General features: G+C 69.7%; 72 protein-coding genes and 2 pseudogenes. 30 read left to right on the forward strand and 44 right to left on the reverse strand.

The features are described 5' to 3' along the window. Positions 1–240: 240 nt before the first annotated feature. The 8 genes from V6S85_RS24440 to V6S85_RS24475 form a co-directional block, all read right to left on the reverse strand. Positions 241–1,164, reverse strand: coding sequence for an acetyl-CoA carboxylase carboxyltransferase subunit beta (locus V6S85_RS24440; protein ID WP_101716057.1), 924 nt, complete (start codon positions 1,162–1,164; stop codon positions 241–243). A gap of 12 nt (positions 1,165–1,176) precedes the next feature. Next, entirely contained in the window at positions 1,177–2,004 is an 828-nt protein-coding gene (gene trpA, locus V6S85_RS24445; protein WP_116569113.1) for a tryptophan synthase subunit alpha, read from the reverse strand. A gap of 23 nt (positions 2,005–2,027) precedes the next feature. Further along, positions 2,028–3,248 (reverse strand): tryptophan synthase subunit beta, encoded by a 1,221-nt coding sequence (gene trpB / locus V6S85_RS24450; protein ID WP_165828994.1) that lies wholly within the window; start codon positions 3,246–3,248, stop codon positions 2,028–2,030. Between the two features lie 17 nt (positions 3,249–3,265). After that, complete coding sequence (locus tag V6S85_RS24455; protein ID WP_334350568.1) at positions 3,266–3,910, reverse strand: phosphoribosylanthranilate isomerase; 645 nt, start codon at positions 3,908–3,910, stop codon at positions 3,266–3,268. A 62-nt stretch (positions 3,911–3,972) separates the two neighbouring features. Next, positions 3,973–4,242, reverse strand: coding sequence for an usg protein (locus V6S85_RS24460; protein ID WP_101714085.1), 270 nt, complete (start codon positions 4,240–4,242; stop codon positions 3,973–3,975). A gap of 283 nt (positions 4,243–4,525) precedes the next feature. Then, the gene (locus tag V6S85_RS24465; RefSeq protein ID WP_116569116.1) at positions 4,526–5,290 is read right to left on the reverse strand and encodes a 3-oxoacyl-ACP reductase; all 765 of its coding nucleotides are present in this window, start codon (positions 5,288–5,290) and stop codon (positions 4,526–4,528) included. Positions 5,291–5,326: 36 nt separating this feature from the next. Then, positions 5,327–6,748 carry a sensor histidine kinase gene (locus V6S85_RS24470; protein WP_334350569.1) on the reverse strand — a complete coding sequence of 474 codons (1,422 nt, stop codon included), beginning with the start codon at positions 6,746–6,748 and terminating at the stop codon, positions 5,327–5,329. A gap of 290 nt (positions 6,749–7,038) precedes the next feature. Continuing rightward, positions 7,039–9,321, reverse strand: coding sequence for an NADP-dependent malic enzyme (locus V6S85_RS24475; RefSeq protein WP_116569118.1), 2,283 nt, complete (start codon positions 9,319–9,321; stop codon positions 7,039–7,041). A 260-nt stretch (positions 9,322–9,581) separates the two neighbouring features. Between V6S85_RS24475 and dapB the strand changes: the two genes are divergently transcribed. Next, positions 9,582–10,364, forward strand: coding sequence for a 4-hydroxy-tetrahydrodipicolinate reductase (gene dapB / locus V6S85_RS24480; RefSeq protein WP_334350570.1), 783 nt, complete (start codon positions 9,582–9,584; stop codon positions 10,362–10,364). 7 nt (positions 10,365–10,371) lie between these two features. Here the strand turns inward: dapB and V6S85_RS24485 are convergent, their stop codons facing one another. The 4 genes from V6S85_RS24485 to V6S85_RS24500 are packed head-to-tail and all read right to left on the reverse strand — an operon-like array spanning position 10,372 to position 13,245. After that, positions 10,372–11,601, reverse strand: a complete 1,230-nt coding sequence (locus V6S85_RS24485; RefSeq protein WP_334350571.1) for a hypothetical protein — start codon at positions 11,599–11,601, stop codon at positions 10,372–10,374. Between the two features lie 8 nt (positions 11,602–11,609). After that, on the reverse strand, positions 11,610–12,266 hold the full coding sequence (locus V6S85_RS24490) for a hypothetical protein (RefSeq protein WP_334350572.1): 657 nt from the start codon (positions 12,264–12,266) through the stop codon (positions 11,610–11,612). Further along, positions 12,257–12,853 (reverse strand): hypothetical protein, encoded by a 597-nt coding sequence (locus V6S85_RS24495; protein ID WP_334350573.1) that lies wholly within the window; start codon positions 12,851–12,853, stop codon positions 12,257–12,259. The genes V6S85_RS24490 and V6S85_RS24495 overlap by 10 nt, the downstream gene beginning before the upstream one ends. Beyond that, the gene (locus V6S85_RS24500) at positions 12,853–13,245 is read right to left on the reverse strand and encodes a peptidoglycan-binding domain-containing protein (RefSeq protein ID WP_207780785.1); all 393 of its coding nucleotides are present in this window, start codon (positions 13,243–13,245) and stop codon (positions 12,853–12,855) included. The genes V6S85_RS24495 and V6S85_RS24500 overlap by 1 nt, the downstream gene beginning before the upstream one ends. Before the next feature lie 230 nt (positions 13,246–13,475). Here V6S85_RS24500 and V6S85_RS24505 point away from each other — a divergent pair, with 230 nt between their 5' ends. Genes V6S85_RS24505 through V6S85_RS24515 form a run of 3 tightly spaced genes read left to right on the forward strand, consistent with a single transcriptional unit; the run spans position 13,476 to position 17,328 of the window. Further along, the gene (locus V6S85_RS24505; RefSeq protein ID WP_334350574.1) at positions 13,476–16,742 is read left to right on the forward strand and encodes an intermembrane phospholipid transport protein YdbH family protein; all 3,267 of its coding nucleotides are present in this window, start codon (positions 13,476–13,478) and stop codon (positions 16,740–16,742) included. A 35-nt stretch (positions 16,743–16,777) separates the two neighbouring features. Then, on the forward strand, positions 16,778–16,957 hold the full coding sequence (locus V6S85_RS24510) for a YnbE family lipoprotein (RefSeq protein ID WP_058349385.1): 180 nt from the start codon (positions 16,778–16,780) through the stop codon (positions 16,955–16,957). Between the two features lie 14 nt (positions 16,958–16,971). Continuing rightward, complete coding sequence (locus tag V6S85_RS24515; RefSeq protein WP_116569124.1) at positions 16,972–17,328, forward strand: YdbL family protein; 357 nt, start codon at positions 16,972–16,974, stop codon at positions 17,326–17,328. 258 nt (positions 17,329–17,586) lie between these two features. Here V6S85_RS24515 and V6S85_RS24520 read toward each other — a convergent pair whose 3' ends face one another. Together V6S85_RS24520 and V6S85_RS24530 are read right to left on the reverse strand one after the other, a co-directional pair. Next, complete coding sequence (locus V6S85_RS24520; RefSeq protein ID WP_334350575.1) at positions 17,587–19,368, reverse strand: vWA domain-containing protein; 1,782 nt, start codon at positions 19,366–19,368, stop codon at positions 17,587–17,589. A gap of 240 nt (positions 19,369–19,608) precedes the next feature. Beyond that, positions 19,609–20,391, reverse strand: a complete 783-nt coding sequence (locus V6S85_RS24530) for an SDR family NAD(P)-dependent oxidoreductase (RefSeq protein WP_101716045.1) — start codon at positions 20,389–20,391, stop codon at positions 19,609–19,611. A 55-nt stretch (positions 20,392–20,446) separates the two neighbouring features. Between V6S85_RS24530 and V6S85_RS24535 the strand changes: the two genes are divergently transcribed. Next, the gene (locus V6S85_RS24535; protein WP_116569127.1) at positions 20,447–20,869 is read left to right on the forward strand and encodes a YkvA family protein; all 423 of its coding nucleotides are present in this window, start codon (positions 20,447–20,449) and stop codon (positions 20,867–20,869) included. Further along, positions 20,862–21,494 (forward strand): lysoplasmalogenase, encoded by a 633-nt coding sequence (locus V6S85_RS24540; protein WP_334350576.1) that lies wholly within the window; start codon positions 20,862–20,864, stop codon positions 21,492–21,494. The genes V6S85_RS24535 and V6S85_RS24540 overlap by 8 nt, the downstream gene beginning before the upstream one ends. 113 nt (positions 21,495–21,607) lie before the next feature. Here the strand turns inward: V6S85_RS24540 and V6S85_RS24545 are convergent, their stop codons facing one another. Both V6S85_RS24545 and V6S85_RS24550 read right to left on the reverse strand, forming a co-directional pair. Further along, positions 21,608–22,969 carry a glutamate--cysteine ligase gene (locus V6S85_RS24545; protein WP_334350577.1) on the reverse strand — a complete coding sequence of 454 codons (1,362 nt, stop codon included), beginning with the start codon at positions 22,967–22,969 and terminating at the stop codon, positions 21,608–21,610. A gap of 281 nt (positions 22,970–23,250) precedes the next feature. Then, positions 23,251–23,967: a 16S rRNA (uracil(1498)-N(3))-methyltransferase gene (locus V6S85_RS24550; RefSeq protein ID WP_334350578.1), complete on the reverse strand. Its 717-nt coding sequence runs from the start codon at positions 23,965–23,967 to the stop codon at positions 23,251–23,253. A gap of 63 nt (positions 23,968–24,030) precedes the next feature. Here V6S85_RS24550 and ppk2 point away from each other — a divergent pair, with 63 nt between their 5' ends. Then, on the forward strand, positions 24,031–24,807 hold the full coding sequence (gene ppk2 / locus V6S85_RS24555; protein WP_334350579.1) for a polyphosphate kinase 2: 777 nt from the start codon (positions 24,031–24,033) through the stop codon (positions 24,805–24,807). A 112-nt stretch (positions 24,808–24,919) separates the two neighbouring features. Here the strand turns inward: ppk2 and V6S85_RS24560 are convergent, their stop codons facing one another. Continuing rightward, positions 24,920–25,462: a hypothetical protein gene (locus V6S85_RS24560; RefSeq protein ID WP_334350580.1), complete on the reverse strand. Its 543-nt coding sequence runs from the start codon at positions 25,460–25,462 to the stop codon at positions 24,920–24,922. Between the two features lie 244 nt (positions 25,463–25,706). Here V6S85_RS24560 and V6S85_RS24565 point away from each other — a divergent pair, with 244 nt between their 5' ends. Together V6S85_RS24565 and V6S85_RS24570 are read left to right on the forward strand one after the other, a co-directional pair. After that, the gene (locus V6S85_RS24565; RefSeq protein WP_334350581.1) at positions 25,707–26,333 is read left to right on the forward strand and encodes an AraC family transcriptional regulator; all 627 of its coding nucleotides are present in this window, start codon (positions 25,707–25,709) and stop codon (positions 26,331–26,333) included. Positions 26,334–26,404: 71 nt separating this feature from the next. Further along, complete coding sequence (locus V6S85_RS24570; protein WP_334350582.1) at positions 26,405–27,154, forward strand: SDR family oxidoreductase; 750 nt, start codon at positions 26,405–26,407, stop codon at positions 27,152–27,154. 60 nt (positions 27,155–27,214) lie between these two features. Here V6S85_RS24570 and V6S85_RS24575 read toward each other — a convergent pair whose 3' ends face one another. Together V6S85_RS24575 and V6S85_RS24580 are read right to left on the reverse strand one after the other, a co-directional pair. Beyond that, positions 27,215–29,623, reverse strand: a complete 2,409-nt coding sequence (locus V6S85_RS24575) for a TonB-dependent receptor (RefSeq protein ID WP_133244808.1) — start codon at positions 29,621–29,623, stop codon at positions 27,215–27,217. A gap of 305 nt (positions 29,624–29,928) precedes the next feature. After that, positions 29,929–31,437 (reverse strand): S10 family peptidase, encoded by a 1,509-nt coding sequence (locus tag V6S85_RS24580; RefSeq protein WP_334350583.1) that lies wholly within the window; start codon positions 31,435–31,437, stop codon positions 29,929–29,931. 379 nt (positions 31,438–31,816) lie between these two features. On the opposite strand from V6S85_RS24580, the gene lpdA reads away from it, so the two are divergent. Continuing rightward, positions 31,817–33,220, forward strand: coding sequence for a dihydrolipoyl dehydrogenase (lpdA, locus tag V6S85_RS24585; RefSeq protein WP_116487604.1), 1,404 nt, complete (start codon positions 31,817–31,819; stop codon positions 33,218–33,220). 336 nt (positions 33,221–33,556) lie between these two features. On the opposite strand, the gene V6S85_RS24590 is transcribed toward lpdA, so the two are convergent. After that, a complete protein-coding gene (locus V6S85_RS24590) occupies positions 33,557–35,554 on the reverse strand; it encodes a methyl-accepting chemotaxis protein (RefSeq protein WP_334350584.1) in 1,998 nt (665 codons plus the stop codon). 277 nt (positions 35,555–35,831) lie between these two features. Here V6S85_RS24590 and V6S85_RS24595 point away from each other — a divergent pair, with 277 nt between their 5' ends. After that, positions 35,832–37,787 carry a sulfatase-like hydrolase/transferase gene (locus V6S85_RS24595; protein ID WP_334350585.1) on the forward strand — a complete coding sequence of 652 codons (1,956 nt, stop codon included), beginning with the start codon at positions 35,832–35,834 and terminating at the stop codon, positions 37,785–37,787. A 69-nt stretch (positions 37,788–37,856) separates the two neighbouring features. On the opposite strand, the gene V6S85_RS24600 is transcribed toward V6S85_RS24595, so the two are convergent. Next, positions 37,857–38,771 carry a tyrosine recombinase XerC gene (locus V6S85_RS24600; protein WP_334350586.1) on the reverse strand — a complete coding sequence of 305 codons (915 nt, stop codon included), beginning with the start codon at positions 38,769–38,771 and terminating at the stop codon, positions 37,857–37,859. A gap of 140 nt (positions 38,772–38,911) precedes the next feature. Further along, positions 38,912–39,592 carry a DUF484 family protein gene (locus tag V6S85_RS24605; RefSeq protein ID WP_334350587.1) on the reverse strand — a complete coding sequence of 227 codons (681 nt, stop codon included), beginning with the start codon at positions 39,590–39,592 and terminating at the stop codon, positions 38,912–38,914. Positions 39,593–39,738: 146 nt separating this feature from the next. Between V6S85_RS24605 and V6S85_RS24610 the strand changes: the two genes are divergently transcribed. Continuing rightward, a complete protein-coding gene (locus V6S85_RS24610) occupies positions 39,739–41,901 on the forward strand; it encodes a primosomal protein N' (protein ID WP_334350588.1) in 2,163 nt (720 codons plus the stop codon). Between the two features lie 114 nt (positions 41,902–42,015). Here the strand turns inward: V6S85_RS24610 and V6S85_RS24615 are convergent, their stop codons facing one another. After that, entirely contained in the window at positions 42,016–43,584 is a 1,569-nt protein-coding gene (locus V6S85_RS24615; protein ID WP_334350589.1) for an MDR family MFS transporter, read from the reverse strand. A 321-nt stretch (positions 43,585–43,905) separates the two neighbouring features. On the opposite strand from V6S85_RS24615, the gene V6S85_RS24620 reads away from it, so the two are divergent. After that, entirely contained in the window at positions 43,906–44,397 is a 492-nt protein-coding gene (locus V6S85_RS24620) for a copper chaperone PCu(A)C (protein ID WP_334350590.1), read from the forward strand. Between the two features lie 132 nt (positions 44,398–44,529). Continuing rightward, positions 44,530–46,644, forward strand: a complete 2,115-nt coding sequence (locus tag V6S85_RS24625) for a M13 family metallopeptidase (RefSeq protein ID WP_334350591.1) — start codon at positions 44,530–44,532, stop codon at positions 46,642–46,644. A gap of 191 nt (positions 46,645–46,835) precedes the next feature. Here the strand turns inward: V6S85_RS24625 and V6S85_RS24630 are convergent, their stop codons facing one another. Further along, positions 46,836–47,741, reverse strand: coding sequence for an alpha/beta fold hydrolase (locus V6S85_RS24630; protein WP_116569144.1), 906 nt, complete (start codon positions 47,739–47,741; stop codon positions 46,836–46,838). 74 nt (positions 47,742–47,815) lie between these two features. Here V6S85_RS24630 and V6S85_RS24635 point away from each other — a divergent pair, with 74 nt between their 5' ends. The 3 genes and pseudogenes from V6S85_RS24635 to V6S85_RS24645 form a co-directional block, all read left to right on the forward strand. Beyond that, positions 47,816–48,250 carry a DUF488 domain-containing protein gene (locus V6S85_RS24635; RefSeq protein WP_334350592.1) on the forward strand — a complete coding sequence of 145 codons (435 nt, stop codon included), beginning with the start codon at positions 47,816–47,818 and terminating at the stop codon, positions 48,248–48,250. Between the two features lie 101 nt (positions 48,251–48,351). After that, positions 48,352–48,654: pseudogene (locus V6S85_RS24640) on the forward strand (class I SAM-dependent methyltransferase); the annotation flags it as partial. Positions 48,655–48,824: 170 nt separating this feature from the next. Beyond that, a pseudogene (locus V6S85_RS24645) lies at positions 48,825–49,005 on the forward strand (hypothetical protein); the annotation flags it as partial. 11 nt (positions 49,006–49,016) lie between these two features. Here the strand turns inward: V6S85_RS24645 and V6S85_RS24650 are convergent. Continuing rightward, positions 49,017–49,805 (reverse strand): SH3 domain-containing protein, encoded by a 789-nt coding sequence (locus tag V6S85_RS24650; RefSeq protein WP_334350593.1) that lies wholly within the window; start codon positions 49,803–49,805, stop codon positions 49,017–49,019. Between the two features lie 123 nt (positions 49,806–49,928). Between V6S85_RS24650 and V6S85_RS24655 the strand changes: the two genes are divergently transcribed. Continuing rightward, positions 49,929–50,786 carry a crotonase/enoyl-CoA hydratase family protein gene (locus V6S85_RS24655; RefSeq protein WP_116569146.1) on the forward strand — a complete coding sequence of 286 codons (858 nt, stop codon included), beginning with the start codon at positions 49,929–49,931 and terminating at the stop codon, positions 50,784–50,786. 134 nt (positions 50,787–50,920) lie between these two features. Here V6S85_RS24655 and V6S85_RS24660 read toward each other — a convergent pair whose 3' ends face one another. The 5 genes from V6S85_RS24660 to V6S85_RS24680 all read right to left on the reverse strand — a co-directional run bounded on the left by V6S85_RS24660 (position 50,921) and on the right by V6S85_RS24680 (position 56,456). Next, positions 50,921–52,021, reverse strand: a complete 1,101-nt coding sequence (locus tag V6S85_RS24660) for an SGNH/GDSL hydrolase family protein (protein ID WP_334350594.1) — start codon at positions 52,019–52,021, stop codon at positions 50,921–50,923. Between the two features lie 215 nt (positions 52,022–52,236). Next, positions 52,237–53,478 (reverse strand): pentapeptide repeat-containing protein, encoded by a 1,242-nt coding sequence (locus tag V6S85_RS24665; RefSeq protein WP_116569148.1) that lies wholly within the window; start codon positions 53,476–53,478, stop codon positions 52,237–52,239. An 81-nt stretch (positions 53,479–53,559) separates the two neighbouring features. Continuing rightward, a complete protein-coding gene (locus V6S85_RS24670) occupies positions 53,560–54,519 on the reverse strand; it encodes a magnesium transporter CorA family protein (RefSeq protein WP_116569149.1) in 960 nt (319 codons plus the stop codon). A gap of 83 nt (positions 54,520–54,602) precedes the next feature. Continuing rightward, on the reverse strand, positions 54,603–55,289 hold the full coding sequence (locus tag V6S85_RS24675; RefSeq protein WP_101716017.1) for a CHAP domain-containing protein: 687 nt from the start codon (positions 55,287–55,289) through the stop codon (positions 54,603–54,605). A 69-nt stretch (positions 55,290–55,358) separates the two neighbouring features. Continuing rightward, the gene (locus V6S85_RS24680) at positions 55,359–56,456 is read right to left on the reverse strand and encodes an acyltransferase family protein (RefSeq protein ID WP_116569150.1); all 1,098 of its coding nucleotides are present in this window, start codon (positions 56,454–56,456) and stop codon (positions 55,359–55,361) included. 117 nt (positions 56,457–56,573) lie between these two features. On the opposite strand from V6S85_RS24680, the gene V6S85_RS24685 reads away from it, so the two are divergent. Beyond that, positions 56,574–57,365, forward strand: coding sequence for a TerC family protein (locus V6S85_RS24685; RefSeq protein ID WP_101716015.1), 792 nt, complete (start codon positions 56,574–56,576; stop codon positions 57,363–57,365). A gap of 226 nt (positions 57,366–57,591) precedes the next feature. Here the strand turns inward: V6S85_RS24685 and ybaL are convergent, their stop codons facing one another. After that, on the reverse strand, positions 57,592–59,241 hold the full coding sequence (gene ybaL, locus V6S85_RS24690; RefSeq protein WP_116569151.1) for a YbaL family putative K(+) efflux transporter: 1,650 nt from the start codon (positions 59,239–59,241) through the stop codon (positions 57,592–57,594). A gap of 71 nt (positions 59,242–59,312) precedes the next feature. Between ybaL and V6S85_RS24695 the strand changes: the two genes are divergently transcribed. The 6 genes from V6S85_RS24695 to V6S85_RS24720 all read left to right on the forward strand — a co-directional run bounded on the left by V6S85_RS24695 (position 59,313) and on the right by V6S85_RS24720 (position 67,042). After that, entirely contained in the window at positions 59,313–59,573 is a 261-nt protein-coding gene (locus tag V6S85_RS24695) for a helix-turn-helix domain-containing protein (RefSeq protein WP_334350595.1), read from the forward strand. A gap of 32 nt (positions 59,574–59,605) precedes the next feature. Continuing rightward, complete coding sequence (locus V6S85_RS24700) at positions 59,606–61,384, forward strand: cation:proton antiporter domain-containing protein (protein ID WP_116569153.1); 1,779 nt, start codon at positions 59,606–59,608, stop codon at positions 61,382–61,384. Positions 61,385–61,733: 349 nt separating this feature from the next. Next, on the forward strand, positions 61,734–62,945 hold the full coding sequence (locus tag V6S85_RS24705) for an OmpA family protein (RefSeq protein WP_116569154.1): 1,212 nt from the start codon (positions 61,734–61,736) through the stop codon (positions 62,943–62,945). 656 nt (positions 62,946–63,601) lie between these two features. Next, a complete protein-coding gene (locus V6S85_RS24710; protein WP_116569177.1) occupies positions 63,602–65,476 on the forward strand; it encodes a ribonucleoside-diphosphate reductase subunit alpha in 1,875 nt (624 codons plus the stop codon). 169 nt (positions 65,477–65,645) lie between these two features. After that, on the forward strand, positions 65,646–66,623 hold the full coding sequence (locus V6S85_RS24715) for a lipid A-modifier LpxR family protein (RefSeq protein ID WP_116569155.1): 978 nt from the start codon (positions 65,646–65,648) through the stop codon (positions 66,621–66,623). 95 nt (positions 66,624–66,718) lie between these two features. Beyond that, positions 66,719–67,042 carry a hypothetical protein gene (locus V6S85_RS24720; RefSeq protein WP_116569156.1) on the forward strand — a complete coding sequence of 108 codons (324 nt, stop codon included), beginning with the start codon at positions 66,719–66,721 and terminating at the stop codon, positions 67,040–67,042. A 182-nt stretch (positions 67,043–67,224) separates the two neighbouring features. Here V6S85_RS24720 and V6S85_RS24725 read toward each other — a convergent pair whose 3' ends face one another. Then, the gene (locus V6S85_RS24725; protein ID WP_334350596.1) at positions 67,225–67,635 is read right to left on the reverse strand and encodes a winged helix-turn-helix transcriptional regulator; all 411 of its coding nucleotides are present in this window, start codon (positions 67,633–67,635) and stop codon (positions 67,225–67,227) included. A gap of 104 nt (positions 67,636–67,739) precedes the next feature. Between V6S85_RS24725 and V6S85_RS24730 the strand changes: the two genes are divergently transcribed. Next, positions 67,740–68,474: an SDR family NAD(P)-dependent oxidoreductase gene (locus V6S85_RS24730; protein ID WP_116569158.1), complete on the forward strand. Its 735-nt coding sequence runs from the start codon at positions 67,740–67,742 to the stop codon at positions 68,472–68,474. A gap of 7 nt (positions 68,475–68,481) precedes the next feature. On the opposite strand, the gene V6S85_RS24735 is transcribed toward V6S85_RS24730, so the two are convergent. The 6 genes from V6S85_RS24735 to V6S85_RS24765 all read right to left on the reverse strand — a co-directional run bounded on the left by V6S85_RS24735 (position 68,482) and on the right by V6S85_RS24765 (position 74,331). Beyond that, positions 68,482–68,922 (reverse strand): copper-binding protein, encoded by a 441-nt coding sequence (locus tag V6S85_RS24735; RefSeq protein WP_334350597.1) that lies wholly within the window; start codon positions 68,920–68,922, stop codon positions 68,482–68,484. Between the two features lie 94 nt (positions 68,923–69,016). Then, the gene (locus V6S85_RS24740) at positions 69,017–70,276 is read right to left on the reverse strand and encodes a patatin-like phospholipase family protein (protein WP_116569160.1); all 1,260 of its coding nucleotides are present in this window, start codon (positions 70,274–70,276) and stop codon (positions 69,017–69,019) included. Positions 70,277–70,279: 3 nt separating this feature from the next. Further along, a complete protein-coding gene (gene trhA, locus V6S85_RS24745; protein WP_116569161.1) occupies positions 70,280–70,945 on the reverse strand; it encodes a PAQR family membrane homeostasis protein TrhA in 666 nt (221 codons plus the stop codon). An 86-nt stretch (positions 70,946–71,031) separates the two neighbouring features. Then, complete coding sequence (locus V6S85_RS24750) at positions 71,032–71,799, reverse strand: sulfite exporter TauE/SafE family protein (protein ID WP_116487632.1); 768 nt, start codon at positions 71,797–71,799, stop codon at positions 71,032–71,034. A gap of 213 nt (positions 71,800–72,012) precedes the next feature. Next, positions 72,013–73,047, reverse strand: a complete 1,035-nt coding sequence (locus V6S85_RS24760) for an aldo/keto reductase (RefSeq protein ID WP_334350598.1) — start codon at positions 73,045–73,047, stop codon at positions 72,013–72,015. Between the two features lie 117 nt (positions 73,048–73,164). Continuing rightward, on the reverse strand, positions 73,165–74,331 hold the full coding sequence (locus V6S85_RS24765) for an MFS transporter (RefSeq protein ID WP_334350599.1): 1,167 nt from the start codon (positions 74,329–74,331) through the stop codon (positions 73,165–73,167). 99 nt (positions 74,332–74,430) lie between these two features. On the opposite strand from V6S85_RS24765, the gene V6S85_RS24770 reads away from it, so the two are divergent. Continuing rightward, positions 74,431–75,381 carry a LysR family transcriptional regulator gene (locus V6S85_RS24770; protein WP_334350600.1) on the forward strand — a complete coding sequence of 317 codons (951 nt, stop codon included), beginning with the start codon at positions 74,431–74,433 and terminating at the stop codon, positions 75,379–75,381. Positions 75,382–75,399: 18 nt separating this feature from the next. Here V6S85_RS24770 and V6S85_RS24775 read toward each other — a convergent pair whose 3' ends face one another. The 3 genes from V6S85_RS24775 to V6S85_RS24785 all read right to left on the reverse strand — a co-directional run bounded on the left by V6S85_RS24775 (position 75,400) and on the right by V6S85_RS24785 (position 78,147). Then, complete coding sequence (locus V6S85_RS24775) at positions 75,400–76,005, reverse strand: hypothetical protein (RefSeq protein WP_334350601.1); 606 nt, start codon at positions 76,003–76,005, stop codon at positions 75,400–75,402. 181 nt (positions 76,006–76,186) lie between these two features. Beyond that, positions 76,187–77,233, reverse strand: coding sequence for an aspartate-semialdehyde dehydrogenase (locus tag V6S85_RS24780; protein ID WP_334350602.1), 1,047 nt, complete (start codon positions 77,231–77,233; stop codon positions 76,187–76,189). Positions 77,234–77,475: 242 nt separating this feature from the next. Continuing rightward, positions 77,476–78,147 (reverse strand): glutathione S-transferase family protein, encoded by a 672-nt coding sequence (locus tag V6S85_RS24785; protein ID WP_334350603.1) that lies wholly within the window; start codon positions 78,145–78,147, stop codon positions 77,476–77,478. A 133-nt stretch (positions 78,148–78,280) separates the two neighbouring features. Between V6S85_RS24785 and V6S85_RS24790 the strand changes: the two genes are divergently transcribed. From V6S85_RS24790 to V6S85_RS24800, 3 genes are all read left to right on the forward strand, one after another. Beyond that, on the forward strand, positions 78,281–79,318 hold the full coding sequence (locus V6S85_RS24790; RefSeq protein ID WP_101715996.1) for a ribonucleotide-diphosphate reductase subunit beta: 1,038 nt from the start codon (positions 78,281–78,283) through the stop codon (positions 79,316–79,318). Positions 79,319–79,391: 73 nt separating this feature from the next. Then, positions 79,392–80,258 carry a 2-dehydropantoate 2-reductase gene (locus tag V6S85_RS24795; RefSeq protein WP_334350604.1) on the forward strand — a complete coding sequence of 289 codons (867 nt, stop codon included), beginning with the start codon at positions 79,392–79,394 and terminating at the stop codon, positions 80,256–80,258. A gap of 44 nt (positions 80,259–80,302) precedes the next feature. Further along, positions 80,303–80,965 carry a hypothetical protein gene (locus tag V6S85_RS24800; protein WP_334350605.1) on the forward strand — a complete coding sequence of 221 codons (663 nt, stop codon included), beginning with the start codon at positions 80,303–80,305 and terminating at the stop codon, positions 80,963–80,965. Between the two features lie 7 nt (positions 80,966–80,972). On the opposite strand, the gene V6S85_RS24805 is transcribed toward V6S85_RS24800, so the two are convergent. The 3 genes from V6S85_RS24805 to V6S85_RS24815 all read right to left on the reverse strand — a co-directional run. Then, positions 80,973–81,353 carry a YidB family protein gene (locus V6S85_RS24805; protein ID WP_334350606.1) on the reverse strand — a complete coding sequence of 127 codons (381 nt, stop codon included), beginning with the start codon at positions 81,351–81,353 and terminating at the stop codon, positions 80,973–80,975. Between the two features lie 170 nt (positions 81,354–81,523). Continuing rightward, positions 81,524–81,925 (reverse strand): DUF6491 family protein, encoded by a 402-nt coding sequence (locus V6S85_RS24810; protein ID WP_116569171.1) that lies wholly within the window; start codon positions 81,923–81,925, stop codon positions 81,524–81,526. Between the two features lie 288 nt (positions 81,926–82,213). After that, the coding region (locus tag V6S85_RS24815; RefSeq protein WP_334350607.1) for a cation:dicarboxylate symporter family transporter at positions 82,214–82,447 on the reverse strand (234 nt) is incomplete at its 5' end.

The following is an 82,447-nucleotide window of genomic DNA, read 5'->3' on the forward strand; positions in this document are numbered from 1 at the left end:
GGACATCGCCGCTTCGAGAACGACGTTATCCTACTGTAGGCATGGGAATTGGATGGGCTCAAGCCGCCTTGCGGCGGGGGGGGGCCGGCCCCCCCCCCCCCCCCCCCCCCCCGGGGGGGGGGGGGGGGGGGGGGGCGGGGCGGGGGGGGGGGGGGGGCGCCCCGGGACGGAGTGCGGCGGTCGCCCCCTCCACCGCTTCGCGGTCCCCCTCCCCCGTTTCACGGGGGAGGAACTTCAGGTTCAAGCCGCCTTGCGACGGCCAAGCATCAGGGTGCCGAGGACCGAGCCGAGGGTGGACGGCAGGTCCTTGCGGGCGGTGACGCGGTCGACCATGCCCTTTTCGACGAGGTACTCCGAACGCTGGAAGCCCGGCGGCAGGGTCTCGCGGATGGTCTGCTCGATGACGCGCGGACCGGCGAAGCCGATCAGGGCGCCCGGCTCGGCCAGGTGAACATCGCCCAGCATGGCGTAGGAGGCGGTGACGCCGCCGGTGGTCGGGTCGGTGAGGACCACGACATAGGGCAGGGCCGCGTCGTTCAGCTCGTTGATGGCCAGGGTGGTGCGGGCCATCTGCATCAAGGAGAGGGCGCCTTCCTGCATGCGCGCGCCGCCGGCGGCGGTGAAGGCGACCAGCGGGACCTGGCGGGCCAGGGCGGCCTTGGCGGCGGCGATGAAGCCTTCACCGGCGGCCATGCCGAGCGAGCCGCCCATGAAGGCGAAGTCCTGCACCAGAACGACCGCGTCGACGCCGGCGATCTTGCCGTAACCGATGGCCATGGCGTCCTGCTCGCCGGTGCTCTTGCGAGCGGCGGCCAGGCGATCCTTGTAGGGCTTGCCGTCCGAGAACTTCAGCGGGTCCTCGACCACCGACGGGGTCGGCAGGGCCTCGTACTGGCCGTCGTCGAAGGTGAACTTGAAGCGCGCCTCGGGACCGATGCGCATGTGGCGTCCGGCCGGCGTGACCCACAGGGCCGCCTCCAGGTCGGAGCGGTAGATCATCTCGCCCGTGTCGGGGCATTTGACCCAGAGGTTCTCGGGCGTTTCGCGCTTGGCGAACGCACCGCGCACGCCGGGGGCGATACGCGACAGCCAGCCGCCTCGGCGGTCGGTCGAGCTCTTGGTCTTGTCGCCCTTCTTGGGGCCTTGGGGTTCAGCCATCGCCATAGCCTTACAGCCTCACACCGTCTCTTGTCGCGCGGATCGCACAGCCTTAGCCAGCTCCGACGCCTTGGAAAGAACCTTTTGGGTCACGTTTTCGTTCAGCTTGCCGGCTGATTCAATCTCATCCACCAACGCCGAGCCCACGACGGCCGCGTCGGCGACGCGGGCCACCTCGGCGGCGCGCTCGGCCGTGCGGATGCCAAAGCCAACCGCCACAGGCAGTTGCGCGGCCGCGCGCAGGCGCTCGACGGCCGGGGCCACGGCATCCGCGTCGGCTTCCTTGACGCCGGTCACGCCGGCCACCGACACGTAGTAGACGAAGCCCGAGGTGCGACGCACGACGGTCGGCAGGCGCTTTTCGTCGGTCGTCGGCGAGGCGAGGCGAATCAGCGAGATCCCTTCGGCCTCCAGCGCGTCGCTCAGCGGATCGGCTTCTTCCGGCGGGCAGTCGACGACGATCAGGCCGTCGACGCCGGCCTGCGCGGCGGCCTTGGCGAACGCTTCGAAGCCCTTGTTCACCAGCGGGTTCAGATAGCCCATCAGGATCAGCGGGGTGTCCTGGTCGCCTTCGCGGAAGGCGCGGGCCAGCTCCAGCGTGCCGTTCAGGGTCATCTTGCCGGCCAGGGCGCGCTGGCTGGCGCGCTGGATGGTCGGGCCCTCGGCCATCGGGTCCGAGAACGGGAAGCCCAGCTCGATCAGGTCGGCGCCGGCGGCCGGCAGGCCCTTGAGGATCTCGAGCGCGGTGGCCGCGTCCGGGTCGCCGGCCATCACATAGGCGACGAAGCCGGCGCGGTTTTCAGCCTTCAGCGCCGCGAAACGGCGGTCGATGCGGTCTTTGGTCATGGAAGCCTTCAGATCGCCAGAGCTTAGATCGAGCGCCCGAGCGCGTCGGCCACGGTGAAGATGTCCTTGTCGCCACGGCCCGACAGGCACATGACGATCACGCCGCCCTCGCCGATCTCCTTGGCCAGCTGCGGCAGCTTGGCGATGGCGTGGGCGCTTTCCAGCGCGGGGATGATGCCCTCGAGCTCGGCGCACAGCTGGAAGGCCTTCAGCGCCTCGTCGTCGGTGCAGGTCAGGTACTGGGCCCGGCCGATGTCGTGCAGGAACGAGTGCTCCGGGCCGATGCCCGGATAGTCGAGACCGGCGCTGATCGAGTGGGCGTCGAGGATCTGGCCGTCGTCGTCCTGCAGCAGGTAGGTGCGATTGCCGTGCAGCACGCCCGGACGCCCGCCGGTCAGCGAGGCGGCGTGCTTGTCGGTGTCCAGGCCGTGGCCCGAGGCTTCCACACCGTAGATCTTCACGCTCTCGTCGCCGAGGAACGGGTGGAACATGCCGATGGCGTTGCTGCCGCCGCCCACGCAGGCGACGACGGCGTCGGGAAGGCGGCCTTCCAGTTCCTGGATCTGCTCGCGGGTTTCATTGCCGATCACCGCCTGGAAATCTCGGACCATGGCCGGATAGGGGTGCGGGCCGGCGGCGGTGCCGATCAGGTAGTAGGTGTCGTGGACGTTGGTGACCCAGTCGCGCATGGCCTCGTTCATGGCGTCCTTGAGGGTCGCGGCCCCCGAGGTCACCGGGCGCACTTCGGCGCCCAGGAGGTTCATGCGGAAGACGTTGGGCTTCTGCCGGGCGACGTCGACGGCGCCCATGTAGACGATGCAGGGCAGGCCGAAGCGCGCCGACACGGTGGCCGAGGCGACGCCGTGCTGGCCCGCGCCCGTCTCGGCGATGATCCGGGTCTTGCCCATGCGCTGGGCAAGCAGGATCTGGCCCATGCAGTTGTTGATCTTGTGCGCGCCGGTGTGGTTCAGCTCTTCGCGCTTGAAATAGATCTTGGCGCCGCCGAGGTGGCGGGTCAGGCGCTCGGCGAAATAGAGCGGGCTGGGGCGGCCGACATAGTGGGTCAGGTAGCCGCGCAGCTCTGCCTGGAAGGCCGGATCGTTCTTGGCTTCCTGGTAGGCCTTGTCCAGCTCGAGCACGAGCGGCATCAGGGTTTCGGCCACGTACAGGCCGCCGAACTCGCCGAAGCGCCCCTTGGCGTCGGGATAGGCGGACCAGTCATTGGGCTTGGCAGGAGCGTTCACGGGCGTTTCCAGTTAGGTCAGGCGCGTTTGACGGCGTCGAGAAACGCCGTGATCAGAGCCGGGTCCTTTAGGCCCGGACCGCGTTCCACGCCAGAGGAAACGTCCACCAGCGGGGCCCCGGAGGCGGCCACGGCGGCGCCCACGTTCCAGGGATCGAGGCCGCCCGCGAGGAAATGCGGGCGAGAAAATCGCCGGCCTTGCAGCAGGCTCCAGTCGAACCTTGCGCCGGTGCCGCCGGGCAGGGCGGATCCTTCCACCGGCCGGGCGTCGAAAAGAAACTGCTCGGCCACGGTCTCGTAAGCCTTGGCCTGGTCGACGTCGGCCGAGGTGGAGACCGAGAAAGCCTTGATGACGCCGACGCCGCTGCGCTGGGCGATCTCGCGCACGCGACTGGGGGTCTCCTTGCCGTGCACCTGGATCAGGTCTGGGCGCATGGTGGCCATCAGCCGGTCGATCAGGGCGTCGTCGGGGTCGACGGTCACGGCCACGGTCTGCACGCCGCGGCCGCGCACCGGTTCCACGAGACGGGCTGCGGTCTCGGGCTCGACGTTGCGGGGGCTCCTGGCGAAGAAGACGAAGCCGAGATAGGCCGCGCCGCCGTCGAAGGCGGTCTTCACCGTCTCCGGCGTCGAGAGCCCGCAGATCTTGGCCTTGGTGGTCATCGGGGGGAGTTACGGTGGGGAAGTCGCCAGCGCAACCCCCGCCGGGTTGCACTGGCCTCGGTTCACTGGAGAGTGAAGACCCCGTTGACCGCCTTCCATTCGGCCGGACCGATCAGCCGGTCGTGGGCCACCTGCACCGAGTGCAGCACCCCGTCGAGCTCGCGGCTCCAGAAGTCTAGGAAGCCCTTCAGGGTGGGGAACCTGGGGGCCAGATCGTACTCCTGCCAGACATAGAGCTGAAGCAGGTGCGGGTGGTCGGGCAGGTGGTAGCAGATGTTGGCCGTGGTCAGGCCGTAGCCCAGCATCTGCAGCTCGAACGCGCGGGAAGTCATCGAAGCACTCCGACAACGGCTAAGCGTCACCGGAAAAGCGTCCGCCTACGGGGCGAGTCGCTCAAGAGGGCAGGGCGTCGCAGGGGGCGAATTCCCTCCCTCTGTTTCTACTCCCGTCATTCCCGCCCTTGTGGCGGGAACTCCTCTTTCAGCCGCAAGTGCGGGAGGGGCGGACCGCCGGCGGTCCGCCTGCGCTGCACGTGCAAGCGGACCCAGGGTTTCCCGCCACGAGGGCGGGAATGACGGGCTCTTATAGGGCGGGAATGACGGGCTCTTATAAAGATCAGTCCCGCACCAGCCCGCCATCCACCACCAGGTTCTGCCCCGTCACGGCCCGCGCCCAGGGGCTGGCGAAGAACAGCACCGCGTCGGCGAACTCGGCCGGCGTCGTGACCGAGCGCAGCGGGGTCATGCCGGCGATCAGGTCGAAGACCGGCTCGGGCGTGGCGGCGCTGGCCCCGGTGACGCGCAGCAGGCCGCCGGAGACCATGTTGACGGTGATGCCGGCGGGGCCCAGGTCGCCGCAGGCCGTGCGGGTCAGCGACAGCAGGGCGGCCTTGACGGCCGTGTAGTCGTGATAGGGCACGACTGGGTTCTGGAAGAGGTTGGTGCCGACATTGATGACGCGGCCGAAACCGGCGTCGGCCATGTCGGGGGCGGCGGCCTGGATGACGTTCAGCGCGCCCTTCAGCACGGTGAGGTTCTGCTTCTCGAAGTCCTCCCAGGCGATGCTGGCCAGGTGCGCGCGGGCGTCGCCGTTGAAGCTGTAGTCCAGGGCGTTGTTGACCACGGTGGTCACGGGGCCGCCGAAGGCCTGCTTGGCGGCGGCCAGCATGGCCTCGACGGCGGCGCGGTCGGCGACATCGGCCTGGACGGCGATGGCGCGCCCGGGCCCGCCCAGCTCGGCGGCCAGAGCCTCGGCGGCGTCCTTGCTGGCGCGGTAGTTGACGACGACGCGGGCCCCCTGGCGGGAGAAGGCGCGGGCGATCTCGGCCCCCAGGCCACGGCCGGCGCCGGTGACGAGGACGATCTGGTCGGACAGCTGCATAGATGGAGACTCCTAGAACTCGGCCCAGCCGCGCTCTTAGCGCCGTTCGTCCAGGCTGGCGACGACGCCGAGCTCGGGCGAGGGCGGGGTGGGCAGGGGCGCGACGGCTTCGAGCCGGCAGACCAGGCCCTCCTCGCGCCACTCCATCCTGACCTGGCCGCGCAGCTCGCCGCGCAGGCTGCGCTCGATCAGCCGCGAGCCGAAGCCGCGCCGGGTGGGCGGCGCCTCGACCCTGGGGCCGCCGGTCTCGGTCCAGGTCAGCGACAGGGCGCGGCTGGCCTGGTCGAAGCTCCAGGCCACGGCCACCGAGCCGTCCAGATTGGACAGCGCCCCGTACTTCAGGGCGTTGGTGGCCAGTTCGTGGAACACCAGCGACATGGTCAGCGCCCCGCCCGGCGGCAGGAAGCACGGCGGCCCGGCCACCGACACCCGGCCGGCCGCGGCGGTGAACGGCGCCAGCGCCCTCTGCGCCACTTCGCACAGGTCCGCGCCATGCCAGCTCTCGCGGGTCAGCACGTCGTGGGCCAGCGACAGGCCAAGCAGCCGCAGTTCGAACTTTTCGAAGGCGGTGACGGGGTCTGGCTCGTTGCGCAGGGTCTGGGCGGCCATCGACTGGACGGTGGCCAGGGTGTTCTTCACGCGGTGGTTCAGCTCGTTGATCAGCAGGCGCAGCTGGCCCTGGTGGCGCTCCTGCTCGGCCTCGACCGCCTTGCGGGCGGTGATGTCGGCGATGATCGCCACCAGATAGGCCAGGCCCCCGCGCGGCTGCACCTTGGAGACGTTCAGGCGGATCCACAGCAGATCGCCGTCGCCGGCGATCAGGCGGCGCTCGGCGGCGTAGGTGTCGAGCCGGCCAGCCAGCAGGGCCCGCACGTGGGCTTGCGCGCCCGGCAGGTCCTGCGGCGCGATCAGCTCGGCGGCGTTGCCGGCCGCCAGGGTCTCGCGGGTGCGGCGGGTGATGGCGCAGAAGCGGTCGTTGACCTCGAGGAACACCCCGCGCGGCGAGATCCGCGCCACGCCCATGGCCGCCTGTTCGAACACCGCCTTGTAGCGGGCCTCGGCCGCCTCCAGCCGCAGGCGGGCCTCGACGGCGGCGGTGACCACCTCGGTATAGAGAACGAGGCCCCCGACCGCGCCCTCGTCGGTGCGCCAGGGAGCCATCGACCAGCGGATCCACTCGACCCGGCCGTGGCGGTCGACATAGCGGTCGCCGCCGTCCTCGCGCAGCTCGACCCCCTCGTTCAGCACCCGCGCGTGCAGGTCGCGCCAGTAGCGGGGGATCTCGGGGAACACCTCGTAGTGCACGCGCCCCAGCAGCGGCAGATCGGCCGGCAGGCCCTGGTCGGTCAGGTACTGGGCCGAGTGGGCGAGATACCGCATCGACCGGTCGAAGATGGCGATCCCCATCGGCGCGTGCATCAGCGCCGTGGTCAGGCTGGGAGAGACCGTATCGATCATCGGTCCGGGCGGTCTCCGAGAGGAGCAGGCGACGGGAGCGATATCATGGCCCCGTTCGCGCATGAGGTGAAAGGGCCAATTCTCGCGTCGCGGCCCGGATGCTCCCCCTGAAGGGGGAGCTGTCGCGGAGCGACTGAGGGGGAAGGGATTGCTGATATGGGGGATGCACCGACCTCATCAGGCACTTCCCCCTCCGGCCCTCCGGGCCACCTCCCCCTTCAGGGGGAGGATCTTGGCGCGCCGGCAGACACCGTAACCCCTCCCCCTCCCTCCGGGAGAGGGTTTGGGGGCTACGCCCCCGCCTCCACCGGCTGGTCGTAAGCCGCCATCATCGCCATGTTGAGGATCTTCGACACCGAGGCGCCCAGCGGGCAGATCTGCACCGACTTCGAAAGCCCCAGCAGCACCGGCCCGATCACCGTGGCGCCGCCCAGCGACTGGACGAGCTTGGTCGAGATCGAGGCGGCGTGGATGGCCGGCATGATCAGGATGTTGGCGCTGTCGGTCAGGCGCATGAACGGGTAGGCGAGGCGCTTTTCGGGGTCGAGGGCCAGTTCGGGGGGCATTTCGCCCTCGTATTCGAACTCGACGCCCATCTCGTCCAGCGTGGCCACGGCCTGGCGCACCTTGTCGGAGCGCTCGCCCATGGGGTTGCCGAACGTGGAGTAGCTCATGAAGGCCACGCGCGGCTTGAAGCCCAGGCGGGTGACGGCCGAGGCGGCCTCGCAGGCGATCTCGACCAGCTCGTCGGCGTCGGGCAATTCGGTGACGTTGGTGTCGGCCACGAAGATGGTGCGGCCCTTGGCCAGCACCACCGACATGCCCATGATCCGGCCGCCGGGCGCGGGGTCTACGACGCGCAGAACCTCGTCGAGCGCCTGGTCGAAGCTGCGGGTGACGCCGGTGACCATGCCGTCGGCCTCGCCCATCGTCACCATCGAGGCGGCGAAGCTGTTGCGGTCCTGGTTGATCAGGCGCTGGACGTCGCGCTTGAGGAAGCCCTGGCGCTGGAGCCGGGCGTAGAGGGCGTCGACATAGTCGGGATTGCGGTCGGAAAGGCGCGCGTTGTGGATCTCGATGCCGGCGGTCTCGGGATCCAGGCCCACGAGCTTCATGTTCTCGTGCACCAGGTTCTCGCGGCCGCAGAGGATGGCCTTGCCGTAGCCGCCGGTCTGGAAGGCGTAGGCGGCGCGGATCACGGACGGCTCTTCACCCTCGGCGAAGACGATGCGCTTGGGCTTGGCCAGCACCGAGCCGGCGATCTTCTGCAGGAAGCCGGCGGTCGGGTCGAGGCGCTGGGCCAGGCTCTGGCGATAGGCCTCCATGTCGGCGATCGGCTTGCGGGCCACGCCCGTGTCCATGGCCGCCTGGGCCACGAACGGCGGCACGTACCAGATCAGGCGCGGGTCGAAGGCCGAGGGGATGATGTAGTCGGGGCCGAACTTCAGCTGGCGGCCGTGATAGGCGGCGGCCACCTCGTCGGGCACGTCCTCGCGGGCCAGCATCGCCAGGGCCTGGGCGCAGGCGATCTTCATCTCGTGATTGACGCGGCGGGCGCGCACGTCCAGCGCGCCGCGGAAGATGTAGGGAAAGCCCAGGACGTTGTTGACCTGGTTGGGATAGTCGCTGCGGCCCGTGCCCATGATCGCGTCGGGACGCACGCGGTGCACCTCTTCCGGCGTGATCTCGGGATCCGGATTGGCCATGGCGAAGATCACTGGATTGGGCGCCATGCTGGCGATCATCTCCGGCGTGAACGCGCCCTTGGCCGACAGGCCGAGCAGCACGTCGGCGCCCTGGACGGCTTCGGCGAGTGTCCTTTTGTCGGTGTCGACGGCGTGGGCGCTCTTCCACTGGTTCATGCCGTCGGTGCGGCCGCGATAGAGCACGCCCTTGCTGTCGCAGGCGATGACGTTCTCGGGGCGCACGCCCATGGCCTTGATCAGGTCCATCGAGGCGATGCCGGCCGCGCCGGGGCCGTTCAGCACCACCTTGATGTCGGCCAGGTTCTTGCCGGTGATGTGGCAGGCGTTGATCAGGCCGGCGGCGCAGATGATGGCGGTGCCGTGCTGGTCGTCATGGAACACCGGGATGTCGAGCAGCTCCTGCAGCTCGGTCTCGATGCGGAAGCACTCGGGGCTCTTGATGTCTTCCAGGTTGATGCCGCCGAAGGTGACGCCGATGTTCTTGACGACGGTGATGATCTCGTCGGCGTCCTTCGTGGTGACCTCGATGTCGATGGAGTCGACGTCGGCGAAGCGCTTGAAGAGGACGCTCTTGCCTTCCATCACCGGCTTGGAGGCCAGGGCCCCCAGGTCGCCCAGGCCCAGGATCGCCGTGCCGTTGGAGATCACCGCCACGAGGTTGCCCTTGGAGGTGTACTCGTAGGCCATGTCGGGATCGGCGGCGATGGCGTGCACCGGCACGGCCACGCCGGGCGAGTAGGCGAGCGACAGGTCACGCTGGGTCGCCATCGGCTTGGTGGGGGTGACCGCCAGCTTTCCCGGCTGGGGATAGCGGTGGAAGGCCAGGGCCTCCGCGTCGGTGAAGGTCTTGCGTTCCGCGTCGCTCATGGCGGCGTTTCCTGTCCTGCGTAGCCAGTTGAAATGGACCCGCCGAACGATGCGACGCGTCCTTATGCACAGACCAGCCTAGCGACGGGGGATCGGCGCTACAACCGGACAATATCAAATGGTACCGGTACAAACGCTTGTTGGGCAAAGGTTTGCGGGTTCGTGCTCGCTCCCGCTACGGAAGCTCGCCGGATAAATCCGTTGACCCCGGAGAGGGGGTGGGCGACGAGGCGCGGCGCAAGTTTCGTGGAGAAAACCCCGTGTCCCAGTCCCCCGTTCGGATCGCCGTCGCCGGAGCCCTGGGCCGCATGGGCAAGGCCGTGGCCGCCACCCTCGAAGGCCGCGCCGACGCGACCGCCGTGGCCCGTTTCGACCGTCCGGGCGCGGAAGGCGAGGGGCTGATGGCGCTGGAAAGCGCTTTGGCCCAGGCCCAGGCGATCATCGACTTCACCATCCCCGAGGCGTCGGTGGCCCTGGCCGAGACCATCGCCCAGGCGGGCGGCGGGATCGCGCTGGTGATCGGCTCGACCGGCTTCACGGCCGAGCAGGACGCGCGCCTGGAGAAGGCGGCCCAGAAGGTGACCATCGTGCGTTCGGGCAACTTCTCGCTGGGCGTCAACATGCTGATGGGCCTGGTGCGCCAGGCCGCCGCCGCCCTGCCGGCCAGCGACTGGGACATCGAGGTCTTCGAGGCGCATCACAAGCGCAAGATCGACGCGCCTTCGGGCACGGCCCTGATGCTGGGCCAGGCGGCCGCCGAGGGGCGCGGCGTCGTGCTCTCCGAGGTCGAGGACCGCGCCCGCGACGGCGTCACCGGTCCGCGCAAGGAAGGCTCGATCGGCTTTTCGGTGGTGCGCGGCGGCGGCATCATCGGCGAGCACAGCGTGATCTTCGCCGGCGAGAGCGAAAGCCTGACCATCGCCCACTCGGCCATCGACCGGGGCCTGTTCGCGCGCGGCGCGGTGGCCGCCGCCGTGTGGGCGCAAGGCAAGGCGCCGGGGATCTACGACATGCAGCAGGTGCTGGGGTTCAAGGCGGTTTAGGGCCGCGTCACGGCGAGGATGCCGAATTGCGCTGAGGCAGGCGGAACCAGAGCGGAGGCGCGAAGTTCTGCGACCGCAGGATCCGTTCGACGCCCTTCCGCCAGGGATCGTCCCTGTCGAGATAGGCAGCCGTCGCCCTGAAGTGGTGCGCCGCGGCGCCGAGCGCTTCGTCCGACAGCAGCCCGGCGGGCGGGGGCGGTTGATCGCCAATGACGGGACGGGCGGCTTCCAAAGCCAGTGCGCGCCATCGCGCCAGATAATACATCACGGCCGCCTGGTGCAGTTTCAGCGACTCCAGGTTCTGCCCGCGGTAGCGCAGCAGCGCGTTCGGCACGTCGTCGCCTGCCGAGCGGGCCAGGGCGGCGATATGGAGAGCGGCGGCTTCGGAGCGGATGAGCTCGCCGCTGGCCGGGGAGGCCGCGACCCTCTCGAAGAATTCGGCCGCCCTGATGAAGTCGCCGCGATAGTAACAGACCATGCCGCTGGTGAAATCGGCCGGATCCGGCCGGTTTTCAAGCGGAGGAACGTATATCCAGCCGATCTGGTCGTTGCGCTTGAGCTTGACGCGCGACCAGGGGCCGTCGTGCAGTTTCGCCTCCATGCCGCCTTCCACGCGAGGTCCCCGGCAGGGCAGCCTCCTGGCCTGGCAGAGCTGGAGGGCCGAGGGGCTGGAATAGGTTTGCACGCTCCGCTGCGACAGGACGACCGGGGCGAACGAATAGACGCCCTCCGGCAGCATCAGCGACAGCCTGCGGTCCTCGATCTGGATGCTCCACTCGGCCGCGCTCGGGCGGCGTCGTCGCACGGCCTCGTCGGCGATGGTCAGGTTCATGTCGACGACGACCCCGTCGCCATAACGGTGGGCCACGCCCCACAGGACCATCTGCGCGGCCAGCCTCTCGGCGACGTCGTCGGCGGCCTGGGCGGTCGAGACCGTAGGATCTTCCGGATGAGACCAGATCGCCGTGGCCGAGCCGAAGCTCACGCCCGGGGGCGTGGGGGCCCGTCTCAAGGTTCTCCAGACCTGGAGGTTGAACAGCGCGGCGATCTGCACGCCGAGTTCGCCTTCCGGCAGGTTGGGAACCGCGACGAGGACATTGGGTTCGTCGCCAGTCGTCGCGACCACCGCGGTGGAAGGACTTCGGAGGGTCTTCCTGGGCATGGCCTCCCCGGCCGAACCGAAGGTCGGCCAGGCGATCAGGGTGGCGGCCAAGGCCGCAAGAGCGCGAAGGTTCATGGCCGGGCTCAGCACCTTAGGCGGCCAGACTTGGCCAAGGCCTCACTTACGGCGTTGAGCCGCATGCGCTGCAGGTCGATCCCTCGGGCGACGGTCGAGGCCCGCTGGAGCAGGCGGCACGAGGCGGGCGTTCGACCCAGGCGGTGGGCTTCATTGGCCAGGGCGTAGAGCGTCAGGACCGTCAGTGCGTCTTTCTGGGCGGTATAGTCGGCGGTCCTCACCGACTGGTCGATCTGGATGTAGGGCTCTTGCAGGTCGCCCTTGAGGTCGCCCAGATAGACCATGCTGGATACGCGCGTGGCCCCGTTGACGCCGGCCGCGCCGAGCGAATTGGCCACATAGATCGATCGTGTTCCGTGCTGCATGACCCTCAGCTCCGGGAGCGTTGGCGGTTGCGAAACCTCGCTCCTGATCAGCTCGAACCGCGTGGTGGCGAAGCTCGTGGTCGAAGCGTTGCGCACGGCAATGTCGATGTCCCGAGCGAAGACGTCGGTCCAGGTCTTCAGGCCCGAGCGCGAGGCCTCGTCGACCGGCCGGACATGCGCCAGGAACACCGACAGCGGGGTCGAGGCCTGGGCCTGCGCCGGGGCCTGGGGCTGGATCGACATCGCAAGAAGCACGCCGAAAGCGATCAGCGCCGGCTTGAGGCGGGCGTTCAGGGGCATTGGCAGGTCTGGCCCGGCGCGGTGCGCTTCTCGCCTTTGAAGTCGACGATGTTCATGACGATATCGTAGGTGCACTTGCGGCCCTCGATTGGCTTCTGAGGCATCGGCGCCTTGGCGTTGAGCGGGGGAGCGAACTGCATCGCCAGGGACAGCGGCCTTGGGTCGCCCGGTTTCAGCACCATGGGCAGGTCGTCGCGGCGCAGGTGGCGGACCGCCGGCTCGGCCGAGGCGCCGTCGCGCATCGTCACCGTGCCGTCGATGAGCACGGCCGCCCGGTTGCCGGTGTTGGACACGGTGAGCAGGACGTCTTGCCGGGTGCAGACCAGGACGCTGGTCTTCACCGACGATCCTGGGTCCTGCAGCGTGGTCTTGAAGAAGGCCAGCGCCAGGACGAGCACCGGAACCGTCGTGGTGAGCACTGACAGGATCGCGGCGGGGGTCAGCGCCGGCCGAAACTGGTAGCGCAGCTCCTGCCATTGGTTGCACGCGGTGCACAGGACCGAGCCGGGCAGCAGGGGGGAGGCGCAGTATCGGCAGGCCTTGGCTTCGGGCGCGCCGGCCGGCGCGGTTGCGAGCGGCTGCGCCATCAGTTCGTGGGCTCCGGGTCCCTGCCGCTGTAGAGGTCTTGGCAGGGGTTGGGCGTCGGCGACGCCTCCCTGGGGATGCCGAGTTCCGCGAGCAGGGCGTATTGGTCCTGCCAGTCGTCGAGCTCCATTTCGACGCCGAGAAGTTCCTTCATGAAATCGGCGTGCAGGCGATGGTCGGCGACCATGCCGCGCTCCGTGCGGAACGCATCCATCGCGGCCCTGCTCTTGGGGCCAAGCTTGCCGTCGATCGGGCCGCGATAGTAGCCGCGAGCCTTCAGTCGGGCCTGGATGGCTTTCCCGAGCGCCGGGTTCCAGTCCTTGAGACCGATCTTGTCTTGGCAGTCGTGGGCGCTAGCGGTGCTGAAGCCCGGCCCGGCGTCGGATCCCGCCAAGCCCGCGATCAAGAACGCGCACAAGATGGCTGGTCGCCACATTCTCGCCCCCCGACGAATATGTCGCTACAATCTACCTGAGATTGGAAAAAATAAAAACAATCTTTTAAAGGTTGTGTGACGGCGATGACGCGCCCCGCGCCCGCGGGAATATTTCCCAACCGTCGCTTTCCAGACTTTTCTCGAACTGAGGCCTCACAAACGCCACGGCTTGCGGCATGGTGCGGCCGATGGCCGAGCCGCACGCCGACCCCGATTCCGTCAAGAAACCCGCCAAGCCCGCGCGGAGCCCGCGCCTGAGCAAGGCCGCGCTGGCCGATGCGGGGCTGGAGGCGGCGTCGTTCGCCATGATGGCGTTCATCGCCCTGGGCATGTCGGCCTATGCCGGCCGGCGCGAGATCAGCCAGGCGCTGGCCGAAGCGTGGCTGGCCGAGCGCGGCATCGAGGGCCTGATCTCGGTCGAGAGCCTGGATGCGTCCGGCTTCGCCGGCTCGATCCGGCTGGGCCCCAAGAACGATCCCTATTTCTCGGCCAGGCGCATCGAGGTGGCCTACGACCTGCAGGCCCCGTGGTCGGGCGGGCCGTTCGCCATCGACACGCGGGCCGTGCGCATCACCAGCCCGCGCCTGCGGGCGAGCTATGACGGCCAAAAGCTGACCTTCGGCAAGCTGCAGCCGCTGATCGACGAGGCGCTGAAGTCACCCGGCGAGGAGAAGGAAGGCGGGCCGGCCGTGCTGGTCGAGGACGCCCGCGTCACCTTGCAGACCCCGGGGGGCGTGGCCCGGCTGACCGGCGACGCCAGCCTCGACGACGGCCAGCTGCTGCGGCTGGACGCGGCGATCGCGGCCATGCGCTACGCCACCGGCGACCTGCAGGTCGAGCTGCGCGGGGCGATGCTGAAGGCCCGCAAGCGCGGCGACCGGCTGTCGGTGGACGCCCGGGCGCAGATCGACGCCCTCGACGCCGAGCAGGTCGACCTGGAGGGCGCCGACGCCCGGGTCGAGGCCGACGTCGCCTATCCCGACCTCAAGCGGCTGGCGGCCACGGGGCCGGCCGACGTCAAGCTGTCGATCAAGGCCCAGGGCCTTCGGGCCGGCGAGACCAGCCTCGACGACGTCGAGACCCGCCTGACCCTGGCGGGCCTGGTGGCCGGCAACTTCACGCAGGGCGGCGCGGCCGCGCGGCTGTCGGGCCAGGCCCGGGCCGGACGGCTGGTGGCGCCGGGGCTGGAGGCGCGCAGCTTCATCGCCGAACTCGACAGCGACGCCCTGCGAGTGGATTTCGACAAGGCCGGCGCGCGGGTGCTGGGGCCGGCGCGCCTGCGCGGCACGGCCGAGCGGGCGGTGGCCGGCGGCGCGGCCCTGACCCGCACGGCCGTCGACATCAAGTCCAAGACCTTCGTGTTCAGCGCGCCCAAGGGCCGTCCGATGAGCGTGTCGGGTCCGATCCAGGTGGCCGCCGGCGTCGGCCGCGCGGCGCGCGACGGCCTGGGGCTGTCGGCCCTGGTGCTGGACGCCAAGGGGCGCTTCCAGGCGGGCGAGACCCTGAGCCTGACCCTGGCCGGCCGGGCCGGGGCCGACGGGGCGGTGGCCGCCCCCGACGCCGAACGCCTGACCGCCGGCCTGCCCAGCCCCGAATACGCGGCGGCGGCGCGCAAGGCCCTGGCCGACTTCTCGCTCGACGCCGACGACCTGCGACTGGAGATCGGCGAGGGCCGCGTGGCCGCCTTCGCCGGCAAGCCCGTGACCCTGGCGGCGGCCAGCGGCGCCAAGGCGACCCTGACCCCCGGCGGCGGGCGGCTGATGGAAAGCCTGCACGGCGTCTCGCGCGGGGCCGCGACCCTGGCGCTGGGCGGCGGCGGCCTGCCCGAGCTGACCTTGACGGCGAGCGACTGGCGGGCCGATGCGCGGGGTTTCGCCTCGCCCGTCACCCTGGCCGGCAAGCTGGACGTGCCGCCGGCCGAGGGGATCAGCGCCACGATCAAGGGCCAGGCCCGCGCCGCCGGCGGCGTTTTCGATTTCCGCCTCTCCGGCTGCACGCCGGTCACGGTGGCGGCCATCGAGGCGGGCGAGGCCGGCGAGCGGCCGATCCAGGACATCGCGCTCGACCTCTGCCCCGTCGCCGCGCCGCTGGTGCGGGTGGCCAGCGGCCGCTGGGAGGCCCAGGCCCGCTTCGCCAACGGACGCGGGACGATCACGGCCGCCGAAGCCAAGGCCGAGGGCGTGGCCGGGACCTTCGTCGGCGGCGGTCAGGGCTTCGACCGCGCGGAGGTGCGGCTGACCGAAGGGCGGCTGACCGATGCGGCCTCGGCCAGGCGCTTCGAGCCGGTCAAGGCGACGGGGCGGCTCAACCTGGCCTCGGGCGTGTGGAGCGGCGGCGTCGATGTCGGCACCGCCAGCGGTTTCGCCCTGGGCCGCATCGATATCCGCCACGGTGTGGAGAGCGGTCGCGGCTCGGCGCTCATCGACGCCTCGAACATCGTCTTCACCAAGGAGGCGGGCCTGCAGCCGGTGGCGGTCAGCCCGATGGCCGCCTTCGCCAGCGAGGCCGAGGGCAAGGCCAGCTTCAAGGGCCGCTTCGACTGGACCGACAAGGGCGTGACCAGCAGTGGCGAGGTCTCGACGCAGGGGCTCGACTTCCGCGCCAGCCCGCTGGGCTTCGTGGCGACGCTGGCCGGCGACGTGAAGTTCGACAGCCTGGCCCCGCTGACCAGCGCCCCCGACCAGAGCCTGAAGATCACCCGCATCGACTCCATCGTGCCGCTGGAGGCCGTGGGCGCGGTGTTCACCCTGGGCGCCACCTCGCTGAAGGTCAGCGAGGCCAGCCTGACGGCCGCCAAGGGCAAGATCTCGATCGAGCCCGTGGACGTGCCGCTGAACGGCGGCCCGATCAGCGGCGTCATCGTCATCGACGGCCTGGACTTGGGCGAACTGACCGCCGGCTCGACCCTGGCCGAGAAGGTCAAGCTGGACGCGGTGGTCTCGGGCCGCCTGCCGTTCCAGTTCAGCGACAAGGGCTTCAAGCTGCTGGACGGCAAGCTCGCCGCCATCAAGCCCGGCCGCATCTCTATCGCCCGCGAGGCCCTGACCGGCGTCGAGGCCAACCAGGGCGAGAGCGACAGCCCGGGCAACCCCAACAACCAGCCGGCCGCCGACGCGCCGGTCAACGCCATCCAGGACTTCGCCTACCAGGCCATGGAGAACCTGGCCTTCGACACCCTGGAGGCGGGCGTCAGCTCGACGCCGAACGGGCGCCTGGGCATGCTGTTCCATATCAAGGGCGAGCACGATCCGAAGGTGGCCGAGAAGGCCCGGGTGGGCATTCTGGAGCTGATCCGCGGCAAGGCCTTCCAGCGGCGGATCCCGCTGCCGGCCAAGACGCCGGTGGACCTGACCCTCGACACCTCGCTCAATTTCGACGAGCTTCTGGCCGCCTGGGGTCGTCGTTTCGCGGAAGAGACCGAGGAAACACGCCGTTCAGCGCCGGTTCAGCCGTGACCGCGCAACCTAATCCCCGAATTGGAGACAAAGCCATGCACAAGCGCGTCCTGATCGCGACCCTGCTGGCGGCGGGAGGCCTTGCGGCCTGCACCCCGACCGTCCGCGTCAAGGTCGATCCGATCAACATCTACGCCAAGCTGGACGCCGACGTGCGAGTGCGGCTGGACAAGGAAGTCCAGACGCTGATCCAGCAGAACCCGAACCTGTTCTAAGCAAGGAGACCGCCATGATCCGCAAGACGATGACGGTTTTGGCCATCGCCGCCGCCCTGGGCGCGGTCGCCACCGCCCCCGTGATGGCCCAGTCGGCCGCCGCCAAGGCCGCCGTTGATTCCGCCAAGGCCGCCGGCACGGTCGGTGAGCAGGCCGACGGCTTCCTCGGCATCGTGTCGGGCGGCGACGCCGACCTGCGCGCCGCCGTGGCCGAGATCAACACCGGCCGCGCGGCCGTCTACAAGGACACCGCCGCCAAGACCGGCGTCACCGCAGACGCCGCCGGCCAGGCCACCGCCAAGCAGCTCTACGCCCGCCTGGCCGCCGGCCAGTACTGGAAGCCGCTCGGCGGCGGCTGGGTGAAGAAGTAGGTTTTCTCCTCCCCCGTGAAACGGGGGAGGGGGACCGCGAAGCGGTGGAGGGGGCGGCGGCGCGCAGGGCGCTCCGTCCCTCGCCCCCTCCGTCACGGCGCCGATGGCGCCGCGCCACCTCCCCCGTTGCACGGGGGAGGAGCAGTTTCGGCGGAAGCTGAAAACGTCCCCCCTCCGGCCCTACGGGCCACCTCCCCCTTCAGGGGGAGGATCTAAGACGCCGAACCCTCCCGGCCTGGCTGGGAGGGTTTCGTTTTGTCAGTCTCCCTTCACCCCCGCGGCCGCCCGCGTCAGCTGCACGAACTCGGCGCGCAGGCCGTAGGGGTCGTCGCCGCGCGCGCCTTGGGCCAGGGCGGTGACGGCGGGCCAGTCGAAGGTGGGGTCCAGCCACGGGTCGGCGCGCAGCTTCTGGCCGTAGGCGGCGACCGCCACGGCGAAGCGGGTGGCCTCCGGCGCGGCCGCCAGGCTGGCGTAGGCGTCGGCCTTGCCGATCGGGCGCTCGATCAGTTTCGAGACGCTGCCGCCCGGCGGCTTGTACCGCACCTTCAGATAGGCCAGCTCGCCCGCCTTGCCGCCGGCCGCAGCGGGTTTGGCCTCGCCGTAGCGCAGCGGATCCGACGACGGCTTCGCGCCGGCCGGGGTGATCTCGTAGAGCGCGGTGACCGAGGCGCCCGAGCCGACCTCGCCGGCGTCGACCTGGTCGTTGTTGAAGTCCTCGCGGTTCAGGAGGCGCGTCTCGTAGCCGATCAGGCGATACTCGGCGACCTCGCGAGGGTTGAACTCGACCTGGATCTTCACATCGTCGGCGATGGGGAAGAGGTTGCTGGCGAAGTCGTCGCGCAGCAGCTTTCGGGCCTCGCGCAGGCTGTCGACATAGGCCGCGACGCCGTTGCCGTTCTGGGCCAGGGTCTGCATCATCACGTCGTTGTAGTTGCCGCGCCCGAAGCCGTAGACCGACAGATAGACGCCGCTCTTGCGCTGGTCGGCGACCACGTCCTTGAGGCGCGAGGGATCGGCGATCCCGACGTTGAAGTCGCCGTCGGTCAGCAGGATCACGCGATTGACCGCGCCCTTGTCGAAGTTCTGGCGGGCCAGGGCGTAGGCCAGTTCCAGCCCCTGACCGCCGGCGGTCGAGCCGCCCGACTGCAGGGCCTCCAGAGCGCAGCGCATCTTCAGCTTCGAGCGGCCGTCGGTGGGCGCCAGCACGGCCCCGGCCGAGCCGGCATAGGCGACGACAGCCACCCGGTCCTGCGGCCGCAGCTGGTCGATCAGCACGTTCAGGGCCTTCTTGGCCAGGGGCAGGCGGTCGGGCCCGCGCATGGAGCCGGAGGTGTCGACCAGGAAGACGAGGTTCAGCGGCGGCTGGTCGGCGCGGGCCCGCTCGTAGCCCTGCAGGCCGATGTGGACGAGCTTGCGCTGCGCCGACCACGGCGAGGGAACGACCGCGACGGCGGCCCGGAACGGCGTCTCGGCCGAGGCCGGGCGCGGATAGCCGTAGTCGAAGTAGTTGACCAGCTCCTCGACCCGCACGGCGTCGCGCGGCACGGGGCGGCCGTCGTCGAGGAAGCGGCGGACATTGGCGTAGGCGGCGGTGTCGACGTCGATCGAGAAGGTCGAGACCGGCTCGTCGGCCGTGCGCTTGATCGGGTTGGAGGCGGCGTTCGGATAGCGCTCGGTGTCGCGCGGGGCCTGGACCGGGACCGACGGGAGGACGGCGGGGCGCGCAGGGGCGTACCCGAGCGCGCCGACTTCGCTCCGCTCCTTGACCGGCGGGATCGGCAGCGGGGCGTAGGCCACGGGAGGAGGTGGTGGCGGTGGCGGCGGCGGGGGTGGCGGCCCGAGGGTGGCCGTGCGCTTGGTCCGGGCGCCCGAGACGGTCACGCTTTCGCTCGCGTCGACCCGCGTCGCGAAGCCGAGGGCGGCGCAGGCGTCGGCCGTCGGCGCGCCGTCCTGCGGGGGCGGCGGCGTCATCGCGCCGGCCGGCAGGGCGATCAGGATAGACAGCAGGCTGGCGCCGGCGAGGCGGATGGTTCGGTTCATGGGCGCGTTCCCCCCCTCTGGTTGAGGCGATGATTACGCGCGTAATTAAAAAGCGCCAGAGGTTTTCTGAAGGCTCCTCCCCCGCTTGCGGGAGAGGGGGACCGCGAAGCGGTGGAGGGGGCGAGACTGGGCGCCGTGCCCGCCGTCGCCCCCTCCGTCACGGCGCGTATCCGCGCCGCGCCACCTCCCCCGTTGCACGGGGCAGGAGCAAGGAGCGGTCGGCGAAGCCGACTGAACGGCTTACCGCGGGGCCATGCGGATGCCGCCGTCGAGGCGGACGTCCTCGCCGTTGAAGTAGCCGCAGGTGATCATGGTCAGGGCCAGCTGGGCGTATTCGGCCGGGTTGCCCAGGCGCTTGGGGAAGGGCACCGAGGCGGCCAGGGCGTCTTTCACGTTGTCGGGGGCGGCGTTCATCAGCGGGGTGTTGAAGATGCCCGGCAGGATGGTGTTGACGCGGATGCCGTCGTTCATCAGGTCGCGGGCGATCGGCAGGGTCATGCCGATGACGCCGCCCTTGGAGGCCGAATAGGCGGCCTGGCCGATCTGGCCGTCCTCGCCGGCGACGCTGGCGGTGTTGACGATGGCGCCGCGCTCGCCGTCCTGCAGCGGCTCCAGGTCGAGCATGCCCTTGGCCGACTTGGCGATGCAGCGGAAGGTGCCGACCAGGTTGATCTGGATGACGCGGTCGAAGATATCGAGCGGGAAGTGCTTGGTCTCGCCGGTGGCCTTGTCGCGGCTGGCGGTCTTGGCGGCGTTGCCGACGCCGGCGCAGTTGACCAGGATCCGCTCCTGGCCGTGGGCGGCGCGGGCCTTTTCGAAGCCGGCGTCGACGTCGGCGTCGCTGGTGACGTTGACCTTGCAGTAGACGCCCCCGATCTCCTTGGCGACTTCCTCGCCGCGGGCCTCGTTCATGTCGAAGATGGCGACCTTGACGCCCTGGGCGGCAAGGGCCCGGGCGGTGGCTTCGCCGAGGCCCGAGGCGCCGCCGGTGACGACGGCGGCGACGGTGTTGTCGAGTTTCATGGACGTTTCCCCTGGGGTTGCGTTTAATTGGTGTGTTGAGGAGCGGTTTAACCCGATGAGCGCCGACGCCAAACCATCCCCCGACGTCAACACGGGCGTCACGCCCGACGACGTGCTGGATCCGAGGAAGGCGCTCGTGCCGGCCACGGTGCGGGTCAACGAGCAGCGGGTGGCGCGCGGCTTCTGGCCGAAGATCCGCAAGGTGGCCGCCAAGGTGCCGTTCGCCGCCGACGCCCTGTCGCTGTGGTGGTGCGCGCGCGACCCGGAGACGCCCACGGCGGCCAAGGGCATGATGTTCGCGGCCCTGGCCTATTTCGTGCTGCCGACCGACGCCATTCCCGACGTGCTGCCGGCGCTGGGCTTCACCGACGACGCCGCCGTGATCGCCGCCCTGCTGGCCATCGTCGGCAAGAACCTCAAGGCCCGCCACAAGGACGCCGCCCAGGCCTTCCTCGCCAAGCTCTCCAAGGATGACTGACCAGGTTCTGTGGACGATCTGCGGCGTCTGCGCCCTGGCCTACGGCCTGGCGCTGGTGGAACGTCCGCCGTCGTTCCTGCGCACGCTCGTCAAGACGGCGTCCACCGGCGCCCTGGCGGTGCTGGCCTATCTGGAGGGCGGCACGGTCCTGCTGGCCGTGGCCCTGACCCTGTGCGCGCTGGGCGACGCCTTCCTGGCCGGCGATCCCAAGCGCTGGCTGCCGTTCGGCCTGGCGGCGTTCCTGGCCGGGCACGTCGTCTATGTGATCGTCTTCTGGCGCGAGCGCGCGGCGCCCAGCCAGGCCTTCTTCGTGCTGGCCCCGGTCGCGGCCCTGGTCGGCGCGGTGATGCTGCGGCGGCTGTGGGGATCGCTGGGGCCGCTGCGGCCGGCGGTGCTGGCCTATGTGGCGGCGATCCTGGCCATGGTGGTCTCGGCGGCCGCCCTGCCCGCCGTGCGCTGGCCCGCCACGGTCGGGGCCGTGGCCTTCATGGCCTCGGACGCGATCCTGGCCTTCGACCTCTTCAAGAACGCCAAGCTGCTGGGTTCGGCGAAGCTCACGGCCTGGGCCGTGTGGTTCCTCTATATCGGCGGCCAGGTCGGGATCGCGCTGGGGATGCTCAGATAAGATCCTTCTCCCGAAGGGGGAGGTGGCCCGGAGGGGGAAGCCGTTGCTGACGCGCCGCTGAAACTTCCCCCTCAGTCGCTCCGCGACAGCTCCCCCTTCAGGGGGAGCATCTTTTAGTAGGCCCCTTCGTCGAACAGCTTGCCGATGTCGCCGCCCCACGGGCCGTGGAACTTCTCCAGCAGGCGTTCGGCGGGCGTGATCCCGCTGTCGGCGATCTCTTCCAGTTCGCCCAGATAGATCGACTCGTCGAGGAAGCCGCCGTTCAGCTGGCCGCGGGCCTTCAGGCCCTGCTTGGCGATGGCGACGAAGTCCTTGGCCACGTCCTGGACGGTGCGGCCGGCGATCTTGGCCTTCAGGCCCAGGGTCGGCACATCGCGGCGCAGGCCTTCGCGGTCTTCCACCGTCCAGTCCTTGGCCAGGTCCCAGGCGGCGGCGAGCGCGGCGTCGTCGTAGAACACGCCGGTCCACAGGGCGGGCAGGGCGCAGAGGCGGCTCCACGGACCCGCGTCGGCGCCGCGCATTTCCAGGTAGGTCTTCAGGCGGACCTCGGGGAACGCCGTGGTGGCGTGGTCGGCCCAGTCCTTGATGGTGGCGCGCTCGCCGCCGACTTCCTCGATCTTGCCGTCGATGAAGTCGCGGAAGGAGCGGCCGGCCAGGTCGATGTAGCGGTCGCCGCGCTTGGCGAAATACATCGGCACGTCCAGCATGTATTGGGCGTAGCGCTCGAAGCCGAAGCCGTCCTCGAAGACGAACGACAAGAGGCCCGTGCGGTTGGGGTCGGTGTCGGTCCAGACGTTGGCGCGCGCCGAGAGGAAGCCGTTGGGCTTGCCTTCCGTGAACGGAGAATTGGCGAACAGGGCCGTGGCGATCGGCTGCAGGGCCAGGCTCATGCGGAACTTGGCGACCATGTCGGCTTCGCTCTCGAAGTCGAGATTGGCCTGCACCGTGCAGGTGCGCAGCATCATGTCGAGGCCGAGATTGCCGACCTTGGGCATGTAGTTGCGCATGATCACGTACCGGCCCTTGGGCATCACCGGCACGTCCTCGCGCTTCCACTGCGGCGAGAAGCCGACGCCGAGGAAGCCCAGGCCCAGCTCGTCGGCCACGGCCTTGACCTCGTCGAGGTGGCCGCCGGTCTCCTCGCAGATGTCGTGCATGGTCAGCAGCGGAGCGCCCGAAAGCTCGAACTGGCCGCCGGGTTCCAGGCTGACATTGGCGCCGTTGCGCTCGAGGCCGATGATCACATCGCCCTCCATCACCGGCTTCCAGCCGAAGCGCTGCAGGCCCACCAGCAGGGCGTGCACGCCCTTGTCGCCGTAGTAGGGCACCGGCGCGTGGGAACCGAGATAGAAGCCGAACTTCTCGTGCTCGGCGCCGACGCGGAAGGCGGACCTGGGCTTGGAGCCCTTGGCGAAGTAGGCGGTCAGGTCTTCGAGGGTCAGCGGGCGCTGATCCAGGCTGGCGGTGTCGGCCATCGCCGTCTCCCCTAAAATCGAACGCCACAGGAGGGGAGGGGCCCATTTCCCCCCGACCGCCACGACAGGCGTGGAGCGCAGTTGGGCGCTGTCTTAGCCGACCTCAAGGGGGTCCGCTACAATTAGCGTTACCGTTCGGTCTCAACGATCCTCTCCCTGTGGGAGAGGTGTCGGCGAAGCCAACGGAGAGGGGAGCGGTTGTGAGATTGGCCGACGTCTGCGGCGGTTGAAAACGTCCCCCCTCCGGCCCTTCGGGCCACCTCCCCCAGGGGGAGGATCTTCTAGCGCCAATCCCCCGCCGCGGCCTGCCACAGGGTCATGGCGCTGATCGCGGCCGTATCGGCCCGCAGGATGCGCGGGCCCAGCGACACCGGCGTCACGAAGGGCAGGGAGCGCAGGCGTTCGCGCTCCTCCGGGGCGAAGCCGCCTTCGGGGCCGATCAGGATGGCGGCGGGACCGCCCGTACCGGCCAGGGCCTCGATGGCGGGCCTCGCGTCGCCGCCCTCGTCGCAGAACACCAGGCGCCGGCCTTCGTCCCAGCCGTCGAGGATCTTGTCGAGCTTCTCGGGATCCAGGATCGCCGGCACGTCGAGGCGGCCGGTCTGCTCGGCGGCCTCAATGGCGATGGCGTCCAGGCGAGCCAGCTTCATGTAGTCGACATTGGTGCGGCGGGTGACCGTCAGGCGCACCCGGCGGGCGCCCAGTTCGGCGGCCTTCTCGACGATGGTCTCGACCCGGCCGCGCTTGACCATGGCGACGATGAGCTCGAGGTCGGGCGGCGTGGTCTGCTCGCGGGTCTGCTCCTGCGCCTTCAGCAGGCAGCCGCGCTTGCCGGCGTCGACCAGGCTGGCGCGCCACTCGCCGTCGGTTCCGTTGAACACCAGGATCTGGTCGCCGACGCCAAGGCGCATGACCTGAACGAGATAGCGAGACTGCTCCTGGGTCGGAGCGATTCCGGCGTCCTTGGACAGCGGCTGGGGCACGAAGAGGCGGATCATGCGCTCTTTCTAGCGCAGGTTCGGTTTCCGGGGGTAGGCTCTGGCCGCAAGCAAGGAGTGGGCATGACCAGAACCCGCGACTACGACGAGGAACTGCGCGACCTTCAGGTGGCGCTGATCGCCCTGCAGAAGCACGCCATCGACAAGCAGTGGAAGCTGCTGGCGATCTTCGAGGGCCGCGACGCCGCCGGCAAGGACGGCGCCATCGCCCGGATCACCGAGCACCTGCACCGACGGCAGACGATCGTGGCGGCCCTGCCCAAGCCCAGCGATCGGGAGGCCAGCGAGTGGTACTTCCAGCGCTATGTGGAATGGCTGCCGGCCTGCGGCGAGGCGGTGATCTTCAACCGCTCCTGGTACAACCGGGCCGGGGTCGAGCGGGTGATGGGCTTTTCGGCGCCCCAGCAGCAGGAGCAGTTCCTGCGCGACGTGCCCGGCTTCGAGCGGATGCTGGTCGAGAACGGCATGCGGCTGTCGAAGTTCTGGCTCGACATCGGCAAGGACACCCAGGCCGAAAGGCTGAAGGCCCGGCGCGACGACCCGCTGAAGGCCTTCAAGACCAGCTCGCTCGACGCCGTCGCCCAGGAGAAGTGGGACGACTACACCGCCGCCCGCGACGACATGCTGAACCGCACCCACACCGAGGCCGCGCCGTGGGTGTGCGTCCGGGCCGACCACAAGAAGGCCGCCCGGCTGAACATCATCCGCTGGCTGCTGCACGCGGCCGCGCCGAACGGCGCGGCGGGCAAGAAGATCCTCAAGGGCGTGCCCGAGCCTGACCCGGAGGTGATCTTCCGCTTCGAGCCGGCGGCGCTGAGCGACGGGCGGCTGGCGCGGTAGGGGGGCAGCGTGATCCTCGCCCTTCGACCGGCTCAGGGTGAGGATCATTGATGCGTTCGGGATAGGAAACCTCATCCTGAGCTTGTCGAAGGAAGAGGTTTCCGCTGAGGCGCTAGCCGACGGGCGCGGCGCAGACGCCGTCCGCGCAGCCGTCTTCCACTTCTGCCTGTGCGCCCGGTGAAGCCGCCGCGCCAGACTGCACCAGGGCCTGGACGGCCGCGCCCAGGGTCAGGTCCGGCGGGTGGCCGAACAGCTTGTGGACGAGGCGGCCCTGGCGGTCGAACAGCAGCAGGCTGGGCGTGCCCTGCAGAGCGTAGCCCCGCATGGTCTGGGGGATCGGGCCGCCGTTCGGGTCGGGGGCGTCGATCCCGACCGGGAACTTGATGCGATACTCGTGCAGGAAGGCCTCGAGGGCGGCAGGGGTGTTGGCTTCGTGGTGCTCGAACACCGTGTGCAGGCCGATGACCGCCAGATCGGACTCCGGGAAGGCCTCGCGCAGGCGCTGGGCCTGGGGCAGGGCGTTGGCCACGCAGCCGGGGCACAGCATCTGGAAGGCGTAGACCGCCACCACCCGGCCGGCCAGGGCGGGCAGGTCGAGCGGCGCCTTGCTGTTGAACCAGCGGCTGGTGGTCAGGGGCGGGGGCTTGGTCGTCATCGGGGGCGTCATGGATGGCCTCGTGGCTTGCCGCCGATAGATGGGCGCCCGGCCGCGCCGGCCCAGCCCGCAACTGGGACAAGCCGGCCGTGAAATCGCGACCGGAATGTCCAAGACCTCACGGTCAGTGTGTAAAAAATGGAAAAGATAGCTTTCCATCATTTCCGTTTCGCGATCATTCAAGCCCCGCCATTCTCTCCTTCGACGCCGCGGCCGCCGGGCCCGCCAGGGGAGATTTGAGACCATGTTCGCCACCCAGACGATGACCGCCCGCGCCGCCCAGACCGGTGAAACCTCGCGCAGCTTCGCCCCCCGCGAGGACGTGCAGGTCAGCGCCCTGCCCAAGCGCATCGCCGACCTGCTGCGCGACGCCCAGCGCGCCGCCCGCGAGGACCGTTCGGAAGCTGAACGCCGCATCCAGGAAGCCATGGCCCTGGTCCAGCGCGAAGGCCTGCGTCTCCTGGAAGCCGCCGCCCCGGGCGAGCTGGATCGTGGGGGCCTGGCCCCCTGGCAGATGCGCCGCATCGACGCCCACCTCTCCGCCAATCTCGACGGCTCGATGCGCGTGACGGACCTGGCCGCCATCGCCAAGCTCAGCGTCAGCCACTTCTCGCGCGCCTTCGCCGCCAGCTACGGCATGGCCCCGCGCGACCACATCCTCAATCTGCGCCTGGAACAGGCCCGCACGATGATGCTGGACTCGGCCGAGCCGCTGGGCCGCATCGCGATTGCTTGTGGGTTCTCCGACCAGGCCCACCTGTCGAACCGCTTCCGCCGCGCCTTCGACATCAGCCCCAACGCCTGGCGCCGCCAGAACCTGCGCGGCGCGGCGCCCGCCGATATCAACGCCGCCGATCCGGCCTACGCCTGAGGCCGCAGCAGGATCCGGGTGGCCACTCCACGCCGTTTCCCGGACCCTGGCCTCCAGATGAGGAGGCAAGCATGTCGATGCTGAACAACAAGGTCGCGATCGTCACCGGCGCGTCGTCGGGGATCGGCCGGGCCACCGCCCTGCGGCTGGCCGCCGAGGGCGCGGCGGTGGTGATCAACGCCCGGGGCGGCCACGCCCTGGAGATCGTCGCCGAGGAGATCCGCGCCGTCGGTGGGCAGGTCCATGCGGTGACCGGCGACGTCGTCGATCCGGCCACCCACGAGGCCCTGGTCGCCGCCGCCGTCGAGCGGTTCGGCGGGCTGGACATCGCCATCAACAACGCCGGCGCGGTCGGCCCCTATGCGCCGCTCGCCGACATCGCGCTGGACGACTGGAACGCGGTGCTGGCCGCCAACCTGACCTCGGCCTTTCTCGGCGCCCGGTTCCAGGTCCCGGCCATGCTGGCGCGCGGCGGCGGCTCGTTGGTCTTCGTCTCGACCTTCGTGGGGACCAGCGTCGGCATCCCCGGCATGGCCGCCTACGGCGCGTCGAAGGCCGGGCTGATGGGCCTGGTGAAGGGGCTGACCGCCGACTACGGCGCGCGAGGGATCCGCGCCAACGCCCTGCTGCCGGGCGGAACCGACACGCCGATGGGCGGCGACGCGGCGCAGAAGGAGTGGGCCGCCGGCCTGCATGCCTTGAAGCGCATCGCCCATCCCGACGAGATCGCCAGCGCGGCCCTGTTCCTGGCCAGCCCCTTGGCCAGCTTCGTCGCCGGCTCGGCCCTATTCGTCGACGGCGGCAACGCGGCGGTGAAGTAGGCGCGAAAAAGGGGCGGCCCCGCGAGAGGCCGCCCCCGATCCTTGCTTCGAGCCCGGCGCCTAGTAGCTGGCGCGCAGGGTGAAGGCGACCGCGCGGGCGTCGCCTGGCGTGCCGACGACGAGGCCCGAATTGCCCGAGACCACGGTGATGTTCTGCAGGTACTCGGCGTCGAAGGCGTTGCGCACCGAGACGAACGCTTCCCAGCCCGCCTGCGACTTGAAGCCGGCCCGCAGGTTGACGATCTCGTAGGCCTTGATGATCGAGTACCGCGAGTCCGAGCTGTCGGCGTAGTAGTTGGAGCGGAAGCTGGCGTCGACGCCGGCATAGACCTCGCCGGTCAGGCGGCCCAGACTGGCGTCCTGGCGATATTCCGCCCCGGCCGATCCGGCCCACTTCGACAGGCCCGGCAGCGGGCGGCCCGACAGGTCGCACTGGGCGGTCGAGGCGCCGATCCGCTCGAGCGGGCAGGGGCCGTTGACGAAGTCGGCGTACTTGCCCTCGGTCCAGGCCAGGTTGCCGTAGAACTTGAAGCCGCCGATCGAACGGGTGGTGGCGTCGAGCTCGACGCCGCGCACCTCGACCTTCTTGACGTTGGCCAGGTAGCCGCGCAGGGCGCCGGGGCCGCTGTCGACGACGTTGGCCTGGAAGTCCTTCACGTCGGTGGCGAAGGCGGCGAGGTTGGCCGTCAGCAGGCGGTCGAACCACTGGGTCTTCAGGCCGACGTCGATCGTCGTCACCTTCTCGGGGCGGATCACCGCGGCCTGCTGCGAGGGCAGGTTGGCGCTGGTCAGCGGCAGGGACGTCATGTTGATGCCGCCCGACTTGTTGCCGCTGGAGACGGTGGCGTAGGCGTTGATGTCCTTGCTCAGGGCGTAGACCACGGCGATCTGGCCCGACCAGGCGCCGTCGTCGGTCTTGGCCGAGAAGTTCTGCGGGCGAGCGATGCCCAGGCGGCGGGTGTTCTGGGCCGCGGTGGGGTTGGCCAGGCCGCCGGTGGTGGTCTGGACGTACGTGCCGTCCTTCTTTTCCTGGGTGAAGCGCACGCCGGGCGTGACGCTGAGGCGGTCGTTGACCTTCCAGGTCAGCTGGCCGAAGGCGGCGTAGCTGGTGGTGTCGATCGTGCTGTCGTTGAAGACGGTGTAGCCGTCGAGCAGCGCCGGAACAGAGGCCTCGGGCGTGCCCGGCAGCAGCCAGTACGAGGCGTCCGAGCCGTATTCGGTGACGCCGTGGGTGGTGACGTTCTGGTCGAAGTAATAGAGTCCGACGGTCCAGTCGAAGGCCTGGCCGCCATTGTTGGACAGGCGGAACTCCTGGCTGAACTGCTTCTGGTGCGAGGGGTTGTTGGAGCGGCGGGTGACGTCCAGCGCGGTGTAGTCGCGGTCGTTGCGCGGCTCCCAGTCCCACTCGCGGTGGGCGGTGACCGAAGTCAGGGTCACCGGACCGAAGTCGTAGTCGGCCACCGCCGACAGGCCGTTGACCCACTGGTCGGCCTGGATCGGGTCGTCGATGTCGGAGATGCGGTCATAGGGGTTGGTGCTGGCCACCGTGTAGTTCTTGCCGGCGGCGAGGAAGGCGTATTCCAGGTTGCTGTTCTTGGCGGTGTCGCCGACCGTGACATAGACCTGGGTGCAGCACTCGGGCTGCTGGACGGCGTAGTCGCCGTAGAGCTTGACCGTCAGCTTCTCGTTCGGGGTGAACTTCAGCTGGCCGCGATAGCCGGTGCTGGCCCGGGCGTTCTGGTAGGTATTGCTCTTGGGATTGTAGAGGTCGCCGTCGCGCCAGGTGCCGACGAACGACAGGCGGGCGGCCAGCTTGTCCTTGATGATCGGGCCGGCGGCCGTGGCCTTGAACTGGCGGAAGTTGAGGCTGCCGTAGCTGGCCTCCACGTCGGCCTCGAACTCCTGGGTGGCGTCGCGGGTGGTGATGTTCAGCGCGCCGGCGGTGGTGTTCTTGCCGAACAGCGTGCCCTGCGGTCCGCGCAGCACCTCGATCTGCTGGATGTCGATGAAGTCGAGCGTCGCAGCCCCGGGGCGCGAGTTGTAGACTTGGTCCACATAGATGCCGACGCCCTGCTCCAGGCCGTCGTTGGCCAGGCCGTAGGACGCGCCGAGACCGCGGATGGTCAGGGCGGTGTTGCGCGGGTTGGGCGACAGCACCTGCAGCGTCGGGACCAGCTGGGTCAGGGCGACGATGCTGTTGACGCCGGTCTGGGTCAGGGTCTCGGCCGAGGTCACCGTCAGGGCGATCGGCACTTCCTGGGCGCTTTCCTCGCGGCGGCGGGCGGTGACGAAGACCTGTCCGACCAGGCTGGAATCGTCGGTCGCGGCCGGATCGGCCGGGTCCGCGGGGGCCGTCGCGACGGGCGCGACATCGGCCTCGGCGGCCAGGGCCAGGCTGGCGGTGGTGGAAAGAAGCGCGCCCAGCAGGGCGGCGCGGCCGAGCCTTTGGGCCGAAAGTCCGATCGTCACGTAGTGCCCCCTCAATTCGAGATAACGCCATTCGGCGATTGGGTTGCGGTGATATCTACGTATTCCTATCGGTGAAATGGAGAATGGCTCCGCGACCGGCCAGTTTTTCTGCGGGGCTCGGGCGAGGCCGCCGACAAGCGAAAGGCCGCCCCGGTTTCCCGGAGCGGCCCTGGTGCTGTGTCGATGGCGCTCGCCTTGCGTGGTCCTCGTCCTTCGACAGGCTCAGGATGAGGACCAGGGCGAAAGCGGCGCAGTAGAAAACCTCACCCTGAGCTTGTCGAAGGGCGAGGTTGTCGCAGGCTCCGTCAGTTGGCGCCGTACAGCTTCTTGACGTCGGCGCGGAAGGCAGCCCCGCTGTCGGGGCGGCTGTAGAACATGTGGCCGCCGGGATAGTTGGACAGGGTCACGCGGCCATTGGCGGTGGCCGGCATGGCGTCGACCACCAGGCGCGAGGCGAAGAACGGGCACGACAGGTCGTTGTAGCCGTGGACGATCAGCACCTTCAGCTTGGGGTCGACCGAGACCGACTTGCGCAGGTCGGTGACGGACTCGGTGTCGGGACCGCGGCCACGGTCCCAGGCCTGGTTCACCTCGCCCGACAGGGCGTCGTAGCGGCCCTCGACCTTCCAGCCGACGGTGCGGGTGGTGAAGTCGACGATGGCGCTGGTGGTCGGCGCGATGATCGAGTCGAGGATCGGGTCGTTGATCTCCTGCTCGGGGGCGAAGGGGAAGGGATCCAGCGAGGTGACGTTGCTGTCGTAGCGGCTGCCCAGGCGCCCGGTCTGGCGGAACACCTCGCGCAGGAACGACTGGGTCTCCAGCCGGCCGCCGGCGCGGCGGACATAGGTCGGATCAAGGCCGGTCATGGCCGAGACCTTGCTGGTCAGGCGATCCAGGGCGGCGGGGTCCGAACCCTTCATCAGGTCGACCATGTATTCGCCGCGGGTGTAGTCCTCGACGTCCTTGATGGCGGCCGGGGTCAGCTTGCCCTCGCGCTCCAGCTTGGCGGCGGCGATCGACGGCAGGGTCCACATGGCCGGCAGGGGCGAGATCTCCTGGGCGGTGCGGCCGGCGCTCGACAGCAGCGGCGAGACGAGGACCAGGCCGTTGATGCCGACGCCGTAGTCGGTCTGCAGGGTGTAGGTCAGGCGCGGGCCGCGGAAGCCGCCGTAGCTTTCGCCGACGACGTACTTGGGCGATTGCAGGCGCTCGTTCTTGACCAGCCAGTCGAAGACGATGCGCGACAGGTAGTCGATGTCCTGCTTGACGCCGTAGAAGCGCTTCTTGGTCTCTTCGGGCGTGGTCAGGCTGCGCGAGAAGCCGGTGCCGACGGCGTCGATGAAGACCAGGTCGGTGAAGTCCATCCAGCTGGCCGGGTTGTCCTGCAGGCGGGTGGGGGCCGACGGGCTGTCGCCCTCGGCGCCGAACTGCACGCGCTTGGGACCGAGCGCGAAGTTCAGATAGACCGAGGCCGCGCCCGGGCCGCCGTTGAAGGCGAAGGTCACCGGACGGTTGGGATCGCGCGGGCCGTCCAGGGTGTAGGCGGTGAACACCACCTCGGCGATCTTCTTGCCCTTCTCGTCGCGCACCGGCAGCGAGCCGACCGTGGCGGTGTAGGCGACGGTCTTGCCGGCCAGGACGGTGGTCTGCTTGACCGACTTGTCGGCCGGGAAGGCGGGCAGTTCGGCGGCCGGCGCCCCCTTGGCCGCGGTGTCGGGCGCGGGCTTGGCGTCCTGGGCCATGGCGTTTCCGCCAGCCATCACGCCGATCGCGAGGGCCGCCCCCGCGGTCCACGACTTCCAAGTGCTGAGCATGTCGCCTCCCGAACGCCTTCCGGTTTCGCTGAACCGGCGCGTCTTGCCGTCCTGAATTTGGAGCGCGCGCGGCATGGCGGGCTCCGGTGATGGGCGAAATGGCTAGAGCATGGCCAAGCTGTCGGCAAGGACGACGCGGAAAAGTGGGCGGGCGGCAAGAACATGCCCATGGGCCGGGCAGGGCGCGCCTGTCCAAGACACGGGCGGCGCGGCGGAATTTCCCTTTCTGGATCACGCATAAGGGCGAAAAACGGGTTCCGTTTTGTCCCCCGTCGCACTAGGAGTAGCCCCGCCTCGGCAAGGCCTGCCAAAGCGTCTTGCCGACACCATATTTCTGTCCGGCGCCGTTCCTGGCGCGTTGCTGCAAGGCGAAGATCCCATGGCCCAATACGACGTCGTCATCATCGGGGGCGGCCCCGGCGGCTATAACGCGGCGACCCGCGCTGGCCAGCTGGGCCTGAAGGCGGCCATCGTCGAAGGTCGCGGCAAGCTGGGCGGCACCTGCCTGAACGTCGGTTGCATGCCGTCCAAGGCCCTGCTGCACGCGTCGGAATACTATGAAGCCGCCGCCGGCGGCGAGTTCGCCAAGCTCGGCATCGAAGTGAAGCCGAAGCTGAACCTCGACCAGATGATGGCCCAGAAGGCCGAGAGCGTCGAAGCCCTGACCAAGGGCGTCGAGTTCATCATGAAGAAGAACAAGGTCGAGTACGTGAAGGGCTGGGGCCGCATCGACGGACCCGGCAAGGTCGTCGTGAAGGCCGAAGACGGTTCGGAACGCGTCCTCGAGACCAAGAACATCGTCATCGCCACCGGCTCGGAGCCGACCCCGCTGCCGGGCGTCGCCGTCGACAACGCTGGCCGCATCGTCGACTCGACGGGCGCGCTGAGCCTGCCGACCGTGCCCAAGAGCCTGATCGTGGTCGGCGCCGGCGTCATCGGCCTGGAGCTGGGTTCGGTGTGGCGTCGCCTGGGCGCGGAAGTCACCGTCGTCGAGTACCTGGACCGCATCCTGCCGGGCACCGACACCGAAGTGGCCAACGCCTTCCAGAAGATCCTCGGCAAGCAGGGCTTCAAGTTCAAGCTCGGCGCCAAGGTCACCGGCGCGGCCGACAAGGGCAAGCAGGCCGAACTGACCCTGGAGCCGGTCGCCGGCGGCGAAGCCGAGACCCTGCAGGCCGACTACGTGCTGGTGGCCATCGGCCGTCGCCCGTTCACCCAAGGCCTGGGCCTGGAAACCGTGGGCATCACCCCCGACAAGCGCGGCGTCATCGCCAACGACCACTACAAGACCGGCGTCGACGGGATCTGGGTCATTGGCGACGTGACCTCGGGCCCGATGCTGGCCCACAAGGCCGAGGACGAGGCCGTGGCCTGCATCGAGCTGATCGCGGGCAAGGCCGGCCACGTGAACTACGACATCATCCCGGGCGTCATCTACACCAAGCCGGAAGTCGCCACCGTCGGTAAGACGGAAGACGAACTGAAGGCCGCGGGCGTCGCCTACAAGGTCGGCAAGTTCCCGTTCCTGGCCAACAGCCGCGCCAAGATCAACCACGAGACCGACGGCTTCGTGAAGGTGCTGGCCGACGCCAAGACCGACCGCATCCTGGGCGCCCACGCCGTGGGTCCCAACGTCGGCGACATGATCGCCGAGATCTGCGTGGCCATGGAGTTCGGCGGTTCGTCGGAAGACGTCGCCCGCACCTGCCACCCGCACCCCACCCGCTCGGAAGCCATCCGCCAGGCGGCCATGGGCGTCGAAGGCTGGACGATGCAGGCCTAAGGCCTCGCGTCTGTCCGACAACTAGGAAGCGCGCCCGTTCCATCGGGCGCGGAGTGGCGGGGTTTCGGCAACGGAGCCCCGCCATGCTTTTGTCCGCTGTCCTGCTGGCCGCCTCCAAGCGCGGCTCCCCGGTGGACACGCCGATGGCGGTGAGCCGATGAACTTGTTCTCAAGCTAATTTGGTTCGTCACCCCGGCCGGCTCTACGCTGCGCTTCGGCCGGGATGACGAGCTTTTTTGCTTCTCGGAGGCCAGGAAAAAACCCCGCCGGCTGGCGCTGGCGGGGCTCTGAAGTTCAGGGAGGATACGCCCCCGATACCCGGGGGCGGTTACGCGATCAGAATTCTTCCCAGTCGTCGCTCGGGGCCGACGAGGCGAAGGCGGCGAGCTTGGCCTGGGCCGAGCGGACCGGGTTGACGCCCGGGCGGCTGTCGGCGCCGGCCAGCGACACCGCCGGCTTGGCGGCGGCCGGGGCCGGACGCGAGACCGGGGGCGGGGCGGCGGCGCGGCGGGTCGAACCGCCGCCGGCCGAGGCGCGGCGGGCTTCGGCGCCCGAGACCTGGAAGCGCGAGATCATCTGCATCAGGCCGTTGGCCTCGCCCTTCAGCGAGTGGCTGGCGGCCGTCGATTGCTCGACCATGGCGGCGTTCTGCTGGACGGTCTGGTCCATCTGGTTGACGGCGGCGTTGACCTGGTTGAGGCCGGTGGCCTGCTCCTGGCCCGAGGCCGCGATCTCGCTGACCAGGGCGTCGATCTCGCCGACCTTGCTGACGATGGCCTGCAGGGCCTCGCCGGTCTGGCCGACCATCGACACGCCCTGATTGACCTGCTGCGACGAGGTCGAGATCAGGGTCTTGATCTCCTTGGCGGCCTCGGCCGAGCGCTGGGCCAGGGCCCGCACTTCCTGGGCCACGACCGCGAAGCCCTTGCCGGCGTCGCCGGCGCGAGCGGCTTCGACGCCCGCGTTCAGGGCCAGAAGGTTGGTCTGGAAGGCGATCTCGTCGATCACGCCGATGATCTGGCTGATCTCGGTCGAGGACTTCTCGATCTGCTGCATGGCGTCGACGGCGCCCTTGACGACGACGCTGGAGCGTTCGGCGTCGGTGCGGGTCGAGCTGACCACGCGCGAGGCCTCCTGCGCGCCGGCCGACGAGCGCTTCACGGTGGCGGTGATCTCGTCCAGGGCCGCGGCGGTCTCTTCCAGGCTGGCGGCCTGCTGCTCGCTGCGGCGCGACAGGTCGTCGGCGGCCGAGGCGATCTCGTCGCTGCCGGCGCCGATGCCGTTGGCGGCGTGGACGATGGTGCGCATCGCCTCTTCCATCTGGGCGATGGCGCCGTTGAAGTCGGACTGCAGGCGCTTGTAGTCGGCCGGGAAGGCGGCGTCGACGCGGTAGGTCAGGTCGCCTTCGGCCAGGCGGTTCAGGCCCGTGGCGATCTCTTCCATCACGAAGGCCTGCTCCTTGGCGGCGGCTTCGCGAACCTGTTCGTTGCGGCGGCGCTCGGCCTCGGTCTCGGCGGCGGCGCGCTGCTGGGCGGCCTCGGCGGTGCGCAGGGCCAGGGCGTTGTCCTTGAAGACCTGGACCGAGCGGGCCATGGCGCCGACTTCGTCACGGCGCTGGGCGCCGTTGACCTCGACGTCCACCGAGCCCTGGGCCAGGATCTCCATGGTCCTGGACAGCTGCACCAGCGGGCGCGAGATCTTGCTGCGGCCGATCCACACGGCGTAGGCCAGGGCGGCGGCGGCCGAGATCAGGCCGACCAGGATGGTCAGCATGACGCCGGTCTGGGCGTCCTTGCTGGCCTTGGCGACGATGGCCTGGGTCTGCGCGGTATGCTTGTCGGTCCAGTCCGACACGTCCTTGGTCAGCGCGGTGATGTCCGGATCGATCACGGCCATGACCATGATGCCGGCCTCGTTGGCGTCCTGCAGGCCCAGATCGGCGCCCTGGCGGCCGCTGTCGTAGACCTTCTTGAAGCGGGCGCGGAAGCCGGCGACGTCCTTGGCGGTGCTCGGCTCGGCCTGGACGACCTTGTCGAGGCGCTCGTTGCCGCTCTTCAGCGCGTCGTCGATTTCCTGCGAGGCCTGCTTGGCCGCGTCGGACGCGCCTTCGTTGGCGACGGTGCGATAGGCGGCGTAGCCGATGCTTGCGACGCGACGGTTGAAGCGGGCCATTTCCAGCTCGGCCGGGGCGCGCTGCTGCACGATGGTCGAGGTGGTGGCTTCCAGCTTCTTCTGCTGCCACACGCCCATGCCCACGCAGGCGACGGCGACGAGCGCCAGCACGATGGCCGGCAGCATCACCTTGGTGGCGATCTTCAGATCGTCGAGCTTCATCAGGACTGTCCCGCTTTCAGCGTCCTCTCGCGCGCACTGGCTTCGCGGAGGTGTTTCATCTTTGAATCCACAAAGCAGGGCGCGCGGTAAAAGCGTGGTTAAGCGCGGCTTTTTCCCCAACCCGCGCGACTCCTTGTCGCAGGGCGAACGGCGGTTTTCCCGACGGGCGGCGCGCGGAGGAAAACATCGCTCTGTGAAGGCGAGCACAGTCCTGTCACAACTTCAGCGTCAGCTTGCCGACATTCGGGGGCCGACGAGCGTCCGAGGGGAGGCCGACATGACCAAGCGACCCAACATCCTGCTGATCACCTGCGACCAGTATCGCTTTCCGCGCTTCTCCTATGGCGCCGCCCACGGCCTGGCCGAAGGGCTGAAGGATGTGCTGGGCTTCCAGCCGCTGAAGCCGGACAACGACTACATCCAGCACTTTCCGGGCCTGGCGGCCCTGCGCGACAACGCCGTGCTGCTGGCCAACCACACCATCGCCGCCAGCGCCTGCACGCCCAGCCGCACGGTGATCTATACCGGCCAGTACGGCACGCGCACCGGCGTCACCCAGACCGACGGCCTGTTCAAGAGCGGGGATTCGCCCAACTTCCCGTGGCTGGCGCAGGGCGGCATCCCGACCCTGGGCAACTGGATGCGCGAGGCCGGCTACACCACCCACTACTTCGGCAAGTGGCACGTCAGCGATCCGGTCCGCCATACGCTGGAGGATTACGGCTTCGACGACTGGGAAGAGAGCTGGCCCGAGCCGCACGGGGCGGCGATCAACAACCTGGGCCTCTATCGCGACGCCGGCTTCTCCGACACCGCCTGCGCCTTCATCCGCCGCCAGGCCCTGGCGGTGAACTACGACCGGGCCAGCGCCACCGCCCAGTCGCATGACCCGTACGCCTCGGGTCCGGATCCGGCCGACCTGAAGCCGTGGTTCGCGGTGGCCTCGTTCACCAACCCCCACGACATCGCCACCTATCCGGCGGTGATCGGCCAGGCCCTGCCCAAGCCCGACGACAGCGGCGTGCAGGGCATCTTCAACCCGCTGACCGTACCGTTGCAGGGCCAGCGCACCCCGCCGCCGACGGCGGGCACGGCGACCGTCCCGCTCAATCCGGGCGGCTTCTCCCAGGAATGCGGGCATGTGCCGCCGACCTGGGACGAGGACCTGTCGACCAAACCCTCGGCCCAGCACGACTACGCCTGGAAGATGGGCCTGGCGCTCAATTCCAAGACCGGCTTCAACGTCGCGCGCGGCATGGGGATCACCGATACCGACAAGGCGCTGGAGGCGGCGGCCGACATCGCCCTGCAAGGGCCGATCCCGTTCCAGCTGACCGGCGATCCGCGCGGCGGGGTCGAGGCCTTCGTCCAGCTCTATGGCTGGCTGCACAGCGTGGTCGACGTGCACATCGCCGCCGTGCTGGAGACGCTGGAAGCCACCGGCCAGGCCGACAACACCATCGTGGTCTTCCTCACCGACCACGGCGAGATGGCCGGCGCCCACGGCATGATGCTTGAAAAGTGGCACACCGCCTACCAGGAGGTGCTGCATGTGCCGGTGGTCGTGCGCTTCCCGCCGAGCCTGGCGCCGGCCGGCCTGCCCGACGGCGTTCCGCTGGCCAAGGAGGCCCTGACCAGCCACGCCGACATCGTGCCGACCATCCTGGGCCTGGCCGGCGTCGCCGAAGCCGAGCGCGACGCCATCGCCGGCGTGCTGGCCAAGACCCGGCCCGTGCCGCCTCTGCCGGGCGCCAACCTCACGCCGCTGATCCGCGGCGAGACCAACCGGGTGATCGAGCCGGACGGCAGCGAGCGGCAGGGCGTGCTCTTCATCACCGACGACGAGATCACCGCGCCCCTGGCGCCGCTGAACAATCCGCACAACACCAAGTGCGAGAAGGAATACGCGGTGTTCGACGTGGCGGTCGAGAAGGTGCGCCAGGGCAATCCCGCCCGCCCGCCGGTCGACATCGCCCCCGGCTCGGTGCGCCAGCCCAACCACGTGCGCTCGGTGCGCACCTTGACCCACAAGCTGACCCGCTATTTCGACCCGTCGGGCCGGGTGGGCCAGGAGTGGGAGATGTACGACCTGGTCGCCGATCCCAACGAGACGGTGAACCTCGTCTACGTCCAGGCCGACCCGCCCAAGGCCCGGCTGGACCCGGCGTTGCAGCCGGAGGTGGACAAGCTGGCGGCGCTGCTGGCGGCGCTGGAGGAGAGGGATTTGAGCTGAGGCTTCTCAAATCTCCCGTCATTCTCGCCACAAGGGCGGGAATGACGGGAAGAGGGGGAGAGGGGGCGCTTACGCCCTCGGATGCGCCTTGCCATACGCCGCCAGCAGGCCCTCGGCGTCGACCTGGGTGTAGCGCTGGGTCGTCGACAGCGAGGCGTGGCCCAAGAGGTCCTGGATCGAGCGCAGGTCGGCGCCGGCGCCCAGCAGGTGGGTGGCGAAGCTGTGGCGCAGGGCGTGGGGCGTGGCGCGGTCGGAAAGGCCCAGGCGCCCGCGCAGCACCTGCATGGCCGCCTGCACGTGGCGCGGCGACAGCGGCCCGCCGCGCTTGGCCCGGAACAGCGGCTCGTCCGGCGCCAGCACGAAGGGCAGGACGGCCAGATAGGCGTCGACCGCCGCGCGTACCGCGTCGAGCACCGGCACGATCCGGGTCTTGCCGCCCTTGCCGGTGATCCGCAGCGTCTGCGCCAGCGGCGCGTCGGCGCGGGTCAGCGACAGGCCTTCGGAGATCCGCAGGCCGCAGCCCCAGAGCAGGGTCAGCACCGCCTCGTCGCGGGCGGCCTCCCACTCTTCGCGGTCGGGATCCAGCGCGATCTCGGCCAGCAGGCCGCGGGCCTGGTCTTCGGACACGGGACGCGGCGCGCCGACCTTGATGCGCGGGCCGCGCACCAGGCCGATGGCGGCGTTGGGCGTCGACAGGCGCGCATCGAGAAAGCGGTGGAAGGCGCGGATCGACGACAGGCTCTGGCTGACCGAGCGCGGCGACAGCGGATGGTCGCCCGAGCGCCGGAACGCCAGATAGGCCCGCAGGTCGGCGGCCGAGACGGCGCCGAGATCGGCCAGCGACAGGCTTCCGCCGTTGTGGCCCTCGATGAAGTTCAGATAGGCCAGCACGTTGTCGCCATAGGCCCGCACCGTGCGCGGCGAGGCGCGGCGCTCGTCGGCCAGGTGGGTGAGCCAGGCGGCCAGGGCTTCGCGGGCGTGCATCTAGATCCTCGCCCTCTGGGGGAGGTGTCGCCGAAGGCGACGGAGGGGGGAGTGGGGGCAAGGCCGGTCAGCTTTTCGGAAGCTGAAACCGCCCCCCCTCCGGTCCTGCGGACCACCTCCCCCAGAGGGGGAGGATTTCATTAGGGCACCGGCCAACGCTCGGCCGTGCGCTCGACGACGCGGGCCAGGAAGGCCACGAGGTCGGAGCCCATGTCGGGGGTGAAGGCTTCGGGGTCGGTGGAGCCGAAGGCCAGGACGCCCTGGCGGGAGGGCTCCCACAGGGCCATGCGGACCAGCGCCATGCTGCGGATGGTGTCGAGCTTGTCGCCGAACAGGCCGAGCGCCGGGGCGAAGAAGCCCATGCGGGCCACGCCATGGTCGCCCATGATCATGTCGACCTGGCCGTCGACCAGGGCGTGCCAGCCGGCGGGCACGCGGGCGGGGCCTTCCAGGGCCACCGTGCCGGCGGCGAGGCTGAAGCGCAGGGCGGCCATCTCGTCGACGCGGCGGGCGAGGTCGGAATGGTTGCGGGCGTCGAGCAGGTCGATGACCGCGGCGTGCACCTGGGCCTGGGCCGACATGTTGGCGCGGGCGGTGTCCTCGATGGTCTTGCGCACCTCGGCCTCGCGTTCGCGGGCGGCGGCGGCGCGGGCGATGGCCACGTGACCGAACTCGACGACGTTGCCGGTGTCGAGCTTCAGGCCCAGGTCGGCCAGCAGGTCGGTGTCCTCGCGCAGCACGTCGGGCTGTTCACGAAGAAAGTCGCGGACCAGATCGGGATCGATCTGCGGCTGGACCATCGCCTGGCTGGATTCGCTCATGACCCCTCACTGTCGTGATCACCTGCACGCGTCAGGCGAGGCCGATGAAGCCCTGTTTCGGTTAACGCGGGCTTGATGAGGTTCGCCGCGATGTGAGCGCGGGCCGTCTCGACGCGGCGACGTTTCCGTTGCAGAAGGCGGGTCTCATGCCGCGCATCGCCTCCGTCCTGCTGCCCATGCCGCTGCCCGAGGCCTTCGACTACGCCGAGCCGGAGGGCCTGGAGCTGGTCGTCGGCGACCACGTGTCGGTGCCGCTGGGCCCGCGCACCGTGCGCGGCGTGGTCACGGCCCTGCGCGAAGGCGCGGGCGGCAACCGTCGCCTCAAGCCGGTGCTGGCCCGCGTGGACGACCCGCGCCTGCCGGCCAATGTCATCACCTTCGTCGAGTGGGCCGCGCGCTATTCCGTCGACTTGCCCGGCTGGCCGCTGGCCATGGCCCTGCGCGGCCTGCGCCACCCGCCCGCCAAGCCCGAGAAGGCCGTGGCCCTGACCGGCGCCCAGCCCGCCCGCATGACGCCGGCCCGGCTGAAGGTGCTGGCGGCCGCCGAGCATGGTCCGTTGAGCGCCGCCGAACTGGCCCGCCAGGCGGGGGTTTCGGCCGGGGTGGTCAAGGGGCTGGTGGACGAGGGGGCGCTGGAGCCCGTCCTGGTCGCCGCCGACGACAGCGTCGCCCAGCCCGACCTCTCCCTGCCGGCCCAGACCCTGAACCCGAGTCAAAAAGCCGCGGCCGACGAGATGGCCGATATGCTGGCGGCCGGCGGTTTCCAGGCCGCCTTGCTGGACGGCGTCACCGGCTCGGGCAAGACGGAAGTCTATCTCGAGGTCGCCGCCGCCGCGCTGGAGGCCGATCCGGCCGCCCAGGTGTTGGTGCTGCTGCCCGAGATCGCGCTGACCCAGGCCGTGATGGGCCGTTTCGAGCAGCGGTTCGGCGCGGCGCCGATCGAGTGGCACTCGGGCGTCAGCCCGCCGCGCCGCCGCCGGGCCTGGGAGGCCGTGGCCGATGGCCGCGCCCGCATCGTGGTCGGCGCCCGCTCGGCGCTGTTCCTGCCGTTTTCGAATCTCAAGCTGATCGTCGTCGACGAAGAGCACGACGGCTCGTTCAAGCAGGAAGAGGGCTTCATCTACCAGGCCCGCGACCTGGCCGTGGCCCGCGCCAAGATCGAAGGCGCGCTGGTGGTGCTGGCCAGCGCGACGCCGTCGCTGGAAAGCCTGTGGAACGCCCACCAGGGCCGCTATCGCTGGCTGCGGCTGGGCGCGCGCCACGGGACGGCGCAACTGCCCGACGTGCATCTGATCGACATGCGGGCCACCCCGCCCGAGCCCGGCCGCTGGCTGTCGCCGACCCTGGTCAAGGCCGTGTCGCTGACCCTGCAGAAGGGCGAGCAGTCCCTGCTGTTCCTCAATCGCCGGGGCTATGCGCCGCTGGTTCTGTGCCGGGCCTGCGGCGAGAAGCTGAAGTCGCCCGACAGCGACAGCTGGCTGGTCGAGCACCGCTATACCGGGCGCCTGGTCTGCCACCTGACCGGCTTTTCGATGAAGAAGCCCGAGGCCTGCCCGCACTGCGGGGCCAAGGACAGCCTGGTCTCGATCGGCCCCGGCGTGGAGCGGGTGGAGGAAGAGGCGCGCTACCTGTTCCCCGACGCCCGCATCGCCGTGTTTTCGTCCGACACCGTGTTCGACCCCGCGGGCGCGCGGGCCTTGGTCGACTCGATGGCGGCCGGCGAGATCGACATCCTGGTGGCCACCCAGGCCGCCGCCAAGGGCCACAACTTTCCGAACCTGACCCTGGTGGGCGTCATCGACGCCGACCTCTCCCTGCGCGGCGGCGACCTGCGGGCCGGCGAGCGGACCTTCCAGCTGCTGGCCCAGGCGACGGGCCGTGCGGGCCGCCACGAGAAGCCGGGCCGCGCCTATCTCCAGACCTATTCTCCCGAGCACGCCGTGTTGCAGGCCCTGAAGGCCCAGGACCGCGACGCCTTCGTCGAGGCCGAGATGGCCATGCGCGAGGAGGCCGGCCTGCCGCCGTTCGGCCGCCTGGCCGCGGTGATCGCCTCGGGCCCTGACGCCGAGGCATTGGAGGCCTACGTCCAGGCCCTGGCCGCGGCGACGCCCAATGCCGAAGGGGTGGAGGTCTACGGCCCCGCCGACGCGCCGCTGGGCTTGGTGCGCGGCCGGCGGAGGAAGCGGTTCCTGGTGCGGGCGGGCCGCAATGTCGACCTGCCGGGCTTCATGGCGGCGTGGCGGGCGCGGGCCAAGGTTCCCAACTCCGTGCGGGTGACGATCGACATCGACCCGTATTCGTTTCTGTAGGTCTGGGGAGCCCCCTCAGTCGGCTTTGCCGACCGCTGCCACAGAGCCCAGTCTCGCCCCCTCCACCACTTCGTGGTCCCCCTCCCCCGCACGCGGGGGAGGAGAAATCTGGCTTCAGCCCGCCACTTCTTCCTTCTCCAGCACCGGCTCCTGCGTCGGCATCCGCGAGCGCAGCGGCAACGCCGGGACGAAGAAGATCACGATCACGCCGAGCACGATCACCGCCAGTGCCGCCTGCATCACGCCGCTGACGGCGAACGACAGGGCCTGGCCCAGCGCCGGGTCGCGGTGGCCGCCGACGACGCCGGTCTCCAGCGCCATGCCTTGCAGGGCGCCCAGATCCAGCTTGCCGCCGCCATAATTGGCCAGCTGCGTGGTCAGGAGCGCGCCGGCCACGGCCACGCCGACCGTCGAGCCGATCTGGCGGAAGAACTGGTTGGAGCTGGTGGCCACGCCGATGTCGCGCGGGGTCACCGCGTTCTGGGAGGCGAGGTTGAACAGGCTGTGGTTGGGGCCAAGGCCGATCCCGACCACCAGCAGCAGGCCGCACAGCAGGCCAAGGCCGAGGCTCGCCAGATGGGTCATGGGCAGCACGCCGATCAGCAGCAGCACCGCGCCGCCCAGCATGAAGGGCTTATACTTGCCGGTGCGGGTGACCAGCACGCCCGAGACCGACGAGCCGACGATCATCCCGCCCATCAGCGGCAGCATGGCCAGGCCCGAGGTGGTGGCGTCGACGCCCAGGCCCAGCTGCATGTAGAGCGGCAGGAACACCGCCACCCCCATGAAGGCCATGGAGATCAGGAAGGCGGCGAGGTTGGCGGTGACGAAGGTGCGGTTGGCGAACAGCCGCAGCGGCAGGATCGGATTGGAGACCCTGCTCTCGACATAGACGAACAGCGCCAGGGCCACGGCCGCGCCGAGGAACAGGCCGATGCTCTGGGGCGAGGTCCAGGCGATGTCGTGGCCGCCGAGGCTGAGCGCCAGCAACAGCGGCACGAAGGCGGCGATCAGCAGGGCCGCGCCCAGGAAGTCGATCGAGCCCGAGCGCTGGTGCGGCAGGGCCGGCATCTTCACCAGGATCATGAACAGCGACAGCAGGCACAGCGGCAGGTTGACGTAGAACACCCAGCGCCAGCCGGCGACGACGTGGCCGGCCAGGGTGACCGTGCCGTGGTCGGTGAAATAGCCGCCGATCAGCGGGCCCAGCACGCTGGACAGGCCGAACACCGAGCCGAAGATGCCGGCGAACTTGCCTCGCTCGCGCGGCGGATAGAGGTCGGCGATGATCGCGAAGGCGGTGGTGAACAGCGCCCCGCCGCCGATCCCCTGCAGGGCGCGGAAGACGATCAGCTGCACCATGCCGCTCATGCCGGCGATGGTCCCGAACTCGCCCGACACGCCCGACAGCCACGAGCCGACCATGAAGATCGAGATGCCGACGACCAGGACGGGCTTGCGCCCGTAGATGTCGCCCAGCTTGCCCCAGATCGGCACCATCACCGTCGAGCTCAGCAGGTAGGCGGTGGTCACCCAGCTATAGAGCGTCAGGCCGTGCAGTTCGGAAATGATCCGCGGCATGGCGGTGGAGACGATGGTCTGGTCGAGCGCGCTGAGCAGGAAGACGATCATCAGGCCGGCCAGGGTGGTGCGGCGTTCGGCGTCGGTGAATTGGCCGGTCATGCGGTGGTCCGTGCAGCGTGGACGCCCCGCCTAGCACGGTTCGCCGGATGCGGGGCAGAAGCGATGCGCGAGAGATCGAAGAGCGGTTGTTCAGAGATCCTCCTCCTGTGGGGGAGGTGTCGGCGAAGCCGACGGAGGGGGGAGTTTTTGCGAAGCCGGCTCAGGCCACGGAAGCTGAGAACGCCCCCCTCCGGCCCTCCGGGCCACCTCCCCCAGAGGGGGAGGATCTTGGGTCGCGCCCCGTCACCCAACCTCAGGTCGCTCGCCGCCCGCGTCCAACCGGCGTAAGGCGTCTTTCGAACGCTTCGTCGAGAGCCTGCCATGCGTCGTTTCACTCCGCTGATCGCCCTCCTGGCCCTGGCCCCCGTGCTCGCCGCCGCAGGGCCCAAGGCGGTGGAGGTCGACGTGCGCCAAGCCTGGGCCCGGCCGGTGGCGGCGGCCGGCATGAACAGCGCCGGCTACATGGTGCTGGCCAACCGCGGCCGCGCGCCGATCACCCTGACGGGCGCGTCGAGCCCGCTGGCGCGCGAGGTGATGGTCCACCGCACCACGGAAGCAAACGGCGTCTCGTCGATGCGGGCCATGAGCCAGGGCCTGGTGATCCTGCCGGGCGGCCAGGTCGCCTTCGCGCCGGGCGGGAACCACTTCATGGTCATGGGCCTCAAGCGTCCGCTCAAGCCGGGCGAGCGCCTGCCGCTGACCCTGGTCTTCGACGGCGGCCGCAGGATCGAGGCGCAGCTGGCGGTTCGCACCGCTCCGCCACAACCGGCGGCTGCGGCTGCGGCCGCGCCCGCGCCGCCGCACCGGCACTGACCCAAGGTGGCGCTTTGATGGCCCGTCGGCGGCCATCGCCCCGTCCTGTGGAAACATGACAGAATTTTAAGGCAGGAAATTCCGCCGTCCGGCGCAGATTGCCGCCGGGTTTTCCAACGGATCTGCCTTTCGATGAAAAAAGCTTGGTTCGGCGCCGCCGCGGCGGTCGCCCTCACGATGTCTGCCTACGGCGCCCAGGCGCATGAAGAGCACGCCTGCGTCGACGACGCCTGCACCGTCCAGTCGCTGTTCGTCCAGGGCGCCGAAGGCGGCGGCTCGGCCGTCTCGCTGGAGTCGCCGCGCTACGGCGCCTGGGGCTTCGACCTCACCGGCATGAACACCTCGGTCAAGCCGGGCGACGACTTCTACAAGTACGCCAACGGCAAGTGGGACGAGACCACCCAGATCCCGTCCGACCGCACCCGCTACGGCAACTTCGACAAGCTGGCCGAGCTGTCGGAAGCCCGCACCCGCGCCATCATCGAGGGCGCCGCCGCCGGCAAGACCACTGACGCCGACAGCGTCAAGGTCGGCGCGGCCTACAAGGCCTTCATGGACGAGGCCCGCATCGAGAAGCTGGACGCCCAGCCGATCGCCAGCGAGCTGAAGCAGATCCAGGCGATCAAGAGCAAGGACGAGTTCACCGCCCTGATGGGCAAGAGCCCGACCACGGCCTTCGCCTCGCTGCTCAGCCTATACGTCTCGACCGACGCCAAGAACCCGACCCGCTACGCCGTCTATGCCGGCGCCGGCGGCCTGTCGCTGCCCGACCGCGACTACTATCTCGACGCCAAGTTCGCCGACAAGAAGGCCGCCTACGAGGCCTATGTCGCCAAGCTGCTGGGCTTCGTCGGCTGGGCCAACCCGGCCGAGAGCGCCAAGGCCGTGGTGGCCTTCGAGACCCAGCTGGCCGAAGCCAGCTGGACCCGCGTCGAGCGCCGCAACCGCGACAAGACCTACAACCCCAAGACCTGGGCCGAACTTCAGGCCCTGACGCCGGGCTACGACTGGAACCGCTACCTGATCGGCACCGAGCTGCCCAAGCTCGACCGCGTGGTGGTGACCACCGACACGGCCTTCCCGAAGTTCGCCAAGGTCTATGGCGAAACCTCGCTCGACACCCTGAAGGCCTGGCAGGCGTTCAAGGTCGTCGACGGCGCCGCGCCGATGCTGTCCAAGCGCTTCGCCGACGCGGCGTTCGAGTTCCGCGGCAAGACCCTGTCGGGCCAGCCCGAGCAGCGCCCGCGCTGGAAGCGCGGCGTCGCCCAGGTCAACGGCATGCTCGGCGAGAGCGTCGGCAAGGTCTATGTGGCCGAATACTTCCCGCCGGACTCCAAGGCCAAGATGGTCGACCTGGTGGCCAACCTGCGCACCGCGCTGAAGGCCCGCATCGAAGGCCTCGACTGGATGGGTCCGGAGACCAAGGACAAGGCCCTCGACAAGCTGGCCAAGTTCACCGTCAAGATCGGCTATCCCGACAAGTGGCGCGACTACTCCAAGCTGGAGATCCGCGCCGACGACGCCTATGGCAACGCCCTGCGGGCCGGCGCCTTCGAATGGCGCCATGACGTCGAGCGCCTGAACCAGCCGGTCGACAAGACCGAGTGGGGCATGACCCCGCAGACGGTCAACGCCTACTACAACTCGGTCAACAACGAGATCGTGTTCCCGGCCGCCATCCTGCAGGCGCCGTTCTTCCATCCGGACGCCGACCCGGCCGTCAACTACGGCGGCATCGGCGGCGTGATCGGCCACGAGATCGGCCACGGCTTCGACGACCAGGGCCGCAAGTCCGACGGCGACGGCGTGCTGCGCGACTGGTGGACGGCGGAGGACGCCGCCAAGTTCGACGTGCAGAAGGCCAAGCTGGGCGCGCAGTACTCGGCGTTCGAGCCCTTCCCGGGCGTGCACGTCAACGGCGACCTGACCATGGGCGAGAACATCGGCGACATGGGCGGCCTGTCCTTCGGCCTCGACGCCTATCACGCCTCGCTGCACGGCAAGCCGGCTCCGGTGCTGGACGGCTTCACCGGCGACCAGCGCGTCTATCTGGGCTGGGCCCAGGTGTGGCGCCAGAAGAGCCGCGACGACGCGCTCAAGCAGCAGATCGCCAGCGACCCGCACTCGCCGGCCTACTACCGCGTCAACGGCACCATCCGGAACCAGCCGGGCTGGTACAAGGCCTTCGACATCAAGCCGGGCGACAAGCTCTACATCGCGCCGGCGGACCGCGTGAACATCTGGTGATCTGAAGGAAGACCCTCTCCCTGTGGGAGAGGTGTCGCCAAAGGCGACGGAGAGGGGCGTGGCCAGGAAACCGGCCAGGTCGGCGGCAGCTGAAAACGTCCCCCCTCCGGCCCTCCGGGCCACCTCCCCAGAGAGGGAGGATCTTGAGAGAACGAACCCCGGGCCTCACCGCCCGGGGTTTTTCTTTGGCCTCAAGTCGCCGCGTCGAGGATGGCCTCGCGCACCAGGTCGGGGCGCTCCATCGGCAGGAAGTGGCTGGTTCCGGCCAGGGTCTCGATCCGCACGGCCTTGCCGCGACGGGCGAAGGCGGCGCCGTCGCCGATGCGGCAGGTCGAGCCGGTCTCGGCCGCCAGGACCCGCACCGGGCCCCGGAACTGGCTGACGGCCCGCCACGGATCGTGGCCCTGGGCGGCGTAGTTGGAGGCCTCCCAGGCCGGCGCGCAGGCCAGCTCGACCTTGCCGTCGGGACGGTCCCTGAAGCCGCCGCCGACATAGTCGGCCAGCATGGTCTCGGGCCAGGTCTTGAAGGCGCCCCGGCCGCGATAGGCGGCGAAGGCGGCCTCGCGGCTGTCGAACACCTCGCGCCGGCGGCTGGCGGCCTGGGCGATCGGCATCCGCTTCCACAGGCGGCCCGAGGTCCACGGCGCCTTGGCGTACAGCGCCACCAGGCGCGGCATGATCACCGGATCCAGCAGGACGAGGCTGGAGACCTTGCCCGGGGCCTGGGCGGCGGCCAGCAGGCTGACCGTGGCCCCCATCGAGTGGCCGGCCAGCACCACCGGGGCCTGGTCGAGCGCGCGCAGCAGGGCCAGCAGGTCGTCGCGCAGGTCGAGCCACGAGCGGCGGCCATCGGGATCGGCGGCCAGGCGGCTGTCGCCGTGGCCGCGCTGGTCGACGGCCAGCACCCGCAGGCCCGCCGACAGCGGGGCCAGGAGGGCGCGATAGGTCTGGGCGTTGAAGCCGTTGGCGTGCACGAAGACGACGTCGACCGCGCGGCCGGCCGGGCCGAAGTCCAGCGCCGCCATCTCGCCGCCGCCGGCGGGGCTGTCGATGGCGATGAAGCGTCGCTTGGGTTCGCGGAAGACGGCGGCGTCCATCGGCCAGAGGTTCCTTCTTCGGCTCTTCCCGCTAACGTAGGCGCCCATCGCCCCGCCGTCCAATGGAGCCGACCATGAATCCGCTCGCCACCATCGGCTACGAGACCGACACGCAAGGCGGCATGATCGATCGGCTGAAGGCGGCCGGGGTGGAACTGGTGGTCGACGTGCGGGCCGTGGCCTCGTCGCGCAAGGCCGGCTTTTCCAAAACCCTGCTGGGAAACAGCCTGCAAGAGCAGGGTATCGACTATCTGCATCTCCAGCCGCTGGGCACGCCCAAGGCCGGCCGCGACGCCGCCCGCGCGGGCCGCACCGACGAGATGCGGGCGATCTTCGCCGCCCACCTGGAAGAGCCCAAGGCCCAGCTGGCCCTGGCCCAGGCCACGCAGCTGGCGGGCGAAAAGCGCATCGCCCTGCTGTGCTACGAGGACGACCCGGCCTGCTGCCATCGCCGGATCGTCGCCGACCGCATCCGCCAGGCCCTCAAGTGCGAGGTCGTGGACCTGTGATCGAGGCGGTGCTGGCCGGCTACGAGGCCGACGGGGCGGACCTAGCCCCCCGCTTCGAGGCGATCGACTCCGCCGGGCTCTATGCGCCGGTGGCCGATTTCATGCCGAAGACGCCGGCCAGGATCGCCGACATCGGCGCCGGAACGGGGCGTGACGCGGCCTGGCTGGCGGGGCTGGGCCACATGGTGGTCGCCGTCGAACCGGTGGCCGCCCTGCGCGAGGCGGGCCGGGCGCTGCGGCCCCACCTGGCCTGGGTCGACGACCGGCTGCCCGAGCTCTCCCGCCTGCGGGGCGAGCGCTTCGACCGCCTGCTGCTGAGCGGGGTGTGGCAGCACCTGGACGATCCGGTCCGCGCGGCGGCCATGCCGGTGCTGGCGGGTCTGCTGGCGGACGGCGGGGTGCTGGTGATGTCGCTGCGCCATGGCCCCGGCGCGCCGTCGCGGCCGGTCTGGCCGGTGGACCTGCAGGCGACGGCGGCCCTGGCGCAGGCGGCGGGCCTGCGGCTCGTTCACCGCGTCGAGGCGGCCTCGGTGCAGGCCGGGAACCAGGCGGCGGGCGTGACCTGGACGTGGGTGTGTCTGGAGAAAACTCCTCCCGTGAAACGGGGGAGGGGGACCGCCCCCGGGTCGCGCGAAGCGCGCGCCCGAGGACAGGCTCCGCGGTGGAGGGGGCGAGACCGGGCTCATTGCCGGCCGTCGCCCCCTCCGTCACGGCGCTGATACCGCCGCGCCACCTCCCCCGCTGTGCGGGGGAGGAGTTCAGAGGTCTAGACCTGCGTCAGCTGCCACTCGCCGCGGCCGTCCTTGCAGGCGTTGTAGCGCTCGGTGGCCGGGCGCTGGCCGCGGGTCGAGATCGAGGCGGCGATGGTGCGGCACGACGGCTCGGGGCCGTAGCCGCTGGCGGTCAGCAGGCTGCTCGAGACGTAGCCCGTGCCGTAGCCGCCGCGGCCGACCAGCAGCCAGTTCGAGCCGGGCACGCCGCCCAGCACCTCGACGCGCTCGCCGGCCGACAGCTTGCCGACCACGCTCTCGCTGGTCGACGGGCCGGCGCGCAGGTTGGCGGTCGAGCGGACGGTGTAGTCGGCGCCGACGGCGTCGTAGCTGGGAAGTTGCCGCACGTTGCGCTCGAAGCGCAACGAGTCGCCCTGAACCGGCGGGCCATAGGTCGAGGCCATCACGTCGACGCGGCCCGAGGCGCCGGTGCGCGGGTTGCTCCAGGCCTGCGACTGGCCGGTCTCCAGCGCCTTCTTGGTGGCGGCCTGGGCGCGGGCGGTGTCGGTCGACTGCATGCGGCAGCCGATGTACGAGCCCGCCGCCGCGCCCGCGGCCGCGCCGACCAGGGCGCCCAGGCCCTTCTCGTTCTTGGCCACCTGGGTGCCCAGCAGGGCGCCGACGCCGGCCCCGATCAGGGCGCCGCCCTCCTGCTTGCCGCCGCCGGCGTCGCACGAGAACAGGCCGCCCAGCGGCTTGCCCTGGGCCAGGACGGGGCTCGGCGCGGCCAGGCCAGTGGCCAGCAGGGCGGCGATCGACAGGGCGGCGGGGATGGACTTGCTCATGACGTGGCTCCTTGCGCGGGGCGGATCGTCGTCCTCTAGGAAGGGACGATGCGTCCGCCGGATTTGACGTCGCCGCCGCCGCCCGTGCTATCGTTCAGGTGAACAATGATAAGGGAGGCGACGATGGGTAATGAAACACCGTCCGACTATAGCTGCTTTAAGGTAGAGGTCGAAGCGGGCGTCGCTCACCTGAAGCTGATAAGGGCGGAAAGCTTCAACAGCATGACGCGTTCGTTCTGGCGCGAGCTGCCGGCGATCGTGAATGACCTCGACCAACGGGGCGGCGTGCGGGCCATCGTCATCTCCTCGACCGGCAAGCACTTCAGCGCCGGCATGGATCTTTCGGTGTTCGCCGACGAGGGCATCACCGGCGGCGAGCCGGTCGACCGCCACGTGGCCGCCGAGGCCTTCCGGCACAAGGTCAAGGGCCTGCAGGAGACCTTCTCGTGCCTGGAGCGGGCCCGGATGCCGGTGATCATGGCCATCCAGGGCGGCTGCATCGGCGGCGCCGTGGACTTCGCCACCGCCTGCGACATCCGCTACGCGACGTCGGATGCGTATTTCGTGATCCAGGAGATCAACATCGGCATGACCGCCGACGTCGGCACCTTCCCGCGGCTGTGCAAGCTGATCCCCGAGGGCTGGGTCAAGGAGCTGGCCTATACAGGCCGCAAGCTGCCCGCCCAGAAGGCCCTGGAGCTGGGCCTGGTCAACGCCGTGTTCGACAGCCACGAGGCGGTGGTCGCCCATGCCCTGGAGACGGCGCGGGAGATCGCGTCGAAGACCCCGCTGGCGGTGACCGGCAGCAAGGTGATCATCAACTACGCCCGCGACCATTCCGTCGCCGACACCCTCGACTACCTGGCCGTCTGGCAGTCGGGCATGCTGGCCGGCCCGCACATGGCTGAGGCCTTCGCCGCCAAGGCCAGCAAGCGCGAGCCGGTCTATCCCGACCTGGCGCCGATCAAGGCGGGGATCTGAGGGATAGATCCTCCCCCTCTGGGGGAGGTGGCCCGAAGGGTCGGAGGGGGGACGTTTTCAGCTTCTGCGGCAGCTGAAAACTTCCCCCCCTCAGTGGCTCCGCGACAGCTCCCCCAGAGGGGGAGCATCTACTCCTACCGCCCCTGCCAGATCTCCGGCCGCTGGTCGAGGAAAGCCGACAGCTTCGCCGAGATCCCCTGCTGGTCGCGGGCCGAGGGGTGCCAGTCGCAGGCGGTCAGCTCCATTTCGCCCACCGGGATGACGGCCAGGCGGGTTTCGCCCTGGGCCTTCAGGCTGTCGGCGACGCGGTCGACCTGGGCGGCGATCTCGTTCTCGGCGCTGGGCGGGGCCAGCAGGATCACGAAGGCCTGGGGCTGGCGGGCGCGGATCTCGCCCACGAAGCGGGCATAGGTCGCGACATAGTCGTCGCGCAGGGCCTGGCGGTCGGCCCATCGTTCGCCGCTCTTCAGCGGGGTGGAGAAGTCGTTGGTGCCCAGGTTGATGACCACGACCTGCGGGCGCCAGTCGTCGTTGGCGTAGGCGGGCGCGGCGCCCAGCAGGGCCTTGGGCCAGGCCAGGGGCAGGGTGTCGCCGGCCATGCCGTCGAAATTGCGGACGATTCCCCGGCCCGAGATGGCGTTGACCTGGCGGTCGGCGCCGTAGCGCTGGGCGGTCAGAGGGCCAAACGCGATGGAATTGTCGGTGGTCATCCACACCCCGTCGCCCGGGCAGGCGCGGACGTCGGAGGCGTCGCCATAGCCGACGCTGTGGGAGTCGCCGATGAACTCGATCTGGCGGCGGGGCGCGGCCAGCGGCAGCGCGCGGCCGCCCTCTAGAAAGAAGCCGCCGAAGCGGGCCGGGGCGGCCTGCATCTCGTTGACCACGCTGGCGGCCACCAGGTGGCGGCCGTTGGCCAGGCCCTCGATGCGGTAGAAGCCGGGGGCGGGCTTGACCAGCCGGCCGACCGGTGCGCCGTCGATGGAAAGATGCAGGATCTGGTCGCCAGCCCCGACCTTGAACAGCACCGCCTCGCCAGCGAAGGCGGCCTCGAAGCGGGCGCTGGGCCACTGGTAGGTCCAGCCTTCGGCTCCGGCCACGACGCGGCCGCCGGCCAGGGCGGGCAGGGGCGTCAGGGCGGCGGTTTCAGGCGCGGGAGCCAGGCGCGGCTGGGCCAGCGCAAGGACGGGAACCAGGGCGGCCAGAGCCGCGGCCGTCAGAAGCCCTCGAAGTCCCATCGCGCCCTCCCATCGTGTGCGAAGGCCTTCGTGTAGCGGGTGGCGGCAATAAGGAAAGACGGAAAAGGTATTCCGGCGTCCCTCTCCCCTTGTGGGAGAGGGTGGCCTCGCCGAGCGAGGTCGAGTGAGGGGTCTCTCAGGCCTTTCTGAACAGGCCTTTCGACCCCTCATCCGTCGGCCTTCGGCCGCCACCTTCTCCCGCAAGGGGAGAAGGATCACTTGGCGACGAACCCCTCGGGCAGCTCCGCTCCGCGCAGGTCGCAGCCGGCGAGGCTGGCGCGCGACAGGTCCGCGCCGATCAGGCGGGCGCGGGCGGCGCTGGCGCCCGACAGGTTGGCGCCGCGCAGGATGGCGCGGGTCAGGTCGGCGCGCAGGGCGCGACCCTCGCCGATGACCAGCGGTCCCAGCTTGGCGCCCGACAGGTCGGCGCGGGCCAGGTCGGCGTCGGCCAGGCGCGCGCCACGCAGGTCGGCCTTGCGCAGGTTGGCCCCGCGCAGGTCGGCGCCGACGAGGTTGGCGCCTTGCAGCTCGACGCCCTCCAGGTCCATGCCGAAGAAGATCGCCCCGGGGGCGGCAAGGCCGCTCAGCTTGCGGCCCTTCAGGCGGCGCAGGGGACGGAAGTCGATCTGAGGGATGTTGGCCGCGCGGCCCTTGGCGCCGCCGCTGGCGCAGAACGCCTCGTGCGCCTCGAGCAGTTCGTGCAGCGGTTGGTCGTCGACATAGATCAGCGGCGGCGGCGCGCGCAGCACCTCGGCGAGGTCGGCGTCCTCCAGGTTGGCGCCGGAGGTGTCGACCCCGGTCAGCACCGCGCGGCGCAGCAGGGCGCCCGACAGGTCGGCCCCGAAGATATCGGCGCCGGTCATGTCGACCCGGTTCATGGTGGCGTTGTTCAGCCGCGCGCCCGATAGCGTGGCGCCCGACAGGTCGGCGTCGGTCAGGTCGGCGGCGCGGGCGAAGGCGCCCGACATCTGGGCCCCGCTCATCTTGGCGCCCTTCAGCAGGGCGTAGTCGAGGCCGGCGCCGTCCTCGGCGTGGCGCAACAGACGGAAACCCTCGGCCCCATCCTGCACGGCGGTCAGGCCCTCGCGCAGGTCGCAGCCGGAGAGATCCGCGCCCGACAGGTTGGCGCCGCGCAGATAGGCCCCGCGCATGTCGACGCGGGTCAGGCGCGCGCCGCGCAGGTCGGCGTCCCGCAGGTCGGCGCCGTACAGCACCGCCCGATCCAGGATCGCCCCGCGCAGCGAGGCCCCGGCCAAGAGCGCGCCGGTCAGGTCGGCCTCGGAGAGATCCGCGCCGTCGAGCTCGAAGTGCGAAAGGTCGAGATAGGCAAGGGTCGCGCGCCGCCCGCCCGGCAGGCCCTTCATGTAACGGCCGTGCGCCTCCACCGCGGCCTTGACGGCGGCGGCGGGAGCCTTGCGGATCAGGCTCTGCGGCGATGGTGCGGGCAGGGGCGACATTGTTTGTTTTTATGAAGCGTTCCGGCCGTTTATGCCGAAACTCCGCTTAAGGAACGGTTTGTTTTGCGGCTGTGAAACAAGTCACAGCCAGCCTTTTCGACGGAACCAGATCAGGGGCGCCAGGGCGGCGATGAGCATCAGGCCCAGGGCCATGGGGTAGCCCTCCTTCCAGCTCAGTTCGGGCATGTGCAGGAAGTTCATCCCGTAGATGCCGGCGATCAGGGTCGGCGGCAGGAACACGACCGAGAACACCGAGAAGATCTTGAAGATCTGGTTCTGCTCGATGTTGATGAAGCCCAGCGCCGCGTCGAGCAGGAAGGTGATGTTGCCCGACAGGTAGCTGGAGTGGTCGGTGATCGACTGCACGTCGCGCTGCAGCGATTTCAGGTGGTCGCGCAGTTCCCTGTCGCCCTCGAACTGCTCGGCGAGGCTGGCGAAGGACAGCAGGCGCGCCAGGCTGACCAGGCTGTCGCGGGCCTTGGCGTTGACGTTCTGGGCCCGGCCAAGGCGACTGAGGATCTTTTCGAAGGCCACGCCGCGCGGGCGGACGAAGATGGCGCGCGACTGGGTCTCGACCTCGCTGGCGGTGCGCTCGAGGATGTCGGCGGTGCGGTCGACCACGGCGTCGAGCAGGCCAAGGAAAGTCTGCGGGCCGTGCGGGCACAGGCTGGGCTGGCGCTCGGCCTGGGCGGCGAACACCGAGAAGGCGCGCGGCTCGACGTAGCGGATGGTCACCAGCTTGTCGCCGGCCAGCACGAAGGTCACCGGCGCGGCCGTGGGCAGCTCGCCCTCGGCGTTGACCAGGATCGTGGCGGTCATGAAGGTGCCGCCGTCCTCCTGGTAGAGGCGCGAGGAGGCCTCGATCTCGGCCATCTCCTCGCGGGTGGGCAGCAGGAGGCCGATCGACTGCTCGACGGCCACTTCCTCGGCGCGGGTGGGGTCGACGAGCTCGATCCAGACGGCGTCGGCCGGCAGCCGCCAGTCGGGCGTGTGGCCGCCGGGTTCGAAGCCCGGGGCGCCTTGTCGAAGAACTCTCAGCATGGATCGACCCGGACCTTCACCCAACGGGTGTGGCAGGGGCTTCCGGTCGCGTCAACGCACCTGGGCGTCGATCGATGTGGAGATCAGCGCTGCTGCTGGGCCGGCTTGTCGTCGCCTTGGGCGGCGGCGATCAGGGCGGCGATGCGGTCGGTGGAGTCGGCGGCCTGGTTGATCATGTCCAGCGGGTTGGCGCGGACCGACGAGGCGACCTGGTTGGCGGCCTGCTTGGCCAGCGACACGGCGGCGTTCTGGGCGAGCGCCAGCTTGCTGGTGGCCGCGGCGATCGTGATCGCCTGCTGGTTCTGATAGATGAAGCCATGGGTCGGATAGACCGTGGTGCCCAGATCGCGGATCGGGTCGTACCAGACCTTGACCTGGCTCCAGTCGCCTTCCGGCGAGACGTCGACGACGGTGACGTCCTTTTCGACCTGGCCGCGGGCGCCGTTCATGACGGACCAGTTGGCGTGGGTGACCTGGATCACCCGGTCGGTCAGGACTTGCGAAACGAAGGCCACGTGGCCCAGGTTCATGCGGCCGGTGGGCTTGAAGCAGAGGACGGCGCCGGCCTTGGGCGTGAAGCCGGTCTCGTACTTGCCGGTGGCCTGGCCCCACCAGGTGCGGGCGTCGCCGAAGATCTGGATGCCCGACATGAGGCGGGCGAAGGGGACGCACTGCCAGTACCCGTCGGCCACGGCGCTCGAGATCGGCGCGAGGCTGATCATGGCCGCAGCGGCCAGGGAACCCCAGAGGGCTCTCTTCCGTTTCGTCATGCTTGGGTACTCCCCCGCGTCACTGGGTAGGGGGATAACCCTGACGGAAAAATATGAAAAGAGTGTTTATTAGGCCACAGTGGCGGTTGCCGCCGTGCTACGGCGTCGCTTGGCCACAGACTTCATGAAGTCACGAGCGGGCTTTTCCACCAGGTGGTACGAGGCCGCTGACAGTGGAATCAAGGCTGCTACGATTAACGCCCAGACGGCCAGCGGCAGTTTGTCGCCCTCTATGTTCAAGAGCTTTGCCGCGCCGTTGATCGCCAGGATCTTCCACGGAATGCAGATCATGTAGGTCGAGTAGCTGATCTCGCCCAGATACACGAACATGCTTTGCGAGGCGAAGGTCGAACCGGCCTTGGCCAGGCGCGCCAGCGATAGAATAAATCCGCCCAAAATGGTCACGATCAACGCATCGGGCGCCTGAAGCTGCACCGTAGCGAGCAGAAGCAGGCCCGCGAAAGCGGCGCCGATTCCCGCGCCGCGCAGGCTGACGTCCTGGCTCTTCCACAGGGTGTAGAGCGCGCAGCCATAGAAGAAGCACGGCACGATGCGCAGGGCGCCCCAGCGGATCGTCGCCTCGGTCAGCGGGAATCCGGCCAGCTTTTCGAAGGCGGGATAGAGGGCGGCGATCACCACCAGCGCGGCGCCGGTCAGCACCAGCGGACGGTTGCGCAAGCGCCACGCCACGAAGGCGAAGGCCGGGAAGCTGAGATAGGCGAACCACTCGGCCGAGATCGACCACGAGGGGTGGTTCCAGCCCGACACCGGCGCGAAACCCCAGGCCTGGACCATCAGCAGGTTGGCCGGCAGGGCGTCCCAGGCCAGCATGTTCTTGTCGACGGCGATGCCGACGGCCCCGGCCGCGAGGGCCATGGCGCCGACGCCCGCCAGGGTGAACAGGTGCAGCGGATAGACCCGCGCCAACCGGTTCCACAGGAAGCCGCCATAGCCGAACCGACCCTCGCCGAAAGCCGTCAGATAGACGTGGCAGAGGATGAAGCCCGACAGGATGAAGAAGGCCTCGACGCCCAGGTAGCCCTTGGCCACGACGCCGGGAACCGCACCCCCGACGGCGAGGTTTGGCCAGTAGTGGAACATCACCACCCAGAAGGCGGCGAAAAACCGCAATGCGGTTAGGGGCTTGATATGGGCGGCGTCAGGCATATCTGCTTCTTCCGTGTCCGAGTTTCGCCGCAATTCGCCGACCGCCGTTTGGCGGCCGCGGCGGGCTCAGCGGCGGGCTGGGACCTGCTCAATTCTTCTCCAGCCTAATCGGGACCCATGAACGAACTCCTTCAACTCGCCACCGACCCGGGCGCCTGGGCCGCCCTCGTCACCCTGGTGACCATGGAAATCGTGCTCGGGATCGACAACCTGGTCTTCATCTCGATCCTGTCGAACCGGCTGCCGCCCGAGCACCGCCAGCGCGTGCGCCGCATCGGCATCTCGCTGGCGCTGATCATGCGCCTGGCCCTGCTGTCGACCATCGCCTTCATCGTCGGCCTGACCGCCCCGGTCTTCAACCTGGGCATCGTCGGCCCGCTGGGCGCTCACGGCGAGCCGGCCTTCGAGACGGCCTTCTCCTGGCGCGACCTGATCCTGATCGCCGGCGGCCTGTTCCTGATCTGGAAGGCCACCAAGGAGATCCACCATACGGTCGACCCCAAGCACGAGAGCGGCGACGTGCTCGACAAGACGGGCGTGGTGATCTCGAACGTCGGCGCGGCGATCTTCCAGATCATCCTGCTGGACCTGGTGTTCTCGATCGACTCGATCCTGACCGCCGTGGGCATGACCGACCACCTGCCGATCATGGTCATCGCCGTGGTCGCCGCCGTGACCGTGATGCTGCTGGCCGCCGACCCGCTGGGCAACTTCATCAACGCCAACCCGACCGTGGTCATGCTGGCCCTGGGCTTCCTGCTGATGATCGGCACCGTGCTGATCGCCGAGGGCTTCGGGGTGCACGTGCCCAAGGGCTACATCTACACCGCCATGGCCTTCTCGGCCGGCGTCGAGGGCCTGAACATGCTCTCGCGCCGGGCCTCTGAGCGGAAGCACAAGAAGGAGTAGGGGCCCAGCTCCTCCCTCGCTTCAGCGGGAAGCAGAATTGAAAACGCCGCGAAAGCTGATCGGCTTTCGCGGCGTTTTTCGTTTCAGAAGACCCTCTCCCTGAAGGGAGAGGTGTCGGCGAAGCCGACGGAGAGGGGAGGACCTGCGAACCGGGCGCCTCTCCGGCAGCTGAAAACGTCCCCCCCTCCGGCCCTCTGGGCCACCTCCCCCAGGAGGGGGAGGGTCTTTAGTGCGCCGCAGCGGGCGGCGGCTGGCGTCTCGGCGCCCGCTGGAGCATGCCCCGGGCGATCTCCTGTTCGCCGATCAGGGCCTCGGTGGCGCCCATCTGGCCCAGCAGCTCGACATCGGCGTCGGTGTAGGCGCGGGCGATGATCTTGGCGTCGGGATTGGCCGCGCGGGCCTGCTCGATGATCCTCGCCGCCTCGAACGGACTGGGCACCGCCACGAAGACGTGGGTGGCCTTCTCCAGGCCCGCCTTCATCAGCACCTCGGGGCGCACGGCGTTGCCCTGCACCACCTCGTAGCCGGCCTCGCGCAGCTCGGCGGCGCGCTCGACCTCGTCCTCGATGACCACCAGCGGGGTGCGGTTGCGCAGCCCCTCGGCCACGGCCTTGCCGACCCGGCCGTAGCCGACCAGCACCGCGTGCGGCTGGGCCGCGGCGGCCACCGGCGGGGGCGCCTCCCGGGCCGAGACCTTGACCATGGCCTTGTCCAGCCAGGCGAACAGCAGCGGGTTGAGCAGGATCGACAGGATGGCGCCGGCCAGGATCAGGTCGCGGCCTTCCGGCGGCAGCAGCTTCAGCGAGACGCCCAGGCCCGCCAGGATGAACGAGAACTCGCCGATCTGGGCCAGGCTGACCGAGATGGTCAGGGCCACGCTCTTGGGACGTTTGAAGGCCACGACGATGAAATAGGCGGCCACCGACTTGCCCAGCACGATGATCGCCACCGTGGCCAGCACCGCCAGCGGCTCGCGCAGCAGCACCATCGGGTCGAACAGCATGCCGATCGAGACGAAGAACAGCACCGCGAAGGCGTCGCGCAGCGGCAGGGTCTCGTTGGCGGCCTGATGCGACAGCTCGCTCTCGGCCATGATCATGCCGGCGAAGAACGCCCCCAGCGCGAAGGACACGCCGAACAGCGCGGCCGAGCCGAACGCCACCCCAAGGGCGATGGCCAGCACCGCCAGGCGGAACAGCTCGCGCGAGCCGGTGTGGGCGATGCGGTGCAGGATCCAGGGAATGACCCGGCGGCCGACGATCAGCATGAAGGCGACGAAGGCGGCGACCTTGCCGATGGTCAGGGCGAAGGCGGCGGCGATGCCGCCGGCGCCGTGGGCGGTGGTGACCCCGCCCAGCGCGCCCGACAGCGCCGGCAGCAGGACGAGGGCCAGCACCATGGCCAGGTCCTCGACGATCAGCCAGCCGACGGCGATGCGGCCGCGGTCGGTCTCGATCAGCCGGCGCTCCTGCAGGGCGCGCAGCAGCACCACGGTCGAGGCGACCGACAGGGCCAGGCCGAACACCACCCCGGCGCCCCAGCCCCAGCCCAGCGCCACGGCCAGCCCGACGCCCATCAGGGTGGCGGCGGTGATCTGGGCCACCGCGCCGGGAATGGCGATCTTGCGCACCGCCATCAGGTCCTTGACCGAGAAGTGCAGGCCCACCCCGAACATCAGCAGGATGACGCCGATCTCGGCCAGTTGCGGGGCCAGTTGCTGGTCGGCGACATACCCCGGCGTGAACGGCCCGACGATGACCCCCGCCAGCAGGTAGCCGACCAGCACCGGCAGCTTCAACCGATTGGCGAGCGCGCCGAAGACGAAGGCCAGGCCCAGGCCCGCGACGATTGTGGCGATCAGCGAGGTATGGTGCAAAGGGCCTCCTTGACGGTCATCTTTTTCGGGCGTACTCAACCATTATGGGTGACGAGCCCGTGGGACGCCAGATGCCACACGCAAAAATTCTCCTTCCTGCCCAGTGTCGAGGCGCCCGAGGGCTGCTCAACTGGTCGCAAGGCGAGCTCGCGGACAAGGCGGGGGTGTCGCGCAGCACGGTCAAGGACTTCGAGACCGAACGCCACGCCTTGCACCATAGCACCGAAAGGCTCCTCATCGAGGCGCTGGAGGAGGGCGGCGCGGTGCTGATCCCGGCGGCCGAGACCGGCGAGCCCGGTCCGGGCGTGCGGCTGAAGACGGTCGTCGACTAGAGGCAGGAACCTATCCAGGAGGGGCGGAGGCGTTGAACCACGAGGTTTCACCGGCGGACTACAAGGATCTGGTCCTGTTCCTGGCCACGGCCGGGATCGTCGCGCCGCTGTTCAAGCGCCTTCGCATCAATCCCATCCTCGGCTTCCTGCTGGCCGGCGTGATCCTCGGGCCGTTCGGCCTGGGCCGGCTGATCGCCGTCGCGCCGTGGCTGGACTACGTCACCGTCGACAATCCCGACGAGATCGGCCAGCTGGCCGAGTTCGGCGTCGTCTTCCTGCTGTTCATGATCGGGCTGGAGCTGTCGTGGGAGCGCCTGCGCCTGCTGCGCAAGTACGTGTTCGGCCTGGGCGCGGCCCAGGTGATCGGCTGCTCGCTGGCGCTGGGCGCGGTGGCGATGATGCTGGGCCAGACGCCGGTGGCGGCCCTGGCCATCGGATCGGCGCTGACCCTGTCGTCCACCGCCATCGCCGTGCCGGTGCTGGCCGAGCGCAAGCGGCTGCACGCCGAGGGAGGGCGGGCGACCTTCTCGGTCCTGCTGTTCCAGGACCTGGCGGTGGCCCCGATCCTGATCACCCTGGCGATCCTGGGGCGCGGTCACGGCGAGTTCGACGCCCGCGGCCTGCTGGCCCTGCTGCCCGCCGCGCTTGGGCTTGGCGTCATCGTGCTGGTCGGGCGGCTGGCGCTGCGGCCGATGATGCGCTCGGTCGCCAAGGCCAAGAGCGAAGAGATGTTCATGGCCGCCTGCCTGCTGGTGATCATCAGCGCGGGCCTGGTCAGCTCGCTGTCGGGACTGTCGATGGCGCTGGGGGCCTTCGTCGCCGGCGTGCTGCTGGCCGAGACCGAGTATCGCCACGAGGTCGAGGTCAAGATCGAGCCCTTCAAGGGCCTCCTGCTGTCGCTGTTCTTCGTGTCGCTGGGCATTCGCCTGGACCTGTCGCTGCTGGTCGCCTCGCCGGTGCTGGTGCTGGGCACGGCGGTCGGGCTGGTGGCGGTCAAGGCGGTGATGGTGTTCGGCCTGGGCAAGCTGTTCGGCCTGTCCAACCGCGCCTCAGGCGAGGCGGCCCTGGCGCTGGCGGCGGGCGGCGAGTTCGCCTTCGTGCTGCTGGCCAACGCGATGGACGCCGAGGTGGTCGAGCCGGCCATCGGCCAGGCGGTGCTGGTGGCCGCCACCCTGACCATGTTCCTGATCCCGGTGCTGACCGGAGTGGGCGCGCGGCTGGGGCGAAAGGCCCCGGCCGAGACCACCGAGGCGCCGGACGGCGTCGACCTGTCGGTGGAAGAGCCCAAGGGGCGGGTGCTGGTCGTGGGCTTTGGCCGCGTCGGCCGGCTGGTCGGTGAGATGCTCGACCGCCACGACCTGCCCTGGATCGCCATCGACCGGGATCCCGCGCTCGTGCAGCAGGGCCGTCGCGCCGGCCACCGGGTCTATTTCGGCGACGCCGCGCGGGTGGAGCTGCTCGAGCGCTGCGGCCTCGACCACGCCCGGGCGGTGGTCGTGACCATGGATGGTCCGGAGGCCGCCGAGGCGGTGGTCGAGGCCGCCCGCGGTCACCGGCCCGACCTGACCATCGTCGCTCGCGCCCGCGACGCCCGCCATGCCGCGCGCCTCTACGAGCTGGGCGCCACCGACGCCGTTCCCGAGACCATCGAGGCCTCGCTGCAGCTGTCCGAGGCCGTTCTGGTCGACATCGGCGTGCCGATGGGCCTGGTGATCGCCTCGATCCACGAGCGCCGCGACGAGTACCGCAAGGTGCTCAACCGGCCCGACGCCCTCGGCGGGCGCCGTCGACGGCTGCGCGACGCGGGCTGAGCGCTCGGTCTTCGGCGAACTGTTCCGAGGGGCGGGTATCCCGACACCGTGCCTCAAACTTGGCTGTTTGCGTTGTTTTTCAGCGTTCCGGGCCTGCCGGACGCTACGGAAGGCCTTGCGCGGAAACGCTTTGCGTGCGAACCGAGGGGCGCGGGCGCCTTTCGAGGAGACCTTGCCGCCGAATTCGGCGCCGGGGAATTCGCAAGGCGTGACCGCGAGGTGTCGCGGGGGACTTCCGCCTCGGTGAAACTTTAGACGGTGTTGCCGAGCCGACACTTTCGCGGGACGCGCGCCTTGGTATAACGATGCTCGGCCGTTGGGCCGAGCAGGGCAATAGAGGGCTCTTGATATGAAACTCAAACTCCTGGCGGGAGCCGCCCTGGCCGCGGTGTTCGCCGCGTCGGGCGCTTCGGCCCAAGAGACCGGCTGGTATGGCGCGGTCGACCTCGGCTACCACTGGCCGACGGCTGTCAACAGCGAGTCGGACGCCAACGCTCCGGACGGCGCTCACTATCACTGGACCTGGAAGTCGGAGTCCGATTGGGCCGGCTTCGTGCGTCTGGGCTACCAGTTCACCCCGAACTGGCGCGCTGAACTCGAAGGCGGCTACCGTCCGGGCGACCTGGAAGGCGTCCGCGGCAACCCCGTCCGTCAGCAGCCGATCGGCCTCTGCACCCCGGGCGTGACGCGCACCGCCACGAACCCGAAGTGCGGTTCGCCGGAAGGCTCGATCGAGTCGTGGTCGCTGATGTTCAACGTCCTGTACGACTTCGCGCCGGACGCCAAGATCAACCCGTTCGTCGGCGCCGGCCTCGGCGTCAACCGCCTGGACGTCAAGACCCTGGGTCAGTTCAGCGGCGTGCGCACTCCGTTCACGACGGCCAACCCGGCCATCCAGAACCTGACGGTCGACGACGACGACATCGCCATCGCCTGGCAGGGCATCGCCGGCCTGGCCTGGAAGGCGACCGACAAGCTGAAGCTCGACGTCACCTACCGTTACTTCGCCACCGACGACCACAGCTGGAAGTCGACCGGCTCGCACTCGCTGCAGCCCGGCACCTTCGAAGGCCAGTACAAGGACCAGTCGCTGACGGTCGGCCTGCGGTACTCGTTCGCGGCTCCGCCGCCCCCGCCGCCGCCCCCGCCGCCGCCGCCGCCTCCTCCGCCTCCGCCCCCGCCGCCTCCCCCGCCGCCGCCGCCTCCGCCGGCTCCGGCGCCGTTCGAGGCCAAGGAATTCATCGTCTACTTCCCGTTCGATCAGTACGTGCTGACGCCGGAAGCCCAGTCGGTGGTTTCGGAAGCCGCCAAGTACGCCAACGACGGCAAGGCCACCCGCATCGTGGTCGTCGGTCACACCGACACCTCGGGCTCGCCGAAGTACAACGTCCGCCTGTCGGAACGTCGTGCGAAGGCCGTGGCTGACGCTCTGGTCGGTCTGGGCGTCGCCCAGCAGACCCTGGCGGTCGACTGGAAGGGCGAAACCGCCCCGGCCGTCGCCACCGGCGACGGCGTGAAGGAACCGCTGAACCGTCGTTCGACCATCTCGATCAACTTCTAAGATCGAGGTCGAACGGAGGCTCTAGGCTTCCCGACGAATGCGAAGGCCCCGGAGGAAACTCCGGGGCCTTTTGCTTTGGATCCTCCCCCGTGCGACGGGGGTGGGGGACCCTCCCCGGGTCGCGCGAAGCGCGCGCCCGAGGACAGGCTCCGTGGTGGAGGGGGCGAGACGGGGCGCCGCGCCCCGCATTCTCCCTTCCCCCTCGATGGGGGAAGGGCCGGGGATGGGGGTGATGCGGCGGTTCAGCTGCTGACGTCCTGGTCACCCCCACCCAACCCTCCCCCATCGAGGGGGGAGGGCTTTTCACGGGGATCGCCTTCCATCTATCCCCGCTCTTTTTTGCTCCGAACCCTTCCGAAGAATCCGGAATCGACGGGTGGCCGAGCCCTCCGGTCGCGGAGTTTCGTTAACGCTGCTGCGACCCGATGACGCGGCGAAAAATTATCGTGTGGGCAACCCCTTGATCCACACGGGGAACCTTGGCGCGTTCACAGCTTATTAACGAAAAACTCGCGCTGGAGGCGCTCCTACCCGTTGACGAAGAGGCGGCGCCTGTGGCCCCATATATGGGCTCTGGGGGCGCAACGCCCTACTATATCTAGCGGCTTCGCTGGAAGCGGACGGCTTCTCGCAAGCGCATGGTAAATGGACGGGTTCTGCTCATGACCGCTGGTGAAGCGACCAAGATTCAACCTGCCGCGCGCCCTGCGTCGGCCTTCAAGGAACGTCCGGCCCTGGCGCTGGTGCGCAAGGTCCAGGTGGACCGTTCGCGCGACGCGCTCCTGACCGATTTCGGCAAGACCACGCTGGAAGACCGCTATCTGCTGCCGGGCGAGTCCTACCAGGACATGTTCGCGCGCGTCTCGACGGCCTTCGCCGACGACGCCGACCACGCCCAGCGCGTTTACGACTACATGAGCCGCCTGTGGTTCATGCCGGCGACCCCGGTGCTGTCGAACGGCGGCGCCGACCGCGGCCTGCCGATCAGCTGCTTCCTCAACGCCGTCAACGACAGCCTCGACGGCATCCTGGGCGTCTGGAACGAGAACGTCTGGCTGGCGGCCAACGGCGGCGGCATCGGCACCTACTGGGGCGGCGTCCGCTCGATCGGCGAGAAGGTGAAGGGCCAGGGCCAGACCTCGGGCATCATCCCCTTCATCCGCGTGATGGACTCGCTGACCCTGGCCATCAGCCAAGGCTCGCTGCGTCGCGGCTCGGCCGCCGTCTATCTCGACATCCACCACCCGGAAATCGAGGAGTTCCTCGAGATCCGCAAGGCCTCGGGCGACTTCAACCGCAAGTCCCTGAACCTGCACCACGGTATCTCGATCTCCGACGAGTTCATGCACGCCGTGCGCGACGGCCAGAAGTTCGGCCTGCGCTCGCCCAAGACCAACGAGGTCCTGCGCGAAGTCGACGCCCGCGGCCTGTGGCAGAAGATCCTCGAGCTGCGCCTGCAGACCGGCGAGCCCTACCTGATCTTCTCCGACAGCGTGAACCGCGCCATGCCGTCGTTCCAGCGCGAGCTGGGCCTGAAGGTGCGCCAGTCCAACCTGTGCAGCGAGATCATGCTGCACACCGGCACCGACCACCTGGGCCAGGAGCGCACCGCGGTGTGCTGCCTGTCGAGCGTCAACGCCGAGACCTTCCTGGAGTGGCGCGACCATCCGACCTTCATCGAGGACGTCATGCGCTTCCTCGACAACGTCCTGCAGGACTTCATCGATCGCGCCCCCGACGCGGCCTCGACCGCCGCCTACGCCGCCATGCGCGAGCGTTCGGTGGGCCTTGGCCTGATGGGCTTCCACTCGTTCCTGCAAAGCCAGAACGTGCCGTTCGAGAGCGCCCTGGCCAAGAGCTGGAACATGCGGATGTTCAAGCACCTGCGCCGCGAGGCCGACAAGGCCAGCCTGGCGCTGGGCGAGGAAAAGGGTCCGTGCCCGGACGCCGCCGATCGCGGCTCCAAGGAGCGCTTCTCGCACAAGCTGGCCATCGCCCCGACCGCGTCGATCTCGATCATCTGCGGCGGCACCTCGGCGGGCATCGAGCCGATCCCGGCCAACATCTACACCCACAAGACCCTGTCGGGCTCGTTCGCGGTGAAGAACCCCTACCTGGAGAAGCTGCTCGACGAGAAGGGCCAGAACACCGACGTGGTCTGGGGCTCGATCCTGGAGAACGAAGGCTCGGTCCAGCACCTGGAGTTCCTGAGCCAGGACGAGAAGGACGTCTACAAGACCGCCTTCGAACTGGACCAGCGCTGGGTGGTCGAGCTGGCCGCCGACCGCACGCCGGAAATCTGCCAGAGCCAGTCGGTCAACGTCTTCCTGCCGGGCGACGTCGACAAGTGGGACCTGCACATGCTGCACTGGATGGCCTGGGAGCGGGGCGTGAAGAGCCTCTACTACCTGCGCTCCAAGTCGGTGCAGCGCGCGGCCTACGCCGGCGCCGACGGCAAGGAGGAGGCGGTCTCGGGCGGCTTCGACGCCCCGGGCAAGACCGACTACGAGGAATGCCTCGCCTGCCAGTAACGCTGGCGTACTAGCGACGATTAACCACAGCGGCGCGACACATCGCGCCGCTGTTTCTTTGTGCGGAACGATTACCGTCACAAGCTGTTCACCGAACGCCGGCGTTTTCCCGGTGGACGTATCCGATCAGGCGGATACGGTGGGCAGGATTGGGATTGGGGAATCCGCAATGCGTATCGTTTGCGTGACGATCGCGACGTGCTGCGGCGCCAGTTTGGCGCTCACCGCGGCATCGTCGGAAGCTGCTGTCCGGAAGGGCAAGCGCAAGGCGACGGCCAGGCCGGCCGCCGCGGCGCCGACTCTTGCGCCGGCCTTGCAGAAACTGGATCTGACCCGCCGCGAGCCGTCGCAGGCGGCCGCGCCTTCGGCCGTCGCCTTCGCCGCCAGGCCGGTCGACTCCCGGGCTGCCGAGGCCGAGGGCGAGCCGTTCGCCGTTTCGCCGGCGGCCCTCTATGGCGACGCCAACCTGCTGGACGCCGACCGCTACTACGGCACGCGCGGGCCGGTCAGCTGGCGTTCGGGCAGCTATGTGGTCGGCGACAACGGCCACCGCGTCGATTCCGTGCGCGTGTCGGTCGCCAGTTCCTCGCGCCTGGCCCAGAGCGCGCCGCTCAGCCTGGTGCGTCCGGGCACGGCCAACTTCGACGCCGACAGCGTCGACGTCAGCGTCTCGCGCGGCTGGCCGGCGGCGGTCAAGTTCGACGCCGGCAAGCTGGCGGTCGATTTCACGCCCCACGCGGGCGTTGGCTTCGGCGGCGCCGGCGGCTCGGCCGAGGCCGGCGGCATGGTGCGCATCGGCAAGAGCGTCGAGGATCGGGTGATCAGCGGCCTTGGCGTGCGCGACGGCCGCGAGACCTTCGGCGATCGCGGGCGCTGGTACCTGTTCGCGGGCGCCAGCGGCCAGCTGGTCGGCATGAACCTGCTGCGCGGCCAGGACGGCGACTGGACCCGGGCCGGCGTCACTTCCGACACCGGCAGCCGCCTGGTCGGCGACGCCCAGGCGGGCGTGGGCTGGCGCCGCGGGCCGATGCAGGCCTCGGTCGGCTATATCCGCCGCGAGATCAAGTCCAAGGACCAGATCATGGGCATGGCGACCCAGGAAGACTCGGTCGTGGCCCTGTCGTTCAGCCTGAAACCGCATTGGTGACCGGCGTTTGATTTGCGGCGCGACCTCGCGGCGCTTGAGTTTCCGGCCGCGATCATGCAGCTAGCGTCGATCCGTCCGCAAAATCGTCGAGCGTCATGAGCGAGAGCGAGCCCCCGCGCCGCAAGATCCTGAGCCTGAAGAGCGGCGTCGCCGCGCCTGGCGGCCCGCCGCCGCTCGAGCGGCTGCAGAAGGCCGTCAAGGTGGTGACCCCCGAGCCGGCTCCGCCGCCGCCTCCGGCTGTCGGCGATTGGAAGTGCAAGCCCTGCGGCACCCGCTTCGATCCGCCGGTCGAGCTGGCCGACAGCGACCACGTGCGCTGCCCCTCGTGCAACGCCCGGCTGGGCCTGGCCTCGGACTTCCGCGCCGACCCGCCGCGCGTCGAGAAGCTGCGCGCCCGCTACCTGAAGAAGGCCGGCTGAGCCGCAGGCTTGCGTCCGGGCCCGAGATGGGGCGGATGCGAAAGATCAAACGCCCACACTCGTCATCCCGGAAAGCGCGCAGCGCTTATCCGGGACCCAGGGACTGGGCGCCGCGCCTGGGTTCGCCCGTTCGGCGGGTCGATGCTTTGCCCGTCACCCCTGGGTCACGGCTCTTCGCTTCGCTACGGCCGGGATGACGGCGTTGAGACGCCGACCTGCTCCGCCCGCCCCGGCCAGCTCTGGCGCTGGGCCAGCACCCGGGCCACCTCGGCCATGTTCTCTGTTCCCCACAGGCACAGCGGCTCCAGCGCCTGGGTCAGGCTGAGGCCCAGCGGGGTCAGGCTGTAGTCCACCCTGGGCGGCACTTCCTTGTAGTCGGTGCGCACGACCAGGTCGTCGCCCTCCAGCTCCTTCAGCTGCTGGATCAGCACCTTGTCGCTGACCCCGCGCACGGCCCGCCGCAGCTCGCCGTAGCGGGTGGGGCCCTGCAGCAGGAAATAGAGGATCAGCGGCTTCCACTTGCCGGAGATCACGCGAAGCGTGGCGTCCAGCCCGCAGCTGAAGCCGGTCGCGCAGAGGGGAGCGTCGCTCATGTTGCCCGGACCTGAAGTTTCTGGGTACTTACCAAAAGGTGCATACTTGTCGATAGGTATGTAGGTCGCCAACTCCCTTGCCGCCACACTGAAGGAGGCAAGACATGAGCAGACTTGAAGGCAAGACCGCCGTGATCACCGGCGGCGGAAGCGGCATCGGCCTGGGCGCGGCCAAGCGCTTCGTCGAGGAAGGCGCGTTCGTCTACATCTTCGGACGCCGGCAGGAAGCGCTGGACGCGGCCCTGAAGGAACTGGGCCCCAACGCCCGGGCGGTGCGCGGCTCGGTCACCGACCTGGCCGATCTGGACCGCCTGTATGCGACGGTGAAGGCCGAGCGCGGCGGGCTCGACGTCCTGCTGGCCAACGCCGGCACCGGAGCGTTCGCGCCGCTGGGCGAGATCACGGTCGAGCACTACGACCAGATCTTCGACCTCAACGTGAAGGGCCTGGTGTTCACCGTGCAGAAGGCCCTGCCGCTGATGGGGCAGGGCGGTTCGATCATCCTGACGGGGTCGAGCACCGGGGTCATGGGCACCCCCGCCTTCAGCATCTACAGCGCCACCAAGGCCGCCGTGCGCAACCTGGCGCGCAGCTGGGCGCTGGACCTGCGTGGCACGGGCGTCCGCGTCAACGTGATGTCGCCGGGCCCGATCACCACCGAGCTGGCGCAGGAGGTGCTGGGCGAGGAGGGCGTGGCGGCCATGGGCGCCTCGACGGTGCTGGGACGCATGGGCGATCCGGCCGAGACCGGCGCGGTGGCCGCGTTCCTGGCCTCGTCGGATTCCAGCTTCATGACCGGCGGCGAGGTGTTCGTCGACGGCGGCCTGGCCCAGGTCTGAGCCGGGGCTAGCGTGGCGGCGGCGGGGGCCGGTCGCTCCCGCCGTCGGGACCCGCACCGCGGGGTCCGCCCTCCGGCAGGAAGGCGGCGATGCGATGGTTCGACAGGGTGAAGCGCACCGTCTGGCCGACCGCTACGCCGCCCAGCATGCCCGGCTTGGCCATGGCGAAGGGCATGGCGCCCGCCGGCCAGTTCAGCGCCTCGTTGGCCTGGTAGGCGATGGTCACCCGCTCGGTCGCGGGATCGACGGCCTGGACGACGCCGACGATCACCACCTTGTCGAGGTCGGCCTGCTTGCCCCCGCCTGGTCCAGATCCCGGGCCAGGACCACCGGCCCCGCCTGGCGGCGGGCCGCCGCCCGGACCCCGGCCGCCCCCGGGCGGCTGGGCGTGGGCTGTCGTGGCGATAAGGGCGACGGCGGCGAGGGCGGGGAGAATGAACTTGCGCATGACCGGATCGAGCGTGGCTGGGGACCCGCCCTGCCTAGCGGCCGAGTGCTGCGCGATGACTGCGCTTGGTTTCCGGCCTGAAACGACGGCGGTTTCAGGCGTCGGCGGCTGGATCCAGGCTGCTGGCGCCCGGCTCGGACTTGGGCCGATTGTTCGCCCGCTTGAACAGGCCTCGCCAGCCGGTCGGCTCCAGGGCCGGGCTGGTCCAGACCTTGTCGTCCATCGCCAGGGTCTCGGCCGCGTCGTAGATCTTCCGCATGGTCGGCGTCTCGAAGCGCAGCATGTTGACGCCGTCGAAGTCGCCCGGGATCGAGGCCACGCTGAGCGGCAGGTTGTGGCGCGTGCAGAACCCCTCGGCCAGGCTGAGCGCCTGGCGGTAGGAAAAGCGCAGCATGGTCTCGAAGCTGCGGCCCATGATCGAGGCCACGCCCGGCGGCGTCGAGCGCGGCGAGGGATCCAGCACCGTGTTGACGATGACGTAGACCCGCCCGCGGCGCAGGCGCTGGCCCAGGTTGCGCCAGTGCAGCAGGGCGTCGGGCATCAGGAACAGCGGCGCGGCCACGCCGCCGTCGACGTGCATCTCCTGATGCCGCCGGCCGTCGGCCTCGACCTCGATCATCTTGGGCGGGAACAGGCCCGGCACCGTGGCCGAGGCCACCAGCACCTCGCGGAACAGCTTCACGGCCTTGGGACCGCCGTGAGCGGCGATCGCGCCCATGTCCCAGATCGAGGCCCGCTGGTTGTCTAGATTGGTGGTGGCGATCAGCAGGCGCCGCCCCTTGGCGTGCTCGGCCGCCACGGCGTCGATCATCGTCTCGTCGACGAAGGGCTCGACCAGCGCGTCCAGGCTCTCGCCCTTGAAGATGCTGGGGCCCAGCGCCGGCGCCAGGCGGCGCAGGCTGAGCAGTTCGGCGGCGTGGCCGCCCAGATAGGCCTCGGTCAGGCGGTCGTCCCAGGCCGGGCCGAGGAAGGCCAGGGGCGCGATCAGGGCGCCGGTCGAGACGCCGGTGACGATGGCGAAGTCGGGCCGCCGGCCGGCCTTGGTCAGGCCCGTCAGCACGCCCGCGCCATAGGCGCCGCCGGCCGCGCCGCCGGACAGGGCCAGAATGTTGAACTCGTCGAGGCCGATCAGCGAGCGCACCGGCGCCAGGCGGTCGGCGGCGGTCTTCAGCGCGTCCTCGGCCTGCTCGATCGACAGGCGTACGCCGGGGAAGTCGACCGCCTCCACATGGTGGGCGTCGGCCGGCGGGGCGGGCAGGCGCTTGCCGCGCAGCGGGTCGGGGCCCTTCCAGTCGCGGAAGAAGCCCTGGATCGTGATCTTGTTGTCGCCCCCGCGGTCCCCTCCGCGCTCCATGGCCTAGGCCCGGGCGCCGGCCAGGACGACCCCGACCAGTACGGCCGCGTAGTGCAGGCCGGCCCCGCCGATCACGTGGCCGTGCCAGATGGCGCGGCGGAACTTCAGCTGGCGCATCAGGTAGAAGACGGTGCCGGTGGAATAGACCAGGCCGCCGATCGCCAGCAGCAGCAGCGCCACCCACGACAGGCCCTCGATCATCGGCTTGATGGCCACCAGCACCAGCCAGCCCATGGCCATGTAGAGACCGACCCAGAAGCGCTTGTCGAGGCCGGGCAGGAACAGCTTGGCCGCCACGCCCAGCGCCGCGACGCTCCACACCGCCGTGGTCATGCCGATCGCCCACCAGCCCTCGAGGTTCTGGGTGGTGAAGGGCGTGTAGGAGGCGGCGATCATGATGAAGATGCCGGCGTGGTCGAAGCGGCGCAGCAGCGGCTGCCAGCGCGCCTTGGAGAAGTTGTAGGCCGTCGACAGCGACAGCATGGTCACCAGGCCGATGGTGTAGACGCCGATGGCGGCCATCTGGCCCAGCGAGCCCAGGCCGAAGGCCAGGCCCAGCAGGATGCCGCCGCCCAGCAGGGCGCAGGCCAGGCCCGCCAGGTGCACGATCAGGTCGGCCAGCTTGGCGCCCGTCGTCGGGTAGTGCTTGGTGAAGTCGGAGATCGTCATGGCCCGCCCAGCCTACTCAAAATCGGTGACGTATAAACGTCGATCATCATGGCGCCGAAAGGGCGGCGTGCAAGCGTGACCAATCGTCATGCCAGTCCGAAGAAGCCGTCCCAGGCCAGCTTGGTTCCGACGAGGATCAGAAGCACGTAGATGACCTTGTAGAAGCCCTCGGCCGGCACCTTGCGCACCAGCAGCACGCCGGCCCAGGTCGAAGCGATGGCGACCGGCAAAAGCACCGCCACGGTGGCCAGCACCTCGTGCGTGAACTGGCCCAGCGCGATGTAGGCCGGCAGCTTCATCCAGTTGACCACGGCGAAGAAGATGGCGCTGGTGCCCACGAAGACGTCGCGCGGCAGGCGGCGGGGCAGCACGTAGATCTGAAAGGGCGGGCCGCCGGCGTGGGCGATCTGGCTGGTGAAGCCCGAGGCCATGCCGCACAGCACGCCCAGCCACGGCCGCGCCGGGCCGGTCTCGATGGCGGCGGCGGCCTTGACCGCCCGCTCGGCCCACAGGCGCTGGGCGGCGAACAGGATCGAGACCAGGCCCACCGCCAGCTCCACCGCCGCCGACGACACCAGCGCCGCCAGGGCCCAGCCGAGGAAGATGCCGAACGCCGCCGGCGGGGTCATCAGGATCAAGAGGCCCTTGTCCCAGGTCCTGCGATAGGCCCAGACCCCGACGACGTCCTGCACGATCAAGAGTGGCAAGAGGATCGCCGCGGCCTTCACCGGACCGACCGCCAGGGCCATCAGGGGCGTGGCCACCACCCCGATCCCCGCGAACCCGCCCTTGGCCAGGCCCACCAGGATCACGGCGGGAATGGCGACGGCGTAGAAGAAGGGGTCGGTGAGCATGGCGGGGGCTTTAGCAGGGGCGGGGCGGGCCGGCCATGGGGCGCGCGGGATGACCCGAGGATAGGGCGTCAATGCCCTTTGCCGTCATCCTGGCCGCAGCGAAGCGGAGGGCCGGGACCCAGGGGCGACCGCAGTGCGCCGGCCCCAGGGTCCCGGATAAGCCCTTCAGGCTTTCCGGGATGACGAGCCAAACATGGCGCGGTGTTTTTCCCCTCACACCAGCGGCGGGTTCACCTGCCTGAAGCCGCCTTCGCGCCAGTAGGGGTAGTAGGGATAGGCCGGGGTCACGGCGCTGGCCGCGTCGAGGGCCGCCACCTGCTCGGGGGTCAGGCTCCAGCCCACGGCGCCGAGGTTCTGGCGCAGCTGTTCCTCGGTGCGGGCGCCGATGATCACGCTGGAGACGGTGGGGCGGGCCAGCAGCCAGTTGATGGCGATCTGCGGCACCGTCTTGCCGGTCTCGGCGGCGATCGCGTCCAGCGCGTCGACGATGCGATAGAGGCGCTCGTCATCGACCGGCGGGCCGGCGTCTGCGGTCTGGTGCAGGCGGCTGGTCTCGGGCAGAGGCTGGCCGCGGCGGATCTTGCCGGTCAGGCGGCCCCAGCCCAGCGGGCTCCAGACCATGGCCCCGACGTCCTGGTCGGCGGCCAGCGGCATCAGCTCCCACTCGTAGTCGCGGCCGGCCAGCGAGTAGTAGGCCTGGTGGGCCACATAGCGCGGCCAGCCGTGGCGGTCGGCGACGGCCAAAGACTTCATCAGTTCCCAGCCGGCGAAGTTGGAGGCCCCGACATAGAGCACCTTGCCGGCGCGGACGAGGTCGTCGAGGGCGGCCAGGGTCTCCTCCACCGGCGTCGTTCCGTCGAAGGCGTGCAGTTGCAGCAGGTCGATGCGGTCGGTCTTCAGCCGTTTCAGCGCCGCCTCGACCCCGCGCACCAGCCGCAGGCGCGAGGCGCCGGCGTCGAGCGGGCCATCGCCCATCGGCAGGCCCAGTTTGGTGGAGATCAGCGCCTCGTCGCGGCGGCCGGCGAGGGCCTCGCCGAGGATCTCCTCCGACGCGCCGTTCGAATAGACGTCGGCGGTGTCGAACAGGGTGACGCCGGCCTCCAGGCAGATGTCGATCAGCCGCCGGGCCTCCTCGACCCGGGTGTCGCCCCAGGCGCTGAACAGCGGGCCCTGGCCGCCGAACGTGCCGGCGCCGAAGCTCAAGGCGGGGACCTTCAGGCCGGACCGGCCGAGGCTGCGGTATTCCATGGCGTCTCTCCTTCAGGAGGCTGGTCGTTTCGCAAGGATGGGCCGGGCCGAGCCCGGGCATCTTGCCGCTTTGGATCGTCCGGAAGGGGGAGCCGCGGCGCCCCCTTCCGGTGTTGGTCAGGCCGTCGCCAGCCGGGTCTTGCGCTCGAGGCCCAGGCTCACCCCCGCCAGGACCAGCGCGCCCAGGGGCACCAGGGCCGCGATCGGGGCGATGGCCGACAGGCCAAGGCCGTGGGCGATGACCGCGCCGCCCAGGGCCGCGCCGATGGCGTTGCCGAGGTTGAAGGCGGCGATGTTGAGGCTGGAGGCCAGGCCCTGGCCCGCGCCGCCGGCCTGGCTCAGCACGCGCATCTGAAGGGGGGCGACGGTGGCGAAGGCGGCCGCGCCGAGGAAGAAGGCGGCCAGCACCGCGCCGACCTTGTCGTGGAACGCCCAGCCGGCGGCCAGCATGACCACGGTCAGGAGGGCGATGCTGCCGGCCAGGGCCGTGTTCAGCCGCTTGTCGGCCCAGCGGCCGCCCAGCAGGTTGCCGGCCACCAGGCCCGCGCCGAACACCAGCAGGATCGGCGAGACGGCGGCCTTCGAGAAGCCGGCCAGTTCGGTCAGGATCGGCTGGATGTAGGTGAAGACGGCGAACACCCCGCCGAAACCGAGCACGGTCATGGCCAGGCCCAGTTGCACCTGCGGACGGGCGAGGACCGCGAACTCCTCCTTGAGGGCGGCGGGCTGCGCGGCCTTCTCGCCCTTGGGCACCAGCAGGGCCAGCACCACCAGGGCCACGGCGCCGATGACGGTCACCGCCCAGAAGGTCGAGCGCCAGCCGAAGGCCAGGCCCAGCCACGCGCCGAACGGCACGCCCAGCAGGGTGGCCAGGGTCAGGCCGGTGAACATGATGGCGATCGCCGAGGCCTTGCGCTCGGGCGGAACCAGGGAGACGGCGACCAGCGAGCCGACGCCGAAGAAGGTGCCGTGGGCCAGGGCGGTGATGATCCGCGCGCCCATCAGCACGCCGAAGTTGGGGGCGAGGGCCGCGACCAGGTTGCCCAGGGTGAAGATGGCCATCAGGGCCAGCAGGGTGGTCTTGGGCGGCAGGCGGCGCGTGGCCAGGGTGAGAATCGGCGCGCCGACGAAGACGCCCAGCGCGTAGCCGGTCATCAGCCAGCCGGCCGTGGGGATCGAGACGCCGAGATCGGCGGAGACCTGCATCAGCAGGCCCATGATGACGAATTCCGTGACGCCGATCCCGAAGGCGCCGACGGTCAGGGCGTAGAGGGCGAGGGGCATGGCTGCCGGCTCCGATGATTGTTCGAGCCGTCAGATAGCGTCGGGGCGTTCGATGAATTAGATTGCCGGAAAGACTATCACTTGTGATCCGAAGGCACGATGGCGCGGCAGGAAATCAATCGCACGGCCGAGATGGAGGTCTTCGTCCGCGTGGTCGAGCTGGGCGGCTTCTCGGCCGCGGCGCGCTCGCTTCGGATGACCCCTTCGGCGGTCAGCAAGCTTGTGGCCCGGCTGGAGGCGCGGCTGGGCGCGCGGCTGGTCAACCGCTCGACCCGCAAGCTGATCCTGACCGCCGAGGGCCAGACCTTTCACGAGCGCTCGCTGCGGGTGCTGGCCGATCTAGACGAGGCCGAGCGCGCCGTGGCCGCCAGCGCCGCCCCGCGCGGCCGGGTGCGGGTCAATTCCAGCGTGCCGTTCGGCCAGCACTACCTGCTGCCGCTGGCGCCCAGGTTCCTGGCCGAGCACCCCGACATCCAGCTCGACATCACGGTCACCGACCAGGTCATCGACCTGATGGACGAGCGGGCCGACGTGGCCATCCGGGTGGGGCCGATGCGGGCTTCGCAGCTGATGGCCCGCAGGATCGCCCAGAGCCGCATGGTGCTGGTCGCTTCACCCGCCTACCTGGCGCGGGCCGGGGCGCCGGACCATCCCGACGACCTGCCGCGCCATGAGCTGGTCACTTTCAACTTCGCCCGCCACTGCGACTCCTGGCCGTTCCTGATCGACGGCGAGGGCGTCTTTCGCCCCGTCCACGGTCGCACCGAGGTCGGCGATGGCGAGAGCGCTCGCACCCTGGCCCTGGCCGGCCAGGGGATCGCCCGGCTGTCGGTGATCCATGTCGGCTCCGACATCGCCGCCGGCCGCCTGGTCCCGGTGCTGGAAACCTTCAACCCCGCCGACATCGAGCAGATCCACGCCGTCTATGTCGGCCACGGCGGTCGCCTGCCGGCCCGGGTGCGGGTGTTCATCGACTGGCTGGCGGGGGCGATGACGGTGGGGCGCAGCGAGCCGGCGGCGCTGGCGCAGTTTGGCTTCCCTCTCTCTTAGAGAGAGGGGACTTTGGCCCTACCACGCCGCCTTGCCGTAGGCGCTGAGGGCGGCGGCCATCTGGGGCGTGGCTTCGACCGCTGGAGCGGCGGGCGTTTCCGGCGCGACGGCGCCGGCCAGGCGCGCCTGGGCCTCGGGCGACAGGGTGACGGTGTCGCGTGGCGCGGACGTTGCCGGCTGGGCGGTGTCGAGGTCCGATTGCAGGCGGGTGCGGTAGTCGCCGACGGTGGCCGGTCCCCGCGCGCCGGGAACGCCCACCTGCAGCGAGGCGACGATGGTCTGGTCGGTCTCCGAAAGACCGTCGAAGGCCTTCAGCGCCTGGGCCTGCGGCGCGGGCGGGGCGGCGTCCGATCCCGCCCAGGCGGCCTTGGTGAAGGTGTTCAGCGCCGACTGCACGGTCTTGGCGAACGGGGAGTCGTTCAGCGCCGGCGCGAGGCTGGCGCGCTCGGCGTGGCCAGCCCCGGCCCAGCGGCTGGACAGGGCGTGATAGGCGGAAAGCTTCTGGTCCAGCCCGACCGCGCCGGCGGTGTCGTTCAGCGCCGCCGCCGCGCCGCTCGCGCCGCCGGGATAGGCGACGGCTGACCCGGCGCTGGCTTCGGTCGAGTAGGGCTGGGATATCTTCATCTCGCCGCCAGCCTTCGCGCGGGCGCGATGAAGAGGGTGTGAACGCTGACGCTTGGGCTGCGTGGCATGCTGTCGCAGCGCTTGGTCCTCGCCCTTCGACAAGCTCAGGGTGAGGACCAATTCGAACGCCGGGTCAGTCGAGAACCTCATCCTGAGCTTGTCGAAGGACGAGGTTTTCGTTTCAGCCCCCGACCAGCACCTCGGCCACCTGCACGGCGTTCAGGGCCGCGCCCTTGCGCAGGTTGTCGCCGACCACGAAGAGGGCCAGGCCGTGCTCGACCGTCGGGTCGGGGCGCACGCGGCCGACGAACACCGGGTCCTGGCCGGTGGCGGCCAGAGGGTTGGGCACGTCGTCGATCACCACGCCCGGCGCCTTGGCCAGCAGGGCCAGGGCCTCTTCCACCGAGATCGGGCGGTCGAACTCGGCGTTGATCGACAGGGCGTGGCCGCTGAACACCGGCACCCGCACGCAGGTGCCGCTGACCGGCAGGTTCGGCAGGCCCAGGATCTTGCGGCTTTCGTCGCGCAGCTTCAGCTCTTCCTCGGTGTAGCCGTCCTCGCCCAGCACGTAGTTCAGCGGCACGACGTTGTAGGCCAGCGGCACGGCCCACTTCCTGGGCTCGGGCAGCGGGGCGGCGTCGGGGCTCATGGCCAGGCCGTCCAGATCGCCCGCCGCGCCGGCGCGCAGTTGCTCGGACAGGACCTGGATGCCCTCGACCCCGCCGCCCGAGGCGGCCTGGTAGGTGCTGACGGTCAGGCGCTTGAGGCCGGCGTGGTCGTGCAGGGGCTTGAGCACCGGCATGGCGGCCATGGTGGTGCAGTTGGGATTGGCGACGATGCCCTTGGGATTGTCGTCCAGGGCCTCGGGGTTGACCTCGGCCACCACCAGCGGAACTTCCGGGTCGCTGCGCCAGGCCGACGAGTTGTCGATGACGATGGCGCCGGCCGCCGCGGCCTTGGGGGCCAGTTCGCGCGACGTGCCGCCGCCGGCCGAGAAGAACACGATGTCGAGGCCCGCGAAGTCGGCGGTGGCGGCGTCTTCCACCGTCACCGAACCGTCCTTCCACGGCAGGGCCTGGCCGGCCGAGCGGGCCGAGGCGAAGACCCGCAGGGCGCTTAGCGGAAAGTCCCGCTCGGCCAGCAGCTTCAGCATCATGCCGCCGACCAGGCCGGTGGCGCCGACGACGCCGATGGCGGGCGGGTTGGAACGGGAAAACTTGCGGCTCATGGGTAGCGTCTCCTGGTGAGGTGGAGCGCGGGGAGCCTTGAGGTCTCGTGATCAAGAGAGCCGCCCCGCGCAGTGCGGGGCTGGTCTGAGGATGCCGCTTAGATCGCGCGCATGCCCGCCGCCCCGCCATAGCGGGTCGTTTTGCGGGTAATAATTTTGGTCGCGGCCAATTGCATCGAGCGGGTTGATAGCGGCGAAGCTGGCTGGCGTAAAGGGATCCCTCTCCCGCAAGGGGAGAAGGGTCAGCCGCTGGCCCCCTTGCTTTCCCAGCCGTCCACGAACGGGAAGCGCTTTTCCCAGAACTCGGCCAGGCGCGGGTCGGCGTCCACGCGGCGCACCACGTCGGCCATCTTCGGCGCGCGCTCGTAGAACCGCACGCGGCGCGAGCCCCAGCGGCTGACGACGGCGACATAGAGGTCGAGCACGGAAAGTTCGTCGCCCAGGATGTAGGCCTGCGGCTCGACCTGGGCGTCCATCATCGCCCAGCAGTCGGCGATGCGGTCGGCGGTGGCGGCCTTGACGCGGGCCTGCGCCTCGGGGTCGGGACCGGCCAGGCGCGAGGGCTCGTCGCGCACCCAGAACAGCGAATAGATCGAGGCGGGGATGAAGGTCATCCAGCGCAGGAACTGGCCCCGGCGCGGATCGCCGATCGCCGGCGCCAGGCGCGCTTCGGGATGGTTGTCGGCCAGCCAGATCAGGATCGCCGCGCTCTCGGTGATCGTCTCGCCTTGAGGGGTGACAAGCGCCGGGATCTGCTTCATCGGATTGACGGGGGCGACCTTGGCCTGCTGTTCCCGGCCCTCCCAGGTAGGCGCCTCGACCACCGTGTAGGCCTGCCCCAGAAGGGTCAAAGTCGCTTCGACGGGCACCGAGCCGGAGCCAAGCGCGCCATAGATGGTGTAAGCTGTTTTCATCTTTGGTTACCCATTCTGCCCACAACATGTTGTGCCATGAGTCAATTTGACCACTAGATGGGGCGTGTCGCCCTAGGCTACGAAGAGACTACCCGCCCGACCGATTCGTGTCCGACCGCTCTGGAGACCGCCCATGTCCGCCTCGTTGATCACCAAGCCCGGCCTCATGATCCCCTCCGGCGGTTACAAGCCTTTCCGCTATCCGTGGGCCTACGACTTCTGGAAGAAGCAGCAGCAGGTCCACTGGATGCCCGAAGAGGTGCCGCTGGGCGAGGACCTCAAGGACTGGGCCGTCAAGCTGAACGACAAGGAGCGCAATCTGCTGACGCAGATCTTCCGCTTCTTCACCCAGTCCGACGTCGAGGTGCAGGACAACTACATGGAGCGCTACGGTCGGGTGTTCAAACCGACCGAGGTGAAGATGATGCTGGCCTCGTTCGCGAACATGGAGACGATCCATATCGCGGCCTACGCCCTGCTGCTCGAGACCATCGGCATGCCCGAGACCGAGTTCTCGGCGTTCATGGAATATGAGGCCATGAAGGACAAGCATGACTACATGCAGACCTTCGGCGTCGAGACCAACGCCGACATCTGCCGGACGCTCGCCATGTTCGGCGGCTTCACCGAAGGCCTTCAGCTGTTCGCGTCGTTCGCGATGCTGATGAACTTCCCGCGCTTCAACAAGATGAAGGGCATGGGCCAGATCGTCTCGTGGTCGATCCGCGACGAGAGCCTGCACTGCGACGGCATCATCAAGCTGTACCACGCGTTCAACAAGGAGACCGGCGCGGTGACCAAGTCGGTCGCCGACGACATCGTCGACTGCTGCAAGCACGTGGTGGGCCTGGAAGACAAGTTCATCGACCTGGCCTTCGAGGCCGGCGACGTGCAGGGCATGGTCCCCGACGACATCAAGCAATACATCCGCTTCGTCGCCGACTGGCGCCTGCGCCAGCTGGACCTGCCGGAAGTCTACGGCGTGAAGGACAACCCGCTGCCGTGGCTGCAGGCCCTGCTGTCGGGCGTCGAGCACGCCAACTTCTTCGAAGCGCGCGCCACCGAATACTCCAAGGCCGCGACCAAGGGCCAATGGCACGGTTCGGACGGCGTGTGGTCGAGCTTCGAGGCCATGCTGCAAAAGCGCACGGACGTTCCGGCCGAGCACTGAGCCTAGCCGAAATCGTCGTGACGACAGGAACGCCGCCCGCTAATCCGGGCGGCGTTTTCGTTTGCGGAGAACCATGATGCGCATCGCGGTGATCGGTCCTGGCGCGGTCGGCGGAACCCTGGCGGCGTGGCTGGCCCAGGCCCATGACGTGACCCTCTGCGCCCGCACCGCCTTCGAGCGGCTGGAGGTCGAGACGCCGCAGGGGCCGCTCGTGGCGAGCCCGGCCGTGCTGACCGATCCGGCGGCCGCCGCGCCCGTCGACTGGGTGCTGGTGACGACCAAGACCTATGACGCCGCCGGCGCGGCCGCCTGGCTGGCGGGCCTGGTCGGTCCCGAAACCCGGGTGGCCGTGCTGCAGAACGGCGTCGAGCACGTCGAGCGTTTCAGCCCCTACCTGCCGGCCGACCGCATCACCCCTGCGGTGGTCGACATCCCGGCCGAGCGCGCGGCGCCGGGCGTGATCCGCCAGCGCCGCATGGGCTGGATCAAGGTTCCGGCCGGAGGGGCCGGCGAGGCCTTCGCCGCCCTCTTCGCTCTCACCCCGATCGAGGTGACGACCACAGACGACTTCACGACCGTCGCCTGGAGCAAGCTGGCCCTCAACTGCGCCGGGGCGGTCAACGCCCTGACCCTGAAGCCCTCCGGGATCGCCCATCGCGACGACATCGCCGCGATCATGAAGAGCCTGGTGGCCGAATGCGTCGCCGTCGGCCGGGCGCAGGGCGCTGAACTTCCGGACGACCAGCCCGAGCAGGTGGTGGCCGGCTATCGCGCCGGGCCCGCCGACGGGATCAACTCGCTGCACGCCGACCGCCTGGCCGGTCGTCCCATGGAGATCGACGCCCGCAACGGCGTCATCGTCCGCAAGGGCGCCGCCCACGGGATTTCCACCCCGGTCAACGCCATGGTCGTGGCGCTGCTGGAGGCGGCCGGGGAGTAGCGAACAAGCCTTGCCGTTCGGCCAGGTTCGCGGTGGGATGGGGCATGAGGATCCTCGCCGCCACCATCGTCGCCATCCTGGCCTTGCAGCCCTTGGCGCAGGCGTCCGCCTGCTCGCCGAGCCTAAGATTATCGTTGCTTCCGCTCAATCAAGAGTGGCCAAGCCGGTTCGGCAAGTGGTTCGCGCAGGCGGATGGCGTCTATCTCGTTACTGTCGACGCGGCCGGGCCGCTGGAGGACGCTCCCGAGTTCATGCCTTGCGATATCGACATGACGCCGCCCTTGCCGGTCGAAGCCGTGCGGGGGAAGACCAAGAGGGCAGAGGCGATGGAGCTGCTGCGCCGCTACGAGGCGGAGAGCACGGCCTGCTCGCCGAACAAGGCGCGGGTCCATGTCGTCGAGGCCTTGAAGGGCGCCCCGCGTGAGGACTGGGTCGAGAAGATCGCCTTCATCCAGGTGGTGGCCGGACCGCCGCCCGAACCGATCGCGCAGGGCGAGGGCTTCGCCTTCTATGGTGCGTGGGTCGGCCCTCCGGTCTCATGGTGCGACCCGGGCGGGTTCGCCCGGCGAATGAGCCGGCAGGCGTCCTATCTATTGCTCACGACTGACCGCGACGAGCATCCGGGGCGGATCACTCACGCATTTCTCGCCGATAACACTACGCCGTTCCTGGCCGAGGCGCGCCGGCTGGCGCGCCCCGCGCCCTGATGCCGGCCTAGCTCTTCAGGAAGCCGCCCAGGAGGTCGCCGACCGCGCCGCCCAGGCCTTCGTCGGGCAGCTTGCCGCCGGGTGTGAGCTTGTCGACCAGGCCCGGCAGGATCTCCGACAGCTTGGCCGCCGCGGTCTGCGGGTCAACGCCCAGCTTCTCGGCGAACTGGCCGACGACGCCCGAGCCGAGCACGGCCTGGATCTGTTCGGGCGAGACGGGCAGGTTCTGGTCGCTGGACACCCACGACTGGGCGACCTCGGAGAGGCCTCCCTTCTGGAAGGCGTCGACGAGGCCGCCGACCCCGCCGGTGACGCCCAGGCTCTTGACGGTCTCGGCCAGGTCGCCCTGGCCGCCCAGCGCACCCATCAGATTGTCCAGCAGGCTCATGTCTCGCTCCGCTCGATCGTCGCTAAGCCCGTCGTGGGCCCGCCCGACGTGGGAGGGATTAAGACCCGATCCAGGGCGCTTGGCGAGTAGGCAAAGGAAAAGGCGCGGACCTTTCGATCCGCGCCTTTCGCGTGTTCTGGCGCGTGCCCGGCCTTGCGGCGGGATCGTCCTTACGGACGGTCCTTCTTGGGCAGGGCCGCCACTTCTTCCGGCGTCAGCTTGGTGATGGCCTTGGCGCGGATCGGCATGGCGAAGCCGGTGCCGTCGGCGACGCGCAGGTCCAGGTCCAGCGGACGGCAGACGGTGTCGATGCCGCGCACGTTGGAGATCAGGAAGGTGCCGGGCGCGGTCAGCTGGTTGGTGCCCCACGACAGGTCGACGCGATAGACGTCGCGGTTGCGGACCTTCATGTAGAGCGTGTTCTTGTCGGGGGCGGTCCAGCCCTGCCAGTCCGACAGCTGGAAGCACTGGCGCGGGGCCTTTTCGGTCGCCGAGCCCTCGGTGGCCAGGGCCGGGCCCGCGAGAAGCGCGCCGGCCAGACCGGCCAGGGCGATGGTTTTCAACTTGACCATTGCGTTTGTCCTCACAGTCCCTCGCGCGAAAGATTGGGCCTGGAAGCCTCGCCGTCAATGGTCAAGCCGCCCCTTTTTTGCGCGCGAAAGGGGCGTTTTAGGTCGCCCCATTCGAGGGCGATATCAAAGAAAGGGCGGGACCGCGAGGCCCCGCCCTTTTCCGTTCTCGAAACCTAAAACCGCAAAATCCCCGCGAAAGCGGGGACCCAGGCGTTTTACCGTCGAGCGCCCCGCGCTTCAGAAAAAGCCTAGGCCCCCGCTTTCGCGGGGGTTTTACGGAAGGAGAGATTACGCGCCGGCCTTGGCCAGTTCCGGATCCACCTCGTCCAGCTCGCCCTCCCACTTGGCGACGACGGCGGCGGCGACGGAGTTGCCAACGACGTTGGTGGCCGAGCGGCCCATGTCGAGCAGGTGGTCGACGCCGAGCACCAGGGCGATCCAGGCTTCGGGCAGGCCGAAATAGGTCAGGGTGGCCATGATGACGACGAGCGAGGCGCGCGGCACGCCGGCGATGCCCTTGGA

This window comes from Caulobacter sp. CCNWLW153 (assembly GCF_036889365.1).
GTDB lineage: Bacteria > Pseudomonadota > Alphaproteobacteria > Caulobacterales > Caulobacteraceae > Caulobacter > Caulobacter radicis.

What these genes read in the sequence shown, in the direction of transcription:
- V6S85_RS24440 (WP_101716057.1), bottom strand. Translation starts at nt 1,164, where the DNA reads ATGGCGATGGCTGAACCCCAAGGCCCCAAGAAGGGCGACAAGACCAAG.
- trpA (WP_116569113.1), bottom strand. Translation starts at nt 2,004, where the DNA reads ATGACCAAAGACCGCATCGACCGCCGTTTCGCGGCGCTGAAGGCTGAA.
- V6S85_RS24455 (WP_334350568.1), bottom strand. Translation starts at nt 3,910, where the DNA reads ATGACCACCAAGGCCAAGATCTGCGGGCTCTCGACGCCGGAGACGGTG.
- V6S85_RS24460 (WP_101714085.1), bottom strand. Translation starts at nt 4,242, where the DNA reads ATGACTTCCCGCGCGTTCGAGCTGCAGATGCTGGGCTACGGCCTGACC.
- V6S85_RS24465 (WP_116569116.1), bottom strand. Translation starts at nt 5,290, where the DNA reads ATGCAGCTGTCCGACCAGATCGTCCTCGTCACCGGCGCCGGCCGTGGC.
- V6S85_RS24470 (WP_334350569.1), bottom strand. Translation starts at nt 6,748, where the DNA reads ATGATCGATACGGTCTCTCCCAGCCTGACCACGGCGCTGATGCACGCG.
- V6S85_RS24475 (WP_116569118.1), bottom strand. Translation starts at nt 9,321, where the DNA reads ATGAGCGACGCGGAACGCAAGACCTTCACCGACGCGGAGGCCCTGGCC.
- V6S85_RS24485 (WP_334350571.1), bottom strand. Translation starts at nt 11,601, where the DNA reads ATGAACCTTCGCGCTCTTGCGGCCTTGGCCGCCACCCTGATCGCCTGG.
- V6S85_RS24490 (WP_334350572.1), bottom strand. Translation starts at nt 12,266, where the DNA reads ATGCCCCTGAACGCCCGCCTCAAGCCGGCGCTGATCGCTTTCGGCGTG.
- V6S85_RS24495 (WP_334350573.1), bottom strand. Translation starts at nt 12,853, where the DNA reads ATGGCGCAGCCGCTCGCAACCGCGCCGGCCGGCGCGCCCGAAGCCAAG.
- V6S85_RS24505 (WP_334350574.1), top strand. Translation starts at nt 13,476, where the DNA reads ATGGCCGAGCCGCACGCCGACCCCGATTCCGTCAAGAAACCCGCCAAG.
- V6S85_RS24510 (WP_058349385.1), top strand. Translation starts at nt 16,778, where the DNA reads ATGCACAAGCGCGTCCTGATCGCGACCCTGCTGGCGGCGGGAGGCCTT.
- V6S85_RS24515 (WP_116569124.1), top strand. Translation starts at nt 16,972, where the DNA reads ATGATCCGCAAGACGATGACGGTTTTGGCCATCGCCGCCGCCCTGGGC.
- V6S85_RS24520 (WP_334350575.1), bottom strand. Translation starts at nt 19,368, where the DNA reads ATGAACCGAACCATCCGCCTCGCCGGCGCCAGCCTGCTGTCTATCCTG.
- V6S85_RS24530 (WP_101716045.1), bottom strand. Translation starts at nt 20,391, where the DNA reads ATGAAACTCGACAACACCGTCGCCGCCGTCGTCACCGGCGGCGCCTCG.
- V6S85_RS24535 (WP_116569127.1), top strand. Translation starts at nt 20,447, where the DNA reads ATGAGCGCCGACGCCAAACCATCCCCCGACGTCAACACGGGCGTCACG.
- V6S85_RS24540 (WP_334350576.1), top strand. Translation starts at nt 20,862, where the DNA reads ATGACTGACCAGGTTCTGTGGACGATCTGCGGCGTCTGCGCCCTGGCC.
- V6S85_RS24545 (WP_334350577.1), bottom strand. Translation starts at nt 22,969, where the DNA reads ATGGCCGACACCGCCAGCCTGGATCAGCGCCCGCTGACCCTCGAAGAC.
- V6S85_RS24550 (WP_334350578.1), bottom strand. Translation starts at nt 23,967, where the DNA reads ATGATCCGCCTCTTCGTGCCCCAGCCGCTGTCCAAGGACGCCGGAATC.
- ppk2 (WP_334350579.1), top strand. Translation starts at nt 24,031, where the DNA reads ATGACCAGAACCCGCGACTACGACGAGGAACTGCGCGACCTTCAGGTG.
- V6S85_RS24560 (WP_334350580.1), bottom strand. Translation starts at nt 25,462, where the DNA reads ATGACGACCAAGCCCCCGCCCCTGACCACCAGCCGCTGGTTCAACAGC.
- V6S85_RS24565 (WP_334350581.1), top strand. Translation starts at nt 25,707, where the DNA reads ATGTTCGCCACCCAGACGATGACCGCCCGCGCCGCCCAGACCGGTGAA.
- V6S85_RS24570 (WP_334350582.1), top strand. Translation starts at nt 26,405, where the DNA reads ATGTCGATGCTGAACAACAAGGTCGCGATCGTCACCGGCGCGTCGTCG.
- V6S85_RS24580 (WP_334350583.1), bottom strand. Translation starts at nt 31,437, where the DNA reads ATGCTCAGCACTTGGAAGTCGTGGACCGCGGGGGCGGCCCTCGCGATC.
- lpdA (WP_116487604.1), top strand. Translation starts at nt 31,817, where the DNA reads ATGGCCCAATACGACGTCGTCATCATCGGGGGCGGCCCCGGCGGCTAT.
- V6S85_RS24590 (WP_334350584.1), bottom strand. Translation starts at nt 35,554, where the DNA reads ATGAAGCTCGACGATCTGAAGATCGCCACCAAGGTGATGCTGCCGGCC.
- V6S85_RS24595 (WP_334350585.1), top strand. Translation starts at nt 35,832, where the DNA reads ATGACCAAGCGACCCAACATCCTGCTGATCACCTGCGACCAGTATCGC.
- V6S85_RS24600 (WP_334350586.1), bottom strand. Translation starts at nt 38,771, where the DNA reads ATGCACGCCCGCGAAGCCCTGGCCGCCTGGCTCACCCACCTGGCCGAC.
- V6S85_RS24605 (WP_334350587.1), bottom strand. Translation starts at nt 39,592, where the DNA reads ATGAGCGAATCCAGCCAGGCGATGGTCCAGCCGCAGATCGATCCCGAT.
- V6S85_RS24610 (WP_334350588.1), top strand. Translation starts at nt 39,739, where the DNA reads ATGCCGCGCATCGCCTCCGTCCTGCTGCCCATGCCGCTGCCCGAGGCC.
- V6S85_RS24615 (WP_334350589.1), bottom strand. Translation starts at nt 43,584, where the DNA reads ATGACCGGCCAATTCACCGACGCCGAACGCCGCACCACCCTGGCCGGC.
- V6S85_RS24620 (WP_334350590.1), top strand. Translation starts at nt 43,906, where the DNA reads ATGCGTCGTTTCACTCCGCTGATCGCCCTCCTGGCCCTGGCCCCCGTG.
- V6S85_RS24625 (WP_334350591.1), top strand. Translation starts at nt 44,530, where the DNA reads ATGAAAAAAGCTTGGTTCGGCGCCGCCGCGGCGGTCGCCCTCACGATG.
- V6S85_RS24630 (WP_116569144.1), bottom strand. Translation starts at nt 47,741, where the DNA reads ATGGACGCCGCCGTCTTCCGCGAACCCAAGCGACGCTTCATCGCCATC.
- V6S85_RS24635 (WP_334350592.1), top strand. Translation starts at nt 47,816, where the DNA reads ATGAATCCGCTCGCCACCATCGGCTACGAGACCGACACGCAAGGCGGC.
- V6S85_RS24650 (WP_334350593.1), bottom strand. Translation starts at nt 49,805, where the DNA reads ATGAGCAAGTCCATCCCCGCCGCCCTGTCGATCGCCGCCCTGCTGGCC.
- V6S85_RS24655 (WP_116569146.1), top strand. Translation starts at nt 49,929, where the DNA reads ATGGGTAATGAAACACCGTCCGACTATAGCTGCTTTAAGGTAGAGGTC.
- V6S85_RS24660 (WP_334350594.1), bottom strand. Translation starts at nt 52,021, where the DNA reads ATGGGACTTCGAGGGCTTCTGACGGCCGCGGCTCTGGCCGCCCTGGTT.
- V6S85_RS24665 (WP_116569148.1), bottom strand. Translation starts at nt 53,478, where the DNA reads ATGTCGCCCCTGCCCGCACCATCGCCGCAGAGCCTGATCCGCAAGGCT.
- V6S85_RS24670 (WP_116569149.1), bottom strand. Translation starts at nt 54,519, where the DNA reads ATGCTGAGAGTTCTTCGACAAGGCGCCCCGGGCTTCGAACCCGGCGGC.
- V6S85_RS24675 (WP_101716017.1), bottom strand. Translation starts at nt 55,289, where the DNA reads ATGACGAAACGGAAGAGAGCCCTCTGGGGTTCCCTGGCCGCTGCGGCC.
- V6S85_RS24680 (WP_116569150.1), bottom strand. Translation starts at nt 56,456, where the DNA reads ATGCCTGACGCCGCCCATATCAAGCCCCTAACCGCATTGCGGTTTTTC.
- V6S85_RS24685 (WP_101716015.1), top strand. Translation starts at nt 56,574, where the DNA reads ATGAACGAACTCCTTCAACTCGCCACCGACCCGGGCGCCTGGGCCGCC.
- V6S85_RS24695 (WP_334350595.1), top strand. Translation starts at nt 59,313, where the DNA reads ATGCCACACGCAAAAATTCTCCTTCCTGCCCAGTGTCGAGGCGCCCGA.
- V6S85_RS24705 (WP_116569154.1), top strand. Translation starts at nt 61,734, where the DNA reads ATGAAACTCAAACTCCTGGCGGGAGCCGCCCTGGCCGCGGTGTTCGCC.
- V6S85_RS24715 (WP_116569155.1), top strand. Translation starts at nt 65,646, where the DNA reads ATGCGTATCGTTTGCGTGACGATCGCGACGTGCTGCGGCGCCAGTTTG.
- V6S85_RS24720 (WP_116569156.1), top strand. Translation starts at nt 66,719, where the DNA reads ATGAGCGAGAGCGAGCCCCCGCGCCGCAAGATCCTGAGCCTGAAGAGC.
- V6S85_RS24725 (WP_334350596.1), bottom strand. Translation starts at nt 67,635, where the DNA reads ATGAGCGACGCTCCCCTCTGCGCGACCGGCTTCAGCTGCGGGCTGGAC.
- V6S85_RS24730 (WP_116569158.1), top strand. Translation starts at nt 67,740, where the DNA reads ATGAGCAGACTTGAAGGCAAGACCGCCGTGATCACCGGCGGCGGAAGC.
- V6S85_RS24735 (WP_334350597.1), bottom strand. Translation starts at nt 68,922, where the DNA reads ATGCGCAAGTTCATTCTCCCCGCCCTCGCCGCCGTCGCCCTTATCGCC.
- V6S85_RS24740 (WP_116569160.1), bottom strand. Translation starts at nt 70,276, where the DNA reads ATGGAGCGCGGAGGGGACCGCGGGGGCGACAACAAGATCACGATCCAG.
- trhA (WP_116569161.1), bottom strand. Translation starts at nt 70,945, where the DNA reads ATGACGATCTCCGACTTCACCAAGCACTACCCGACGACGGGCGCCAAG.
- V6S85_RS24750 (WP_116487632.1), bottom strand. Translation starts at nt 71,799, where the DNA reads ATGCTCACCGACCCCTTCTTCTACGCCGTCGCCATTCCCGCCGTGATC.
- V6S85_RS24760 (WP_334350598.1), bottom strand. Translation starts at nt 73,047, where the DNA reads ATGGAATACCGCAGCCTCGGCCGGTCCGGCCTGAAGGTCCCCGCCTTG.
- V6S85_RS24765 (WP_334350599.1), bottom strand. Translation starts at nt 74,331, where the DNA reads ATGCCCCTCGCCCTCTACGCCCTGACCGTCGGCGCCTTCGGGATCGGC.
- V6S85_RS24770 (WP_334350600.1), top strand. Translation starts at nt 74,431, where the DNA reads ATGGCGCGGCAGGAAATCAATCGCACGGCCGAGATGGAGGTCTTCGTC.
- V6S85_RS24775 (WP_334350601.1), bottom strand. Translation starts at nt 76,005, where the DNA reads ATGAAGATATCCCAGCCCTACTCGACCGAAGCCAGCGCCGGGTCAGCC.
- V6S85_RS24780 (WP_334350602.1), bottom strand. Translation starts at nt 77,233, where the DNA reads ATGAGCCGCAAGTTTTCCCGTTCCAACCCGCCCGCCATCGGCGTCGTC.
- V6S85_RS24785 (WP_334350603.1), bottom strand. Translation starts at nt 78,147, where the DNA reads ATGAAAACAGCTTACACCATCTATGGCGCGCTTGGCTCCGGCTCGGTG.
- V6S85_RS24790 (WP_101715996.1), top strand. Translation starts at nt 78,281, where the DNA reads ATGTCCGCCTCGTTGATCACCAAGCCCGGCCTCATGATCCCCTCCGGC.
- V6S85_RS24795 (WP_334350604.1), top strand. Translation starts at nt 79,392, where the DNA reads ATGATGCGCATCGCGGTGATCGGTCCTGGCGCGGTCGGCGGAACCCTG.
- V6S85_RS24800 (WP_334350605.1), top strand. Translation starts at nt 80,303, where the DNA reads ATGAGGATCCTCGCCGCCACCATCGTCGCCATCCTGGCCTTGCAGCCC.
- V6S85_RS24805 (WP_334350606.1), bottom strand. Translation starts at nt 81,353, where the DNA reads ATGAGCCTGCTGGACAATCTGATGGGTGCGCTGGGCGGCCAGGGCGAC.
- V6S85_RS24810 (WP_116569171.1), bottom strand. Translation starts at nt 81,925, where the DNA reads ATGGTCAAGTTGAAAACCATCGCCCTGGCCGGTCTGGCCGGCGCGCTT.